We start from the raw sequence: 93,835 nt of genomic DNA, 5'->3' as shown, positions 1-93,835 counted from the left end.
TTTGTCTCGTCGTCCTATATTATCAGTGGTGATATTACATAATTTGTGTTGTTTGTAGTATAAGGCAACCACAGGCACATACACACTGCATATCGTCGTCAGCGTCAGATTTGTATAAGAGACTGCTGTGGTTGTGTGCTTAGCTGCGCTTCTGGCTTGTCTCCCTCCCTTGCGCAACGCGTAGGGGAGGGTTGGGGAGGGGTGCTTTGGCTTTGGCTCTGGCCTTGGCTTTTGCACTTGCTCTCCACTCAGATTTTCGCCATGACTCGCCGCTGATCCTTCTGTTTGGATGATTCAGGCAAGGGCAAAAGACAACAGCAAACGCACCCCTCCCCAACCCTCCCCTTGCCTTCGGCAAAGGGAGGAAGCAGTGCATGCAGCACTCCAGATTCCAGCAACAGAAAAGGCCGCTTGCGCGGCCTTTTGTGCAGAGACTCACTGGCGCTCAATGCGCCAGCAGCGCCTTCGCATCCTGGCCGGCATTCACGTGCACATACAGCACGTCGATGCCATGCGCTTCCAGCACGGCGGCCATCTGCCGCTGGCGCATCATGTACTGCTCGTAGACGCGCTGCAGGCGGTCGCAGTCGTTTTTGTCCTGGGCGTAGTGCGCGCACCAGCCGGCCGGATCAAACAAGGCCATGCGCACTTCGCCGCCGACATAACGCAGCAGCGGCTCGGGGGAGATGTCCAGCCACTGTTCTTCGTTGGGCGCGAACATCGCCGTTTCCAGCAGCGGCCACAGATCGGCCAGGCCCTGGTTGTCGTATTGCATGGCCATCATCGCGGCCAGATCGTTGACGGTGAAATAGCGCGCATGTTCGATCTGTGCGGCAAAGCTGTTCTGGGCCAGCAGCGCGGTGTCAGGCTGCGCCATGCCGTTGGCCAGCAGCACCTCTTCCAGCGCGTCGCGGACGGCGCTGCGCACGCCGGGCTCACCGCCGGCCAGCACGAACGGCAGCAGCCGCAGTGCGCCGCCACTCAGGGCCGGATCGGCCTGCAGCGGCAACGGGATCTCGCCATTGGCATCGGCGCCGAACGCCAGCAGGCGTGCGCCGTGGTTGCGCCCGGGCGCACGCATCTGCAGTTCTTCCAGGCGGCGATGAATGGGCAGGCCGGGACGCAGGACTTCGGCCGGGTCGAAATGCGCGGCAGCGAAAACCAGGTCCAGTTCGCTGACCTGCGGCACCAGCTTGGTCAGATCGCGGCCGATCAGCGCCACCAGTTCACCGGCGGCCTCCGAGCCCAGGGCTGCCTTGCCGGGCTGCTCGCCGCCAGCCAGTTCCAATGCCACTACGCCCAGGGCGTTCACGTCAGGGTTTGAATTGCTCATGATTCGCGGTTGGCCCATCACGGCCTCGAAGCTACACTCAACACCATTATGCCTGCTATCGCAGACAGGCCACGTCGCATACTCATTCCCATGTCAGGTACCCGCATGCCCAGCGCTCGTCCAGTCGCCATCCTCGGTGGCGTCCGCATCCCGTTCTGCCGCCAGAACACTGCTTATTCGGATGTCGGCAATCTTGGCATGTCAGTCCGTACGCTTGGCGCGCTTGTTGAACGGTTCGGCCTGCACGGCCAGCAGTTGGGCGAAGTGGCGATGGGCGCGGTGATCAAGCACCCCAGCGACTGGAACCTGGGCCGCGAGGCCGCGCTGTCGTCCGGGCTGTCGCCGCTGACCCCGGGCATCACCCTGCAACGTGCCTGTGGTACCTCGCTGGACAGCATCATCACCGTGGCCAACAAGATCGCCCTGGGCCAGATCGAGTCCGGTATCGGCGGCGGCTCGGATACCACCTCGGACGTGCCGATCGTCTATGGCAAGAAGCTGCGCGCGCGCCTGCTGGCCGCCAACCGCGCCAAGAGCACCGGCGACAAGATCCGCACCCTGCTCAAGGGCTTCAAGTTCTCTGAGCTCAAGCCCGAGTTCCCCGGCGTGGCCGAGCCGCGCACCGGCAAGAGCATGGGCGACCACTGCGAGGACATGGCCAAGGAGTGGAACATCTCGCGCGACTCGCAGGACGAGTGGGCGGTGTCCTCGCACAAGAAGCTGGCTGCTGCTTACGAGCGCGGCTTCTTCAGCGATCTGATCGCGCCGTTCCGTGGCGTCGAGCGTGACAACATCCTGCGCCCGGACACCTCGCTGGAAAAGCTGGCCACCTTGAAGCCGGCCTTCGACAAGAGTTCCGGCCGTGGCACCTTGACCGCCGCCAACTCCACCCCGCTGACCGACGGTGCCGCCGCGGTGCTGCTGGCCAGCGAGGAATGGGCGCGCGCCCACGGCCACGAGCCGCTGGCCTATCTGCGCGATTCGCAGGTGGCGGCGGTGGACTTCGTGCATGGCGAAGGCCTGCTGATGGCACCGACCATCGCCGTGCCGGAGATGCTCAAGCGCAACGGCCTGACCCTGCAGGATTTCGACATCTACGAAATCCACGAAGCCTTTGCCGCGCAGGTGCTGTGCACGCTGCGCGCCTGGGAGAGCGAGGAGTACTGCCGCAACCGTCTGGGCCTGGATGCCGCGCTGGGCCGCATCGATCCGGACAAGATCAACCCGCTGGGTTCGTCGCTGGCCACCGGCCACCCGTTCGCAGCGACCGGCGCCCGCATCATCGGCACCGTCGCCAAGGAACTGGCCGCCCGCGGCGGTGGCCGCGCGCTGGTGTCGATCTGCACCGCCGGCGGCATGGGCGTGGTTGCCATCGTCGAGCGCTGATGTAGTCCTGTAGTGCCGAGCCATGCTCGGCAGAGGCCTTACCGGTAATGCCCCTTGCCGACCATGGGTCGGCACTACGGTGCTCTTGCCGAGGATGGCTGGGCCCTCCTATTGTCTGTTCACCAAAGGATGGGGACAGGGCATGAAGCGCATCGCGATTGGTTTGGCTGTGCTGTTGTCAGGATGGGCGGCGCCCGCCGCTGCGATGACCTTCATGAAGGTGGAGCACGTCTGCCCGATTGGCGGTGAGCGCTTCAGCGCGCAGGAAATGGGGTCGGGCACGGCGTTCGGGCATTTCCTCGACGGCCGCCTGCATGGCGCCATCCAATCGCCGTGGCCGCTGGTGTCCTGCCCGGGCAATGGCTTTGTGATCTACAAGGACGACTTCAGCGCCGAGGAGCTCAAGCGCCTGGGCGCAGTGGTGGCAAGCGATCACTACCAACACATGCGCGGCACCGAGACCAGCTACTGGCTGCTGGCGCACTTGTTTGAAGCCATTGACGCGCCGGCCCGCGACCGCGCCGGTGTGCTGCAGAGCGCAACCTGGCAGGCCTCGCCTGCGCAATACCCGCGCTACGTGCAGGCTGCGGCGGCGGCTGTTGCTCAGCAGTGCCCGGATGCGCGCGCTGCGGCCGAGCGCGATGCGCCCTGGTTGTATTGCCAGATGCTGCTGGGCGAATGGGAGCGCAGGCTGTCGCAGTTCGACGCCGCCCGCGCTCGCTTTGAGCGCCTGCAGCCGCTGCCGGAGCAGTTGGTGGTCGGGCCGGACAGTGAATCTACCCGCCGGCAGTACGCCGCCGAAATTGCACAGCAGCTGCAGCTTATCGCCGCCAACAATGCGATGAGCGCCATGGCGGTGGATGCCAATGCGCCGCTGCAAAACAAGGCTGCGGAGGGGTCGCCTGCGCGGGTTGATGAGCTGCCGGTGTCCGCCGCGCATGCAGCCGCGCAAGCCGCCGCAGACGCTGCTGTGGATGCAGCCGACGCTGCCGCAGCGGCAGCAGATGCGGTCAATGCGGCGGAAATGGCCGTCGACGCGGAGGCCAGTGACACAGCCCGTGAGGTCGCGCCGGAACAGCGCCGACGCTGAGCGCTGCCGGTGCAGGGCGGCGCGACGGAATACACCCTGCGGGTATTCCGCCGGAAGAGCTGGCTGTCGCATACTTCGCTGCCACGCCGTCGGCGTAGGCGCGGGTCGCTCGGGAGGCGGCCCGCCGCGCACTCACAGGGGATGCAATCGATGGACGAGTTCAACCCATATGCAGCGCCGGAGGCGGTGCCGCCGCCGCTGACCAACAGCGGGTCTGCCGAGGCCACCTGCTGGCGTGATGGTGATCAGCTGCTGGCATTGCCGCATAGCGATCTGCCACGTTACTGCGTCAAGTGTGGGCGGCCAGCGCTGGAATACCGCAAGCGCAGTTTCTACTGGCACTCGCCCTGGTTGTACCTGCTCATCCTGCTGCACTTCCTGGTCTATCTGATTGCGGCATTGGCGGTGCGCAAGCAGGCCGTGCATCACGTCGGGCTGTGTTCCGAACACCGCAAGCGGCGGCTGAATTTCATCATGATGGCCTGGTCATCGCTGGTGCCCTTGTTCGGCTGCTTCCTGTTCGACAGCGGCGCGGTGATCGGCCTGGGCATTCTGGCGTTTCTGGTGATGCTGCTATGGGGCTTGATAGGAATGCAGATACTCAAGCCGAAGAAGATCGATGTGGAGCTGGCGGTGTATCGCGGGGTATCCACGGCGTTTCTGGCGCGTCTGCCGCGCTATCCGTACCGCCGCGACTAACTGACGGCAGCGATCACGCCGGCCCGCAATGCGTGTCGGCGTGGATCGGTCAGTCTTCGCTGGGCGGCTGTGAATGGTCCAGCAGGAACTGGCTGATGGCCTGGCGCAGCGGCAAATCGTCGGTGCCACGCGCAATTGCATCCGCCTGCAGGGCATGGTCGTGGGCTGCCTGCGCTGCATCGAGATTGGCGTAGCGTTCGGCCAGTGCAAGATGGATGGAAGCGCTGTATTCGTCGGCACCGGCCGCCACCGCCAGTGGCAGGGCGCGTTGGTATAGCGCGATGGCGGCCTGGTCATCGGCGGTGAAGTCAGCCAGGGTTTCCCAGAGGAAAGGATGGTCGCGTCCTTCGCTGGCGACTGCTTCACAGTAGTTGCGGAGCTCATCGTACAAAGCCCAGCTGGAACGGTTGTCGCCGGCCTGCCCTGCATTGACGATTTCCGCAGCCAGGTCAGCTACGCGTTCGTGGATATCCGGGGGTATTTTCATCGTGTCGGTTGGCAATGCGGGGGGCTGGATTCTTGAGACTCAACCGGGCAAACGCGGATAGCCATGGGCGTCGCGTTCCTCGGCCACGGCCTGGTCCTGGATCTGCTGGTGCAGGTTGCGGCGTTGGATCGGCTGCACCGGCTGGCCGCGGCGTTCGCGCAGCGCATTGAGCAGGCACTCGCTGGCCAATGCAGGCTCCTGCTGCGCGGCAAAGCCTTCGCCCAAAGCTTCCCAGGCCTCGGCACCAGCACCTTGGGCGATGGCGCGATGCAGGAACTCCTCGGCCTGCGCCCATTGGCCCTGGCCGCTGGCCAGACGGGCGAGCGCCAGCAGCAGGGCGGGGCTGGAGGGATGCGCCTGCAGCCAGCGCTGTGCACTGGCGCGGCGTGAATCCAGCTTGTCCACCGGCAGCTGCGCGTACAGCGTGACCAGGGTTTCGTCCCAATGACTGTCCAGGGTCTGCTCGATGCTGCGCAGGGCCACGTCGGCCCAGTTCAGGGCGACCGCGCGCTGTGCATAACGTGCAACCGCGACGGGGCTGACCCGCAGCGATTTGGGCAGCACTTCCCAGCGTGCCGCCAGCGCGTTGACGTCGCCGGCTTCGTCGAGCATCTGCAGGGCCAGCTGGGTTTCCAGCTCGGCCACGGCGCTGGCCGGCAGCACCTGTTGCTGGCGCAGCGCGCCCAGCTGGCCGTAGGCCTCTTCGGCGCGACCGGCACGTTGCAGCGCCTCGGTGCGCAGCAGCAGGCCGCGCGGCGGCAGCGGTTGCAGGGCGGGCAGGTCCAGCGCGTTGATCGCTTCCAATGGTTTGTCCAGCTGCAGCCAGCGCTCGGCGCTGTGCAGGGCATGCAGGTGCGGGTCGGCGTCTGCCAGTTGCTGCAGGTGCTGACCGGCGCTGCTGTTGTCTTCGCGTGCTTCGGCCGCACGCATGGCCGCGACCAGCGCGATCGGGCGTACGGTCTTGTCGCTGGCCGCGCTCTGCAGCAGTTTTTCGGCGCGCTGCCATTGGCCGTTGTCCAGCGCCTGCAGACCATCGATCAGGCGTGCCCGGCCCTGCTTGCGGCGGTGCCTGGCCCAGGCCCGGAACGGGGTGCTGAGCAGGGTCCACAGCAACCACAGCAGCAGGGCGGCAATCAGCACCGCCAAGGCCGCCTGCGGCAGGGTGGCGATGTAGTCGTGGTCACCGGCGCGGACAATCACCTCGCCCAGCGCACGGACCGATTCCTGGCCCAGCCACTGCGCGCCAAAAATGCCGATGGCCGCAACCAGCAGTACCAGCAACAGGGATTGGAAAGCCTTCATGGTGCGTCCTCGGCGGCGCGCATGCTGCGCAGCTGCTGCAGGGTGCTGCCCAGCTCGGGCAGGTTGGGGCGCAGTTCGACGCTGCGCAGCTGCTGCAGTTCGGCGCGCCGTTGCTGGCGCTGCGGCGAGTCCGGCCACAGCCGTTGCAACCAGCCATCGCAGCGGTCCAATGCCTGCTGCCAGGCCTTGTCATCGCCGCGTTCCAGCGCCGCACGGGCCAGGCTCAGTTCGATCTGCAATGAATCATTGGCGGCGATGCGCTCGGAGCGGGCGATCAGCACTTTGCCGTCGGCCGGGCGGATCTGCACCAGCGGCGACAGCAGCTGCTGCCACCACGGCTGGGCGGCATCGGCCGGCGCCTGCAGGTGCTCGGGCAGATGCTCGAGCTGGCCGGCCCATTGTTCAAGCTCGGCCGCAGTGCGGGCACGGACGCCGGGGCCCAGGGCGTCCAGGGCGTTGCGTTCCTGGATCAGGGCCTGGCGCAGGTTGAGGTAGTCGGGGCTGTCGATGCTGTCCAGGGCGCTGGCGGCCAAGCCGTACAGGCGGCGTGCGCCGTCCAGGTCACCGGCGAAAACCAGCCGCTGCTGGGCCTGGTTGAGCAGCAGTTCGGCTTCTTCGCGGTGCACGGCCTGCGCGCCCTGGCGTGAACTGTCGGCCAGCTGTGCCAGGTTCTGTTCCAGCAGCGCACTGCGCTGGCCCAGGCCCAGAACTTCATCACGCAGCACCCGGTTGGTGGCGGCGGCGTCCTGGATGCTGCGCGCGTTGGCGCGTTGATCGCGGCGCAGTGCTTCCAGCCCTTGCTGCATCGCCGCCAGCTGCTGGATGGCGCTGTCGCGGGCCAGGTTGGCCTGCTGCTGGCGGGTCTGCCAGCTATGCCAGCCAAACCAGCCCGCCGCACCCAGCGCGGCAATCGCGATCAGTGGCAGCAGCCAGCGCAGTGGGCGGCGTGGTGGAGCGGGGGCGACATCATTCATCGGGGGGCAACATCCTTGGCGGGCATGGCCACGACACAAGGGTGACCACGCAATTGGTGCTGGCAAAGCATCGCCCGCGCGCTGCAGCCCTGCAAGTCGCCTTTAGTTGCGCACTCAGCCGGCGGCCGGGAACAGCGCGGCGTGGGCGGCGCTGGCCAGCTGCCCGGGCAAGGGCCCCGCGGCAAGGTGCAGCTGGCTGAAACCGAGTTCGGCGGCCAGCTCGGCCAGCCGTTCACTGGCAGCGACCACCGGTGCCTGCTGCCACTGTTCCAGCAATGCCGGCGGCAGATACGGCAGTACGGTCTGCAGTGCTTCGCCGCTGCTCAGTGCCAGCACATAGGGCGGCGGCAGGGCCAGCAGGCGGGCAATGGTGGCCTTGCTGACCGGCAGTGGCAGCCGCTCGTAGACATCGATGCGCTGCAGGGTGGCGCCACGTGCGCTGATCTGTGCGGCAATCACGCCGCGGCCACCGGGGGCGGTGACCAGCGCTACCCGCAGGCCGCGCAGCTGCTGCATGGCCGGCAGCGCCAGCAGACCTTCACTGTCCATCCGGCTGGGGGCATGCACCTTGGCGACGCCATGCCGGCGCAATACGCGCGCGGTGCCCTCACCGACGGCCACCACGCTGCCTGCACGCAGCTCGCCCAAGGGCAGCAAGCGCGCTGCTGCCTCCGCCGCAGCCGGGCTGGTGAACACCACGCGATCACAGTCGCGGGCGCTGGCCATCTGTGCGCGGCTTGCCTCATCGGTACGCATCTGCAGCCGCCACGGTGACAACGCCACCGTACGTGCACCCAAACGCGCTGCCGCGCTGCGCAGGGTGTCGTGTTGCCCTTGCGGACGCATCGAGATGAGATGCCAGACCGTGTCGGCTGGCACATAGGCGGGGCGGTTCATTCCATGCATTATGCGGGCGCTTTCCGTTTTTCGTTGTCTTCCATGTCCGAACATATTGATGAATCCGTGTTGCTGGCAGAACTCCAGCGCACGCTTGCGGCAATGCCGCCGGTTGCGGCGATGGGTATCCGCATCGCCAGCTATGACAATGGTGTGCTGCGCATGCAGGCGCCGTTGGATGCCAACGTCAACGACAAGGGCAATGCCTTTGGCGGCAGCCTGGCGTCGGTGATGACCTTGTCCGGCTGGGCACTGGTCAGCATGCGCCTGGCCTTGGCCGGCAAGCAGGCCGAGGTGTACGTGGCCGACAGCAATATCCGCTACCGCGCGCCGGTCTATGGCGATCTGCTGGCAACCGCCCGGCTGGCGCCGGAGCAGGACTGGGACGACTTCCTGACCCTGTTCGGCAAGCGCGGCCGGGCGCGGATAACCGTGCGGGCGGCGATCGAAGGCGGCGCGGCCGAGTTCGAAGGGCGCTTCGTGGCGCTGAGCAAGGGCTAAGATCAGCCATCACCGAGGGGGCCGCATGTACCGACAACTGTTGAAGTCCATTGCTGTTGCGCTGTTGCTGGTGGCCAACGTGGCCCATGCCGATGGGCCGAGCCGGGCCCAGCGCAGCAAGCTGGTGCCTACCCAGGATGCCTATGTGGCGGCCGTGCGCTGGGGCGATTTCGACAAGGCTGAAGGCTTCATCGACCCCCAATACCTGCAGCAGCACCCGCTGAGCGACCTGCAGCGTGAGCGTTACCGGCAGATCCAGGTGTCCAGCTACCGCGAGCGTTCGGCCGGCGTGGGCGCCGATGGCAGCATCGAGCGGCGGGTGGAAATGGGCGTCATCAACCGTAATACTCAGGCCGAGCGGCTGGTCATGGTGAACGAGCGCTGGCGCTGGGATGCGGAGACCAAACGCTGGTGGCAGGCGGCCGGTTTGCCGGATCTGTGGCAGGGCCAATGAGCCATTGGCTGGGCTTTCACCGGCTGTGCGACAATCCCTGCCCGCTTATCGACCCGTGACCTGAGTGAATTACGAAGAGTTGCTGGCCTTCGCCGGCCGAAATCCGATGCTGTCGCTGGCCCTGGTCGGCCTGACGGTGGCCATCATTGCCACCGAGATCGCGCGCTTGTTCCGTGGCTATAAATCGCTCAAGCCGTCCGAATTGACCCATATGATCAATGCCGGTGGTGCGACCGTGATCGATCTGTCGGCCGCTGCCGACTTCGAGAAGGGCCATATTGCCGGTAGCCGCAATGTGCAGCCGGCGCAGTTGACCCCCGCGCACAAGCTGCTGGCCAATGCCAAGCAGAGCCCGGTGGTGCTGCTTTGCCGTACCGGCAATGCCTCGGCAACGGCGGCCAAAGCCCTGAAAAAAGCCGGTTACGAGCAGGTTTATGTGCTCGATGGTGGCCTGCCGGCATGGCAGGCGGCGGACCTGCTGCTGGTCAAGGGCCGCAACTGAGTCAGCAAATTTTCAGCTAGGGCTTGTGTCGGCGGGCAATCGCCCCCATCGCTGGTCTTGTACTAATCCCATTCAATGAACAATCTGTTCTGGAGTCTTGAGCAATGTCCGAAGAGAACACCAACGGCGTAGTCCCGGCCGACGAATCCGCCACCGGCCCGGCTTTCACCATCGAGAAGATCTACGTCAAGGACGTTTCTTTCGAGTCACCGAACTCCCCGACGATCTTCAACGAGAACGTGCAGCCGGACCTGCAGCTGAACCTGAACCAGAAGGTGCAGCGCCTGTCCGACACCGCTTTTGAAGTGGTGCTGGGCGTGACCCTGACCTGCAAGGCCGGCGACAAGACCGCCTATGTGGCCGAAGTGGAGCAGGCTGGCGTGTTCGGCCTGATCGGCCTGGAGCCGCAGGCAATCGACGTGCTGCTCGGCACCCAGTGCCCGAACATCCTGTTCCCGTACGTGCGTTCGATGGTGTCGGACCTGATCCAGGCTGGCGGCTTCCCGCCGTTCTACCTGCAGCCGATCAACTTTGAAGGCCTGTACGCCGAAACCCTGCGTCAGCGTCAGCAGCAGGGCGAGCCGTCGCTGGCCGACTCCGAGCCGGCTGGCAACGCCTGATCGGCGTCTGCGTTCAAGCATGAGTACGAACGACGCGAAAAAGATCGCCGTTCTCGGCGCGGGCTCCTGGGGCACCGCGCTGGCCACGCTATTGGCCCGGCACGGTCATACGACCGTGCTGTGGGGGCGTGATGCAGCGGTAATCGAAGCGATTGATCAGCGTCATGAGAATCCCCGGTATCTGCCGGGGATTCCCTTGCCCGAATCCCTGCGTGCCAGCACCGACCTGGCTGCCACCGTTGCCGGTGCAGACTGGATCCTGGTGGTGGTGCCGTCACATGCCTTTGCCGAGACCGTGCGCGCGCTGGCGCCGTTGCGGCCGGCTGCTGCGGGCGTGGCCTGGGCGACCAAGGGCTTCGAGCCCGGCTCGGGGCGTTTCCTGCATGAGGTAGCGCGCGAAGTGCTGGGCCCGGACGTGCCGTTGGCCGTCGTCACCGGTCCGTCCTTCGCCAAGGAAGTCACCCTGGGCCTGCCCACCGCCATCACCGTGCACGGCGATGACGAGGCGTTCTCCCAGCAGGTGGCCGACGCCATGCACGGCCCGGCATTCCGCGCCTATACCGGTGACGACATGGTCGGTGCCGAGTTGGGCGGGGCAATGAAGAACGTGCTGGCGGTGGCGACTGGCGTGGCCGATGGCATGCAGCTGGGCTTGAACGCCCGTGCCGGCCTGATCACCCGCGGCCTCAACGAGATGTTGCGGTTGGCCGCTGCCATTGGTGGCAAGCCTGAGACCCTGATGGGCCTGGCGGGCCTTGGCGATCTGGTGCTGACCAGCACCGGCGATCTGTCGCGCAACCGTCGCCTGGGTCTGGCGCTTGGCCGCGGCCAGAGCCTGTCCGATGCGGTGAAGGAAATCGGCCAGGTGGTGGAATCGGTGCAGACCGCCGATGAAGTCATGCGCCAGGCGGATCGTCACGGCATCGACCTGCCGATCTCCAAGGCGGTGCAGTCGGTACTGCACGGCGAGTTGAGCCCCTCCGAAGGCCTGCAGCAGTTGCTGGCCCGCGAGCAGAAGCCGGAATACCCGGACACGCTGTTCAAGTAAGGATGCGCAAAGAATGAAGAAAAGCCCGGCAATGCCGGGCTTTTTTTTGCGCTCTTCTTTTCGTGCAGCGCGGATGCGCGGGCTCTCTGGCCTTTTGGCTCTTTGTGGGAGCGGCGTAAACCGCGAAGCTAACTTTGCTGAAACCCTTGGCAACCTATGCGATCTGATGAGGCATCGGCTTCGCGGCTTACGCCGCTCCTACAAAGAATTTCGCCGCTGTGGGGTTGTTGGTGACGCTCCTGCCGAGCATGGCTCGGCACTACATGAGCCAGGGACGTAGCCCGGGTAAGCGCATCGCACCCGGGAGGTGTTGGCTCTCTGGCTCTTTGTAGGAGCGGCGTAAGCCGCGAAGCCGGTGCACCATCAGCTGTGGTGGCTGCCGATCGCATCAGCAACGTCAGCTTCGCGGCTTACGCCGCTCCTACACAGAAATCTTGCGGCTGTGGGGGTTGTTGGTGAAGCCTCTGCCGAGCATGGCTCGGCACTACAGCAGGCGGTGCCGAGCGCACAAAAAAAGAAGCCCGGTCGGGGGAGGACCGGGCTTCCAGCGGCGCGTGGGAGAGAGGTCACGCGCCTTACAACACCACTACTTGTTGCTTGCAGCTTTGTCGCTTACCAGGTGAAGCGCGGGCCGACGAACCATTCCTTGTCGCCAGCCTTGGCCAGCTTCACTTCGCCGGTCAGGCCCCAGTTCGGGGTGAACTTGGCGGTGGCGCCAACGCGGCCGTAGAACTCGCCGTCCGGGTCGTAGCCGCGCTTCTTGCTGTAGTTCTCGTAACCAGCCAGGGCATAGCCTTCGAAGTTCTGGGTGAAGGCGGTGCGCACGCCGACTTCAGCGCTGTAGCCACTGAACTTCGGGCCGTACTCGAGATCCAGCTTCTGGTAGGCCGCACGAGCCAGCAGGTCGGTGTTCGGGGCCACGGTGTAGTTGTAGCCAACACCCAGGCGCCACTGGTCCACGTCAACCTTGCTCTTGTCGGTTTCCTGAGCGTTGTACTCACCGAACACATGGAAGTTCGGGTGTACCGCGACCGAGCCCTTCACTGCCCAACCATCGGCGTCTCCGCCCTTGGCATCGGTATTCACGTAGCCGCCTTCAACATAGTTGTAGGACAGGCCATCGGCAGCCGAAGCGGCGAACGGGAGGGCGGCCAGCAGGCCCAAAGCGATCAAAGAAGTCTTCATTTCGGCATTACCTCGTTATTGGTCTTGATCGATGCGGCCTGAATCTGTGGCCGTTCGATAGTTGTGAATTATCCGTTAGCCGACGGAATCCACCCTGAATACCAAACTGAGCAGTACATAAATTAAGGTGAAGAACAGGGAACTTTGTCCGGCTGTTCTGGTAGCGGTGGGAGAACGTGGCTGCTTCTTCTGGAACCGCTGAATGCGGTCACTGGCGCGGAAGACAGCGCCGGTCCCTTTCGATGGGTGCGCGGGGCAGGACAGCCCACCAGCTGCCCGGGCGCTGCGTCGGCCGCCTGAGCGAAGTCTGCAGTGCTGGCCTTCTTCTGCCACTGATCGATCAATTGCTGGATCACACCAGCTGGCGGGGGAGAAGAAGGGCGATGCTTTCCAGCAACGGCATGTGCTCGCACCGGCGCTGATTTTCCCGCTGCAACTCGCCGATGCCTGCCTGGCCTGTTTGTTCGACGTTGTACTTGGCCAGCTTTTGCTTCCGGCAGACCTGAGCAACGTTCAGGCCTTGCTCTCGGATCGTCTGTGCCACTTGCAGATTGAAGTCGCCATCACCTGCAAGAGGGAAAGCATGCATCAACTTGCGCGTTTGATGCGAGCGGACGGCTTATGCGCGCTGCACGCTTCTAGTATGCGGCACATCCCGGTTGCCAGGCCTCAGGTCTTGATGGCAAACACGCGCCAGCGTCGGTTCTCCGTATCGCGGTGGAACGAAGCATGGGTGACAGAAATCATTTACATACGCGTCTGGGAGCGCGCGCTGTATCTGGCCGTGGTCCTGGGTTCTTTCCCACGCAAGTTGTTGGCTGTTCTTTCAGGCCGACGACCCATCGGAAATTCTTCCGGAGAATTCCGTACGCAATCGAAGTTCACGCAACGCCTAGATCCATTCCGACGAAGCTCGCAACACTCGCGATGTGGAAGCGATGCATGGCGGCGTTGCTGCAAGGGAAACGACTTTGCGCCAAGCATCAACAGGTACGGAAACTGCTGGAATAACGCGGTCGTTGAGCCCTTCTTAGGCTGTTTGAACAAGGAGCGGATCGACAGACATATCTACACCGGTCGAACAGTGGCGAGCTCGCACCTATACGGCTACATCAATCGATTTCAGAAATCACATGCGGCCACAGACTTGGCGGTGTCAGTCCGTACAAGTTCCAGGCAAGGCATTGGCAGCGCCGGTCAGGCTTCCACTAAAAGCGAAGAACTCCACACACCATCAAAGCGATTGCAATTGCATCGGCCAGTGCTTGCCGATTTTGCATATTGTTTTGCCGGATTCGTAGATCCGTCCGAACGCACGATGAATAAAAAGGCCGCGACCCTCACGATCAAAACACATCGGCTTTGCGACTTTCATCACGCCGGCGTTCTTGTCCAAGCGGGGGAGGCAGAAGGACGCGGAATTTCATGATGGGGACTTCGGGCACGGCCCGTTAGCAGCGGTTTCGTATCCCCATGTTGGGTTGCAACGCCTTTTCGAATTTCAACGATGTATCCGCTCCCTCCGGGAGCGATGACAGGGGCTAACAACATGTGGCAGAAGACGACGTCGCGCGTCAGCGCGGGCGGTGAATGCGTGCAGCTGAAAAAGAACGCACGCGGCACACGCATCAGCCGATGGCTGGTAGCCTGCCTGTCGTTTCTGCTGTCGGCTGCGCTGCCATCGGTGGCTTGGGCCGCGGCCTACGCCACCGGCGGCAGCAGCCCATACCGCAACACGGTGCTGTGGCTGACCTGGGGTGGCGGCTCGCAACTGGGCACGCACGGGGTGACGCTGAACAACGGCGATTCCTCGTCGATATCCATGCCGGTCGCATCCGGGATCAGCCTCAACGTCAGCTGCACCCTGGCCAACATTGCTGGCGGTGGTCTGCTGCAAAGCTACCGTCCAGGCGATTTCAGTGGCGACAGCCTGGATGACCTGTACAACGTTGGTGGCACCGGTGGCAGCAATCAGCTGATTGCGGGCATCTCCCGCAACCTTGGCAACTCCACTTTTGAAATCAATTGCGTCTCCACGCTGGGCGGTGCCCCCTACCGCCTGCGCGGCGTGGTGATGGCCGATGCCGAGTCGATCAACAACAGCGGCGAGTTCGTTGAAGCCAGTGCACGCGGCACCTGGAACGTGGTGGAGATGCGCAAGAATGTCGGCGCCGGTCCCTACGACGTGACCAAGTCCAGCAGCGGCAGCAACAGCGTGATCCGCTTCGGGCCGGGCAACGACAACAACACCGCAGCGGTCACTTTCCTCAATTTCGACAATGCCGCGCACGCGCCGGGCAACCTTGCGGTAAACATGGCTTTCTCGATGCGTGGCGGCGGCACTACCGCCATCGCCATTGGCCTGCTGGTGCCGTACGCCGACTTCGGCGATGCGCCGCTGAGCTATGGCGACGCCATGCACGTGGTGGACGACCTGCAGTTCCGTCCTGATGGGGTGGCGGTCAACAACACCGCCACCAACATCAACACTGCGATCTACACGCCGGGCGGGTTGGCGCCGCCGCAGACCGATTTCCTCGGCAGCATGGGCCCGGATACCGAGCAGAAGAGCAGCTATAGTGCCGATGCCAAGGGCGATGACAATTTCCCCGCGGGCAACCCCAACGAAGAAAACGCGTGGCTGGCCGGTTACCGGCTGACCGTGATGCAGGCCGGTACCCAGATCATTCAGCCGGTTGTGTGCGTGGGCAGCGGCAGCGTGGCCGGCTGGATCGACTTCAACCGCAGCGGCGCATTCGATCCGGGCGAGCGCAGCAGCGTCGCCGCCTGCAGTGGTGGCGTGGCCACCCTGAGCTGGACCGTGCCCGCGCAGGTAAGCGCGGGCACCAGTTACGTGCGTCTGCGCTACGCAACCGATGCAGCGCAGATCCAGCAGCCGGCCGGTGTGGCCGACGACGGTGAAGTGGAAGACCATCTGATCACCATCACCGCACCCGCGCTGAAGGTGGTGAAGAGCAACAATGCTGCCGCTGGCATCTGGAATTACGGTCAGACCGGCACCCAGTACACCTTGACGGTGAGCAACACCAGCGACGTGCCGACCGGCAATCCGCCGAACATACCTGCCGGTGTGATCACCGTGCGCGACCAGTTGCCCACCGGCATCGTGGCGAACTGGACGGGGACACACAGCAGCGGAAGCTGGAGCTGTACGGCCGGCGGTCAAAACGTGACCTGCACCAGCAGCCAGGTGCTGACGGCGAGCGGGACTGCCGGCGACAGTTCCAGCTTCAGCCTGCCAGTGACGGTAACGGCCGCCGCGACCGGCCTGCTGCGCAACCACGCCAGCGTTGGTGGTGGCTACGATCCATTCAACGGCGGCAATACGCCCGCCCCGGGCGAAGGCTGCAACGACGCCAACCACTGCACCCGCAGTGACGTGACCGTACCGGCGACACGGGTGAGTTATGCAAAGCGTGCCAACACCGCCGGCCCGGTCGCGGTGGGCGCCACGGTGAGCTACACGCTGGATGCGATCGTGGCCGATGGCAACAGCCGCGGCGTGCTGACCCTGACCGACACTCTCGGCACCGGCCTGGACTTCGCCAACGTGACCAGTGCCGGCGTGTTCACCTGCAATGCGGCCAATCCGCTGCTGTGCACACTGCCGGCCGGCACCGCGCCCGGCACCTACAGCGTCACTTACTCCGCCAGCGTCAATGCGCAGGCAAGCGGCCAGCTGGTCAATACGGTTGTTGGCACCGGCCCTGACAATCCCACCTGCAGTGCCAACTGCAGCACCACCACGCCGGTGGCGCTGCCACGCATCTCGGTGTCCAAGGCCAGTGCTACGGCCGGTCCGGTCGCGGTGGGCGACAGCGTGGCCTACACGGTGAGCGTGGTCGTGGCCGATGCCCGCACCACTGCTGTGACCACGCTGACCGATACCCTTGGCAGCGGCCTGGATTTCGGCAGTGTGAGCAACGCCGGCGGCTTCAGCTGTGTGCCGGGCAATCCGCTGGTGTGCACCTTGCCGGCCGGCAGCGCGCCCAATACCTATCTGTTCTCCTACACCGGTATCGTCAACGCACAGGCCAGCGGCCAGGTGCGCAACACCGTGGTGCCCAGCGGCCCGGACAATCCGTCCTGCGCGGGTAGCTGCGATACCACCACACCGCTGGCCAGCCCACTGGTGAGCTATGCAAAGCAGGCCTCCAGCGGCGGACCAGTGCGTGTCGGCGACAGCCTCGGCTATACGCTAAGCGTGACCATCGCGCGTTCGCGCAGCACCGGTGTGGTCACCCTGACCGATACGCTTGGCAGCGGCCTGGACTTCAGCAGCGTCACCAGCGCGGGCATCTTCACCTGCAATGCCGCCAACCCGCTGGTATGCACCTTGCCCGCAGGCACGGCGCCGGGCACCTACAGCCTGAGCTACACCGCCATGGTCAATGCGCAGGCCAGTGGCAGCGTGCGCAACGCTGTGCTCGGTACCGGCCCCGATACACCTTCGTGCACCATCAACTGCGATACCACCACGCCGGTGGCAACGCCGGGCGTGAGCTATGCCAAGTCGGTGAACAGCAGCGGGCCGGTGTCGGTTGGCGACAGCCTGACCTATACCTTGACCACGGTGGTGAGCAACTCGCGTACCAACGACGTGGTGACCCTGACCGACACGCTGGGCAACGGCCTGGATTTCGGTGCGGTGACGAGCACAGGTGCCTTTACCTGCGCTGCCGGCACCCCGCTGGTATGCACCTTGCCGGCGGGCACCACGCCGGGCAGCTACAGTCTGTCGTACACCGCTGTGGTCAACGCGCAGGCGACGGGCCAGGTGACCAACGCGGTGCTGGGTACGGGCGGCGACAACCCGAGTTGCACCATCAACTGCGACACCACCACGCCGGTTGCTGGCAGCCAGATCGACTATCGCAAGGACGCGGCGGCCACCGCTGCGGTCAAGGTCGGCGACAGCATCGCCTACAGCCTGACCGCCGTGGTCAGTCGCTCGCGCACCACTGCGGTGTTCACCCTGACCGATACGATGGGGCCGGGCCTGGATTTCGCTTCTGTCACCGCCACCACCGGCTTCAGCTGCAATGCCGCCAATCCCCTGGTGTGTACGCTGCCGGCCGCCACCGCGCCTGGAACCTACACGGTCAATTACATCGCCACGGTCAATGCGCAGGCCAGGGACAGCGTCAGCAACGCCGTGCTTGGCAGCGGCCCCGGTACCAGAGTCTGCACGACCAACTGCACCACCACGACGCCGGTGCTGGCGGCGACGGTCACTTACCGCAAGAGCTCCAGCACCGCCTCGCCGGTCAACATGGGCGAAGCGGTGGACTACAGCGTCGAGGTGGTGGTCGCCAACTCACAGACCACCGATGTGCTTACCCTGACCGATACCCTGGGTGCGGGCCTGGACCTGCAGTCGGTGACCCAGCCGGGCGCCTTCAGCTGCAACGCCAGCAACCCGCTGGTATGCACGCTGCCGGCGGGGACCGCACCAGGTACCTATGCACTGAGCTACCGCGCACAGGTCAACGCGCAGGCCGTTGGCAGCGTGCGCAACGCGGTACTGGGCAGTGGTGGCGACACCCCAAGCTGCAGCGGAACCTGCAGCACCGAGCACACCCTGGCCGAGCCGCGGGTAGTGCTGGAGAAGCTGTCCGGCCCGGCCAGTGGCACCGAGGTCCGTCCAGGTGACCGCCTGCGCTACACCTTGCGGGCCACGGTAGAGCGCGCCTCGCTGCGGCGGCCGCTGCAGCTGGTGGATACGCCCGACGCCGGCCTCAGCGTGGATGCGCTGCCGACAGATTGCGTGCAGCAGGGGACCGACATCGTATGCACCCTGCCGACCGGCACCCCGGTGGGCCAGCATGAGTTCGTCTATCAGGCCATCGTCAACCAGGAGGCGCGCACGCAGGTGTTCAACCGCCTGCGCGGGCGGTATCCGGATGGTTCGCCGCCACCGGAATGCGGCACCTGTGAAACGCAGCACAAGGTGATTTCCGATTTCGCACTGCGCATCACCAAGACCGCCAGTCCGCGCCTGGTCAAGGTGGGCGATCTGGTGCGCTACCAGCTGGCGGTCGAGAACGTGGGCAGCAGCAACTGGCGCGACGGTGTGGTGGTCGATACACCGCCGGCGGGTTTCAGCTACGTCGACGGTTCGATGCGGGTGGCCGACGATGATGGCGCGTTCGCGCTGGCCAGCAGCCAGACGCCGCTGCGCATCGGGGCGGTGGATATCGCGGTGGGGCGTACGGCCACCATCAGCTACCTGTTGCGGGTCGGCGCTGGCGTGCGCGCCGGTACTTTCATCAACCAGGCTGTGGCCACCGCCGATGACGGCAGCCCACTGTCGAACGTGGCCACCGCTGAAGTACGGATGGATGCCGATCCGCTGCTGGACGACAGCCTGGTGTTCGGCACCGTGTTTGATGACCACGATGGCGACGGCTGGCAGGACAGCGCCGAGCTGACCGGCGTGCGTGTGCAGGGTGGCTTCGCGCCTTCTGCCTACGTGCCCGGTTCGACCACGCTGGATCGTGGCGATGGTCCGCAGCCGCTGGCGGATGCCAGTGCGCCGTTGCTGCATGGCGTCCAGGTGGGCGTGGTGCACGGCCTGGGCTCCACATCGGACAACGTGGAGAACCATCAGGTGGTGATCCGCCAGCGCCTGCGCGAGTTGGCTTTCACCGATGATTTCGTGCTGGAAAGCGCGCAGGGGCATCGCCTGCAGCTGGATGCGCAGGGTGCTTCCAGCATGCAGCTGGGGGGCGAGGCGGCCAAGGGTTTGAGCGCCGCCGAGCCGTCGGTGCATCGCGAGATCGCACGTATTGCCGAGGGCTACGAAGTGGCCTACGTGATCGGCAACCAGGGCATCCAGGAGCAGGGCATTCCAGGCGTACGGCTGGCGACCGTGGAAGGTTTGCTGATCGAAACCGATCCGTTCGGCCGCTACCACCTGGCCGACGTGCACGGTGGTGATGCGCGACTGGGCCGAAATTTCATCGTCAAGCTGGATCCGGCCACGGTGCCGGCTGGCTCCGAGCTGACCACCGAAAACCCCTTGCTGCGTCGTGTCACCCAGGGCGTGCCTACCCGCTTCAGTTTTGGTGTGCGCTTGCCGCCGTCGCCGCAGGCCGCCGCCGAACGCGCGGAACTTACCCTGGGCGAAGTGTTGTTCGCCCCGGGCAGCAGCGTGCTGCGCGCGAACTACCGCCCGGTGCTGGCGGAAATGGCCAAGGTGGTGGATCGCTACCAGGGCGGTGACGTGGTGATTGCTGCCAATGGTGAAAGCCAGGCGTTGGCCTTTGCCCGTGCGGTCGCCGTGCGTGATGCCTTGCAGGCTGAAGTGGCCGAGGCTGCGCGCGCCCGGCTGACCGTGCAGTTGCGGACCAACGTGCTCGATCCGCACTCGCTGGTTGCCGGTGTCGATGCCGGTGGCGCGCTGCTCGGCAACGTGCTGTTCGAGACCGACAAGGCGGTGATCGACGAAGCATTCAAGCCATTGCTTGCCGCCATTGCCGCACGTCTGGAACAGATGGGCGGTGGCCAGGTCAGCCTGGTTGGGCACACCGATGTGCGCGGCAGCCATGCCTACAACCAGGCGTTGGGCCTGCGCCGAGCCAATGCGGTGTTTGAAGCCCTGCGTGTGCAGCTGAGTCCTGCCGTGCAGCAACGGCTGCGCGTGCGCAGCGAGGAGACTGCCGCCACCCGCGCGGCGGCCCGCCTACAGGAGGCACGTCGATGAGCGCCCGTCATTCTGCCGCCCGTCGCTCGACCCGCCTGCAGCGCGCAGCCCTGTACCACGCCTTGCTGCTGAGCCTGGCGGTCACCGCGCAGGCTGCGCCGCCGCAGGCCGACACTACGCCGATCGACTGCGATGGCAGCCAGTGCAGTGCCGAAGGCGAACTGCTGTTCACCCTGCGCTCGCGCAGCTTCGATGAACCGGTGAGCGAGGGCACCTCGGCGCGCTCCTCATCGCAGGCGCTGCGCCCCGATCGTCGTGTCAGCATTGCATTGGATGAGCCTGGCAAGGCCACCGTCAGCGGCGAGTTCATGATCCGCTTGCCGGAGGGCGGCGCGATCTGGGCCACCGAAGACCCGGCGATGGGCCAGCCCGAGCTGTCGATCTCCGCGCCCGGGCTGGTGGCCTTCGATCAGGGCCGCATCGTGCGTCCTGTCGAGTTCTTCGTGCGCGGCAACTACACCGCGTTCATCCAGCGCCTGGAAGTGAGCATCTATCGCGGCAGTGACAGTGATCGGGTGGCCCCGTTGGCAACCTTCGCGCTGCCGGTGGCGGCGGTCGGGCGGGGCAGTTGGGACGGCACGCTGCCGGCATCCACGCCGTTGCGCCGCGGCGACCGTCTGGTCTATGTGCTGCGCGCCTACGATGTCGAAGGCAACGTGGATGAGACCTCGGCGCAGTCGATGCAATTGGTGACGCCGGCGGAAGTAGAGCGCGGCAACCAGCAGTTGCGTGACGCGCTGGAAGACCGCCGTGGCAGCGCCGTGGATGCCAACCAGGCAGCGTCGCTGTCGCTGCTGGAGCAGGTGTTCGACAGCAATGGCCTGCGCCAACAGAACATCCCGGTGTACGGCTCGCGGGTGCGCCTGCGTGGTCGCGACCTGCCACTGGGTGCGGCGCTGAAGATCAACGGTGAAAGCTACCCGCTGGACCAGGACCGCAAGTTTGCCGCCGAGTACCTGATGCCGATCGGCCACCATCTGTTCGATGTGCGGGTGGAGCGTCCCGATGCGCCGCCGATCGAACGCAGGTTGGCGGTGGATGTCAGTGGCCGCTATCTGTTTGGCGTCGGCCTGGCCGACATCACCGTGTACCAGAACAAGGCCAGCGGCGCCGGTAGCGATATCGCCCGCGGCGAACGCGATGACGCGGTGCTCAGCGATGGCCGCCTGGCGTTCTACCTGAAAGCCAAGAGCCGTGGCCGCTACCTGCTGACCGCTCAGGCCGATACCCAGAACCAGCCGTTGGACGCGTTGTTCAGCGGCTTCACCACCGCCGACCCGCGGGATCTGTTCCGCAGCCTCGACCCTGACCTGTATTACCCGACCTATGGCGACGATTCACTGACCCAGCGCGACGTCGACAGCATGGGGCGTTTCTACCTGCGCATGGACTGGGACAAGAACCAGGCGTTGTGGGGCAACTACAACACCGGCCTGAGTGGTACCGAGTACGCGCAGTACGTGCGTTCGCTGTACGGTGCGGCGCTGTCATGGCGTTCGCGCGGGGCCAACGCCTGGGGCGATGCCCGGACCGAGCTGCGCCTGTTCGGCTCGCAGGCGGAGACTGCACCGGGCCACAGCGAGTTCATCGGCACCGGCGGCAGCCTGTATTACCTGCGCCATGCCAGCATCCTGCGCGGCTCCGACCAGGTGGTGCTGGAGATCCGCGACCGTACCACCGGCCGCGTCGAGCAACGCGTGCCGCTGGTGCGCGGCGCCGACTACGAGATCGATGCACTGCAGGGCCGTATCCTGCTGACCCGGCCGCTGGCCCAGGTCAGCCGCGAGAACCTGCGCCGGATCAGCCGTGACGTGCCGCTGGACGGCTACGAGCAGCGCCTGATCGTCGATTACGAATGGGTGCCGACCGGCTTCGACAGCGACGACATCACTGCTGGCGCGCGCGGCAAACACTGGTTTGGCGACCATGTGGCCGTGGGTGCCACCTACGTGGATGAGCAGCGCGCTGGCCAGGACTATTCGCTGCGCGGTGCCGACCTGACCCTGCAGGCCGGGCGCGGCACCTACCTGAAGGTCGAGCACAGCCGCAGCGAAGCGACCAGTGCGCCGGTGTTCTTCTCCGACAATGGCGGGCTCAGCTTCAGCCGGCTCAATCCGGATGGTCCGCGCGAAGGCGATGCCACGGCGGTGGAAGCGCGGATCAACCTGCGCGAGCTGGGTTGGACCCAGCGCGACTGGAGTGCCGGTGCGTGGTGGCGGCAGGTCCAGGGCGGCTATTCGGTGGGTCGCTTCGATACCGGCCAGCGCGTGCGCGAGCAGGGTGCGGAACTGCTGGGCTACGTCACCGACGACTTCAGCCTGTATGCGCGCTACAGCGAGGCACGCCGTGGCAAAGAGTCCCTGACCCAGGCGCAGGCCACGGCGGAATGGCGGATCGGCGACAACGACCGGCTATCGGCTGAACTGCGCCGTGTGCAGGAAGACCGGGGCATCGGCAGTGCTGCCGGTGTGCTGGCGGCGGCGCGCTACACCCATCGCATCGGCACGGCGCTGGATGTCTATGGCGGTGGCCAGTTGACCGTCGACGACGACCACGGCCGCTATGCCGACAACGATGCCGTGGTAGCCGGCGGTACCTACACCTTCGCCAATCTGTCCACGCTCGGCGGCGAAGTCAGCGATGGCGATCGTGGCAGCGCCGCACAGATCAATGCCGAGTACAAACTGACGCCGCAGCACAGCTTCTACGGCGCGTTCACCCAGTCCACCGACCGCAGCGAGTACGACCCGCTGTTCAGCCCCAACGCGCAGGATGGCTGGACCCTGGGTCAGCGCTGGCGGCTGTCCGACCAGGTCAACGTGTTCAATGAAAGCCAGTTCCTGAAATCCGGCCAGGAGTCCGGCCTGGCAAATACCTTCGGCATGGATTTCTATCCGGCGCTGGGCTGGAACGCGGGCTTCACCCTCAGCGATGGCAAGCTGGATGCGAGCAGCGGCCGGGTCGATCGCAAGGCGATCAGCCTGTCCGGTGGCCGCACCTCACCGGGCACCGAATGGCAGAGCAAGCTGGAGTGGCGACGCGATACCGGCGCCGAGCGGCGCACGCAGTGGGTGAGCACCAATCGCCTCAGCCATCGCCTCAATGATAGCTGGCGCATCGCCGCGCGCTTCAACTACGCCGATACCGACGATGCAATCAATCCGGTTGCCGGTGCGCGTTTCATCGAAGGCAACCTCGGTTTCGCTTACCGGCCGTGGCACAACGATCGTTGGGCGCTGTTCGGTCGCTACAGCTATCTGTACGACTTGTCGACGCTGGGGCAGGTCAACGGCGTGGACTACGACCAGCGCACCCAGGTGCTGTCATTGGACGGCGTCTACCGTATCGATCAGCGCTGGGAAGTGGCCGCCAAGCTGGCGCGTCGCGAAGGCGAGGTGCGTTACGGGCGCGGTACCGGCCCGTGGTTCGACTCGGCGACCAACTTCGCCGCCGCGCAGCTGCGCTATGACCTGTTCTACCAGTGGCACGGGCTGCTGGAGTACCGCCTGCTGGACGTGCGCGACGGCGGCCGCCGGCAGGGTTGGTTGACCGGCATCGACCGCGATATCGGCCGCAATTTCCGGGTCGGCATTGGCTACAAATTCACCGACTTCAGTGATGACCTCACCAAGTTCGATTACGAGCACCGCGGCTGGTACCTGAACCTTGTGGGGAGGTACTGATGCTGAGGGCGATGGCAACGGGTCGGGGTGAACCCGTTGCGCCGAAACCCTTGTTTTTCACCTCTCGCGTCTGCAGTGGCACAGGCGTGCCCGCTCTCGCCGTGCAGTCAATCGCGCGTCACTGGCCGCGATTGGCGGCGCGGTTCGGGCGGATCTAGCGCGTCAGCGCCGCTGTGAATGTCCACAAGTACTCAGCAACTTTTTCAACCTCAATGCAGCCAAAGCCAAACACCAACCCGGGCGCTGCAGCGGGCGCCTGCGCGAGTTCTGCAATGCTGGCGATACCGGGCAGATGACGCCTGGCGGCAGCCAGCACCTGCTGGCTGTCGACACCTTCGTGCACCTGCGCGGCGAGGTGCAGGCCGGCTTCCGAATGCAATGGAAACAACCAGGCAGACAACGGTCCTTGCAAGGCCGCGAGTATCAGCGACCTGCGCCGTGCATATTCCCGCTGCATGCGGCGGACATGGCGGGCAAGATCACCTTCGTTGATGAAGGCTGCCAAGGCAGTCTGCACAACATCACTGCCGTGTGGATCGGTCGCATGTTTTGCCGTCACCAGTGCCTCGCGTGCCCAGCCCGGGGCGATGATGTAACCCAGGCGCAGTGACGGAAACATGCTTTTGGAGAACGTGCCGACGTAGAACACGCGGCCCTGCACATCCAGCGTCTTCAACGCATCCAGAGGACGCGCGCCATAGCGGAATTCACCGTCATAGTCGTCCTCGATGATCAGTGCGTTGCTGCGCTGTGCATGGTCCAGAAGTGCGCCGCGCCGTGACGGTGAGAGCGCCACGCCACATGGCGATTGATGGGATGGCGTCACACAGACAATGCCGGCATCCGCTGGAATCTGCTCGACGCACAGGCCTTGCGCATCCACCGGCACGTGCAGCAACGCCGCGCCTGCGGCGGCAAAGGCGTTCGCGGTAGCGGGATAGCCCGGCCACTCAACGGCAACCTTGCTTGCTCCCCCCTCGACCAGCACCTGCGCCAGCAGCGCGAAGGCCTGCGTCGCGCCCGAGGTCACAATCACGTCATCGGGGCTGCATGAAATCGCGCGTGCAAATGACACATGCCGGGCGATGGCCTGGCGTAACTCGGGCATGCCCTGGCTGGCCGGATAGCAGAAGGGTCTGCGTGCCCATTGGCGAATGCTTCGCTGCATCAGCTGGCGCCAGCGCGGATGCGGGAAATAGCGCGCATCGGGCATGCCGGTCCGGAAGCTGTCCTGTGCTGCCGCGATGGCACCGTGATCCGCGAGCTGGCCACGCCAGCGCGTTGGCAGTCGCGAGGCGGCCAACGCGGTGTCGACGAGGCCCGGCTCCTGCGCGGGTGGAGCGCGGCGCAACGCAGCCACTTCAGGGCAGGCTCCCACCCGTCCGACAAGATAGCCTTCGGCTATCAGCCGTTCGTAGACCGAAATGATCGTATTGCGGCCTATCCCCAGGCCAAGCGCCGCCTTGCGCGTGGAGGGCAGGCGCATTCCGGCATGCAGGCGACCACTGACGATGGCATCGCGCAGCTGCGACTGCAGTGCCTGGCCAATGCCCGTGGATGCGCCAGGCAGGTGAATAGGAACGGGGAAAACTGGTTCCCTCATATTGCCAGTTTCTGATTCCATCAAGGGTCCAGTATCTCGCCACACTGGCTGCTACCGGTCAATAGACCCCGGCTCTGGAGATGCGCGATGCCTTGCTTCATCTGCAAGACCTGCGGCACGCAATATGCCGATTCAGCGCAGGCGCCCGCTGCCTGTCCCATCTGCGAGGACGACCGCCAGTACGTCGGTTGGAGTGGACAGCAGTGGACAACACCGCAGGCCCTCGCTGCGGAACACGCCATCCGCATCGGCGACGACGATGGCGTGCGCAGCTACGACATCACGCCCGGCTTCGGCATCCCGCAACGGATGGCGCTGGTGCCAACGCGGGCAGGCAACCTGCTGTGGGAGAGCCTGAGCCTGGTCACCGATGCCGCACTCGCGGATATCCACGCCCACGGCGGGGCGACCGCCATCGCTATCTCCCACCCGCACTTCTATGCGGCGATGGTGGACTGGAGCGATGCGCTAGGTGGCATTCCGATCTGGCTGCATGCAGCGGACCGGCAATGGGTACAACGCCCGGCACGCCAGCTGAGGTTCTGGGAGGGGCCGACGCAGGCCTTGGCCGACGACGCGCGGCTGATCCATTGCGGCGGTCACTTCCCGGGCAGCTGCGTGCTGCATGTGGATGCGGGTGGCGCGGGTCATCTGTTCAGCGGCGACACCCTGCAGGTTGCGATGGATCGGCGCAGGGTGTCGTTCATGCACAGCTACCCGAACGCTGTCCCGCTGCCGTCCGCTGATGTGGAAGGTATCCGCAACGCACTGCGCGCATACGATTTCAACCGGGTTTACGGCTATAGCCGGGGCCGCAACATCACCGGCAATGCGCGACGTGCGGTGGATGCCTCCTTCCGCGCGTTTTCGCAATTTGAGCACCCACAGGACCGGCCATGAGCACCTCCATGCACAGTCACTTACTCACCCCCACTGCGCTTGCTGCGTTCGCACCGGCCCATCACATCCACGCCGACGCGCTGCCGTGGATCCCTGCGGATACAGCGGGCAAATCGTCCAAACCCTTGAGCTTCATGCCGGGCAACAGCGGCTTTGTCGAACTGTTGCGGATGGAGCCCGGCGTGGTGATGCCACTGCACCGCCACAGCGGCCCGATCCACGCATGGAACCTGACCGGCAGCCGCCGCCTGTGCACCGGCGAACTGGTCGGCCCCGGCGATTATGTATACGAACCACCGGGCAATACCGACTGGTGGAAGATCGAGGGCGATGTGCCCATGGTTGCCTTGGTGATCGTCCATGGCGAAGTGGAGTTCATCAACGCGCTCGGTGAAGTCCGTGGGCGTGCAACGGCCGCCACACAATTGCAGCACTACATCGCCTACTGCAAACAGCACGGAATTGAGCCTGTGCATAGCTTCGTGGGCCAATGAACCTGTGGTCGGTCGTTCGCGCATATGCAACCGAAATGGCATAGCAAATGCCTTTGTAGATCGCTGCGGCTTCGCAGTCGCGGTACGACCGCTTCGGCACTGATGCTGTCCCGGGCCCCGCAGCGAATCCAAGCTCTTCAGGCGCTGTGGTGAGCAGATCTTGGGCGTATGCAGACCTGCGCCCACAATCAGGCAGCGACGTGATATCGCTTGGCCCGCGATAGCTCACCACCGCTGACGCGATACCGATGACCGGCGTAGTTGCCGGCGTCAAGCACGCCTTCCCTTGCCGCACAGCAGCCGGTCCCTGTTGCCGGGCCGTTGCGCAAAGTTATTTCACTAGCTAAACGACCGAGGGCGAAACCGGCTTCCTGCCGGTTAACTTCCACTAGTGGAACCGATTGGTTTCTTTGCGAAAACTGGCGCCTGATTTGGGTTGTTTCTCATGTATCCATTCCGCTTGCGTAAGGATAATTCGCCGCCGTTGCAGGCTTGTCTGCTGCGACCGCGTGCAGGCCTCGGGCTGCAGGGCGGTCGGCAGGACGCTTCGATCCCGAGGTTTCAGGGCTGTGTAGCGATGCCATCCAAACCGTGCAGGAAAGGCTGGCGCATACGAACGATCTTCTGCCCACGACGTGCAGCAAGGCCAGCGGCCCGCTGCTGCCGCTGAGTGAGCGCGGTGGTGGCCACTGGCGCAGGTGTGCTTGTCGTGACCGCCATTCATTGCCCGCCGGTGTGCCCGCGAGGGCATGAATGACGATGACGTCATGGTTGCGGATCGTGCTTCGAACAACAGATGTGCAGCCGCTGCAAGGCGATTGCACGTTCCATTTGAATCATCAGGAGTTGAACAGTGAACACAGCGGCAAACGGCCAGATCATCCAGGCGGTCAACGACAACGACAGGTTGGTGATGCTGGCTGACAGCATCCCGGTCATCGATGCGATCATCGATGACCATGGCAACCTGACCGGCGTAGTTGCAAATGGCGGCTATACCGATGACGGGCGCCCCGACATCAAGGGCAAGGGCCACCCAGGTGACCTGGTGCATATCTATGATGGCGCCGAACTGCTGGGCCGGGTCCGCGTTGCCGCTGATGGAAGCTGGACGTTCACGCCGGCGCTGCCGCTGGCCGATGGTCGCCACGCAATCACCGTCGTCCATGAGTCGCTGGATGGCGACGTCAGCGACTTCTCGGCGCCGTATGTGTTCATCGTGGACAAGGTCGCACCGGAAAAGCCGGCCATTGGTGATGTGACCGATGATGTCGGTCCGCAGACCGGCTCGGTCGGCAACGGCGGCAGCACCGATGACAACACGCCGACCCTGTCGGGCAAGGGCGAGCCCGGCGGTACCGTCGCCATCATCGACAACGGCCAGGTGATTGGCGAAGCGGTCATTGCCGACGACGGCAGCTGGACGTTCACCCCCGATACCGAGCTGGCCGATGGCCAACACGAATTCGAGGTGGTGATCACCGACCAGGCCGGCAATGCCTCCGACGTTTCCGAAAAACACATCGTGGCGGTGCAGGCGCGGGTGCCGACGCAGATCGCCACCGTCACCGCGATGAGCAAGGACTGGGGCGTAAGCAGCAGCGATTGGCTCACCAACGACGGCGGCGCAGGCCGCTTGATGCAGGGCTCGCTCAGTGCGCAGCTGGCCGCCGATGAGCGCCTGCTGGTCTCCACCGATGGTGGCCTGAGCTGGAACGTGGCCTCGGTGGATGGCTTGAGCTGGGCTGCGCAGGACAACAACAGCCACGCCGGCAACTGGTCGATCCAGACAAAGGTCGTGAACGATGCCGGCCGTAGCGGCGACGTTGAATCGCGCGATGTGTTCCTCGATACGCTGGCGCCGGACGCGCCGACCAAGCTCAGCGTTGACGGTGCCTACCTGACGGTGGCCTTCAAGACCGCATCTGTTTCGGCCGGCGACATCGTCAGCGTGGTGCTCAACGGCCAGCGCTTTGATTACTCGCTGACGGTCAAGGACGTGAGCGCGGGCAGCGTACGGATTGCACCGGGTTTCGCGGTGGGCACTGGCGACGTGATGGCAGCGATCATCGACAAGGCCGGCAACAGCTCCAAGTACCGCGACATGGGCGACAACAGGTTCATCGATTTCAACAGCGCCTCGTATGTGAACCTGAGCACGGGGCAGAGCACGAGCTACAACGGCCTGCGGATCACCTCCGAGATCGACCACGATGTCTGGCAGGTGCCCGAGGCGATAACCGGGCTCACCAGCAATGACCCGGCGGTCTATACCGGCATGAAGATCGGCGTGACCGGGCGTACCCGCATTGATTTCACCGAAGGCCCGGTGTCCGAGCTGAAGTTCCTGGTGACCAACCTGCAGGCCGGGTATTTCGATCCGTCGGTGGTGAGGTTCTATACCGCCAGCGGCGCTCTGGTCGGCCAGTTGTCGCTGTCCGCCTATTGGCCCAACTCCTTGAACGCCTCGTTCAAGGCGCCAGCGGGGCAGGATTTCTCATACATGGTGGTGAGCACCGGCTACAAGGTGCCTGGCTACAAGGGTATCGGCTCGTGGGACTGGATTGGCCTGGATGATTTCGAGATACGCGGCGGCGCCAGTGAGCTCAACGTGCTCAAGCAGCAGACCATCGATGGCAAGGCCGGCACCTACTACGGTGGCAACGAGGACAATGTCTTCGCATTGGCCAATGTCGCCCACCTCAATGCTGCCAGCAGCGGTGGTGTGTCCGGCGGCGGTGGTGCCGACACGCTCAAGCTCACCGGCGCCAACCAGGTGCTGGACCTGGCACTGCTGAAGGACAAGATCGATTCCATCGAAATCTTCGATATCACCGGCAGCGGCAAGAACACGCTGAAGATGTCGATTGCCGATGTGCTGGGCACCGGTGCGCGTGATCAGTTCCTTGCCGACGGCAATGTGCAGGTGCTGGTCAAGGGCAACGCCGGTGACAACGTCGTGCTCGGCGCGATGATGAACGGTGCGGTGCAGGGCCAGTGGCAGCAGCAGAGCGAAGTGCTAGTGGCCGGTGTCACTTACACGGTCTACAAGCACTCGGTGTTCGCCGCCGAAGTGCTGGTGCAGAAGGGCGTCGAGGTTCAGTTCGACATGTCCATCGTGGTGATGGGCAAGGACAGCGATACCGCAGGTGACTACACCACGGCCGATGGCAGCGCCGGGCGCCTGGTCCAGGGCGAGATAATGTCGGTACTGCCTGCCGGTGCCAAGGTGCAGGTGTCCACCGATGGCGGCAAGCAGTGGAGCAATGCGCTCGTCAAGGACGGCAAGTGGTTCTTCAATGACATGCAGGCGCACGCGCAGGGCTGGACCATCCAGGCCCGGGTTGTCAGTGCAGCCGGCACGGTCGGGCAGATGATCGAGCGCGCGGTCGAGCTGGTCGGCAAGCCGGGTACGCCAGCGATTGTGCGGATTGCCGAAGCCGAAGGTGTGTTGGCCGCGGCGGAGGCCAGCAACGGCGTGGACGTGATCGTCTCGTTGAATGGCGCCACGGCCAAGGCCGGCGATATCGTCCATGTGCAATGGGGTATCGCGAGCTACGACCACGTGTTGACTGCCGCGCAGGCAAGCGCGGGGGAGCTGACGGTGAAGGTGCCGGCGGCGGTGACCAGCAATGCCGTGGCTACCGCGCAGGGCGTGGCCTACGACTTTGATGTCACCGTCAGCATCGTCGCCAATGGCGTGCAGGGGACAGCATCGGCGGCCTATCAGGTGGTTGGCGGTGGCTTCGCCAGCAAGGCGCTCAACGACAACCTCAATGTTGCCGCAGTCACGGTGGTCGACAATGCCTATGCAGGCAAGGGCCTGACCGTGACGGCCGAGAATGCCGCGCTGAGCAAGGGCGCGGCCACCACCAGCACGCTGGCGGGCCTGAGCCTTGCCGGTGGTGAGGACGCTGTCGCCCACTTCGCGTTGGAGAAATCGGCGAGCAAGTTCCAGCTGACCTTGTCCGGGCTGGACAATGCGGCCGGTGGTGCGGTGATCGTCGTCTATGACGTGACCGGCAACGAGATCCAGCGCGAGACGGTGCTGGGTACCTTGACCTCCAAGCGCTACGTGAAGGTCTACGCATTCACCGCCGCCGAGGGCGTGGATATCGGCAGCTTCGATGTCATTCCGGCTTCGGGCAAGGTGACCGTTGGTGCCTTCAGCCAGACCCAGGTAACCCACGTGCTGGATAGCCGAGACGTGAACACGATCGACGAGCTCACCGATACCTATTACGGCAGCGCTGGCGATGATGTGATCAGCTTGAAGTATGCGGCGGCCAGCCACCTTGCATCCGTCAGCAACAAGGGCATCCACGGTGGTGATGGCGTCGATACGTTGAAGATCACCGGTGCGGGCCAGGCCTTGAATCTGAATCTGGCGACGTCGGCCGGCAAGCTTTCCGGCATCGAGATCATCGACCTCACCGGCACCGGCAACAACACCTTGACCTTGTCCTTGAAGGACGTGCTGGCCAATGGCCAGGTTGACCTGTTCCATCAGGGCGGCAAGTCAACCGTGCAGATGATGGTGAAGGGCAACGCCGGCGATGTGGTCAATCTCGATGATCTGCTGGGCGCCGGTGGCCCGGACCTCGGCGATTGGGCGATGGCGGGCAAGCACTCCGTCGACGGCGTTTCCTACGCCGTCTACCAGCACTCCGGTCTGGATGCGGAGCTGTTGGTGCAGGACGTGCTGAAGGTTGGCCTGATCTAAGGCAGGAGATGGGCAGCCGGCTGCAGACCGGCTGCCCATCGTTCCAACGACGACGATCCGTCGCCGCGGCGAATGCGCTTGAGCTTTCTTCACGCCGGTTTTCGCTTGGGGCGGTGAGCGTTGCCTCATTCCCAGGCAAGGTCGACACCATGGCACGTCCCATCTGGAGTGGAACCCTTTCCTTCGGCCTGTTGAACGTGCCGGTGTCGTTGATGAGTGGCGAGCGCAAGGTGGACATCGGTTTCCGCATGCTCGACTCCCGCGACAAGAAGCCGATGTGCTTCGAGCGGATCAATGCCGATACCGGTGAAGAGGTGCCGTGGAAGGACATCATCAAGGCCTTCGAGTACCACAAGGTCAGCTACGTGGTGGTTGAGAAGGAGGACATCGCCTCGGCTTCGCCGCAGACTCATGAGTCCATCGACGTCGAGACCTTCGTTGATCGCGATGTGATCGGCCTGCACTTCTATGAGAAGCCCTACGTGCTGGTGCCGGGCAAGAAAGCCGAAAAAGGCTATGTGCTGCTGCGCGAAACGCAGAAGAAGATCGCTAAGGTGGGTGTGGCGCGGGTTGTCATCCGTACTCGCGAATACCTGTGCGCCGTCGCCGCCGAAGATGATGCGCTGGTGCTATTGATGCTGCGTTACCCGCAGAAATTGGTGGAGCCGTCCGAATACAAGCTGCCGGACGGCAAGCCGTCGGAATACCGCATCCCCGCGCGGGAGAGCGAGATGGCCGCCAACCTGCTTGAATCGATGGCCACAAGCTGGCAACCGGAAAGCTACGAGGACGAGTTCCGCAAGCGTTTGAAGGCCAAGGGTGCCACCACCCGGATCATCGATGAGCAGGCGCCCGAGCATGAAGACGCCGCCACCAACGTGGTCGACTTCATGTCGCTGCTGCAGAAGATCCTGGATGAGAACAAGCGGACCCCGGCTAGGCGCGCGCCGGCAAAGAAGGCCAAGGTGGCGAAGAAAGCCGCCAAGGCGCCTGCACGCAAGGCTACCAAGACCCCACGCAAGGCGGCGGCACGTTAGCGATGGCCGGCGCGCGGCGGATCGTACCGGTGGGTAATGGCGGCAGGCGAATGCGCGGGCGCACGTTTCTCTATGTCCTGCCATGTGTTGGCGAAGACTACGCAAAGCTCGGCATTGGCACCGATCCGATGGACCGGCTGCAGGCATTCTCGCCGCGTTACTACGAGTTGTTCGATCTGCAGCAGGGCTGGTTGGTGGAGGCCGAAACCGAGCAGGAGGCGCGTGGCTGGGAAACCCAGTGGAAGCGTCAGTTGCGCGTGCATGCTGCGCCTGCGCCGTTGACGGTTCCAGCGCGGGCCGGCGGCCACACCGAATGGTTGCGAGGCGCATTGGCGGAGCTGGGCAGCCTGCGCGATGCGCTTGAGCTGCAGGGCTACACGGTGCACTCTTCGTTGCATTCCTGGGTGCGCGAGCGAATTTCACAGCAACGTGAGTTGCTGGCCAGCGCGGAACAGGCTGCTACAAGTGGCTTTGGTACGCCGTCGCAGTGGCCAGCGGCAATTGCCCATCCCGGCCTGCTGCGCATGCGTGACGGACTGGATGCCTACGTGGCGCTGCAGCTGCCGATCCAGCAGCTGCTTTCAGCTGAATTGCGGGCGTGGCATGCGCGTAACAGCCTGTTGTTGACGTTTGCGGATGACCGGTGGTGAGCCTGCTGGAACAGCGGCGCAGGACTGCTTCGGCCAGTTACTGAGCCCGCAGCGTAAGCAATTGCGCGTAGCGAACTGCAGCTGCGCATGGTGCTTGACCCGCTGGCAGGATCGCGCGGATCAAAGCCGACGATGCGCTGAACAGATGTGCGGGTTCATCTGTATCCGCTGCTGAAAGAACGAATTGAGGACCCCGCCCTAACGTGGCTGGGGTGAGCCTGTGCCTGCGGCGATTCCGCCGCTGAAGCGAGGCAAGTTCGATGTCCACCCAACACAGAACACCGCACCGCAATGATGACAGCGATCCGCGCGCGCAGGATCAGCGCCATGCACAACAGCCGGACGAGCCTGGCCAGCCGGGGCGGGAGAAGAAAGCCCCACACCGCGACAATGACGAGGAAGAGTGAGCACTGCGATGCACGTGCATGCTGCGGGTTCGCCGGACGGCAATGTTGTCGATCCAACGCATCCCGTGCCGATAGAGGACCCACCTCCGCATCAGCCTGTTCCCGGTGCGCCTGACCGGCCGCCGGAAAAGAGGGCACCTGGCGACGAGCCGGGCAGGAAAAAGAAGGCGGCACCGTGAGGTGCCGCCTTCTTTATTCACCTACCATGCCGGGCGTGGCTGCAGGTCGCGTCAGCGCATCAATGATGCGCGCCTGCCACCATCAGCGCCGAGCTGTCCACGCGCGTTACGCCCTTGATGCCCTTGGCCGCAGCGATGGCGCGGTCGGCTTCCACCTTGGAGGCGACGGTGCCACTCAAGGTCACCACGCCGTTGACGGTTTCGACCTTTATTTCCATGCCCGATACATCCTTGGTGGTCAGCAGCTCGGCCTTGACCTTGGTGGTGATCCAGGTATCGGTGCCGGGCTGTTCGGATTCATGGCCCTGCATCGCCTGGCCGGCGGCCTGCACGGTGAGCGCAGTGCCTGCGCAGCCAACAGCGATCATGCCTGCGAACAGCAGTTGCTTCATCTTGCGGGTTTCCATGGCGCATCTCCGATCGGAGCAACGATGCTCCAGTTGCAGGATGCACGCTGCGCGATTAAGCCAATGCCTGCATGCGGTGATGAGCAGGTGCATGAAATGCAAAGCTCGCGTAACGCGAGGGCAACGCGCTGTGGTTGAGTGGGCGCTGATGCGGTGTAACTGCGCGGATTCAGCGCCGCGCTGGAAGAATCAGGCGATCATCAGATCCCAGGGCAGGTTGGAATCCCTGAACTTGAAGCGATAACCATCAAAGTCGATCTGCTTGGCGATATTGCCCTGCGCATCGACCATGGTATGGAAGCAGACGTCGCTCAGGCCCATGGTCGCAACGCGGCGTCCATCGTTGCTGCCCTTGGGGACGTTCTTGGATTCGGTGGCCAGCAAGGTGACCGCGCGCAGCTGGCGGCCCGGTCCTTCCAGGAAGAATTGAACGTTGTGCATGTGCGTGCTCCGGTATGCGATCCCCCCGAATCAGGCTATTCACCTATAGCGGGGAGGTGGATGAGGGGCAATGGCTGAATGCGCAGAACTGAGTGTTGGCGCTCATTTAATCTTTTACGGCGCGCGGCTTGGATGCCGTGTATCGCGCTCTGCAATACGGATACGGGCTTGATTACCAGGGTGCGACCGACAGTGCGATGACCAAGGCGATGACGGCGATGCCGATCAGGATGATGCTGCGCTGGCTGAACCTTCTGCGTTTCATGCAGGCTCCCGTGCAGTGCAAGGCGATGTTGCCAACCCCAGCTATAGCAGAGGCTTTCGCAACGCCAAGCAAACGCCGCAGGGCGGCGGTGGTGCGCGGTTAAGCAATGCGCCGGTTTGCACTGGCGGCATCACCTACGATGAAACGCCATGCGATTGCATTGGGCGCGGCTGCGGCGGCAGTGCCGCAGCCGCTGCAGCATCATTCAACAACAGGCAGCGTGATGTAGCTGGGGTACTCGCTGCTGTTCCAGATGCGCTGCGTCGCCTTGCGATAGTCGCCGGGTTGGGCGAAGAAGATGTTGTCCACATACTGCTGCGGGTTGCGGTCGTAGAGCGGGAACAGGCTTGACTGCACCTGCACCATCAAGCGGTGGCCGGGTTGCAGCGTCTGGTTCACATTGGGCAGGTCGAAGGTATACGACTGCACCGCATCGGGCGTGATCGGCTTGGGCTGGCTGAAGCTGTCGCGGTAGCGGCCACGGAAAATGGTGATCGCCAGCGGCAACTGATAGCCGGCCAGTTTCGGGTTGTCGGGGTACTGGTCCGGATAGACATCGATCAGCTTGACCACCCAGTCGCTGTCGGTGCCTGAGGTGGACGCGCTGAGCTGCACCTGCGGCATGCCGGCGAGCTTCATCGGTTTGTCCAACACCGGGCCGGTGTAGGTGAGCACGTCGGTGCGGCCGTCGACGAAACGCTGGTCGCGCACCAGCCAGGTGGTCCAGACATCGCGGTCGCCCATGTTTACCGGGCGTGGCACGAACGGCACCGGCTTGGCCGGATCGGAAACATATTCGGCGTACTGCGCGCCGCTGCTGCTGTTGAAGCCCAGCTGCGCGTCGGCGTTCAAGTACAGGCGGCGCGCCGTGGCGCCGCAGTCGCGCGTGCAGCTTTGCGGCCAGTTGCGGTAGCTGTCCCAGCGGTTGTTGCCGGCGTCGTATACCCAGACCGGCGGCGTGTTGGCCGCTGGCGCGCCGTCCTTGAGGTACTGGTCGAAGAACGGCTTGAGTACATCGCGGCGCCACTGCAGCGCGGTATCACCGTTGAAGTCCAGTGCGCCGAGTGAGCTGCCGTTGTAGTTGGCGCCGCTGTGTCGCCACGGCCCGATCACCAGGAAGTTGCGGGTGTTGTCGTGGTCCTTGGGCTCCAGTGCAGCCCAGGCGGTATGCGCACCGTAGATGTCTTCCTGATCCCACAGGCCCTGTTCCCACATGGTGGGCACGGTGATTTCGGGCAGCTTGGCCAATAGCTTGTCCAAGGCCTGTTGCTGCCAGAACGCGTCATAGGCCGGGTGCTCGCTGACCTTGTGCCAGGCCGGTATCTGTTCCAGTCCCTGCGTCTTGGCAAACGCACCGACCGAGCCAGCCTGCAGGAAGCTGCTGTAGTCATCGGCGCCGGGCATGGCCATTTTCGCGCCAGTGCCGCGTGCGGTCATCTGGCCGCTGAAGTAGCCAAGATTCACCTGCCGATAGGCGCCGTGCTGGAACCAGTCATCGCCCATCCAGCCATCGATCATCGGGCTTTCCGGTGCGGCCACTTTCAATGCAGGGTGTGGATCGAGCAGGGCCATCACCACGGTGAAGCCTTCGTACGACGAGCCGAGCATGCCGACCTTGCCGTTGGACTCGGGCAGGTGCTTGACCAGCCAGTCGATGCTGTCCCAGGCGTCGGTGCTGTGATCGATCTTGCCGGGGTTGAGCGGCCCGCGTGGCGGCCGCGTCATCACGTAGTCGCCCTCGGAACCGTACTTGCCACGCACGTCCTGGAACACGCGGATATAGCCGTCTTCGGCAAATACCGTATCGCCCTGGGCGAGTGCATCGACCAGGCGCGTCGCGCCCGGCGTGCGATCAACCCGGCCGGCCGCGTTGTACGGCGTGCGGGTGAACAGGATCGGCGCGTTATGCGCGCCCTTGGGGATCATGATCACGGTGTAGAGCTTGACCCCGTCACGCATCGGGATCATCACCTCGCGCTTGATGAAGTCACGCGCCGGTTCCGGTGCGACAAACTTCTTGCCGGTGATGTCCGGCGTCATCGGCGAGACCTGCGCCGCTGCGCTGGGTGCCATGCCGATGCCGCAGACGACGGCGATGGTTGCTGCCAGGATCTGGATCCGCATTGCTCGACCTCACGCGTTCGGGGCAAAGGCTGACGCTATGCCTGTGTAGCGGTGGTAGCACATGGCAAAGGTCATGGGGTTGATGCGAAAGGCACCCCTCCCCAACCCTCCCCTGCGCTACGCGCAAGGGAGGGGGTAAAGGCGGCACCGCGTTGACCTGACCCGGCGCGGCGCTCAGCCCCCTCCCTTGCGCGTAGCGCAGGGGAGGGTTGGGGAGGGGTGCTCCTAAAGCTCTACGCGGCAACCCAAACTCACCCAGCCAGCAACTCCACATGTTCCCCAGCCGGCCCACGCAGGCTGCGGCGCTCACCTACAGCGCATACCTGCCAGCCGGCCTCACGCAGCAGTACGTCATCGGCCGCCGGCAAACGCAGCGCAAGACTGTACTGCCCCGCATGACGGACCTTGGCCGCAGCAGGCAGTTCCACCTGATCGATCTCGACCATGCACTGCCCGGGCATCGGCACCACGGCGACCGGGAAGCGGCCTTCCAGCGCTTGCCCATAGGCACGATTGAGCACGGTGATCTTGGTATCGAAAGCCCAGCCCTTGGCTCCCAACAGCGTCGACCACGCGCGTTGCGAGGCATCGCGATCCGGCGTGGTCATCACCCCGATGAAGGTATTGGCCACGGTAGCGTCGGTCGTCGGCAGATCGAACGGCGGCACCTGCGCCTTGATCTGTGTGAGATACAACAGCTCGCCGCAGGGGCCCAGCACCTGCGCGGCGCGGATGGCATCGCTCAGTTCCAGGTTGGCGGCCGCGCCCAGCACCTTGAATGGCGGCTGCAGTGCCGCTGCCAGGGTGTCGATGTCGCCGACCAGTACCTCCAGCGACAGCCAGCCGTGGCGGTACATCGGTTCACCGACGACTGCCGCGGGGTCCTCGATCACTCGCAGTACCGGCTCGCCCGCGCTGTTGGCCAGCCAGGCCAGCGGCGCGCCGGCCAGATCGTGCAGGTCCAGCGCGGCGGCATCGTCGGCGCCGAGTGCGCCTTGCTGTTGCACCTGCAGGTCCAGCTGCGCGACATAGGCCTTGCAGACCTGCTGCAGGTCCGGTGCGATCAAGGTGGCGTGGATGATGCCTTGTTTCATGTGCGGCGCTCCGTGGCCAGTTTGCGCTCAAGCCAGGGCATCAGGCCGCCGCCGGCGACGATTTCCATCAGCTCGGTGGGGATCTTCTCGCAGCCGAATTCGCGGCCGGTGCTGTGATTGATGATGCGTCCTTCCACCGGGCGTACTTCCAGTTCATCGCCGCGCGATGCCTGCAGATTCGCACACACCAGCGCCGGTACGCCAAGGTTCAGCGCGTTGCGATAGAAGATGCGCGCGAAGGATTTGGCGATGATGGCGCCCACGCCGAGTTCGGCCAGCGCCTGCACCGCCTGCTCGCGCGAGGAGCCGATACCGAAGGACTCGCCGCCGACCACGATGTCGCCGCGCTGCACTTCACCGGCGAACGCCGGGTCCACCGCTTCCAGGCAATGGCTGGCGAGCACGCTCATCGGCTCGCGCATATAGGGGCCGGGCGCCAGCACATCGGTGTCGATGCGGTCGCCGAAGACGAAGGCCTTGCCACGGACATTCATGCGCCTTCTCCCAGCAGCTCGCGCGGATCACAGATTTCACCCTTCACCGCGGCCGCCGCCACGCTGTACGGCGAGCCCAGGTAGACCTGTGCCTCGGCCGAGCCCATGCGGCCCTTGAAGTTGCGCGCGGTGGTGGACATGCACACTTCGCCGCTGCTGAGCATGCCCGCACCCATGCCGGCGCAGGCACCACAGCCGGACGGCAGCAGGATGGCGCCGGCAGCGGTCAGCGTGGCCAGCGTGCCTTCGGCAGCCGCCTGTGCCGTCATCGCCACCGAGGCCGGAGCGATCAGCAAGCGCGTGCCCTTGGCGACCTTGCGGCCCTTCAGCACCTCGGCGGCCATGCGCAGGTCGGTGAGCTTGGCGCCGGTGCAGGCGCCGATATAGGCCTGGTCGATATGCACCTTGCCGTGCTCACCCACCGGCCGGCTATTGGCCGGGCTGTGCGGCGCGGCCACATGCGGGGCGATCTGCGCGGCGTCGTAGCGGTAGTGATGCAGGTAGTTGGCGTCGGCGTCGCTGCGCCATTGCGCCAGGTCACCGTGGAAGGGCTTGCCGGCCTGTTCCAGTGCCGCAAGCGTGGTCGCATCGGGTTCGACGATGCCGGTTTCCGCGCCCAGTTCGGCGGCCATGTTGCACAGGGTCAGACGCTCATGCATCGGCATCGCCTGCACCGCGCTGCCACCGTACTCGAACACCTGGCCTTCGTTGCCCATGCCGTACTGGCCGCACAGCATCAGCATCACGTCCTTGGCGCTGACGCCGGCGCCGAGCACGCCATCCAGCTGCACGCGGGTGGTCTGCGGCACGCGCAGCCAGACTTCGCCGGTGACCAGCGCGCCGGTGATGTCGGTGGCGCCCATGCCGACCATGAAGGCACCGAAAGCACCGCCGCTGGGCGAGTGCGAATCACCACCCACGCAGAACATGCCCGGCTGCACATGGCCGTGTTCCTGCAACACCACATGGCAGATGCCGAGCATGTCGTAATGGGTGACGCCCTGGGCCTGCGCCCACTTGCGGGTGAGCGCGAGGATGTCGGCGCTTTCCATGTCCACTGCGGGCACGAAGTGGTCGGAGACGACCACGACCTTGTTCGGGTCCCACACCTTGGCACCCAGTTTTTCCAGACGCGAGGCCACCCGGCGGGGGCCGCCGGAGTCGTGCATCATCAACAGGTCGAGCCTGGCGGTGAGGATCTCACCGGCACGCACGGCCTCACGCCCGCAGGCACGGGCGAGGATTTTTTCGGCAAGCGTTGCACTCACGGTCGCACTCAAGCAGACGTCTCCGGGTTGTTGGTTTCGTAGTCCAGGCGCATCTGGTAGCGCAGCTGGTCTGGGCGGTATTGGATTTCCAGCAGGTCCTGCAGGTGCTGGTTGGCATCAAAGGAACGCCGCTCCAGGGTCATCACCGCCTGCCCGGTTGCCATCTGCAGATGCATTGCCGACAGCGCGCCCACGCGCATCGCCGACACGGTCTGCTGCACCTTGGCGACCTCGATGCCGCAGCGGCGGAACAGGTCGATGCGCGAGCCATAGGCCAGGTTTTCGGCGTTGAAGTCCGGATGCCGGGTGCGGGTCCAGCTGCCGTAGTAGCCAAACGGATGGCCATGGCGGCTGCGCACGCGCACGCAGCGCACCAGCGGCTCATCGGCAGCGCTGCCGAACAGTTCGCGGATGGGCTCGGGCGGCACGACGCATTCCCAGCCAAGCAGCCGCACCTGGGTGTTGCCGGCCAGCGTGTCCAGCGTGTGCATCAGCTCACCGAGCGGTGTCTTCAGCGGCATGGGGATGGTCGAGGTGCGGACCTTGCCGCCAACCACGCGGGTACCACGGCCGCGCTGGCGTACCAGCAGGCCGTCGTCGGCCAGCAGCTGCAGCGCCTGGCGCACCGTCACCCGCGAGATGCGCAGGCGCCGGGCCAGCTCTTCCTCGCGTGGCAACTGCTCGCCATCGCCGATCTCGCCACGCTCGATCAGCCCGCGCAGGAAGCACTGCAGCTGGTGATAGAGCGGCGCATGCACGTCGCGGCGGAGGATGCCCTCCAGGGATTGGGTGGTGAACGGGTCCACGGCAGCAGGCCTGGCAGCTCAGAATAATCTTAATGATATATCTATATAACTATATTTGACCGATGCCGCAATCGCCGGCATGGGCTACATCCGGCGGCCGGTCTGTGCCATTCTTTGTCCGGACATTGTTGTAGTGGCATGCGTTCCCCGTTCACCCTTTCGCAACAGGTGTGCCGATGAAACGTTTCTACCCGTGGCTGATCTGCATCGTGGCCATGCTGATGCTGGCGATCTCCAATGGCATGACCATGACCGGGATCACCGCCTTCGACCCGTCACTGCTGGATGAATTCGGCTGGAGCCGTGGCCAGCTCAAGTTCCGCGACATGTTCAATCTGCTGCTGGCGGCGCTGATGTCGCCTTTTGTCGGCGCGCTGATCGACCGCATCGGGGTACGCAGCCTGGCCTTGTTTGGCAGCCTGTTGCTGGCGGCACTGTATGCGGCCTACTCGCAGGTGCATTCCATCGCCCATGTCTATCTGATTCATGTCGGCTTCGCCGCGGTGGTGGTGAGCAGTGGTTTGAGCGTGGCGGTGATCATGGTCTCGCAGTGGTTCCAGACCCGCCGTGGCACCGCGCTGGGCATCGCCCTGGTCGGCAGCAGCCTGGGCGGCATGCTGGTGCCCAAGATCATCATCGCCCTGCTGCCCGAGCATGGCTGGCGCGGCAGTTTCCTGTTGATGGCGGTGATACCGGTGGCGCTGTTCGTGCTGTGCCTGGCACTGGTGCGTTCGCCCGACGGCAAGGGGCTGCGCCGCTGGGGCGAGGGCCAGGCAAGCAACAACGCCGGCCCGGGCTGTTGCAGCAGCCTGCCCGACCTCAGCTATGGGCAGGCATTGCGCACGCGCACGTTCTGGGCGTTGGCGGTGGTGGCGGTGACCACGTTCTGGGGAATCATGTCCTTGTCCTCGCACCTGATCCTCAATATGAAGGATCTGGGCTTCAGCGGTGAGCAGGCGGGCAACGGCATGTTCCTGTTGTTTGGGTTGGGCATGGTCGGCAAGTTCCTGTTCGGCTTCCTGGCCGACGTGACCACGGCCAAGAAGGTGTTCGTCTGCAACGTGGCCTTGATGGCGGTGGGCGCGGTGATCATCGCACTGCAGCACCGCGACCTGCTGTGGACCGGGCTGATCGTGATGGGGCTGGGCTGGGGTGGCCTGTACGCGATCCTGCAGCTGCAGATCGTCGAGGCATTCGGGCTCAGCGCCGCCGGCAAGATCCTCGGCACCATCTCCCTGATGGATGCCACCTCGGCTGGTCTGGGGATCTGGCTGACTGCGGTGATGTTCGATCACTTCGGCAACTACCACGTTGCCTTCACCGTGATCGCGGTGCTGGTGGCGATTGGCCTGCTGGCCTCGTTCTTTGTACGCGATGAGCGGCGCCTGGCGTTTGCTGCTTCGGTAGGTGAGGGCGAAGGCGCGAGTGCGTCAGAGCCGGATTCCCCGGTTGTGCGCGGATTGGTTTGAGTGTTTGGTCGCGGCAGCGCTGCCCCTGTTGTGGGAGCGGCGTAAGCCGCGAAGCTGGCATTGCTGAAGTTGCGGATCGTTATGTCACCTGATGATGTGGTTGCTTCGCGGCTTACGCCGCTCCCACAAAAAAAAGCAGCTGTCAGCGCAGCGGGGACCGCGAGCTGTCTGTAGGAGCGGCGTCAGCCGCGAAGCTGAAATTGCTGAATTTGCCGGTAGTTGTGCAATCTGATGATGTGCGGGCTTCGCGGCCGACGCCGCTCCTACAGCGGCCATGGCATCGTGCGGGGCTACACAACACCAAAGGCCCGCTTGCGCGAGCCTTTGGTGTTCACAGCATGCAGCGCAACTCAGAACGGTTTGAGCTTGCCCAGCACCATGATCGCCAGGATGATCATCCAGATGCACAGCACCGGGATCTTCACCCGCGCCACCAGTTGCTTGAGTGATTGCTGGTCGGCATCGCTGGCGGTACCGGTGACCACCTTGCCGAACAGCGGGCCGAATGGTCGCAGCTGGATGCGTACCAGCAGGCCCATGCTGATGATGCCGGCGAACAGGATCAGCTTGGCGCCCAGCCAGCGGTTCTGCGCGATGTAGCCGCCATCGCTCAGGGCATCGATACCGGCCGCGACACAGCCCACCAGCACCAGCAGGCGCAGGTAGAAATCGACGCGGGCGATGCGCAGTCCTGCCGCGGAGTGTTCCTTGATGAAGGCCGCCCAGGCCAGGCCCAACCAGGCCAGGGTGCCCAGCCATACCAGCCACAACCAGCCATCCAGCGGCAGCAGGCCGGCTTTGCTGGCGATGGTCAGGCCGGTGCCCAGGGCCATGATCAGGCAAGTACGCGGAATCATGTCCAGCAGCATCATCGCCTTGGCCGAAAACAGGCGCACCGGCAGCGGCTGCGCCGGGTCGGCGATCTTGCCGGCGATGTAGAACACGCCCAGGTCACCGCCCAGCCAGTAGCCGCCGATCAACAGGTGCAACAACAACAGCAATTGGTAATCCATCGTGTTCTCCAAAAGACATCGCTCCCGGTTGGGAGCATCGTTATCCGTAAAAAAACATCGCTCCCGGTTGGGAGCGATGGGTGCAGCAAACAGCTCGGGCTTACCAGAAGCGGTACTTGAACTCGACGCCGTAGGTGCGCGGCACGTTCGGATAGATCACGCCGATGCCAAGACCGGCGATATCGAAGCCACCGGTGGAGGAGAACTCATTGCTCAGGTTCTTGCCCCAGGCCGCCACCGACCAGTTGGCGTCACGCGGCTCGTAGGAGATGCGCGCGTTGTACTCGGTATTGGCGCGGGTCATGATCAACCGCGAGGTGTCCTGGTTCTGGTAGTACTCGTCGGTGTGGCGGGCCTGCGCGCTGAACACCAGGTCGGCATCGCCGACCGGCTGCACGTAGGTGCCGGCCAGGGTCCACTGCATGTCCGGCGAGCTCTTCATCGAGCGGCCGTTGAAGTAGGCGGCGTTGACCGCCGCATAGTCCTTGTACTCGCCGTCGATGGTGCCGATGCTGGCGTCCACGCGCAGCTTGCTGGTCAGCTGTGCCTGCGCTTCAACTTCGAAACCCTGGATCAGCGCACCGGTGGCGTTGGTCATCACGAACACGCCGTCCGAGTTCACCGCGGTGAGCTGGATGCCGTCGTAGTCCAGACGGTAGTAATCGGCATTCAAGCGCAGGCGGTTGTCCCACAGCGTCGACTTCACGCCGACTTCGTACGCCCGCAGCGTTTCCGCATCCACCGGAGTGACGGTGGCATAAGTGGTGCCACGGCCGTTGAAGCCGCCGCTCTTGAAGCCGGTGGTGACGCTGGCATAACCCATCACGTTGTCGCTGAAGTCATAGGACAGCAGCACTTTCCAGTCTGGGCGGTTCCAGCTCTTTTCCAGCGCCTTGTTGTAGTTCGGGTCGCCGTTGGCCTTCACCGAGCGTACCGAGAAGTCCTTGTTTTCGTAGCTGTAGCGGCCGCCCAGGGTCAGGGTCAACTTGTCGGTGAACTTGTAATTGCCCTGCGCGTAGACCGCATAGGCCGACGTATCCTGCTCGACGAAGTTGGTGCCGCCGCGGGTGAAGATGTCATTGCGGGTTGGCTGGTTGTTGTGCTCCCAGAACGCGAACACACCGGCCACCCAGCTGAAGGGGCCGTCCAGCTGTGAGGTGAACTGCGCTTCGTAGCCCTTCTGGTTCTGCTTCTGGTCCTGCTCCAGGTGGTAACGCATCTGGTCGGTGCCATCCACGTCCATGTAGAAGTGATGGTCCAGCGTGCGGTAGTGCAGGATGCTGCGCCAGGAGAACGCGCCGAAGTCGGTTTCGTTGGTCAAGGCCACGCCGAACTGATCCAGATCGTTGATGCCGCGCGTATCGGTTTCGGTCTTGTAATAGCTGCCCAGCTTGGGCGATACGGTGTCGGTTGCCACGTCCAGCGCTACCGGCGTGCCCCAGGCCGGGGTGGAGCGTTCGCGCAGGCGGTCGATGCTCAGCGTGGCATAGGACGACTCGCCCCAGGTGCTGGCAAGCGACAGCCGCCCGGCCAGCACGTTCTGGTCGTTGACCCAGCGGTCGTTGGTGATGTCATGCATGATGCCGTCGCGGTTGCGGCTCAATACCGCCGCCGACACGTCCAGGGTTTCACCGATGCGGGTGGCGAACATCGCACGGCCATCCACGCGGCCGAAGTTGCCGATGCTGCCATCGAAGCTGAGCTTGTCCTCACCGGTCGGCTTCTTGGAGATGTAGCGGATGGCGCCGCCGGTGGCATTGCGGCCATACAGCGTGCCCTGCGGGCCACGCAGCACTTCGATGCGGTCCACGTCGTAGAGGTCGAGCATGGCGCCGTTCTGGCGGGCGATATAGACATCGTCGATGTACAGCGCCACGGCCGGGTCGTTGGTGAACATCGATTCGTCGGCACCAACGCCGCGCATGATGATCTTGGCGCCCGAGCTGGTGCCGGTGTTCTGCTCGATGATGATGTTGGGGGTGGTGAACTTGATGTCATCCACGCGCTTGATCTGCATGCGGTCCAATGCCGGGCCGCTGATCACGCTCATGCTGAGCGGTGTTTTCTGGATCTGTTCTTCGCGACGCTGGGCGGTCACGCTGACCTGGTCCAGCTGCACGGCTTCTTTCTCGGACGACTGGGCGTAGGCATCGCCGCTGCCGATGGCCGTCATGATCGCAACAGTTAAAGCACTCCGGTACAGAACATCTTTCATGACTCGCCTCGTAGCGTGATGAAGGAAAAGCTCGTTCGGGTGGGGCAAGCATCGCTATATAGATATATCAATGCTTCCTAATGAGTATTCCGCCATTTGTCCGGACAATCAACCGTACTATTGCAGGTTTTTTACGCCGCGTGCTTGAGCCCAGAATCATGTGCATCTGCCTGAAATACCTGGGTTTGCAGAAAGTGAATGGGGTGTTTTGTTTGTCTTATAGGTTTGGTTGATAAGTCATTTGCGGGTATTTGCTGCAGTTGCAGCACATTTAGTCGGAGGCATTAATTCGGGGGCACATCCGATGCCGACACAATTGATTTATTGATATAACAATAATCATCAAGGTCGCCGTGGGCATGCCGATGTCGAACGCAACAACCAGCCGCCGCCAGTTCATCCGCATCGGTGAGCGCAGCGTCCATTACCGCCATGCAGGGCAGGGCCCGGTGCTGATGCTGCTGCATCAATCACCACAGAATTCGCGCATGTGGCTGCAGATGATCGAGCGCTTTGCCGATCGCTATACGGTGATAGCGCCGGATACACCGGGCTTTGGTTATTCCGATGCGCTGGCCGATGCAGCGCCGGGCATCGATCGTTTTGCCGAGGCAACGCTGGAGCTTGCCGATGCACTCGGCATCGAGCGCTTTGCCTTGTTCGGCATGCACACCGGCGGTCTGATCGGCATGCATCTGGCCTGGATTGCACCGCAGCGTCTGCACTGCCTGATCATCGATGGCTATGCCTTGTTCAACGATGCCGAACGCGCGCGTTACACCGGCCGCTACCTGCCGCCGTTCGCGCCGAGCTGGGATGGTGGACACCTGCGTTGGTTGTGGTCACGCATGCGTGAGCAGCTGTACTTCTTCCCATGGTGTGATCCATCCGCAGACTGCGCGATCGCGCTGCAGCCCTATGACGCACTGGGCACGCATGATGCAGCGATGGACATCCTCGATGTCGGCGACAACTACCGCAGTGGTTACGGTGCAGCTTTCCGCTATACCGAGCGGCAGCGCGTGGGTGAGCTGCGTTGCCCGAGCTGGCTGATCTATCGCCACGACGATGTACTGCTGAGCCATCGGCAGCGCCTGCCAGCCTTGCCGGACAACGTGATCAGTGTGGAGGAGCCCGATGGTGTGGAAGGGCTGCATCGGCGCATGGATGCCATCCTGCAGCAGGCCACGTCGCTGCCAGCAACACCGGTGGCGCTGGCCGCACGCGAGTTGCCCGGTTGGTCACGGCGCATCGTCGATACGCCGGTAGGTGAAGTGGCAGCGTGGTTGCAACGTGGCAGCGACGAAGTCGTGCTGCATATCCATGCGCCGGGCCAGGCACCGTCGCCGGCAGGCAGCTTGTCGGTGGAGCCACGCACCCAGATCGCCATCGAACTTCCCGGCCATGCCGGTTCGGCGGAGATCAGCGCGCCGCTCAACGCAGACACCATGCAGGCAGCTTTGCGTGCGGTGATTGATCAGCTGGCAGCAGGCCAGGCCATCGCCGTGCATGCACATGAAGCGGCGGTGGCTTATGTTCCGGCGCTCGCAGACTGGTTGGGCACCCGTCTGACCGAAGTGGTGCTGCACAAGCCATGGCTGCTGCAGCCCGACGAATGCGAAACGCTGCTGGCGCGCTTGCCTGATCCGCGCATCCACGCCGCCGGTGGGCATATGGCCGAAGCCTGGCAATGGGAGCGCGAGCGTCATCTGCTATGGCCGTGGCTGCAGCCCAGCGCAGCTGCGCGGCGCATGGTGGCCGCGCCGGATACCGCGCAGGTACACGCCAATGTGGTCGAGCTGTTGCGCATCGGCGCGCAGCTGCCGGAGCTGTTCAAGGGCGTCGCGGTGGCTGGCAGCGATCAGCAACTACTGGCACTGCAGGTACCGGTGACGCTGCATGCCCAGCCAGAGGACGATTACCAGGGGCGTACCGCGGCATTGGCGGCGCAGCTGGCAACACGCTGAGCGGGTCCAAGGCAGCCGCGTTGCAGCGGCTGCCTTGTGTTGGCATCACGCCGGTTGCAAAAGCTCCAGCTGTTCGCCATCGGGGCCGAGCAGTGTGGCGATGCGGCAGTGGCCGAAGCCGGGCACGTCGAGTTCGGCACGTGCAATCAACTGCGCGCCCAGCTGCTGCAACTGGGCGACATCGGCGTCCAATGCATCGCTGAGCATGGTGGCCGAGAGAATGCCGATATTCGGCGGTACCGCGAGATCGCGCAGCGGTGCATCCGGCAGATGCTCCATGTCCAGGTAGGCAAACATTTCCACGCGACCGGGCACGATGTGCCCATCCTTGATCAGGTTGACGTTGTGGATGCGCACCGGCCGGTCGGTGCCCAGCAGGGTCTGCAGCTCGGGGAAGTCGAGTACACGGTCGAACAAAACCTCGAAGCCCAGCGCCTTGTAGAAGGCCACCGAGCGCGCCACGTCACGTGTGGCCAGGGCAATCGTCTGCACCACGCTGACATCGGTATTGAGCGGGCCGCGCAGGTCGCCGCCGCGTTCATAGGAGAACACGTCCAGGCGGATGCCATCGGGATCGTCGTTGATCGAGTCGCGTACCGCGACTTCCTCGCTGACTTCCCAATAGCTGGGCTCGTGCGCACTGCTGCCGCCGGCTGTCTTGATCGCCTGCATGGTCGCCAAGGCATCGCGGCAACGGAAGTTGAGTGCGTAGTAGCCGCTGCCGTTGTACAGATTGTCGGCATTCCACAGCCGTTGGCCGGGCGCATCGAAGGCCACCAGGCGGATCCGACCGAGGCCGGAATCATCCGGGGCGATGACCGCGTATTCGCCTTGCAGCGCAGGATCGAAACGCCATAGCGGCGCGAGCTCGGCAGACAGTGCGCCGCGTGCTTGCACGCGGTAGCCAAGTGCATTTTCATAGAAGGCGCAGGCTCGCTGCAGATCGCTTACGCCAAGGGTGACAGCCTTCACTTCGGACAACATGCCGGACTCCTGTTACAGGAACGTGGAAAGGTCATACCTGTTCCGATCCTGCAATATGTCCGGACAAATTGTCCAGTGCACCTCAACTGTAGTGCCGAGCCATGCTCGGCAGAGGTTTTACCAGGGAAGGCCTCATGCCGAGCATGGCTCGGCACTACATGACCTGCCTGCCTTCAGTCGTGGCCGCCGGCGTCCACATCCAGCGTCATCTGATAGGTGAACTGATCCGGGCGGTACTGCACGCTCAGCAGGTCGACCATGTTGCCGTCGCCGTCATAGGAGCGGCGCTCCAGCGCCAGCAGGGCAGTGCCGGGCTCCACCTTCAGGTGCAGGGCGGCAATCGCGTCGGCGTTGACCGCCGACAGCACCTGCTCCACCTGCTTGATCTGGATACCGGCGGCCTGGAACAGCTGCAGCCGTGAGCTGTTGGCCAGCTTGGCTTCGTTGAAGTCCGGGTGATCGGTATTGGTCCAGCTGTTGTAGTAGCCGAACGGGGTATCGCCGCGCAGGCGCAGGCGGATGGCGTGCACCAGCACATCGCGCGGGCCGGTATCGAACAAGGCCCGGATCGGCTCCGGTGGCACCGCACGGCGGTACTGCAGCAGCTGCACCTTGGTGTGCTCGGCCAGTACCTCCAGGCTCTCCAGCAGCCCGGTCAGCGGGCTGTGCATGGGCTTGGGGCGGGAGCGGTGGATGACGTGGGTGCCCTTGCCGCGACGGCGCTCCACTAGGCCCTCGGCAGCCAGCTCGTCCAGCGCCCGCTTGGCGGTGATGCGCGACACGCCAAAGCCGTCGGCCAGGTCGAACTCGGTGGGAATGCGGGCGCCGCGCGGGATCTCGCCATTGAGGATGCGGTCGCGCAGCAGGCTGAACATCTGGTGGTAAAGCGGCGTCGGCAAGTCGTTACGCAGCAGCTTGTGCGCGTTGGCACTCAATAGTGTGGCCAGTGTGTCTTGGGACATCTCGCTTCACCCTCCTTTGGCTTAATGCTATAACGATAGAACAAATAGGATAGGCCATGATCACTGAAGAAACCGTGATTTGCTGGAGCCGTGACGGCGCGCTCGCCCGCATCGACATCCAACGACCCGACAAGCGCAACGCCCTGGCTACCCGCCACTGGGCAGCGATCGAAACCGCACTGGATGCCATTGCCGCCAGTGATGCCCAGATCGTGGTGGTGTCGGGCGTGCCGGGGGCGTTCAGTGCCGGCGCCGATATCGACGAACTCGGTCAGCTGCTCACCGCTCCGGAGGCCTTTGCCGCCAACAGCGCCCAGGTGCAACGCACCCAGCTCAAACTGCAACGCTTGCCGCAGACCACGCTGGCCGTCATCGACGGTGCCTGCGTGGGCGGCGGCCTTGGCCTGGCCCTGGCCTGCGACCTGCGGCTGGCCAGCAGCCGCAGCCGCTTCGCTATCACCCCAGCCAAGCTCGGTTTAGTTTACAGCGCCGATGACAGTCGCCGGTTGCTCAACACGGTCGGCATGGCCCGTGCCCGCGAAATGCTGCTCACCGGCCGTCTGCTCGATGCCGCCACCGCGCTGGACTGGGGGCTGGTCAACCAGCTGGCCGGCGAGGAGGGCATCGAGGAGCTGCAACAGGCACAGGTACAGCAGTTGCTGGCCACCTCCGGCCAGGCCCGCCGCGCCATCAAGACCGTACTCGGTCATCTGGGCGGCGATGCCAGCATTTCGCTGGCGCAGGCCGATGCCGCCTTCAACGCTGCCTTCAGCAGCAGCGACTTTGTCGAAGGCGCCGCCGCCTTCCTGCAAAAGCGCGCGCCGCGCTTCAGTTGAGAGCCTCATGTCCGCTTATCTGATCATCGAAGCGCATATCACCGACCCGCAGGGTTTTGCCGCCTATGCCTGCGCCACCCCGGAAGTCGCTGCCCGCTATGGCGGCCAGTACCTGGTGATGGGCGGCGCGCAACAGAGCCTGGAAGGCGAGCATGCGCCGGCCCGCACCGTGATCTCGCACTGGCCGGACCGTGCCGCTGCGCTGGCGTTCTGGCACAGCGCCGAATACGCCGCGATCAAGCCGCTGCGGGCCGGTACCGGCACTTTCCGCGTGCTGCTGGCCGACGGTGCGCAGATCCAGATCCTCCCCGACACCGCAACCGAAGGTAAGGTTCCATGATCGATGCTTATCGTGCGTTGGCGCTGCAGACCACCTGTCGCGCCATCAACAGCTGCACCACGCCGGAAGACGCGGCTGCCGCCGTGGCCGACAATATCGAACGTGTCGGCCGGCAGATCCGCGCCTCCAAGGCCTTCATCGGCGCCGACCTGAAGCTGGTGGTGCTGCCGGAATATTTCGCCACCAGCTATCCGCTGGGCGATACCATCCCGGGCTGGGCGGCCAAGGGTTGCTTTGCGATGGACGGCGCCGAGTACGAACAGCTCGGTCGCATCGCCCAGGACAATGGCGTTTACCTGTGCTCCAACGCCTACGAGCGTGACCCGAACTTCCCCGGGCTGTACTTCCAGTCCTCGGTGATCCTGGATGACAGCGGCAACCAGATCCTGCGCTACCGCCGGCTGATTTCCTTGTATGCGCCAAGCCCGCACGATGTCTGGGATCGTTACCTCGATGTCTATGGCGTGGACGGCGTGTTCCCCGTTGCACGCACGCCGATCGGGCGCTTGTCGTGCATCGCCTCCGAAGAAATCCTCTATCCGGAAATCGCGCGCGCGATGGGCCTGCGTGGTGCCGAGGTATTCCTGCACTCCACCAGCGAAGTCGGCAGCCCGGAACTGACCCCGAAGGACATCGCCAAGCGCGCCCGCGCGCTGGAGAACATGGCCTATATGGTCTCGGCCAATACGGCCGGCATCAGTGGTGTCGATATTCCCCTGGGCAGTGCTGATGGCATGAGCAAGATCGTCGATGACCAGGGCCGCGTGCTGTCGGCAGCCGGCACCGGTGAATCGATGGCGGCCTATGCCGATCTGGACATCGCCGGGCTGCGCCGTCGCCGCCTGCGCCCGGGCATGGGCAATTTCCTGTCGCGCTTGCCGCAGGCCGCGATCAATGCCGGGCTGGCCAGCACCGCCTTGAAAGCCAATGCGCTGCTGGACGGCGACACGCTGAAGATTCCGCAGCGGGCGGATTTCGCCGCCCGCCAGAAAGCCACCCTTGATGCACTGCTGAGCGCCGGAGTTATAGGCAATGACTGAAGCCACCACGCTGCCGCTGCGCAATCCGCGCACCGGCCAATCCGACGGCGAGCTGCCGATCACCGCAGCCGCTGACGTCGCTGCGCTGGGCGCCGGCCTGCGCGTGGCACAGCTGGGCTGGGCCGAACGCAGCATCGAGGAGCGCTGTGCGCGCTTGAATGCCCTGGCCGATGCCCTGGTTGCACGCCGCGACGGCTTTCTTGATGCCCTGCTGGCCGATACCGGCCGCTGGCACGAGTCGCAGATCGAAGTGGATGGCACGGTGGGCGCGATCCGCCGCTGGGCGCAGCAGGCTGCCGCCTGTCTGCTGGAAAAGCCCGCGCAGCAGGAAGCCATCCCCTTCATCCAGAGCCAGCAGACCTGGGTGCCTTATGCCGTGGTCGGGGTGATCAGCCCGTGGAATTTCCCGCTGATGCTGACCTTGATCGATGCGGTGCCGGCACTGGCTGCCGGTTGCAGCATCCTGGCCAAACCCAGCGAAGTCACCTCGCGTTTCGTGCCCTTGCTGCGTGATGCGCTGGAAGAAGCGGGGCTGGGGGAGGTGTTCAAGCTGGTCACCGGCGCCGGTGCCACCGGCCAGGCAGTGATCGAGGCCAGTGACCAGATCTGCTTCACCGGCTCGGTCGCCACCGGCCGCAAGGTCGGCGAAGCCTGCGCGCGACGTTTCATTCCGGCCTCGCTGGAACTGGGCGGCAAGGACCCGGCGCTGGTGTTGTCCGATGCCAATATCGAGAATGCTGCACGCGCCTTGGCATGGGGCAGCTTCGTCAACGGCGGCCAGAGCTGCATGTCGATCGAGCGCGTCTATGTGGAAGCGTCCGTGGCCGATGCCTTCATCACCGCATTGGTGAAAGAAGCCGCCGCACTGGAACTGGCGTGGCCGGACCCGAAGCGGGGCCAGATCGGTCCGGTGATCGCCGCATCGCAGGTGGAGTTGGTACGCGGGCAGTTGGCCGACGCCAAGGCCAAGGGCGCGCGTGCACTGACCGGTGGCGAGCTGATCGATCATGGCGGCATCTGGTGCCCGCCGACGGTGCTGGTGGATGTCACCGATGAGATGGCGGTGGTCGCCGATGAAAGCTTTGCCAGCGTCTTGCCGGTGATGGTGGTGGCCGATGAGGCCGAGGCCATTGCCCGCGCCAACAATACCGAGTTCGGCCTGTCGGCCGCGGTGTTCACGCAGAGCCCGGAGCGCGCGCAGCGTGTTGCGCGTCAGCTGCAGGCCGGTGGCATCTCGATCAACGATGCGTGTTTGACCGGCATGGTGCAGACCGCTGAAAAGCAGAGCTTCAAGTTGTCAGGCATGGGCGGCTCACGCATGGGCACCGCCTCGATCCGGCGCTTTGTTCGCGCCCGTGCCTTGCTGATCAATACCGGTAGTGCATCGCCATGGTGGTTCCCAGCAGCGTGACGCGCTGCTTCAGCACACCAGTACGAACTGGCTGAGGAAAATACCGAAGCCCAGCATCCACAGTGCCAGCATCGCCGGGATGCTGGCGATGCGCAGCAGCCAGCGTGGGCGCCGCTGCGCATGGCGGGTGGTGCGGAAGATCAACAGCATCAACACCACGCCGCCAATCACGAACAGCGCGAAGATCGCCCAGCCCAGCAGCCAGAACGCGGTGGATTTGCTGGATTCATGCGGGCATTGGGTCATGGCCATGGCCAGCGGCGAGGCTGCGTAGAGGGCAATGGCGAGCAGGGACCGGGGCAATCCCGGTGCAGCAAATGGCATGTGGACGATTCCCCCGATGGATGCGTCAGGCCTTGATCCTGCCACAACTTGCGTTCAGAGCCCCAATACGCCCGGATTCATGCGCCGCTGCGGATCCAGCACCTGCTTGATGTCGCGCAGCAGCTGCGCGGGCGGATCTTCCAGTTCGGACAGGAAGGGATAGGTGCGGCCAATCTGGTTGGATGCACCGCCCATCTGCGCGAACAAGGCGCAGGTCCGCTGCCGCAGCTGCGCGACCAGGGCGCGCGCATCCGGGTTGTCGTCCCCCGGTGCGAGCATCTGCAAGCGTGCCGGTGGCAGTGCGGCAGCATGCAGGGGCTGCCAGCTGTCCTGCCAATGAAACACCGCTTCGAAACTGAAGCTGTAGTTGCACAGCGCCGAGCAGAGATAGGTGACCCGCACACCGCATCGTTCGATGGCGGTGCTGTGTGCTGCGATCAATTGCTGATGTGCGCGGATCAGCGCGGATGCGCGTGAATGCGCCACCTTCACATTCAACGCTGCCCAGCGGCTGCCATTGGCACCGAGCACTGCATCGAGGCCGGGGAAGGGATCGGCGCGGGCAATGCGCGGCACGGTCGCAGCGATATCGATACCGCCGTGCTGATGTGCCAGCGCCTGCGCGCAGGCCAGATCATGTGCAACCGCAGCGGCGCAGTTGCCAGCCGCCACCAGGTGCAGGCTGAAGGCGTTGTCGGGAACAAGCTGGCGGCCAGCCTTGGCCATGCCGATCAGCGCCCTGTACTTGCCGCGCAGGCCGGATGCGCTGTTGAACACCTGCCGCAGCGCTCGCAACGCAGCGCGCAGGCTGCGGTCACGTTCGGCATTGGCGGCCACCGCACCGGCATCGAGCACATAGGCTTCCTCGGCTAGACCGGCGCGGGCAACCGCTGACAGCGCCCGCGCAGCTGCCTCGAAATCAGCGAAAGCGAACGAGGCGTAGCCGCTATGCGCGGGCAGTGGAATCAAACGGAATGCAGCGCGGGTCTTGATGCCGAAGGCGCCACCGTCGTGCATGAACAAGCCGGTGGTGTCGGGCCCGAAATTGCGGAATACCGGCTCCGCATCCGCCTTCAACGCCCATTGCCCGGTGCGCAGCAGGGTGCCATCGGCGCTGACGACTTCAACGCCGAGCACGTTGTCGGCGGCGGATCCGTAACGCGCGCTGCCGAAGAACAGCGCGCCATGGCTGAGGCCTCCGCCGATGCTGGCACCCGCGCCGGAGAAGGTGCCGAAGTAGGGCAGGCGCAGGCCCAGCGGCGTAAGTGCGTCGTACAGCTGCTTCCAGCTCACGCCTGCCTGTGCCACCACGTACATGTCTTCGGCGCTGATGTGCTCGATGCGATCCAACGCCGACAGATCGACCAGCACGCTGCCGCTGTCTTCGCATAGATAGCCGCCGGTATAGCTCAGGCCGCCGCCACGCGGGACCACCGACAGACCGACGGCGGTGATCCGTGCGACCGCCTGCGCCAGCGCCGCGCTGTCGCCGGGGCGGATCACCGCCAATGGCAGCGGCCCGCTGCTGTACAGATCACCTGCCATCAGCTGCAGAGTGGCTGCATCGCACAGCACGGCGTCCTCACCCAGCATGGCGCGCAGCTCGGCCAGCAGCGTGCTGTGATCGCTGAGGCTCATGTCGGCTTGAATACGCTGACAGCGACGATCGCGGCGATGAACAGCCACAGCACGCCCAGCACCGAAGTTGCCTTCACGTAAGTGCGGCGGATGATGGCGTTCGTAACTTCGGTCGGTCCTTCCTGCGCCATCACTTTCCAGGTGCGGAAGTGGCTGATCAGCGCCAGGCGGATGCCGACGCCCGATGCCATCACGCCGGCATACAGCGCCAGCTTCAGGCGCAGCCACAGTGGCATCTCCCAGCTGCCGCCGAGCAAGCCGGTAGCCAGCGCGACCAGCAGGGCCATGAAGACATAGCGCGAGCCGCGGTCAATCGCGCCCAGGGTGGCGCCGATGCGGCTGTGGCGCAGCCGATGCACCGCTTCGACAAACCCCAGCCACAGCACGCACAGCAGGCCGGCGATGCTGGCGGTGGTTTCAGCGCCGGGGATCAGGCCGTACAGCGCGGCCAGCGAGAAGCCCAAGCCAGCCTGCAGCACCAGCGCGTAGCGCACATGCTGGTCCACGTGCATCACGTGCTCCATCAGCCGGTTGCGCTCGGCGAAGGGGATATGGCTGCCGTAGGAGACATAGCGGTAGGTGCTGTTGATCACCAGCTCCGAGCCCAGCCAATAGCCGAGCACGGTGATATGTGCCACCAGCAGGATCTGCAGCAACATCTCAGTGCTCCACCACGGTGTAACTGCTCAGTTCGTAGGCGGTCTGCATGTAGCCGGTGACGGTGGCGCGCAGCACGATGTAGTGCTCGTCGGCGGTCACCCACAGATCGTAGTCGGGGTGTTCCTCCGGCATGCCGACATCGAGGATGCGGAAGTGGCGGGCCTTGAAGCGGCCGGCGATCACCTCGATTTCTTCCTCGCCCACGTACTCGATGGCCAGCTGCACCGGGAAGATCATCGGCCCGGTGGCGCCGCGGTGATCCGGCGAGGACAGCAGCATGAAGAAGCTCTGCTTGCCCGGCCCCTGCGACAGGTCATACAAGGACATCGCATAGGCATCGTTGATGATGGCGTGGTTGCCGAAGGCCAGCAGCGGTGACTGCAATGGAAAGCGCTGCGAGACCCGGCCTTCGACCGTGGTGCTGGATTCGCACTGTGCTTCGGTCGGGCTGAAGCTGAACCAGCCCGAGCCACGGAACTGGCCGCCCACGGCAATGCGTACGAAGCACTCGCGCGGCAGGTTGTCCGCATCCACGCGCAGGTTGACGTCGCGCACTACTGGCGGCGCATCGTCGATCTCGCAGTGTGCGGCCAGTACCCGCGAACCATCGCGGTGCACGTCGAGCTGGAAGTTCTCGCGGCCGCGTTCGGCGCCCTGGCGGTGACTCTGGTTGCTGGTGTACTGGATGGTGCCGCTGATGGAACGGGCGATGCCGGTCATGCCGTGGTCTCCTCGGGAAGCGGGTCGATCTGCAGGATGCTCACCGGCACGTGGTCCGGGTCGTAGACGATCATTTCGCGGTACAGGCCCGCCGGCGAACGCGTGCTGGCCACACGCTTGGGATAGGCCAGCGGTGGTGTCAGGAAGCGATGGCCGGCCGCGCTGAGCGCGGCGTGCAGTGCATCAAATCGATCGGTGGACAGCACCAATGCGCTCTGCCCATGAGCCGGTTTGCCCAATGGCGGGCTGAGCGCTTCAAGCGGTGTCTGGCTGATTTCGAACAGGCCGACGATGACCGCTGCATCCGCGTCGGCCGCCAGCAGCGCGATGCGCATGCGGCAGGCCGGCAGTTGCAGCAGGCCGCCGGCCATTGCGCCTTCCAGGGTCTTTTCCTCGACAACCACCAGCCCCAGTGCATCGCGATAGAAGCCGAGCGATGCATCCAGGTCACGACAGAACACGGTGAAGCGTTCGAACTGAAGTTTCATGCCACTCCTCGTTGCTGCGCAGGGCAGCAACGGCAGCGGTATCCGCAGCCGCACTGCCACGGAGAGAAAATCAGGGGGCTGACAGGTACTCGATCAGCGCCTGCCGACGTGCCGGGTCCGGCACCGCGATGACCATGCGCGTGCCCGGCACAAGCTTCGATGGCGCGGTGAGATAGGCATCCAGTTGCTTGGCATCCCAGCTGATGTCGCTGGCCTTCAGCGCCGGCGAATAGTCGAAGCCCGGATTGCTGCCGGCCTTGCGTCCAACCAGATTGTGCAGATTGGGGCCCATGCGCTGTGGCGCAGCGGCATCGCGGCTGTGGCAGGCCGTGCACATGGCGAAGGCCTGCTCGCCGCTGATCGCGGGTGCAGCGGGGGCAGCTTCTGGTGCAGCAGCTGCAGCCGGTGCAGTTGCCTGGCTTGCAGCAGGCGTCGCGACGGCGGCTGGAACGGGTTCGGCCTGCTTGCTGCAGCCCACGACAAGCAGGGCGGCGGCGAGTATCAACAAAGAGCGCATGACAAGTCCTGGTAGGGATCAGAAAGGCTTGACCACGCCAAGGAAGGCGGTGGCCAGCAACATTAGGTAGACCAGCCACACCCAGATCCGGGTGCGGTTCATGGTGCGCAGCAGCGGCAGTTCGGTGGCATCGCTGCTGCCTTGTTTGAGCAGGGCAGCCAGTTGCGCGCCGACCGGTTTGAAACTGACATCGATCATGATGGCGGCGGCGAATATCACGCCGAACATCAGCGCTTTGCTGGCCAACCAGGCCGGCGCCAGCGGCGCGCCCTGCAGCAGTGAGGCCAGGCCCAGCCACAGGTAGAACAGCGCCAGCAGCCAACGCAATACGGATTCGATGCGGCGATCGCGCGCGGCACGTGGGCTCTGGTCATGACGATGCGCATCCCACACCAGCCACAGCCAGAAACCACCGATAAGCCAGGCCAACAGCAATGCCCAGCCCGGCAGCGTCCAGTAGCCGCCCACATGCACCACGCTCAGGCTGACCGGCACCATCAGCGCCCACGCGCTGCGCGGCACCATGTCCACTTCCACCAGCAGTTTCAGCAGCGCGATGCGTTGCTCAAGCGAATAGGCATGGCGGCGACGGAAATGCTGGCCGAGCAGGAACACGCCGACATCGGCGCCCAACCACAGCACGAACAGCAGCAGGTGCATGAACACCAGGATTGGATACTGCAGTGCAGCCACGTCCCGTCCTTCGCCCGGCCAGCGGGTACTGATATTTGTCCGGACAAATAAGTATCAGAATGGACGCGGGAAGAAAAGCTGCAAGGTTGCATGACGTGTGCCGGGTCCGGTTGTGGGCAAGCCGGGACATCAGGTTCTGGATCTTCTGGTCGGGCCGAAAATGACATAGGCTCCAATTCAGATTTCGGACCGTTGGGGAACGCGTCATGGGAACTGCAGGGAAATGGATGCTCGGGGCCATGCTGGTGTTGGCAGGCCTGGCCGGGCCTGCGGCAGCGCAGCAGGTTGCGGTGGAGGCCTTCGCCAAGGCCAGCCCGTTCACGATGCCAACGCTGTCGCCCGGCGGCGAATACCTGGCGGTGGCCACCGATTTTGGTGAGGGCAACCATGCGGTGCAGATACTGCGGCTGAGCGACATGCAGCGCACCGCCGTGCTGCGGCTGCCGCGCTACCAGAGTCCGTTCCAGCTTGGCTGGGTGAGCGACAAACGCCTGGTGGTGGCCAAGGGCCGCAAACTGGGTTCGCTGGAAAAACCCGTACCGTTGGGCGAGATCCTCGCCAGCGATTTCGACGGGCAGAACCAGCGCTACATCTATGGCTACGAGCAGCAGAACACGGCTGCCGGGCTGGAACGTGGCTTTGGTTTCATCGAGGGCATCGCCGAAAGCAACGACGGCCGCTTCTACATGCGGCAACTGCAGCGCAATCCGACCTCGTCGATGCTGTACCTGGTGGATACGCAACGCCCCACCTTCAAGCTGATCGCCAGCATCAACGTGCCCAATCTGGAGTTCGTCATCGACCGCGCCGGCGTGGCGCGCTATGCCTGGGGCGCGGACAAGCAGGACAACTACCTGCTGTACGCCTCGGAGGATGGCCGCCAATGGCAGCCGATGAAGTTGCCGTACAAATGGACGCCGCTGGCATTCTCGGCAGATAACCAGCGCGTATATGGAAACCTGCAACGCAATGACGGGCCAAGCCAACTGGTTTCCACCACGCCGGACGCCGGTGATCCGGACGTGCTGGCGGCCGATGCATTCAGCAGCATCGGCCGCTTGCAATGGACGCATTCGCCGGCGATTCCCTTCGCTGCCGCGCCCTTGGATGGGCGGCCGGTGCTGAACTACTTCGACCCTGGCCGGCCCGATGCGCAGCTGCATCAGACGCTGTCCGAATTGCTGCCACAGCAGCAGGTGAGCTTCATCGACAGCAGCCGCGACGGGCAGACGTTGCTGGTGCACCTGGGCAGTGACCGCGACCCGGGCAGCTGGTCGATCTTCCGCCGCGCCAGCAACAAGCTGGAGAAAGTGCTGGTTGCCAGCGAAGGCATTGATCCGGCGCTGATGGCCGAGCGCCGCCCGCTGCGTTTCAAGGCCAGCGACGGCATTGAGCTGGAAGCGATACTGACGGTTCCGCGCAACAGCGAAGGCCGCGCGCTGCCGACCGTGGTATTGCCGCACGGCGGTCCACATGGCGTACGTGATGGTTGGTTCTATGACAACGACGCACAGTTTCTGGCAAATCGCGGCTATCTGGTGGTGCAGGTCAACTACCGTGGCAGCGGCGGCCGCGGTGACGGCTTCGAGCGATCCGGCTATCTGCAATGGGGCACGCGGATCCAGCAGGACATCATCGACGGGCTGGATCACGCGGTTGCATTGGGCCTGGCCGATGGCAACCGTGTCTGCAGTTTCGGCGCCAGCTTTGGTGCCTACTCGGCGATGATGCTTGCCGCCCGGCAGCCGGCACGGTTCCGTTGCGCGGTGGGCCTGGCTGGCGTCTACGACTTGAAGATGATGTACAACAAGGGCGATATCGCCGACTACGCCTACGGCCGCAATTACCTGCGGCAGGCGATCGGCAACAATGAGGCGGAGCTGGCCGCCAACTCGCCGGTGAGCCTGGCTGGCAGCATCCAGGCACCGGTGTTCCTGGCCCACGGCGAGCGCGATGAACGCACGCCAATCGCACAGGCCAATGCGATGCGCGCCGCCCTGGTCGCCGCCGGCCGGCCGCCGCAATGGATGGCTGTAGCCGGCGAGGGCCATGGCTTCTACAACGATGCCAACAGCGCGGCGTTCTATCGCGCGCTGGAAGGCTTCCTGCAGAAGAACCTCGGCCAGTAAGCGCATTGCAATGCGGCTGCACCGGGCGCAGCCGCAGCGGAAAACACAGGGCGCTAACCTTGCCTTGGCGGCTTGTGTGTATCGTATCCGGGCGAATTAACCGCCCGAATCGGAGCACACAACTATGATTCCGCAAGCGCATTTCGACCTTACTGGCAAAGTGGCCATCGTTACCGGTGGTGGCAATGGCATTGGCCGCGCCAGTTCCCTGATGTTGGCCGCCTATGGTGCGGCCGTGGCCATCGCCGACCTGAAGCTGGCTGCCGCTGAAAAAGTGGCGGCGGAGATTATTGCTGCCGGTGGCAAGGCCTTGGCGCTGGAATGCAATGTGCTCAAGGACGAGGATCTGGTGCGCGTGGTGGAGCGCACCGCCGCCGAACTGGGTGGCATCCACATCCTGGTGAACAACGCCGGTGGCGGTGGTGCCGGCCGCGAGAGCCCGTACAAGATCAGCCTGGAGCAGTTCGAGCGGCCCTTCCAGATCAATGTGTTCAGCGCCTGGCGCTTGTCGCAGCTATGCGCACCGCACATGGAAAAGGGCGGCTACGGTTCGATCATCAACATGTCGTCGATGAGTTCGATCAACAAGAGCCCGGCAATCAGCGCTTATGCCGCGTCCAAGGCAGCGATCAACCACATGACCGCGAACCTGGCGCATGACTATGGCCCGGCTGGCATCCGCGTCAATGCGGTGGGCCCGGGTGCGGTGCGTACCGATGCGTTGGCGACCGTGCTCACGCCGGAGATCGAGCAGCGCATGCTGTCGCATACGCCGATCAAGCGCCTGGGTGAAGCGGACGATATCGCCGGTGCGGTACTGTATTTCGCCGCGCCGATATCGAACTGGGTCAGCGGCCAGACCTTGTTCGTCAATGGCGGTGGCGTGCAGACGCTGGATTGATTGCCGGTTTAGTCCGGCAGCGAGGACAAGTACTCGATCACGGCCTGGCGGCGCGCCGGGTCGGAGGTGGCATTGACCATCTTGCTGCCGGGCACCAGCTTGGCAGGTGATTTGATGAAGGCGTCCAGGGTCTGTGCATCCCAGACGATGCCGCTGGCCTTCATCGCATCGGAATAGTTGTAGCCCGGTGCGGTGCCGGCCTTGCGACCGACCACGCCATGCAGGTTGGGGCCTACGCGATGGCCGAGCGCGGCGCGGGTGTCGTGGCAGCCGGCGCAGATGGCGAAGGCGCGTTGTAGTTCGCGCTGGTGCGTGTCGGCGCTGGCGTTGTGGTTGAAGGCGTCGCGCTGGCCGCAGGCGGTGAGTGCCAGGCAGACAAGGGCGATCAAGGGCAGACGGGACATTGCTGGCTCATTGCGTTGGCGGCCGTGGTTGTACGGCGCTGGCAATGATGGCCGGTGCTGGGCGGGGAAAGCAAAGGGGGGCTTGGGTGCGGGTTGAGCTTTTGAAGAGGCTTGGAGCGAAGGCAAGAGCAGGAGCGGAAGCCGGAGCAAAGGCCCCTCATCCGCCCTTCGGGCACCTTCTCCCGCATGCGGGAGAAGGGATGCTTCACATATTTCCTCGGCGTTGGGCCCGAGGCTCCGGCTGGATTTCGCCGAGCCCGACGAAGCCAGCAATGCCGGTTCTCACATCATATTGCCGGAGCAGTCCCTCTCCCGTTTATGGGGTGAGAGGGGCAGCTCACGAACCACTGGTTCGTTGCCCGTTGAACGCACTTGCGTCAACGCAAGTGCCGGGGCGCGGAGTGGGGGTAGGGGTGAGGGCAGCTTTTAGGCCTTTGTCCTTCAGGATTTTCAGCTTTCTAGCTTTCTAGCCTTCAGCTTCAACGCACCGACCCCAACAACCTCACTTCTTCGCAGCAAGCGTCTTGTCCAGACTCTGCTCAAACGTGTGATAGCCGATCCGCTCATACAGCTCCTCACGGGTCTGCATGGTCTCCACCACATTGCGCTGGTGGCCGTCGCGGCGGATCGCGGTATACACATTTTCCGCCGCCTTGTTCATCGCGCGGAACGCAGACAGCGGGTAGATGCACATCGCCACGCCCACCGAACCCAGCTCCTCGGTGGAGAACAGCGGCGTCTGCCCGAACTCGGTCAAGTTGGCCAGCACCGGCACCTTCACCGCGTCGACAAAGCGCTTGTAGGTTTCAAGGTCATACGAAGCCTCGGCAAAGATGCCGTCAGCACCGGCTTCCACGCAGGCCAGCGAGCGCTCGATGGCTGCATCCACGCCTTCCATCTGGATGGCATCGGTACGCGCGATCAGGAAGAAATCCGGGTCGGTCTTGGCATCGGCCGCGGCCTTTACCCGGTCCACCATCTCGCCCAGCGACACGATTTCCTTGTTCGGGCGGTGGCCGCAACGCTTGGCACCAACCTGGTCTTCGATATGGCAGGCGGCCGCACCGGCCTTGATCAGTGACTTCACCGTGCGCGCGATGTTGAACGCGCTCGGGCCGAAGCCGGTGTCGATGTCCGACAGCAGCGGCAGGTCGCAGACGTCGGTGATGCGGCGGATGTCGGTGAGCACGTCGTCCATGGTGTTGATGCCCAGGTCCGGCAGGCCCAGCGAGCCGGCGGCGACGCCGCCACCGGACAGGTAGACCGCACGGAAGCCGGCCCGCTTGGCCAGCAACGCGTGGTTGGCGTTGATGGCGCCCGGGATCTGCAGCGGGCTCTCTTCCTTCAGCGCCGCGCGGAAGCGGGCACCTGGACTGACAATGCTCATCGAAACTCCTGTGGTTGGTTGGCGATGCTTACATCGCCGGGTAGTTCGGACCGCCGCCGCCCTGTGGGGTTACCCACACGATGTTCTGGGTCGGGTCCTTGATGTCGCAGGTCTTGCAGTGCACGCAGTTCTGCGCGTTGATCTGCAAGCGGGTATCGCTGCCTTCACCGACGAATTCGTATACGCCGGCCGGGCAGTAACGCGCTTCCGGGCCGGCATAGGTGGCCAGGTTGACCTTGACCGGAATGCTGGCGTCCTTCAGCGTCAGATGGCTGGGCTGGTCTTCCTCGTGGTTGGTCGAGGACAGGAACACCGAGCTCAAACGATCGAACGTCAGCACGTTGTCCGGCTTGGGATAGACGATCTTCGGCTGGCTGGCGGCCGGTTCCAGGCACTCGTGGTCGGCCTTGGTGCGGTGGATGGTCCACGGCGCATTGCGGATGCCCAGCTTGGGCAGCAGCCACTGCTCGATGCCGGTCATCAGCGTGGCCAGGGTGCGGCCCTTCTTGAACCACTGTTTGAAGTTCTTGGACTGCAGCAGCTCGGTCTTCAGCCAGCTGTTCTCGAACGCTTCCGGATAGGCGCTCAGCTCATCGCGCGAGCGGCCGGCGGCCAGTGCATCGAACGCGGCCTCGGCGGCCAGCATGCCGGTCTTGATCGCGGCATGGCTGCCCTTGATGCGGCTGACGTTGAGGTAGCCGGCTTCGCAGCCGACCAGCGCGCCGCCCGGGAACACGGTCTTGGGCAGCGACAGGATGCCGCCGGCGGTGATCGCACGTGCACCGTAAGCAATGCGCTTGCCGCCTTCCAGGTGCTTGCGGATGGCCGGGTGGGTCTTGAAGCGCTGGAACTCCTCGAACGGGCTCAGCCATGGGTTCTTGTAATCCAGGCCGACCACATAGCCGATCGAAACCTTGCCGCCATCGGCGTGGTACAGGAAGGCGCCGCCGTAGGTGTCGTTGTCCAGCGGCCAGCCAGCGGCGTGCACCACCAGGCCCGGCTCGTGCTTGGCCGGGTCGATCTGCCACAGCTCCTTGATGCCGATGCCGTAGGACTGCGGGTCCTTGCCGGCGTCGAGCTTGAACTTGCTGATCAGCTGGCGGCCCAGATGGCCGCGCGAGCCTTCGGCGAAGATCGTGTACTTGGCATGCAGTTCCATGCCGCGCTCGTAGTTCGGGCCCGGCGTGCCGTCCTTGTGGATGCCCATGTCGCCGGTGGCAACGCCCATCACCGCGCCGGCCTCGTCGTACAGCACTTCGGCAGCGGCAAAGCCCGGGAAGATCGACACTTCCATCGCCTCGGCCTGCTGCGCCAGCCAACGGCTCACTTCGCCCAGGCTGACGATGTAGTTGCCATCATTGTGGAAGCACTCCGGCAGCAATGCGTGCGGGGTGGCCTTGGCGGTGGTTTCGTCCAGGAACAGGAACTCGTCGCGGGTGACGGCCTGCTTCAGCGGCGCACCGCGTTCCTTCCAGTCCGGGAACAGTTCATTGAGCGCGCGCGGGTCCATGATCGCGCCGGACAGGATGTGCGCGCCCGGCTCGGAGCCTTTTTCCAATACGCACACCGACAGCTCCTGGCCCTTCTCCACGGCCAGCTGGCGCAGGCGGATGGCGGTGGCCAGGCCGGCAGGGCCGGCGCCGACGATGACGACGTCAAATTCCATCGCTTCGCGCGGCGGCAGGGCGGTGTTGGCTTCAGTGTTCATGCAAGGGCTCTTGGGTAAAGGCCGGCGCGTTTGTGGCGACGACGGTTGCCTGGAACCGCCGCCTCAACGTGAGGCGGCGATGATCTGCGAAGGCGCAGCGTTCCAGATCAGCCCTGCGCGGTCGGCCAGATGGGCGAACACGCGTTCCAGGTGCTTGATGCGGTGCGGCTGGCCCATCACCCACGGATGGATGTTGAGCGCGAGCAGGCGACCCTGTCCGCTGCGCTGCGCTTCCTCAAGCAGGAAATCGCAGGCATCGACCATCTGGTCCGCATACTCGGCCTCGGCATGCAGATTTTCGCCGACGATGAAGCGATCTTCCAATTCCAGTGACAACGGCAGGGCGGTCAGCGGGCCATTGGCGGTCTGGAACGGGTACGGCAGCTCGTCGTTGATCCAGTCGCCAAACCATTGCAGACCGGCCTGTTGCAGCAGTTCCGGGGTGTTCTGCGACTGCGAGCGGGCCGGTGACAGCCAGCCCTGGATGGGGCCGTCCGAATAAGGGGCCAGCGCGGCCAAACTGCGCTGGATGTATTCAGTTTCGCGCGCCGGGTCCAGCCCGCCGTAGTGCACGCTGTCCATGTTCCAGCCATGTCCCACCAGCTCGGCGCTGCGCGCCTTGAGCCGGCGCAGCAGGGCCGGGTAGCGCTCGGCCAGCTCGCCGTTGACGGCGGTGCTGGCGCGCAGACCGTACTTTTCCAGCGCATCCAGTACGCGGAACACGCCGACCCGGTTGCCATAGTCGCGCAGGGTGTAATGGCGCAGGTCCGGGTAGGGCATGACCATCGAACCGTGCGGCTTGAAGCCCTCACCCTTGGGGTTGAGCGGGAAGTGCTCCAGGCTCAGGTTGATCCATACCGCCAGCGGCTTGTCGTCCGGCCAGCGCACGGGCGGGCGTTCGGCCAGCATCGACCAGCTGTAGCGGTCGTGGTCCATGCCGTAGCGCAGGTGCGGGTATTCCAGGAAGCTGCGATCCAGGCTCATGCCGCGTCCTCCGCGTTGATCGCCGCCATCGAGGCCAGCGCGTCGTCGTAGTGGTTGTCCAGGTAATGCTGGGCGATCTCGCGGCCGGTGGCCTTCCACACCTTGTCGTGGCTGCAGATGTAATCCATCGCGTCGTGGAACGCCGCCAGCCGGTGCGGGTGGCTGACCTGGTAGGCATGCAGCGGCACGCACATCACCGTGCCGGAGTTCTCGCCTTCGGCGTACAGGCGGTCGAAGGCGTCCTTGATCATCTGCCCGTAGCGGCGCGGTTCGATCTTGTTGGTGACGTAGACGATGGTGTCGTTGAGCTCCAGCGAGTACGGCACCGACACGAAGCGCTTGCCCGAACGGGTCTTCACCGGCGTCGGCTGGTCGTCATGGAACAGATCGCAGGTATACAGGCCACCGGCTTCGGCGAACAGGTCGATGGTGGCATCGGAATGCGACAGCGCCGGCGCCAGGTAGCCATCGCAGTGCTGGCCGGTGTGCTCGGCAATCAGCGCCATCGAATGCTCGATCATCTCCCGCTCCTGCGCCTCGTCCAGACCGTAGGTGTAGCGGGTGTTGTAGATGCCGTGGCTGAAGAATTCCCAGTTGCGCTCGGCCGCCATCTGGATCACTTCTGGGTGGTGCTTGAGCATGGCGGTGGACAGCGACACCGAGCCACGCAGGCCGTACTGGTCCATCACCCGCATCATCCGCTGGTGGCCGACGCGGTTGCCGTAGTCGCGGGTGCCATAGCCCTGGATGTCGGGCAGCGGACGCGGCCACGGTTTGCGCTGCGGGTTGGCCGGCGGCGCGTACTCATAGAACTCGATGTTGGGCGCGATCCACAAGGCCACACGGGCACCGCCCGGCCACTGGATCTTCGGCCGGCTGTCGTAGGGCCAGTAATCAAACAGGCCCGGGTCGGACTTCGGGGCGCCGTTCATGCGCGCAGCGCCTGCAGCTGCGCGGCGACGTGATCCACCGATTCCACGTCGCCGTACTTGAGCATGATGTCGCTGAGGTTGGCGAAGTGCGGGATCTCGTGCTTGTCGGCCACGCATTCTTCCGGAACGATGCTGCGATAGCCGCGCGACAGGCTGTCGATCACGCAGGCGCGGATGCAGCCGGAGGTGGAGCCGCCGGTGATGATCAGCGTGTCGATCTTGTGGAAGGTCAGCAGCGACCACAGGTTGGTTTCGAAGAACGGGCTGGCCATGCGCTTGTGCATGACGATGTCGCCCGGCTGCACGTCGGCACGCGGGTCGAACTGGGCACGCTCGGAGCCGTGCTTGATGTTCTGCAACGAGTCCGGCGTGTTGGTGCGGGTGCCCCAGGTACCGGCGTCCTCGCCCGATTCCAGGTAGGCCACATAGGTCCACACCACCGGCAGGCCGAGCGCGCGCACCTGCGCCGACAGCGCATTGATGTGCTCGATCTGGCGCGGGTCGGTTTCATAGGCGGTCTTGAACGCGCCCAGGTCGGTGTACGCGCGCTGCACATCGATGTTGACGATGGCCGGGCGTGCGCCGAAGCCGAACTTGGCGCGGTTCGGGTTGGCCTTGACCTGCTCCCAGTACTGGCGGGCAGTGAGGTTGGACGTTTCCATCACGGGCATGGGGTCTCTCCGTTGCAGCAGTGGTTGGGGTCAGGCCTGGGGCGCGCGCGAACGTTCGTCGCGCACCAGGGTGGCGGCCAGCAGGGCCAGCACGATCAGCCCGCAGATCAGGCTGAAGGCGATGTGGTAGCTCTTGGTGAGGTCGAAGATCTTGGCCGTCACCCAGATGCCCAGGCCGGCGGTGGTCGCATCCAGCAGGGTGATGGTGCCGAGGATCTTGCCGGCCGAGCTCAGCCCGAAGGCATTGACCGCCAGCAGCTGGATCATCGTGTACAGGCCGCCCCAGCCCAGCCCGAACAGGGCCAGCGAATACCAGATCAGGTCGGCGCGCAGGGTCGCCAGGATCACCGCACCAGCGGCCATGATCGCCAGGTTGACCAGGAATACGCGCTTGGGGGGCAGCACGTCGGCGAGGAAGCCGAACACGAACTTGCCCACCATTGCCAGGCCGAACATCAGGCCCAGGCCGTTGCCGGCGGTGGCCGGTTCAAAGCCGAGGTCGCGCATGTGCAGGAACAGGTTGGAGGCCACCGCCATGATCGAGAAGAAGGTGGTCATCGCCACGAACGCCAGCACCCAGAAAGTGCGCGTGCGCATGGCCTGCTGGTAGCTCAGGTCCGGCAGCGAGGACGCGGCCGGCTTGCCTGCCGCCGCCTTGGCGGCCAGCGTGTCGGCACCCCAGGGCTGGATGCCGTCCGCGCGCGGGCTGCGCACGAACAGGAAGGCGACGATCAGGAAAGCCAGCGGAATGGCGGTTTCCCACAGCAGCGCGGCGCGCCAGTCCATGGTCTGCATCAGCTTTACGCCGAGCTTTGGGAACACCATGCCGCCCAGGCTGGTGCCGACCAGGGCAATACCAATGGCGGTGCCGCGGTGGGTGGCAAACCACTGCGAGACGAAGATCACCGCCACATTCAGGCCGGCGGCGACCAGCACCGCGGCAAAGCCGACGTGTATCCAGTACAGGTGGGCCAGCGAATGGATATGCGCATAGGCCGCATACAGCGCCGCCAGCAGGGCGATGCCGCCCAGGATCAGCTTGCGCGGGCCGACCTTGTCGATCAGCGCGCCCAGGAACGGCGCCATCCAGCCGGCCAGCACCAGGGTGATCAGGTCGCGCAGCTTGAGCTCGCTGCGGGTCCAGCCGAAATCCTTGAGCAGGGATTCGTCAAAGGCGGTCAGGCCGGTCACAGTCAGGCCGTTGGAGACCAGCAGCACCAACATCCCCATCACCGCCATCAACCACGGGTAATAACGCTTCATCTTCATCAAGCACCTCAAGAGTGGGTTACGGCAGGTAGATACGCCTGTGGGGGATTTCCGCCGCCGGCGTTGACCGGGGGCGAAGGGCATGCCTACACTTTGTCCGGACAAAGTGTGCCACAGTCTTTTACCTGGGAGGAAGCCATGCAAACCGTCATCGTCCTGTTCAACCTCAAGCCCGGCGTCAGCGCCGAGGAATACGAGGCCTGGGCCCGTGCCAGCGACCTGCCGGTGGTCAATGCGCTGCCGTCGGTGGAAAAGTTCGAGGTACTCAAGGCCAGCGGTCTGTTGATTGGTGAGGGCAGCTCGCCGTACGCGTACATCGAGCTGATACGTATCCCGGACATGGCCGCCTTCGGCGCCGACATGGCCGATGCGGCGGTGCAAGCCGGTGCGGCGCAGTTCCAGCAATACGCTGACAATCCGTTGTTCATCCTCACCAGCGCGCTGTAAGCGCACAAGGAACATTGGTCATGGCTCGTTTCCCCGAATTGCAGGGCAAGGTCGCACTCATCACCGGCGCCGGTCGCCGCGCCGGGCTGGGCGAGGGCATTGCCCGCCGCCTGCTGCAGGAAGGCTGCAAGGTGGTGCTGACCGACATCGGCCAGGTGCGTGGCGCCGAGATGCCGGTCACTGCCGTTGGCACCGACGGGGAAATGGCCCTGGTTGCCGCCGAGCTGGCCGCCAGCACCGGTGGTCAATGCGTGGCCATGGCATTGGACGTGCTGGAAGAGGCGCAGGTGGAAGCGGTGGTCAAGGCCACGGTGGAACGCTTTGGCAGCCTCGACATCCTGGTCAACAACGCCGGCATTGGTTACCTGATGAAGTCGCTGGTCGACATCGATGCCAAGGAATGGGACGCGGTGCTGGGCGTGAACCTGCGCGGCGCCTTCCTGACCATCAAGCACGCCGGCCGGCAGATGATTGCCCAGGGCGGCGGCCGCATCGTCAACATCGCCTCGCAGGCCGCCAAGTCGGCGTTCCCGCATGCGGCGGCCTATTGCTCGTCCAAGCACGGCCTGGTTGGCCTGACCCGTGTTGCCGCGCTGGAACTGGCGGCCCACGGCATCAACGTCAATGCGGTCTGCCCGAACCACGTCACCACCGGCCTGGGCGCCTGGCAGAACGAATACTTCGCCGAGAAGCAGGGCAAGAGCGTCGAGCAGTACCTGGCCGACATGCGCGCGCGCATTCCCGCCGGTCGCCCGGGCCTGCCCTCGGATACGGCAGCAGCGACGGCCTTCCTGTGCTCGGACGACGCGGTCTACATCACCGGTGAGGCGATCAATGTCTCCGGTGGTGAGGAAAACCACTGAAGCATTGCCGCGTCACTTCCAGCGCGCCGTTCCCGCCCACGCGACGCACGGCATGAGCACAAAGCAGCACAGCAGTCCCCACCACGCACCCCCATAAACGTAACGAGATTGCCATGTCCAAACCCGTCTACCAGTGGCCCAACAACGCACGCCTGGCCTTGTCGGTGGTCGTCAATGTCGAAGAGCTGTCCGAGTACAACGTCGGCCAGGGTGACAAGATCACCGAGCCGGTGGACGAGCTGCATGTGACCCTGTCCAAGCCGGTGCGCAACTACGGCAACGAGTCCAATTACCGTTACGGCGTCAACGAAGGCCATGCGCGCGTCGCCGCGCTGCTGGACAAGTACAACGTGACCAGCACGTATACCGCCGCGGCGGTATCGCTGGAGCGCGCGCCGGAAATCGCCGACTACCTGCGTGGCAGCCGCCATGAGGTCTGCTCGCATGGCCACCGCTGGATCCACCAGTTCCGCTTCAACGAAGACCAGGAACGCCAGTTCATCCGCGATGCTGCCGACAGCATCGAGAAGACCAGCGGCGTGCGCCCGGTGGGTTGGCTGTCGCGTTACCTGCACACCGCCGCCACCCGTCGCCTGCTGCAGGAAGAAGGCTTCCTGTACCACATGGACGACTACTCGGCCGATGCGCCGTTCTGGGGCGATGTCGATGGCAGCGACAAGCCCATGATCGTGGTGCCGTACCAGCTGGACACCAATGACATGAAGATGTGGGTGGCGCCGTCCTACCTGCCCAAGGACTGGCTGGACTACGCCATCGACAGCTTCGACACGCTGTACGCCGAAGGCGAGCACAGCCCCAAGGTGATGTCGCTGGGCCTGCACCTGCGCATCATCGGACGCCCGGGTCGCATCGCTGCGTTCGAGAAATTCCTGCAATACGTCGCGCAGAAGCCGGGCACCTGGTACGCAACGCGCCGCCAGATCGCCGAACACTTCGCCTCCCAGGTCGGTGCGCCGTGAGCACTGCGATCAACAACCCACGCCGCTGCCTGCTGTTCGTGCCGGGCTCGCGCCCGGAGCGTTACGCCAAGGCCGTGGCCACCGGTGCCGACCAGGTCTGCATTGATCTGGAAGACGCGGTTGCGCCGGGTGACAAGGAAAGCGCGCGTGCCTCGTTGTTCGCCTTCCTCGCCGAACTTCCGCAGACCCGCAGTGAGATCGGCCTGCGTATCAATCCGCTGTCCACCGAACTGGGCCAGGCAGATCTGAAGGCGCTCGCCGCTTCGGGCCTGAAGCCGGCCTTCGTCATGCTGCCCAAGGTAGAAACCGTGGCCGAGCTGCAGCAGGCCGATGCCGCGTTGGCAGCAATCGACACCGCCTTCATCGCGCAGATTGAAACGCCGAAAGGTTTGCTGGATGCACGCGCGCTGGCCACCGCCATTCCGCGCCTGCAGGCGCTGATGTTTGGGGGCTTCGACTACATCGTTGCATTGCGTGGCCGCGCCAGCTGGGAGAGCTTCTTCCATCCGCGCGTGCAGCTGGCAACGATTGCCGCCGAAGCCGGCGTCGCCTGCATGGACGTGCCCTATCTGGACATCAAGGATGAAGCCGGCCTGGTCAGCGAAACCGACCGCGTCATCGACCTGGGTTTCACTTCCAAGGCCGCCATCCATCCCGCGCAGGTCGACCCCATCCAGGCCCGTTACCTGCCCACCGCTGCCGAGTTTGACCGTGCCCAACGCGTGGTTGCGGCACTGGCTGCCAGCGGCGGCGAAGCCATCCAGCTGGACGGCAAGCTGGTGGACCGCCCCATCGAAATTGCCGCCGAACGCGCCATCGCACTGGGTGCGCTTGGCGTGCGCGCCGGCTGACCTCACCGCTCCATTGAACGCCTGATTTACGCCCCTCTTTGACCAAGCTGCGCCCAGCGCCAGCCCAACCCGCTCCAAAAGGACATTGTCATGGTTCAGAACGTCAAGCAGATCTCCGAAAGCCGCTTCCGCGAAACCTTTGGCCGTTACTACGAAGAGTTCAATGTCGGCGACATCTATGAGCACCGCCCCGGCCGCTCCATCACCGAAACCGACAACACCTGGTTCACCCTGCTGACGATGAACACCCATCCGATGCACTTCGACAAGGAGTACGCCAAGGCCTCGGAATTCGGCAAGGTCATCGTCTGCTCGCCGTTCACCGTGGCACTGATGGTCGGCATGAGCGTCACCGATGTCAGCCAGAAGGCCGTGGCCAACCTGGGCTGGAGCGACATCAAGATGACCCACCCGCTGTTTGTCGGCGACACCCTGGTGGCCGAGTCCAAGGTACTGGACAAACGCGAGTCCAAGTCGCGCCCGGGCGCCGGCATCGTCACCGTGCAGACCGAGGGTTTCAACCAGGACGGCAAGCTGATCTGCAGCTTCAGCCGCACCATGCTGATCGCCAAGCAGGGTCACTCGGTGGAAGACAAGGTCAACTACTGAGGACGCGATGATGAGCACGGAACAGGAACAGCTGTGGGGCCCTGACGAAGAGCAGGCGTTGCTGGATTCGATCGACCATTGGGTCGAGAAATCCGTTGCACCGATCGCCCAGGAATACGACCTCGAGGACAAGTACCCGCATCACCTCGTCGAGGAGATGAAGGATCTGGGACTGTTCGGTGCCACCATTTCGTCCGAGTACGGTGGCCTTGGCCTGCCGGCACGCATCTACGCCAAGATCGTGATCAAGGTGTCGGCGGTATGGATGGCGCCGACCGGCATCTTCAACTCGCACCTGATCATGGCCGCGGCCATCGAGCGTTGCGGCACTGAAGAACAGAAGCGCAAGTACCTGCCGCGCATGGCCACCGGCGAGCTGCGTGGCTCGCTGGGCCTGACCGAGCCCAATGCTGGTACCGACCTGCAGGCGATCCGCAGTGTTGCCAAGCGCGAGGGTGACCATTACGTCATCAATGGCGCCAAGACCTGGATCACCAATTCCATGTACGGCGACATGGTGCTGTTGCTGGTCAAGACCGACCCGGAGGCGCAGCCGCGTCACAAGGGCATGACCATGTTCATCGCCGAGAAGGGCGAGGGCTTCATCGTCGCCAAGAAGATGAAGAAGTCCGGCTACCGCGCCATCGACACCTGCGAGCTGGTATTCCAGGACTACAAGGTACCGGCCGACTGCCTGCTCGGCGGTGTGGAAGGGCAGGGTTTCCTGCACGCCGTAGGTGGCCTGGAGCTGGGCCGTATCAATGTGGCCGCACGCGGCTGCGGCATTGCCGAGGGCGCGCTGCGTTTGTCGGTGCGTTATGCGCAGGAGCGCATGACCTTCGGCAAGCCGATTGCCGAGCACCAGGCCATCCAGCTGAAGCTGGGCGAGATGGCTTCTAAGGTGGAGGCATCCAAGCTGCTGATCGAGAGCGCCGCCAACGCCTACGACAAGGGCCTGCGCTGCGACATGGAAGCGGGCATGGCCAAGTACTTCGCCACCGAGACCGGCGCGTACTGCGCGCAGGAAGGCATGCGCATCTTTGGTGGATACAGCTACTCGGTGGAATACGACATCGAGCGCTTCTACCGTGACGCCATGCTGATGTGCATTGGCGAAGGCACCAACGAAATGCAGCGCATCATCATCGCCAAGCAGTTGGTGGCCAGGAACAAGATCTAGAAGCCCAAGCAGACCAGAGCCCCTCTCCCGCGAGCGGGAGAGGGGTTGGGGTGAGGGCAGCTTTACAAGCAATGCCAGAAACCTGGTAGCCCCTCTCCCGCTTGCGGGAGAGGGGTTGGGGTGAGGGGAAGCTTCTAGCAAGCAGAGCCAAAGCTTTAAAAAGCTCCCCTCATCCGCCCTTTGGGCACCTTCTCCCGCAAGCGGGAGAAGGGACGAAGCAAAGCAACAGCTAGAAGCCAAAGCCAAAGCCAAAGTCAAAAGCAACAGCAACAGCTAGAAGCAACAGCCAAAGCCAACAGCCAAAAAGCCAAAAGCCAAAAGCCAAAAGCCAAAGCACCGGCGGTAACAGCAGATCCAACCCTCATCCGCCCCTTCGGGGCACCTTCTCCCGAGGGGAGAAGGGAAGCAGCATCTCTTTCGCCGCGGTCCTCAACCAGCCGCGGTGCTTTTTAAAAACCCAGAGGCCACACATGAAAGACCTTCCCCTGCAGGGACTACGCATCCTTGCCGTCGAACAGTACGGTGCCGGCCCCTATGGTTCGATGCACCTGGCCGACCTCGGCGCCGAAGTCATCAAGATCGAATCACCGCCGGGCGGCGATGTATCGCGCGCCACCGGCCCGTATTTCCTGGGCGAAGGCGACAGCCTGTTCTTCCAGACCTTCAATCTCAACAAGCGCTCGCTGCGCCTGGACCTGAAGGCCGCCGAAGGCCGCGAAGTGTTCGAGAAGCTCGTTGCCAGCGCCGACGCCGTACTCAACAACCTGCGTGGCGATCAGCCTGGCAAGCTCGGCCTGGATTACGCCACGCTGTCCAAGCTCAACCCGAAGATCGTCTGTGCCCACCTGTCCGCCTATGGTCGCGACAACGAGCGCGCGGCGTGGCCGGGCTATGACTATCTGATGCAGGCCGAAGCCGGCTTCATGGCGTTGACCGGTGAACCCGATGCGCCGCCGGCACGCTTCGGTCTGTCGATGGTCGATTTCATGACCGGCACCACCATGTCGATGGGCCTGCTGGCTGCCATCATCGGTGCCATGCGCACCGGCCAGGGCCGTGATGTCGATGTCAGCCTGTTCGATGTGGCCCTGCACCAGCTCAGCTACCCGGCCACCTGGTACCTCAACGAGGGCCACCGCACCGAGCGCCTGTCACGTAGCGCGCATCCGTCCACCGTGCCGTGCCAGGTCTACCGCACCGCCGATGGCTGGGTGATGGTGATGTGCATGCTGGAGAAGTTCTGGCAGACCTTTGTCGAAGGCATCGGCAATCCGGCCTGGGCCGCCGAGCCGCGCTTCGCCAATTTCGCCGAGCGCCGCAAGGTGCGCGACGAACTGACCGTGCTGGTCGACACCATCCTCGGCACCCAGCCGACCGCGCACTGGACGCAGCTGTTCGCCGGCCGCATTCCGATTGCGCCGGTACTGGATATCGCCCAGGCGTTGGACAATCCCTATGTACGCGACGTGGATATGCTGCAGGACGTGGCGCATGCAAGCGGCAGCCAGCGCCTGCTGCGTAATCCGATCAAGCTCGATGGCCAGCGCCTGAGTGGCAATGCCTGCCCGCCGCTCAATGCCGATGCCGACGCCCTGCTGCGCGAGCTCGGTTACAACGATGCAGACCGCGCGCGCCTGCTTGGCGCGTGAGGCAACGGAGTTGATGATGAAGCTTGAAGGTGTACGCGTACTGGATCTTTCGCTGTTCCTGCCCGGCCCGCACCTGACCATGGTGATGGCCGACCACGGCGCGGAGGTGATCAAGATTGAACCGCCCAGCGGCGAACCGGTGCGCGAGGTCGGTCTGAAGCAGGCCGGGGTCAGTACCTGGTTCCGCAACACCCATCGCGGCAAGCGCTGCATCGTGCTCGATCTGAAGAGCGAGGCCGGCAAGGCCGCGTTCGCCAGGCTGGTGGAATGGGCCGATGTGGTGGTGGAAGCCTTCCGCCCCGGTGTGGCCAAGCGCCTGGGCATCGACTACGCCAGCTGCAAGGCGATCAACCCCAGGCTGGTGTACTGCGCGATCAGTGCCTTCGGCCAGACCGGCCCCAAGGTCAACCGCCCTGCGCACGATCTGGCCATGCAGGCCGATACCGGCGTGGTCAGCCTCAACCGTGCGCCGGATGGCACGCCGGCCATGCCGCATATGCCGGTGGCCGATATGGCCGGCTCGCTGATGGCGCTCAACGGCATCCTGATGGCTTTGTTCCGCCGCGAGCGGACCGGCGAGGGTGACTACATCGACCTGTCGATGCAGGACGCGCTGATGGCCTGGCTGCCGAACGTGCTGGGCCCGCCGTTCGCGCTGGGCCGCGACCCGGTGATCAAGGAAGAACGCAGCTGGGGCGGCAATGCGCTGTACAAGCTGTACCGCTGCTCGGATGACCGCTGGATCGCACTGGGCGGCGCCGAGCACAAGTTCGCCGAGAACCTGCTCAACGCCTTGGGCCGTGCCGATCTGATCCATCTATGCCATCTGCCGCCTGGTCCCGCTCAGGATCCGGTAAAGGAATTCCTGGCGGAAACCTTCTCACGCCGCACGCTGGTGGAGTGGACCTTGTTCCTGCACGACATCGACGTGTGCTGGGCACCGGTCAAGACACTTACCGAGGCCTTCAACGATCCGCATACGCGTGCGCGTGAGATGGTCTGGACCGATGCGCAGGGTGGTACCCACCTGGGCATTCCGATCAAGTTTGCCAACGAACCGGGGCGTATCAATCCGCAGCTCGATGGCATCGGCCAGTCCACCGCAGCGGTCCTGGCCGAGCTGGGCCTCTAACACACCGCGGGACCTGCTCCCTCCCTTTGCCAGCGGCAAGGGGAGGGCTGGGGAGGGGGTGCTTGTGCTTCAAGCACCCACCTCAAAAAAACAGACTCAGGCGTCGCTGCCGATATCGCTGGTTTCGTCAGTCACGCTGGCCGCATGGCGACGGCGCTGCGCGATCTGCCGCGACTTGGCTTCAATGGCTTCGTTGTCGCGCTTGTTGCGGCGGTACAGCGCATAGCCGAGCAGACCCAGGCCTACGGCGGCAACGGCGACGGTAGCGGTGGGGTTGCGCTTGGCTGCGCGGGTGACGGCACGGCCACCGCTTTTCATCGCACCAATCGCGGCGCCGGTCTTCAGCCATTCGGCAGCGCTGGAGCCGCCGTGCTTGATGCCGCCGCCGGCGTTGTTGACCAGTTCCAGGGCGCGTTCCAGTGCCGGTCCGGTGATATCGCTGAACTTGCTCATGTGGGGGACTCCTTGTGGTGACAGGTCAGACCCTGAGTTTTACCAGAGGGACGTGTAGGGGATGTTAGCCGGGAAGTGCCGAGCGCTGTTGTGGAAGGCTGAAGCTGAAGCAACGGCAATGCGGAGCTGCACGGCTGGCAAGGCTCGCAGTCAGCATCAGGATCACTGCCAAAGGTTAGATCGGAGTCAACGGCAGGATCAAAACCAACGGCAACCCCTCCCCAACCCTCCCCTGCGCGTAGCGCAAGGGAGGGGGCCAGTGCGGCTGCGCTGCACACTGACAGATTGCCAAGAACCACCCCCTCCCTTTGCCATGGGCAAGGGGAGGGTTGGGGAGGGGTGCTTTTGCTCTGGTTTTTGCTCTCGCTTTTGCCTTCGCCGTCGCCGCAGCCTCGCCAAACCCCAATCAAGTCCCCCGAGGCTTCGCCCGATGCGTCGCCGTAGCGCTCCACGGATCATCCGGCCACGGATGCCTGGGGTAGCGCCCCTTCATTTCCTTCCTGACTTCGGCATAGGTGTTCTGCCAGAAGTTGCGCAGGTCGCCGGTCACCTGCAGCGGCTTTCCGCCCGGTGACAGCAGGTGCAGCAGCAAGGGCACGCGGCCATCGGCGATGCGCGGCGTATCGGCCAGGCCGAACAGCTCCTGCAGCTTCACCGCCAGCACCGGCGGGCGCGGGCTGATGCCGTCATCATCGAGCGCGTATTCGATGCGCCGTTCCATGCCCGAGGGCACGCTGACGCGCAGCGGTGCGTGTTTGTCCACCAGCTGCCGCCTGCCCCAATCAAGACCGGATTTCAGTGCTTCGCCCAGCTCTTCCTCGGCCAGGGCATCCAGCCGCGTCTTGCCATTGAAGGCCGGCAGCAACCAATCATCCAATATGGCCAGCAACGCCGCGTCGGAGAGGTCGGGTAGTTCCAGCTCCGGCATCCAGTGGCGCAGCCCCATCACCCGCCAGCGCCATTGCTGCAGGTTTTCGGTCCACGGCAAGGCGTCCAGGCCCAGCTCACGCACCGCGTCGGTCAATGCACGTGCGGCGCGTGCAGGGTCCACCTGGCCGGCGGAACGGCTGTCCAGCACGATGCGCTCAAAGCTGCTCTCACGGCGCGCTTCCAGCGCCCGTTTGCTGCTGTTCCAGCGCACCACGTCCTGGGTCTTGAAACGGTCGGGGAAGTCGTGGCGCAGGCGCTGCTCGTCCACCGGTGCCGCACGCAGGATCAGTGCATCACGCGGATCGTGGCGCAGTTCGCTGATCACCAGCCACGGCTCGCCACGCAGGTCGCTGTTGTCGAACTGGCGCGCGCTGCGGCCGTTGGCCAATTGATAACGCTGTGGATCGGTCGGGTGCTGGGTGGCGATACGGTCGGGGAAGGCATGCGCCAGCAGATCACCCAGCGCGTGTGCTTCGCTATCGGCCGGGGGCAGCGCCTCGCAGCGCAGGCGCCGCCGCCATTGTTTGGCAGCAGCGTCGATCGCGGCCAGGCCGCCACGGTTGGCGTCGTGCGGCGCGCGGCCACTGCGGAACGCGGCCAAGGCGCGCCAGCGGGCGGCCAGCGCATCGCCGCCCTGGCGCAGCGGATCGCGTGCTTCCAGCAGCGCGGCCAGGTCGGCGGCCAGGGCTTGTTCGCGCGGGTTCTGCGCGGACAGCAGCATCGCCGCCATCCGTGGGTGGGTGCCCATCGCCAGCATGCGCTTGCCCAGCGCGGTGATGCTGTTGTCTTCGTTCAAGGCGCCGAGTCCGCGCAACAGTTCGCGCGCGGCGGACAGCGCGCCTGCCGGTGGCGGATCGACGAAGCGCAGCTGGTCGCTGCCCCAGGCGGCCAGCTCAAGTGCCAGCCCGGCCAGTTCCACCTGCGCCATTTCAGGGCGGCGCTGCGGTTCCAGTCGCTGCGATTGCGGCCACAGCCGCCACGCCCAGCCGGATGCCACGCGGCCGGCACGGCCGGCGCGCTGGTCGGCCGAGGCCTGCGAGATGTTCACCGCATCCAGCCGCGAGAAACCGCTGTTGGGGTCGTAGCGCGGCTCGCGCGCCAACCCGGCATCGATCACTACCCGCACGCCGGGCAGGGTGACCGAGGATTCGGCGACATTGGTGGCCAGCACCACGCGGCGACGGCCTTCGGGATCGGGCTGCAGCACACGGGTCTGCTGTTCGATCGGCAGCTCACCGTGCAGGGGGAGCACCTCGTACCCTTCTCCCTGCGGGAGAAGGTGGCGCGCAGCGCCGGATGAGGGTGCGGGCGAAGCCCCGTGCAATTGGTTGGTGCGGGTGGCTGCGCCCCCGGCCCTCTCCCCAACCCCTCCCCCGGAGGGGGAGGGGCTTAAAGCCGCCTGCACCCGCGCAATCTCGCGCTGTCCCGGCAGGAATACCAATACATCGCCGGGATGCTCGGCCATCGCCTGTTCCACCGCGCGGCGTGTCTGTGCTTCCAGGGTTTCGTCGCGTCGCGCCGGGAAATGGCTCACGTCCACCGGGTAGCTGCGGCCTTCGCTGGACAGGCGCGGTGCGTCCAGGAACTGCGCCAGCCGTTCGCCATCCAGGGTGGCCGACATCACCACGATGCGCAGGTCCTCGCGCAGCTGGGCCTGCACATCCAGCGCCAGCGCCAGGCCCAGGTCGGCCGACAGATGACGTTCGTGGAATTCATCGAACAGCAGCGCGCCCACGCCTTCCAGCAGCGGGTCGTCCTGCAGCATCCGGGTCAGGATGCCTTCGGTCACCACTTCAATGCGGGTGCGCGCGGAAACCTTGTTCTCGAAGCGGATGCGGTAACCAACGGTTTCGCCCACCGGTTCGCCCAGCTGCCGGGCCATGAAGGTGGCGGCGCTGCGCGCGGCCACGCGGCGTGGTTCCAGCATGAGGATCTTGCCGCCCTGCAGCCACGGCGCGTCCAGCAGTGCCAGCGGCACCTGAGTGGTCTTGCCGGCGCCGGGCGGTGCTTCCAGTACCAGCCGCGAATGCGCGGCCAGCTGTTGCAGGATGTCGGGGAGCAGCGGGGTGATGGGGAATGCAATTGCCATCGGCGCATTGTAGAAGCCGCGCGCGCCAAGCGCCCGGTAGCCGCGTAGCCCGGGTAAGCCTGTAGCCCGGGTAAGCGAAGCGCACCCGGGGCTTTTCGCGCGCTCCCTGCGATTCAGCGAACTGCCCCGGGTGCGCTGCGCTTACCCGGGCTACCGGGCTTCGTTCATGGTTGGGGGGCTGGGTTGGGACCAAACCTCTACAATCACGCTTTCTGTCTGCCTACTTCCAGCTCAATGCAACTGATCGACATCGGCGCCAACCTCACCCACGAATCCTTCGATCGTGACCTCGACGCGGTGCTGGAGCGCGCCAAGGCCGCCGGCGTGGTGCAGATGGTGATCACCGGCGCCAGCCGCGAGCATTCGCCGATGGCGCTGGCACTGGCGCAGCGCCACCCCGGTTTTCTGTATGCCACCGCCGGCGTGCATCCGCATCACGCCAGTGAATACACCGACGAATGCGATGCCGAAATGCGCGCGCTGCAGGCGCACCCAGAAGTAGTGGCGGTGGGCGAATGCGGGCTGGACTACAACCGCGATTTCTCGCCGCGTCCGGCCCAGCGCAAGGCCTTCGAGCGGCAGTTGCAGATAGCCGTCGACCTGGCGGTTGATGGGGTGGGCAAGCCCTTGTTCCTGCACCAGCGCGATGCCCACGATGACTTCCTGGCGATGATGAAGAACTTCGACGGCAAGCTCGGCCCGGCGGTGGTGCATTGCTTCACCGCAGAGCGGCGCGAGCTGTTCGATTACCTGGACCGCGATTGGTATATCGGCATCACCGGCTGGCTGTGCGACGAACGCCGTGGTGCGCACCTGCGCGAGCTGGTCAAGCACATCCCGGCCGAGCGGCTGATGATCGAAACCGACGCGCCGTATCTGCTGCCGCGCACGATGCGACCGCTGCCCAAGGACCGCCGCAACGAGCCGGCGTTCCTGTCGCATATTGTCGAAGAGCTTGCACGCGATCGTGGCGAGGACGTGGCCGTTACCGCGGCCAATGCGACCGCGGCGACCCGTGCCTTCTTCCGCCTGCCGCCGGTCTGAGCGCAGGCGCCGGCTTCAAACCGTGCGCTGGGCCTCGTAGGCCTGCAGGTGGCAATACGCCGCCTGCAGCAGCGGTGCGGATTGCCCGGCGGCAAGCGCCCGGCTAAGCATGTCGCCGACGATATGCGCGGCTTCCACGCGCTGACCGGCTTCCAGGTCACGCAGCATCGACGCCTTGATCGGTGAGCCGGATTTGGTGATGGCGCCCAACGCGATCTCCTGTGCCTTCGCAGGAATCGGCTGGCCGGCCTGCGCGGCGACCGCCAGGCATTGGGCATACAAGGCCTGCATGAAAGCGCTGCCGTGGTCGCTGGCGACGATGGTGCCAACATCGGCGCGCATCAGGCAGGTGCCGGCGGCCAGTGCGGTCAGGAATGTGTATTTGATCCATTGCTCCTGGGCGATGTCGGCCGAGGCGACGTGATCGATGCCGGCCTGTTCGCAGGCCTTGGCCAAGGCGGTCACACGCGCGCTGTTAGTGGCGCCATCGCGTTCGCCAAAGGTCAGCTTGGCCGGCTTGTCCAGGTGCAGCACCGCGCCGTCTTCGGCCTTGGTCGCGCTGATGAAGCACAGCCCGCCGAGCACGCGTTCGGCTCCGAAGCGCGCATCCAGGGCGGCGTAGTGACGCAGGCCATTGAGGATGGGCAGCACGGTGGTGTTGGCAGCTACCGCAGGTGCGATCGCGTCGATCGAACTGTCCAGGTCATAGGCCTTGCAGCTGAGGATGACCAGATCGAAGGGCTTTTCCTTTGCCAACTGCGGCAAGGCCTCGGCTGTGACGTGGGCGACTGGAAATGCGGCATCGCCGAGCGGGCTGCGGATCACCAGACCATCGCGATCCAGCTGTGCAGCGCGGTTGGGCCGCACCAGGAAAGTGACATCAATACCGGCCTGGGCCAGCCGACCACCAAAGTAACCACCAGTACCACCGGCACCGAGAATCAGGATGCGCATCGCTTGGTTATCCATCAACTGAAGGGGAGTGGAGCCATCATAGGTGTTGGTGCCGAAGATTTTGTGGGAGCGGCGTGAGCCGCGAGATGCAGCTCCCGCCCTTTGCCGTAGGCAAGGGGAGGGTTGGGGAGGGGTAATGCTTTTGCGTCTGGGTTCTGGTGCTTCGCGGCTTACGCCGCTCCCACAAACGCCAAAATAAAACCAAAAAAAGGCGCCTTTCGGCGCCTTTTCTCAGCTACGCAGGCCTACGCCCCGTCGCAGCAGCCACAAAGCCAGACTGGTGAGTGCGGCAACAAAGCCCAGCATCAAGGCATACGACACCCACAACGGCACGTCGCTGCTGCCGAGCAGGCCGTAGCGGAAGGCATTGACCATGTAGAAGATCGGGTTGGCATGGGTCATCGCCTGCGCCCAGCCCGGCAACAGGGTCACCGAGTAGAACACGCCGCCCAGGTAGGTCAGCGGGGTCAGGATGAAGGTCGGCACGATCGCCACGTCATCGAACTTCTTCGCATAGACGGCATTGATGAAGCCGGCCAGCGAGAAGATCGTCGCGCCCAGCAGCACCGTGCTCAGCGTCACCAGCGGGTGCGGGATGCGCACCGGGGTGAAGAACATGGCGATGATCAGCACGATCACGCCCACCATCAGGCCACGCAGTACCGCGCCGGCCACATAGCCGCCCAGGATCACCCAGTTCGGCATCGGGCTGACCAGCAGCTCTTCGATATGCCGGCCGAACTTGGCGCCGAAGAACGAGGAGCTGATGTTGCCGTAGCTGTTCTGGATCACGCTCATCATCACCAGGCCAGGCACGATGAACTGCATGTAGCTGTAGCCGCCCATCTGCCCGATCTTGGAGCCGATCAGGCCACCGAAGATCAGAAAGTACAGGGTCATGGTGATGGCCGGCGGCACCAGGGTCTGGCCCCAGATGCGCAGGATGCGGTTGACCTCGCGACGAACGATGGTGCCCAGCGCCACCCAGTTGCGGCTGCTGTCGGTCACGGGAACGGGGGTACTCATGCGGCGCTGTTCTCCAGGTTGCCGGTGAGGCGCACGAACAGCTCCTCCAGGCGGTTGCTCTTGGTGCGCATCGAACGCACGCGGATGCCGGCGGCATTCAAGGCGTCGAAAACACGGTTCAGGTCCATCGCGCGCGGCATGTCCATGTCCAGGGTGTGCGCATCGGTGGCGACCAGGGTGGCGCCTTCGATATGCGGCAGTTGCGCCGGCAGTTCACCGTCGATGTCGAACAGGAAGCCTTCCACGTCGAGCTTGGCCAGCAGGCTGCGCATCGGCCCCTGCTCGACGATGCGGCCGTGGTTGATGATGGCCAGGTTGCGGCACAGCTGCTCGGCCTCTTCCAGGTAATGGGTGGTGAGGATGATGGTGGTGCCGGCGGCGTTGATCTCCTGCAGCGTCTTCCACATGTCGCGGCGGATCTCGATGTCCACGCCTGCGGTGGGCTCGTCGAGGATCAACAGGCGCGGCCGGGTCATCATCGCGCGGGCGATCATCAGCCGGCGCTTCATGCCGCCGGACAGGGTGCGGCTCATCATCTGCGCCTTGTTCCACAGGTGCGCGCGCTTGAGTTCTTCCTCGGCGCGAACCTCGGCCTCGGCGCGCGGAATCCCGTAGAAGCCGGCGTAGTTGACCAGGATGTCGAAGGGCTTCTCGAACAGGTTGAAGTTGATCTCCTGCGGCACCAGCCCGATCAGCCGCATGGTCGCGCTGCGTTCGGCTACCAGGTCGCTGCCGAACACCTGCACCTGGCCTGCGCTGAGGTTCACCAGTGAAGAGACAATGCCGATCAGGGTCGACTTGCCGGCGCCGTTGGGGCCGAGCAGGGCGAAAAAGTCGCCCGGAGCAACTTCCAGCGACACGCCCTTCAAGGCCTCGACGCCATTGTCATAGGTCTTGCGCAGGTCGGTGATGCGCAGCGCGGCTGTGCCGGGAGGGGCGGGGGTACGGGAGTCCAATCTTTGGCCTTCGCGCCGAGTACAGGCGTCGGATAAGTACAGGCCGGTATTATAGGAGCCCCCGTGGTCCATGCCCGGTTACACACTGTTCCCCTCCTGTGCCAATCCAATTCCCCCTCAAGCTGGTCGGCCGCCACATGCTGGCGCCGAGCATCGGCCACTACCAGTTCGTCCGTGATGACGGCCAGCCGCTGGATTTCCTGCCCGGTCAGTTCATTCAGATTCACTTCGATTACGCCGACGGCACCCCGACCAAGCGCAGCTACTCGCTGGCCACCATCCATGACCGCACCCTGGGCCCGGGCGAGGCAGTGGAAATCGCGGTCAGCTTCGTCCCCGGCGGCGCTGCCACGGCCTTGTTCGAGGGCATGGACCTGGGCGACCACGTCAGCGGCAGCGGTCCATTCGGCCGCTTCTGCCTGCAGCCGGGCGACCACAACGCCCGCTACCTGCTGATCGCCACCGGCACCGGCGTCACTCCGTACCGCTCGATGCTGCCGCAGCTGCATGCGGCAATGGTGGAGCGTGGCGTGGAAGTGGTACTGCTGCAGGGCGCGCGGACGCCGGAAGAGCTGCTCTACAGCGACGATTTCTACGCGTTTGCCGCTGCCAACCCCGGTTTCCGCTACATGCCCTGCCTGTCGCGGGAACTGCCGGAAAACCCGCACCCGGATGTCCGCAAGGGTTATGTGCAGCAGCAGCTGGCGGAGATCGCGCCGGACCCGGCCCGCGATATCGCCTACCTGTGCGGCAACCCGGACATGGTCGATACCTGCGTGGAAGCGCTGAAGCAAGCTGGGCTGACGATGCCGCAGATCCGCCGCGAGAAATACGTCAGCAGCAAATGAGGCCTTGGCGGCTGTGCTGCAGTCGCCCTTGCTGCCGAGCCGTCCTGTCCGGCTCGCATCTGGTTTTGATCCGCATAAAGGCGCGACGCTTTCGTTCGCGCCTTTCTTCGTTGTGGATGCGGTCTTGCCGGCTTGGCCCGGGCAATGGGGAGCGTAATCGCCGTTTCCATCTGTAAAGGCTGCTTGACAGGCTGGCCGGGCTGACCGCAGGATGTGTCAAGCGTGCTTTACAGGAGTTGGGCCATGCGTCATTGCAGCTGTCTTGTCTGTTCCACGACGACGGGTTCCATCGCCCGCCAGTTCGTCGCGATCGACGTCGCTGTCGCCTGCGGCCAGCAGCTGCTGGCGCAAGGGGCAGGGCGATGAGCCGCAGCTATTGGACCGTCGGCATGCTGCTGGCGGCTGCCGCGTCCGCAGTGCTCGCTTGCGCCCTGCTGCTATGGCAGCCGATGGGCGCGCAGCCGAAGTTTGCCGGCATTCTGTTTGGTATTGCCCTTGGCCTGGCCTTGGCAGCGCTGTTGCGCCGCTTCATGCCCGATGGCTGCGACGCTGCCCCGGCCAAGCTGCGCAAGCGCTATACCCGCGAGGTGATGCTGGCCATGGCCGGCTATATGGTGCTGCTGGTCGCATCGAGCCTGTTGCTCAAGCGGGTGGATGAACCGCTGCTGCGCGCATTGGTCGCCTTGTTGCCGGTGCCGCCGGTCGTGCTGATGCTGCGGGCGATGGTCCGCTACATCCGCGATGTGGATGAACTGCAGCAACGCATCGAGCTGGAGGCGGTCAGCTTCGCCACCGGTTTCGTCTCGCTGGTCTACCTGACCGGCGGCTTCCTGCAGGTCGCCAAGGTGATCGACATTCCTGCCGGTGCGGCAATGATCTGGGTTTTCCCGCTGGTCTGCCTGGCCTACGGGCTGGCCAAGGCCGTGGTCGTGCGGCGCTACAACTGAGCGCCGGCCATGGATAACCGACTGCGCGAACTGCGCGAGGCCAAGGGCTGGTCACAGGGTGAGTTGGCCGAGCAGCTCGAAGTCTCCCGGCAGACGGTCAATGCGCTGGAGACCGGCAAATACGATCCCAGCCTGCCGTTGGCATTCCGCATTGCCCGCCTGTATGAAAGCCGCATCGAAGAAATTTTCTTTCCTGATGTCACATAGCTGCCGCGCCCACGTCTGGATGCAGGTAGACCCGTTAATTTCCTTCAACCGTGAGGGGCTGTTCCGATGATGTCCCGCAAGACCCAAACCATCCTCGCCTTGGCCGTGATCGCCGGTATCGTCGGCTACCGCCTGGTGCGGTCCACCGATAGCCCCGCGCCTGCCGCGCCGCAGGCCGCCGCTGCCGCGGTTGCTACGGGCAAGCCGCAGACGCTGGGCAGCCTGAACTTCCAACCCTGCAGTCTGAGCTCGGACGGCAGCCGCGACAGCCTGGAAGCGCAGTGCACCACCCTGGAAGTGCCCGAAGACCGGGCAAACCCGCAGGGCCGCAAGATCGCACTGAACATCGCCTGGCTTGCCCCGGAGAAGGAAAGCGACCTGCAGCCGGACCCGGTGTTCTTCCTGGCCGGTGGCCCGGGCCAGGCAGCTGTTGCCACCTATCCGCAGGTGGACCCGGCATTTGCCGAGGTGCGCAAGCATCGCAACGTGATCCTGGTGGACCAGCGCGGCACCGGCAAATCCAATCTGCTGGCCTGCGACACGCCGGATGATGCCGACTTCAGTACCGCAGCGATGCAGGCCGCGGCACAGAACTGCGCCACCCAGTTGTCACGCAAGGCCGATCTGCGTTTCTACACCACCACCGACGCGGTGGCCGATCTGGAAGCAGTACGCCAGGCCATCGGTGCGCCGCAGATCAACCTGGTCGGGGTCAGCTACGGCACCCGCGTGGCCCAGCAATACGCCATGCGCCACCCGCAGGCCACGCGCAGCATCGTGCTCGACTCGGTGGTGCCGAACAGCCTGCAGCTGGGCAACATCTTTGCGCGCAATCTGGATGATGCCTTGGAGTTGCAGTTCGCCCAATGCACCAAGACCGCCTCGTGCAAGGACAAGCTGGGCGATCCACGCGCTGAGCTGGACGCGCTGCTGGCCAAGCTGCGTGCGCAGCCAGTGACGGTGCAGTACCGCGATGCCGGCACCGGCGAACAGCGAGAAGGCGAGCTGCGCGCCGAAACCGTGGCCGGGCTGGTGCGCATGTATGCCTATATGCCGGCCGCCGGCGCGTTGCTGCCCAAGCTGATCCATGAAGCCAGTGCTGGCCGCTACGACAACCTGATGGCGTTGACGCAGATGCTGCAGGGCGAGATGAAGGACGCCATGGCGATGGGCATGCAGTTGTCGGTGGTATGCAGCGAAGACAACGAAAGCATGGTGGCCAACAGCGCCGATGAGAACACCGTGCTTGGCAACCAGATGGCGCAGTCGATGGCCGCGATGTGCGCCAGCTGGCCCAAGGGCACCGCTCCGGCCGACTTCCACACACCGCTGGCCGGCAAGGTGCCGGCGCTGGTGCTGGAAGGCGAGTTCGATCCGGTGACCCCGCCGCGCTATGGCGAGGAGGTGGTCAAGCATCTGGATAACGCGCGCCTGTTCGTGCTGCGTGGCCAGGGCCACAACGTGATCGGTGCCGGCTGCATGCCCAAGCTGTTTGCGCAGTTCATTGAAAAGACCGACCCGAAGGCGCTCGACGGTGCCTGCCTGGAAAAACTCAACTACGTGCCGCCGTTCACCAGCTTCAATGGCTGGGAACCGTGACATCACCGCATCACTGAGGAATCCGCTTCCATGATCGTTGCAGAACGACTCCGCAAGACCTTCCCCGGCAAGGGCAAGGACAAGACGCCGGTGATTGCCGTTGATGACGTGGGCTTCACCGCCCATGACGGCCAGATCACCGGTCTGCTCGGCCCCAACGGCGCCGGCAAGACCACCACGCTGCGCATGCTGTACACACTGATGACGCCGGAGAGCGGCCGCGTGCTGGTCGATGGCGTCGACGCCGCCGTCGATCCCAACGCGGTGCGACGCAGCCTCGGCGTGTTGCCGGATGCGCGCGGCGTGTACAAGCGCCTGACCGCGCGCGAGAACATCGACTATTTCGGCGAGCTGCACGGCATGAGTTCGGCCGCCATCGTCGAGCGCACCGCACGCCTGGCCAAGGCACTGCAGATGGAGGATTTCCTCGATCGTGCCACCGAAGGTTTCAGCCAGGGCCAGCGCACCAAGACCGCGATTGCCCGCGCGCTGATCCACGACCCGCGCAACGTTATCCTCGACGAGCCGACCAATGGCCTGGACGTGATGACCACCCGCGGCCTGCGTGGCTTCCTCAAGGAGCTGCGTGAGGAAGGCCGCTGCGTGATCTTCTCCAGCCACATCATGCAGGAGGTGGCCGCCTTGTGTGACCGCATCGTGATCGTTGCCCAGGGCCGGGTGGTGGCGCAGGGCACGCCGGAGGAACTGCGCGAGCAGGCCCACGAGAACAACCTGGAAGATGCGTTCGTGAAACTGATCGGCAGCGAAGAGGGCCTGCACGCATGAGCCAGACTGGATACTTCCGCGCCATCTTCACGGTGATGCGCAAGGAGCTGCGTGATTTCGCCCGCGACCGCCGCACCTTCCTGCTGACCCTGCTGACCGCACCGCTGCTTTACCCATTGCTGTTCCTGGGCATGAACAAGCTGACCAACCTGCGTGCTGAAACGCAGCTGGAGAAGGACTTGAGCATCCCGGTGGTAGGCATTGCACGCGCGCCGAACCTGGTCGCCTTCCTGGCCAGCCGCGGCATCAATGCCACCGAAGCAACTGCTGACTACGAAGCCCTGATCCGCAGCCAGCGCGAAGACCTCGCGCTGGTGATCGATGAGAACTTCGCCGCCGACTGGCAGGCCGGCAAGCCGGCCAAGGTGGAGATCGTCGCCGACACCACCCGCCGTACCGGCGACGTGCAGATCGCCCGCGTACGCAGTGTGCTGGGTACTTACGGTCAATCGGTGGGTGCCTTGCGTTTGTTGGCACGTGGCGTCAATCCGGCGGTGGCCGCACCGCTCAATGTCGGCACACGTGATCTTGCAACGGCCGAGGCCAAACGCGGCATCTTCCTGTCGGTGGTCTTGCCGCTGGTGCTGATGCTGTTCGCCTTCATCGGTGGTTCGCACCTGGCGATGGACACCACCGCCGGCGAGCGTGAGCGGCAATCGCTGGAGCCTTTGCTGGCCACACCGGCCGCACGCGGCGCGCTGGTCAGCGGCAAGATGCTGGCGGCGGTGGTACTGGGCCTGGCCTCGATGTTGCTGATCCTGATCTCGTTCAAGATCAGTGCCAGCATCGGCGGCGGCGCTGCGCGCTCGCTGGATGTCAGCTTCGCGGCGATGGGCAAGCTGCTGGTGATCCTGCTGCCGCTGGTGCTGATGGGCACCGCGCTGCTGACCTGCCTGTCGGCCAGCTCCAAGAGCATGAAGGAGGCACAGAGCCATATGGTCTGGCTGATGCTGCTGCCGATGCTGCCGGGCTATGCCTTGATGGCCTACCCGTTGAAGGACACCCAGCTGTGGCAGTACGCGGTGCCGTTCCTGTCGCAGAACCAGATGCTGGTGAAAGTGACCCGCGGCGAGATGCCATCGGCGACGCAATGGGCGGTGTACCTGACTGCCTCGGCATTGCTGGCGGTGCTGCTGTGGGCAGTAGCGGTATGGCGTTACCGCCAGGAGCGCCTGGCGATCTCAGGCTGATAGCGTTTCGCCGGGCCATGCTTGGCCTGGCGGGGTGTAGTGCCGAGCCATGCTCGGCAAGCCGAACCGGTAAGGCCTCTGCCGAGCGTGGCTCGGCACTACCAAAAGCCGCGAAGGCCCGGAGCGATCCGGGCCTTTGTTTTTGCTTCACCTGTAGTGCCGAGCCATGCTCGGCAAGGGGCTTTCCCGGTAAGGCCTCTGCCGAGCATGGCTCGGCACTACAAAAAACGAAAAAGCCCGGATCGCTCCGGGCTTTTTCGCAAACAAAAAACCAATTACTTGTTCGGCGCAAACGCCAAGGTACGACGCGTGGTGGTCGGGCTGTTGATCGGCTCGAACTTCCAGCGCTTCACCGCATTCAAGGCTTCGCGGTCGAATACGCGTGCCGGGGTGGCGCGCAGCACGCGGGCGTCGGTGACCGAGCCGTCGGTGCCGATGCTCAGTTCCACCAGCACTTCGCCGGAGGTGCCCGAGCGCAGTGCGTCGGCCGGGTAACGCGGGGCCGGGGTGCTGACCGCACGCAGGGTGGGTGCAGCGGCGGCTGCCGGCTTGGGCGCGGCGGCCTGCTGGGCGGCGGCCTGTGCCGCGCTGCGCTGCTCGGCTTCACGGCGGCTGGCGGCCTGGCGCTCGGCTTCCTGGCGTTCGCTGTCCTTGCGCGCGGCTTCCTGCTTGGCGGCCAGCTGCTGGGCGGCGCTGGCTTCGGCAGCCTGCTGCTGGGCCATGCGCTGCTGCTCGACCTGCTGCTTGGCGCGGGTTTCGGCGTCCTTCTTGGCCTTGTCGGCCTCTTCAACGGTGCGGCGCTCGGCAACCTGCATGCTGCCGGTGACGCCTTGCTTCAGGCGTGGCAGTGCCGGAGCGGTGGGGTCCACTTTTTCCACCAGTGCGATCAGGCGCTGGGTTTCGGTGAAGTCCTCGCGGCTCAGGGCCTGCTCGGCGGCAATCAGGGTGTAGGGCTGCAGGTCGGTCAGCGCGCTCTTGATCGAGGCGTCGTCGGGCAGCTTGTCGCGCAGCGCCAGGTAGTACTCCATGGCGTTGTCGCCGGCCGGCGCATACATGCGGTTCTCGCGCAGGGCGGCACTGGCCAGGTCGCGCAGCTGCTGGGTGTCCATGGCCTGGACTTTTTCGGCTACCGCCGGTGCGGCGGGTGCGGTTGCAGCCGGCGTGGCGGGCGCAGCAGCCGGTGCGGCGGTCTCATCCTTGCCGGAACAGGCCACCAGCGTGGTCAGCAGAAGAGCGGGCGCCAGCAGGCGCAGCTTGCCTTTATTCATGACGTACGACATCAAACATCCCCTTGAATCGACGAACGTGGACTGCGTATGCCCCGACGGCGCGGGCTGCCGGCATTTCCCGATGCCGTGCCCATTTCAGCAGTGATGCGCGAATCTAGCATCGCCGGCATGGGATGCGGCGGCCGAAGATGACGTCGGGATGAAAGGGTGACGGGCGTCACATGCTATGACGCCCGTACCGGAGATGGCTCAGTGTGCGTTGGCGGCCGGCTTGGCGTGGCCGTTGGACATCAGCTTGTCGGTCCAGGCAATGCCGATCGCCGACAGGATGAATACGCAGTGGATGATGGTCTGCCACATCACGCCGTCGCTGGTGAACTTGGTGCACAGGTCGCCGGAGGCGATCAGCGCCTTGGTACACAGCGGCAGGCCGACCTGGCTGGCCTCGATGAAGGTCTTGAGCAGGTGGATGGAGGAGATGCCGATGATCGCCATCGCCAGTTTCACCTTCAGCACCGAGGCATTGACGTGGCTCAGCCACTCCGGCTGGTCAGGATGGCCCTGCAGGCGCAGGCGCGAGACGAAGGTCTCGTAGCCGCCCACGATCACCATCACCAGCAGGTTGGAGATCATCACCACGTCGATCAGGCCCAGCACGATCAGCATGATCTGCTGCTCGTTCCAGCTGGTGGCATGGGAAATCAGGTGCCACAACTCCTTGCCGAACAGGAATACGTAAACGCACTGGGCAACGATCAGGCCCAGGTACAGCGGCAGCTGCAGCCAGCGTGAGGCGAAGATCAGGGACGAAAGCGGGCTCAGCGGTTTGTATTCAGACATTGGGAAGGATGGTGCGTTGCGGAAAGAGGGGAGGTTACCGGTCGCCCGGAAGGCTGCCAAGCAGCTACCGTAGTGGACCCTGAGGATGGTTCTGCGGAGGCGTATTCATGATCGACCTTTATTACTGGCCCACCCCCAATGGCCACAAGATCACCTTGTTCCTGGAAGAGGCCGGCCTGGAATACCGGGTACACCCGGTCAACATCGGCAAGGGCGACCAGTTCCTGCCGGAGTTCCTGGCCATTTCGCCGAACAACAAGATGCCGGCCATCGTCGACCACGCCCCGGCCGATGGCGGCGCGCCGCTGAGCGTGTTCGAGTCCGGCGCGATCCTGCTGTACCTGGCCGAGAAGACCGGCCGCTTCATCCCGGCGGATGTGCGTGGCCGTGCCGCCACCCTGGAGTGGCTGTTCTGGCAGATGGGCGGGCTGGGCCCGATGAGCGGGCAGATGGGCCACTTCAACGTCTATGCGCCCGAGCGCATCCCTTATGCCATCGAGCGCTATGACAGCGAGGTGCGGCGCCTGCATCGGGTGATGGACAAGCGCCTGTCCGAGGCCGCTTATCTGGGCGGCGCCGACTACGGTATCGCCGATATGGCCAGCTACCCGTGGATCGGCGCCTACGCCAAGCTGCCGGTGGATTTCGATGCCTTCCCGCACCTGCGCCGCTGGCACCAGGCCATTGCCGCGCGCCCGGCCACGCAGCGCGCCTATGCGGTAGGCCCGACCGTCAATCCGCAGGCCGGGCAGCCGCTCAGCGATGAGGAGAAGCGCCTGCTGTTCGGCAAGCGTGACTGACTGACGGCAGGGGCAGTCCGGGCGGGGCTCGGCTAGGATGGGCCGATCCGTGCTGTCGCCGACAGGTAAACCATGCGTCCCTTGTTTCTTGCCCTTGCCATGATCCTAGCCACCCCCGCCGTGCACGCTGAAAAGCTCACTCTCGAAGCCATCACCGGCAATGCGCCGCTGTCCGGCCCCACCTTGATGAAGCCCAAGGTGGCCCCGGATGGTTCGCGGGTCACCTTCCTGCGTGGCAAGGACAGCGACGTCAAGCAGCTGGACCTGTGGGAGTACGACATCGCCAGCGGCCAGACCCGGCTGCTGGTCGATTCCAAGGTGGTGCTGCCCGGCACCGAAACCCTGAGCGATGCCGAAAAGGCCCGCCGCGAACGCCAGCGCATCGCCGCCTTCAGCGGCATCGTCGACTACCAGTGGTCGCCAGATGGCAAGACGTTGCTGTTCCCGCTCGGCGGCGAGCTGTACCTGTACGACCTGGGCAAGCAGGGCCGCGATGCGGTGCGCAAGCTCACCAACGGCGAAGGTTTCAGCACCGACGCCAAGCTCTCGCCCAAGGGCGGCTTTGTCAGCTTCGTGCGCGAGCGCAACCTGTGGGTGATCGACCTGGCCAGCGGCAAGCAGCTGCAGCTGACCGGCGACGGCAGCGCCACCATCGGCAACGGTGTGGCCGAATTTGTCGCCGATGAGGAAATGGACCGCCACACCGGTTACTGGTGGGCGCCGGATGACTCGGCCATTGCCTTCGCCCGCATCGATGAAACCCCGGTGCCGGTGCAGAAGCGCTACGAGATGTATGCCGACCGCGTGGAGATGATCGAGCAGCGTTATCCGGCCGCCGGTGATCACAACGTGCTGGTCACCCTGGGCGTGGTCGCCCCGCGTGCCGCTGCCAAGGTCAACTGGGTGGACCTGGGCAAGCAGACCGACATCTATCTGACCCGCGTCAACTGGCGCGATCCACAGCACCTCAGCTTCCAGCGCCAGAGCCGCGACCAGCACACGCTGGAGCTGATCGAAGCCAACCTGGCAGACGGCAAGCAGCAGGTTCTGGTCACCGAGACCGGCAAGACCTGGGTGCCGCTGCATAACAGCCTGAAGTTCCTCAAGGATGGCCGCTTCCTGTGGTCGTCCGAGCGCAGCGGTTTCCAGCACCTGTACGTGGCCAACGCCGACGGCAGCAACATGACCGCGCTGACCTCCGGCAACTGGCCGGTGGACGAGCTGCTGGCCGTCGATGAAGAGACCGGCACCGTCTACTTCCGTGCCGGCATGGAATCAGCGCTGGGCAGCGAAATCTATTCCGTGCCGCTGGCCGGCGGTGCACCGACCAAGCTGTCCAAGACCGCGGGCATGCACAGCGCCGCGTTCGCCAAGAACGCCAGCGTCTACGTGGACAGCTGGTCCAACCACAGCACGCCGCCGCAGATCGAGTTGTTCCGTGCCAATGGTGAAAAGATCGCCACCTTGCTGGACAACAACCTGGCCGACGCCAAGCACCCGTTCGCCAAATACCGCGATGCGCAGCGTCCGGTCGAATACGGCACGCTGACCGCCGCCGATGGCAAGACCCCGCTGAACTACAGCGTGATCAAGCCCGAAGGTTTCGACCCGGCGAAGAAGTATCCGGTTGCCGTCTATGTGTACGGCGGCCCCGCTTCGCAGACCGTGACCGACAGCTGGCCGGGCCGTGGCGACCACCTGTTCAACCAGTACCTGGCCCAACGCGGCTATGTGGTGTTCTCGCTGGACAACCGTGGCACGCCGCGTCGCGGCCGCGACTTCGGC

Annotated in this window: 82 protein-coding genes; 41 read left to right on the top strand and 41 right to left on the bottom strand. The window is 64.6% G+C overall.

The features are described from left to right. Positions 1–445 precede the first annotated feature (445 nt). On the bottom strand, positions 446–1,333 hold the full coding sequence (locus tag ABB27_RS12930) for a hypothetical protein (RefSeq protein WP_057629208.1): 888 nt from the start codon (positions 1,331–1,333) through the stop codon (positions 446–448). A 90-nt stretch (positions 1,334–1,423) separates the two neighbouring features. On the opposite strand from ABB27_RS12930, the gene ABB27_RS12925 reads away from it, so the two are divergent. From ABB27_RS12925 to ABB27_RS12915, 3 genes are all read left to right on the top strand, one after another. Next, entirely contained in the window at positions 1,424–2,719 is a 1,296-nt protein-coding gene (locus tag ABB27_RS12925; protein WP_152984566.1) for an acetyl-CoA C-acetyltransferase, read from the top strand. Positions 2,720–2,861: 142 nt separating this feature from the next. After that, positions 2,862–3,809, top strand: a complete 948-nt coding sequence (locus ABB27_RS12920) for a hypothetical protein (protein ID WP_057629196.1) — start codon at positions 2,862–2,864, stop codon at positions 3,807–3,809. Between the two features lie 150 nt (positions 3,810–3,959). Beyond that, positions 3,960–4,508 (top strand): hypothetical protein, encoded by a 549-nt coding sequence (locus ABB27_RS12915; protein WP_057629195.1) that lies wholly within the window; start codon positions 3,960–3,962, stop codon positions 4,506–4,508. A gap of 49 nt (positions 4,509–4,557) precedes the next feature. On the opposite strand, the gene ABB27_RS12910 is transcribed toward ABB27_RS12915, so the two are convergent. The 4 genes from ABB27_RS12910 to ABB27_RS12895 form a co-directional block, all read right to left on the bottom strand. Further along, positions 4,558–4,995 carry a hypothetical protein gene (locus ABB27_RS12910; RefSeq protein WP_057629194.1) on the bottom strand — a complete coding sequence of 146 codons (438 nt, stop codon included), beginning with the start codon at positions 4,993–4,995 and terminating at the stop codon, positions 4,558–4,560. Between the two features lie 39 nt (positions 4,996–5,034). Beyond that, a complete protein-coding gene (locus tag ABB27_RS12905) occupies positions 5,035–6,297 on the bottom strand; it encodes a heme biosynthesis protein HemY (RefSeq protein ID WP_057629193.1) in 1,263 nt (420 codons plus the stop codon). Further along, positions 6,294–7,271: a uroporphyrinogen-III C-methyltransferase gene (locus ABB27_RS12900; RefSeq protein WP_057629192.1), complete on the bottom strand. Its 978-nt coding sequence runs from the start codon at positions 7,269–7,271 to the stop codon at positions 6,294–6,296. Before ABB27_RS12900 ends, ABB27_RS12905 begins: the two co-directional genes overlap by 4 nt. A 114-nt stretch (positions 7,272–7,385) precedes the next feature. Further along, the gene (locus ABB27_RS12895) at positions 7,386–8,168 is read right to left on the bottom strand and encodes a uroporphyrinogen-III synthase (RefSeq protein ID WP_083491300.1); all 783 of its coding nucleotides are present in this window, start codon (positions 8,166–8,168) and stop codon (positions 7,386–7,388) included. A gap of 42 nt (positions 8,169–8,210) precedes the next feature. Between ABB27_RS12895 and ABB27_RS12890 the strand changes: the two genes are divergently transcribed. From ABB27_RS12890 to ABB27_RS12870, 5 genes are all read left to right on the top strand, one after another. Further along, positions 8,211–8,669 (top strand): YiiD C-terminal domain-containing protein, encoded by a 459-nt coding sequence (locus tag ABB27_RS12890; RefSeq protein ID WP_057629190.1) that lies wholly within the window; start codon positions 8,211–8,213, stop codon positions 8,667–8,669. Positions 8,670–8,694: 25 nt separating this feature from the next. Then, a complete protein-coding gene (locus tag ABB27_RS12885) occupies positions 8,695–9,123 on the top strand; it encodes a hypothetical protein (RefSeq protein WP_057629189.1) in 429 nt (142 codons plus the stop codon). 64 nt (positions 9,124–9,187) lie between these two features. Then, positions 9,188–9,625 (top strand): rhodanese-like domain-containing protein, encoded by a 438-nt coding sequence (locus ABB27_RS12880; RefSeq protein WP_057629188.1) that lies wholly within the window; start codon positions 9,188–9,190, stop codon positions 9,623–9,625. 104 nt (positions 9,626–9,729) lie between these two features. Further along, positions 9,730–10,245 carry a protein-export chaperone SecB gene (gene secB / locus ABB27_RS12875; RefSeq protein ID WP_057629187.1) on the top strand — a complete coding sequence of 172 codons (516 nt, stop codon included), beginning with the start codon at positions 9,730–9,732 and terminating at the stop codon, positions 10,243–10,245. A gap of 19 nt (positions 10,246–10,264) precedes the next feature. Next, a complete protein-coding gene (locus ABB27_RS12870) occupies positions 10,265–11,293 on the top strand; it encodes an NAD(P)H-dependent glycerol-3-phosphate dehydrogenase (RefSeq protein ID WP_057629186.1) in 1,029 nt (342 codons plus the stop codon). 612 nt (positions 11,294–11,905) lie between these two features. On the opposite strand, the gene ABB27_RS12865 is transcribed toward ABB27_RS12870, so the two are convergent. From ABB27_RS12865 to ABB27_RS19975, 3 genes are all read right to left on the bottom strand, one after another. Continuing rightward, positions 11,906–12,478 (bottom strand): OmpO family porin, encoded by a 573-nt coding sequence (locus ABB27_RS12865; protein WP_057629185.1) that lies wholly within the window; start codon positions 12,476–12,478, stop codon positions 11,906–11,908. 352 nt (positions 12,479–12,830) lie between these two features. After that, positions 12,831–13,067, bottom strand: coding sequence for a hypothetical protein (locus ABB27_RS12860; protein WP_057629184.1), 237 nt, complete (start codon positions 13,065–13,067; stop codon positions 12,831–12,833). Positions 13,068–13,712: 645 nt separating this feature from the next. Further along, positions 13,713–13,874, bottom strand: a complete 162-nt coding sequence (locus ABB27_RS19975; RefSeq protein ID WP_161809651.1) for a hypothetical protein — start codon at positions 13,872–13,874, stop codon at positions 13,713–13,715. Positions 13,875–14,027: 153 nt separating this feature from the next. Here ABB27_RS19975 and ABB27_RS12855 point away from each other — a divergent pair, with 153 nt between their 5' ends. Both ABB27_RS12855 and ABB27_RS12850 read left to right on the top strand, forming a co-directional pair. Beyond that, positions 14,028–20,204 (top strand): CshA/CshB family fibrillar adhesin-related protein, encoded by a 6,177-nt coding sequence (locus tag ABB27_RS12855; RefSeq protein ID WP_244479231.1) that lies wholly within the window; start codon positions 14,028–14,030, stop codon positions 20,202–20,204. After that, positions 20,201–23,887, top strand: a complete 3,687-nt coding sequence (locus ABB27_RS12850) for a TonB-dependent receptor (protein ID WP_057629183.1) — start codon at positions 20,201–20,203, stop codon at positions 23,885–23,887. The genes ABB27_RS12855 and ABB27_RS12850 overlap by 4 nt, the downstream gene beginning before the upstream one ends. A 154-nt stretch (positions 23,888–24,041) precedes the next feature. Here ABB27_RS12850 and pdxR read toward each other — a convergent pair whose 3' ends face one another. After that, entirely contained in the window at positions 24,042–25,490 is a 1,449-nt protein-coding gene (gene pdxR / locus ABB27_RS12845) for a MocR-like pyridoxine biosynthesis transcription factor PdxR (RefSeq protein WP_057629182.1), read from the bottom strand. Between the two features lie 87 nt (positions 25,491–25,577). Between pdxR and ABB27_RS12840 the strand changes: the two genes are divergently transcribed. The 6 genes from ABB27_RS12840 to ABB27_RS19970 all read left to right on the top strand — a co-directional run bounded on the left by ABB27_RS12840 (position 25,578) and on the right by ABB27_RS19970 (position 33,701). Further along, positions 25,578–26,390, top strand: coding sequence for an MBL fold metallo-hydrolase (locus tag ABB27_RS12840; RefSeq protein ID WP_057629181.1), 813 nt, complete (start codon positions 25,578–25,580; stop codon positions 26,388–26,390). Further along, entirely contained in the window at positions 26,387–26,884 is a 498-nt protein-coding gene (locus tag ABB27_RS12835) for a cupin domain-containing protein (protein WP_244479230.1), read from the top strand. The genes ABB27_RS12840 and ABB27_RS12835 overlap by 4 nt, the downstream gene beginning before the upstream one ends. An 853-nt stretch (positions 26,885–27,737) precedes the next feature. Further along, positions 27,738–31,607, top strand: coding sequence for an Ig-like domain-containing protein (locus ABB27_RS12830; RefSeq protein WP_057629180.1), 3,870 nt, complete (start codon positions 27,738–27,740; stop codon positions 31,605–31,607). 149 nt (positions 31,608–31,756) lie between these two features. Beyond that, positions 31,757–32,644 (top strand): non-homologous end joining protein Ku, encoded by an 888-nt coding sequence (gene ku / locus ABB27_RS12825; RefSeq protein ID WP_057629205.1) that lies wholly within the window; start codon positions 31,757–31,759, stop codon positions 32,642–32,644. A 50-nt stretch (positions 32,645–32,694) separates the two neighbouring features. Next, the gene (locus ABB27_RS12820; RefSeq protein WP_057629179.1) at positions 32,695–33,294 is read left to right on the top strand and encodes a hypothetical protein; all 600 of its coding nucleotides are present in this window, start codon (positions 32,695–32,697) and stop codon (positions 33,292–33,294) included. Positions 33,295–33,554: 260 nt separating this feature from the next. Further along, on the top strand, positions 33,555–33,701 hold the full coding sequence (locus tag ABB27_RS19970) for a hypothetical protein (protein WP_161809650.1): 147 nt from the start codon (positions 33,555–33,557) through the stop codon (positions 33,699–33,701). Positions 33,702–33,939: 238 nt separating this feature from the next. On the opposite strand, the gene ABB27_RS12815 is transcribed toward ABB27_RS19970, so the two are convergent. The 7 genes from ABB27_RS12815 to ABB27_RS12785 form a co-directional block, all read right to left on the bottom strand. Further along, positions 33,940–34,287, bottom strand: coding sequence for a BON domain-containing protein (locus ABB27_RS12815; protein WP_057629178.1), 348 nt, complete (start codon positions 34,285–34,287; stop codon positions 33,940–33,942). A 189-nt stretch (positions 34,288–34,476) separates the two neighbouring features. Next, positions 34,477–34,728, bottom strand: a complete 252-nt coding sequence (locus ABB27_RS12810; protein WP_057629177.1) for a hypothetical protein — start codon at positions 34,726–34,728, stop codon at positions 34,477–34,479. Positions 34,729–35,194: 466 nt separating this feature from the next. After that, positions 35,195–37,117, bottom strand: coding sequence for a CocE/NonD family hydrolase (locus ABB27_RS12805; RefSeq protein WP_057629176.1), 1,923 nt, complete (start codon positions 37,115–37,117; stop codon positions 35,195–35,197). A gap of 251 nt (positions 37,118–37,368) precedes the next feature. Continuing rightward, complete coding sequence (locus ABB27_RS12800) at positions 37,369–38,211, bottom strand: hypothetical protein (RefSeq protein WP_057629175.1); 843 nt, start codon at positions 38,209–38,211, stop codon at positions 37,369–37,371. After that, complete coding sequence (locus ABB27_RS12795) at positions 38,208–38,705, bottom strand: LeuD/DmdB family oxidoreductase small subunit (protein ID WP_057629174.1); 498 nt, start codon at positions 38,703–38,705, stop codon at positions 38,208–38,210. The genes ABB27_RS12800 and ABB27_RS12795 overlap by 4 nt, the downstream gene beginning before the upstream one ends. Continuing rightward, positions 38,702–39,973, bottom strand: a complete 1,272-nt coding sequence (locus ABB27_RS12790) for a 3-isopropylmalate dehydratase large subunit (RefSeq protein WP_211263711.1) — start codon at positions 39,971–39,973, stop codon at positions 38,702–38,704. Before ABB27_RS12790 ends, ABB27_RS12795 begins: the two co-directional genes overlap by 4 nt. Before the next feature lie 8 nt (positions 39,974–39,981). After that, complete coding sequence (locus ABB27_RS12785) at positions 39,982–40,779, bottom strand: GntR family transcriptional regulator (protein ID WP_057629172.1); 798 nt, start codon at positions 40,777–40,779, stop codon at positions 39,982–39,984. Positions 40,780–40,955: 176 nt separating this feature from the next. Between ABB27_RS12785 and ABB27_RS12780 the strand changes: the two genes are divergently transcribed. Continuing rightward, positions 40,956–42,248, top strand: coding sequence for an MFS transporter (locus ABB27_RS12780; RefSeq protein WP_057629171.1), 1,293 nt, complete (start codon positions 40,956–40,958; stop codon positions 42,246–42,248). A gap of 350 nt (positions 42,249–42,598) precedes the next feature. On the opposite strand, the gene ABB27_RS12775 is transcribed toward ABB27_RS12780, so the two are convergent. Next, entirely contained in the window at positions 42,599–43,261 is a 663-nt protein-coding gene (locus ABB27_RS12775) for a hypothetical protein (protein WP_057629170.1), read from the bottom strand. A gap of 100 nt (positions 43,262–43,361) precedes the next feature. Next, a complete protein-coding gene (locus ABB27_RS12770) occupies positions 43,362–45,476 on the bottom strand; it encodes a TonB-dependent receptor (RefSeq protein WP_083491299.1) in 2,115 nt (704 codons plus the stop codon). Between the two features lie 365 nt (positions 45,477–45,841). On the opposite strand from ABB27_RS12770, the gene ABB27_RS12765 reads away from it, so the two are divergent. Next, complete coding sequence (locus ABB27_RS12765; RefSeq protein WP_161809649.1) at positions 45,842–47,443, top strand: alpha/beta fold hydrolase; 1,602 nt, start codon at positions 45,842–45,844, stop codon at positions 47,441–47,443. Positions 47,444–47,488: 45 nt separating this feature from the next. Here ABB27_RS12765 and ABB27_RS12760 read toward each other — a convergent pair whose 3' ends face one another. Both ABB27_RS12760 and ABB27_RS12755 read right to left on the bottom strand, forming a co-directional pair. After that, positions 47,489–48,427: a VOC family protein gene (locus ABB27_RS12760; RefSeq protein ID WP_057629167.1), complete on the bottom strand. Its 939-nt coding sequence runs from the start codon at positions 48,425–48,427 to the stop codon at positions 47,489–47,491. Positions 48,428–48,600: 173 nt separating this feature from the next. Then, positions 48,601–49,389, bottom strand: coding sequence for a GntR family transcriptional regulator (locus ABB27_RS12755; RefSeq protein ID WP_057629166.1), 789 nt, complete (start codon positions 49,387–49,389; stop codon positions 48,601–48,603). A gap of 56 nt (positions 49,390–49,445) precedes the next feature. Here ABB27_RS12755 and ABB27_RS12750 point away from each other — a divergent pair, with 56 nt between their 5' ends. Genes ABB27_RS12750 through ABB27_RS12735 form a run of 4 tightly spaced genes read left to right on the top strand, consistent with a single transcriptional unit; the run spans position 49,446 to position 53,016 of the window. Then, positions 49,446–50,225: an enoyl-CoA hydratase/isomerase family protein gene (locus ABB27_RS12750; protein ID WP_057629165.1), complete on the top strand. Its 780-nt coding sequence runs from the start codon at positions 49,446–49,448 to the stop codon at positions 50,223–50,225. A 7-nt stretch (positions 50,226–50,232) separates the two neighbouring features. Then, positions 50,233–50,565 (top strand): DUF1330 domain-containing protein, encoded by a 333-nt coding sequence (locus ABB27_RS12745; RefSeq protein ID WP_057629164.1) that lies wholly within the window; start codon positions 50,233–50,235, stop codon positions 50,563–50,565. Beyond that, the gene (locus ABB27_RS12740; protein WP_057629163.1) at positions 50,562–51,605 is read left to right on the top strand and encodes a nitrilase-related carbon-nitrogen hydrolase; all 1,044 of its coding nucleotides are present in this window, start codon (positions 50,562–50,564) and stop codon (positions 51,603–51,605) included. Before ABB27_RS12745 ends, ABB27_RS12740 begins: the two co-directional genes overlap by 4 nt. Continuing rightward, entirely contained in the window at positions 51,598–53,016 is a 1,419-nt protein-coding gene (locus tag ABB27_RS12735; protein ID WP_057629162.1) for an aldehyde dehydrogenase family protein, read from the top strand. The genes ABB27_RS12740 and ABB27_RS12735 overlap by 8 nt, the downstream gene beginning before the upstream one ends. A gap of 9 nt (positions 53,017–53,025) precedes the next feature. On the opposite strand, the gene ABB27_RS12730 is transcribed toward ABB27_RS12735, so the two are convergent. The 7 genes from ABB27_RS12730 to ABB27_RS12700 form a co-directional block, all read right to left on the bottom strand. Next, positions 53,026–53,319, bottom strand: a complete 294-nt coding sequence (locus tag ABB27_RS12730; protein WP_152984564.1) for a resistance to Congo red protein — start codon at positions 53,317–53,319, stop codon at positions 53,026–53,028. Positions 53,320–53,394: 75 nt separating this feature from the next. Beyond that, positions 53,395–54,978: an FAD-binding oxidoreductase gene (locus ABB27_RS12725; RefSeq protein ID WP_057629160.1), complete on the bottom strand. Its 1,584-nt coding sequence runs from the start codon at positions 54,976–54,978 to the stop codon at positions 53,395–53,397. Continuing rightward, positions 54,975–55,637, bottom strand: coding sequence for a hypothetical protein (locus ABB27_RS12720; RefSeq protein ID WP_057629159.1), 663 nt, complete (start codon positions 55,635–55,637; stop codon positions 54,975–54,977). Before ABB27_RS12720 ends, ABB27_RS12725 begins: the two co-directional genes overlap by 4 nt. A gap of 1 nt (position 55,638) precedes the next feature. Then, entirely contained in the window at positions 55,639–56,358 is a 720-nt protein-coding gene (locus tag ABB27_RS12715) for a DUF3108 domain-containing protein (protein WP_057629158.1), read from the bottom strand. Beyond that, positions 56,355–56,846 (bottom strand): VOC family protein, encoded by a 492-nt coding sequence (locus ABB27_RS12710; RefSeq protein ID WP_057629157.1) that lies wholly within the window; start codon positions 56,844–56,846, stop codon positions 56,355–56,357. The genes ABB27_RS12715 and ABB27_RS12710 overlap by 4 nt, the downstream gene beginning before the upstream one ends. Positions 56,847–56,916: 70 nt before the next feature. After that, positions 56,917–57,363 carry a c-type cytochrome gene (locus ABB27_RS12705; RefSeq protein WP_083491298.1) on the bottom strand — a complete coding sequence of 149 codons (447 nt, stop codon included), beginning with the start codon at positions 57,361–57,363 and terminating at the stop codon, positions 56,917–56,919. An 18-nt stretch (positions 57,364–57,381) separates the two neighbouring features. After that, the gene (locus ABB27_RS12700) at positions 57,382–58,056 is read right to left on the bottom strand and encodes a hypothetical protein (protein WP_211263710.1); all 675 of its coding nucleotides are present in this window, start codon (positions 58,054–58,056) and stop codon (positions 57,382–57,384) included. A 239-nt stretch (positions 58,057–58,295) separates the two neighbouring features. Between ABB27_RS12700 and ABB27_RS12695 the strand changes: the two genes are divergently transcribed. Further along, on the top strand, positions 58,296–60,185 hold the full coding sequence (locus ABB27_RS12695; RefSeq protein ID WP_083491297.1) for an alpha/beta hydrolase family protein: 1,890 nt from the start codon (positions 58,296–58,298) through the stop codon (positions 60,183–60,185). Positions 60,186–60,309: 124 nt separating this feature from the next. Next, positions 60,310–61,086 carry a glucose 1-dehydrogenase gene (locus ABB27_RS12690; protein WP_057629155.1) on the top strand — a complete coding sequence of 259 codons (777 nt, stop codon included), beginning with the start codon at positions 60,310–60,312 and terminating at the stop codon, positions 61,084–61,086. Positions 61,087–61,094: 8 nt separating this feature from the next. Here ABB27_RS12690 and ABB27_RS12685 read toward each other — a convergent pair whose 3' ends face one another. The 7 genes from ABB27_RS12685 to ABB27_RS12655 all read right to left on the bottom strand — a co-directional run bounded on the left by ABB27_RS12685 (position 61,095) and on the right by ABB27_RS12655 (position 68,441). Further along, the gene (locus tag ABB27_RS12685; RefSeq protein ID WP_057629154.1) at positions 61,095–61,490 is read right to left on the bottom strand and encodes a c-type cytochrome; all 396 of its coding nucleotides are present in this window, start codon (positions 61,488–61,490) and stop codon (positions 61,095–61,097) included. A gap of 502 nt (positions 61,491–61,992) precedes the next feature. After that, entirely contained in the window at positions 61,993–62,877 is an 885-nt protein-coding gene (prpB, locus tag ABB27_RS12680) for a methylisocitrate lyase (RefSeq protein ID WP_057629153.1), read from the bottom strand. Between the two features lie 28 nt (positions 62,878–62,905). Next, complete coding sequence (locus ABB27_RS12675) at positions 62,906–64,585, bottom strand: electron transfer flavoprotein-ubiquinone oxidoreductase (RefSeq protein WP_057629152.1); 1,680 nt, start codon at positions 64,583–64,585, stop codon at positions 62,906–62,908. 63 nt (positions 64,586–64,648) lie between these two features. Next, a complete protein-coding gene (locus tag ABB27_RS12670; protein ID WP_057629151.1) occupies positions 64,649–65,569 on the bottom strand; it encodes a polysaccharide deacetylase family protein in 921 nt (306 codons plus the stop codon). Continuing rightward, positions 65,566–66,501 (bottom strand): polysaccharide deacetylase family protein, encoded by a 936-nt coding sequence (locus ABB27_RS12665; RefSeq protein WP_057629150.1) that lies wholly within the window; start codon positions 66,499–66,501, stop codon positions 65,566–65,568. Before ABB27_RS12665 ends, ABB27_RS12670 begins: the two co-directional genes overlap by 4 nt. Continuing rightward, entirely contained in the window at positions 66,498–67,172 is a 675-nt protein-coding gene (locus tag ABB27_RS12660) for an isochorismatase family protein (RefSeq protein WP_211263709.1), read from the bottom strand. Before ABB27_RS12660 ends, ABB27_RS12665 begins: the two co-directional genes overlap by 4 nt. 30 nt (positions 67,173–67,202) lie before the next feature. After that, positions 67,203–68,441 carry an MFS transporter gene (locus ABB27_RS12655; RefSeq protein ID WP_057629149.1) on the bottom strand — a complete coding sequence of 413 codons (1,239 nt, stop codon included), beginning with the start codon at positions 68,439–68,441 and terminating at the stop codon, positions 67,203–67,205. A 138-nt stretch (positions 68,442–68,579) separates the two neighbouring features. On the opposite strand from ABB27_RS12655, the gene ABB27_RS12650 reads away from it, so the two are divergent. The 8 genes from ABB27_RS12650 (at position 68,580) to ABB27_RS12615 (ending at position 76,152) form a co-directional block, all read left to right on the top strand. Further along, positions 68,580–68,888 carry an REDY-like protein HapK gene (locus ABB27_RS12650; protein ID WP_057629148.1) on the top strand — a complete coding sequence of 103 codons (309 nt, stop codon included), beginning with the start codon at positions 68,580–68,582 and terminating at the stop codon, positions 68,886–68,888. Between the two features lie 20 nt (positions 68,889–68,908). Beyond that, on the top strand, positions 68,909–69,751 hold the full coding sequence (locus ABB27_RS12645; protein ID WP_057629147.1) for an SDR family NAD(P)-dependent oxidoreductase: 843 nt from the start codon (positions 68,909–68,911) through the stop codon (positions 69,749–69,751). Between the two features lie 113 nt (positions 69,752–69,864). After that, positions 69,865–70,731, top strand: coding sequence for a polysaccharide deacetylase family protein (locus ABB27_RS12640; RefSeq protein WP_057629146.1), 867 nt, complete (start codon positions 69,865–69,867; stop codon positions 70,729–70,731). Continuing rightward, on the top strand, positions 70,728–71,582 hold the full coding sequence (locus tag ABB27_RS12635; RefSeq protein ID WP_057629145.1) for an HpcH/HpaI aldolase/citrate lyase family protein: 855 nt from the start codon (positions 70,728–70,730) through the stop codon (positions 71,580–71,582). The genes ABB27_RS12640 and ABB27_RS12635 overlap by 4 nt, the downstream gene beginning before the upstream one ends. A 90-nt stretch (positions 71,583–71,672) precedes the next feature. Beyond that, positions 71,673–72,191 (top strand): MaoC family dehydratase, encoded by a 519-nt coding sequence (locus tag ABB27_RS12630; RefSeq protein WP_057629144.1) that lies wholly within the window; start codon positions 71,673–71,675, stop codon positions 72,189–72,191. A gap of 10 nt (positions 72,192–72,201) precedes the next feature. Continuing rightward, on the top strand, positions 72,202–73,371 hold the full coding sequence (locus tag ABB27_RS12625) for an acyl-CoA dehydrogenase family protein (protein ID WP_152984563.1): 1,170 nt from the start codon (positions 72,202–72,204) through the stop codon (positions 73,369–73,371). Between the two features lie 470 nt (positions 73,372–73,841). Beyond that, on the top strand, positions 73,842–75,020 hold the full coding sequence (locus ABB27_RS12620) for a CaiB/BaiF CoA transferase family protein (protein ID WP_057629142.1): 1,179 nt from the start codon (positions 73,842–73,844) through the stop codon (positions 75,018–75,020). A gap of 16 nt (positions 75,021–75,036) precedes the next feature. Continuing rightward, positions 75,037–76,152: a CaiB/BaiF CoA transferase family protein gene (locus tag ABB27_RS12615; RefSeq protein WP_057629201.1), complete on the top strand. Its 1,116-nt coding sequence runs from the start codon at positions 75,037–75,039 to the stop codon at positions 76,150–76,152. A 96-nt stretch (positions 76,153–76,248) separates the two neighbouring features. Here the strand turns inward: ABB27_RS12615 and ABB27_RS12610 are convergent, their stop codons facing one another. After that, positions 76,249–76,605 (bottom strand): hypothetical protein, encoded by a 357-nt coding sequence (locus tag ABB27_RS12610; RefSeq protein WP_057629141.1) that lies wholly within the window; start codon positions 76,603–76,605, stop codon positions 76,249–76,251. A 406-nt stretch (positions 76,606–77,011) separates the two neighbouring features. Next, entirely contained in the window at positions 77,012–79,624 is a 2,613-nt protein-coding gene (hrpB, locus tag ABB27_RS12605; protein WP_057629140.1) for an ATP-dependent helicase HrpB, read from the bottom strand. A gap of 234 nt (positions 79,625–79,858) precedes the next feature. Here hrpB and ABB27_RS12600 point away from each other — a divergent pair, with 234 nt between their 5' ends. Beyond that, positions 79,859–80,668 (top strand): TatD family hydrolase, encoded by an 810-nt coding sequence (locus ABB27_RS12600; protein WP_057629139.1) that lies wholly within the window; start codon positions 79,859–79,861, stop codon positions 80,666–80,668. Between the two features lie 15 nt (positions 80,669–80,683). Here the strand turns inward: ABB27_RS12600 and panE are convergent, their stop codons facing one another. The 3 genes from panE to ABB27_RS12585 all read right to left on the bottom strand — a co-directional run bounded on the left by panE (position 80,684) and on the right by ABB27_RS12585 (position 83,604). Beyond that, the gene (gene panE / locus ABB27_RS12595; protein WP_057629138.1) at positions 80,684–81,622 is read right to left on the bottom strand and encodes a 2-dehydropantoate 2-reductase; all 939 of its coding nucleotides are present in this window, start codon (positions 81,620–81,622) and stop codon (positions 80,684–80,686) included. Between the two features lie 231 nt (positions 81,623–81,853). Then, positions 81,854–82,648 (bottom strand): ABC transporter permease, encoded by a 795-nt coding sequence (locus ABB27_RS12590; RefSeq protein WP_057629137.1) that lies wholly within the window; start codon positions 82,646–82,648, stop codon positions 81,854–81,856. Next, positions 82,645–83,604: an ABC transporter ATP-binding protein gene (locus ABB27_RS12585; protein ID WP_057629136.1), complete on the bottom strand. Its 960-nt coding sequence runs from the start codon at positions 83,602–83,604 to the stop codon at positions 82,645–82,647. Before ABB27_RS12585 ends, ABB27_RS12590 begins: the two co-directional genes overlap by 4 nt. 98 nt (positions 83,605–83,702) lie before the next feature. Here ABB27_RS12585 and ABB27_RS12580 point away from each other — a divergent pair, with 98 nt between their 5' ends. The 6 genes from ABB27_RS12580 to ABB27_RS12555 all read left to right on the top strand — a co-directional run bounded on the left by ABB27_RS12580 (position 83,703) and on the right by ABB27_RS12555 (position 89,181). Further along, positions 83,703–84,452 (top strand): ferredoxin--NADP reductase, encoded by a 750-nt coding sequence (locus tag ABB27_RS12580; RefSeq protein ID WP_083491294.1) that lies wholly within the window; start codon positions 83,703–83,705, stop codon positions 84,450–84,452. Positions 84,453–84,814: 362 nt separating this feature from the next. After that, positions 84,815–85,399, top strand: coding sequence for a hypothetical protein (locus ABB27_RS12575; protein WP_244479229.1), 585 nt, complete (start codon positions 84,815–84,817; stop codon positions 85,397–85,399). A gap of 9 nt (positions 85,400–85,408) precedes the next feature. Then, positions 85,409–85,606, top strand: coding sequence for a helix-turn-helix transcriptional regulator (locus tag ABB27_RS12570; RefSeq protein WP_057629134.1), 198 nt, complete (start codon positions 85,409–85,411; stop codon positions 85,604–85,606). A gap of 69 nt (positions 85,607–85,675) precedes the next feature. Then, complete coding sequence (locus tag ABB27_RS12565; protein ID WP_152984562.1) at positions 85,676–87,205, top strand: alpha/beta hydrolase; 1,530 nt, start codon at positions 85,676–85,678, stop codon at positions 87,203–87,205. Positions 87,206–87,235: 30 nt separating this feature from the next. Continuing rightward, positions 87,236–87,991, top strand: coding sequence for an ABC transporter ATP-binding protein (locus tag ABB27_RS12560; protein ID WP_057629133.1), 756 nt, complete (start codon positions 87,236–87,238; stop codon positions 87,989–87,991). Continuing rightward, on the top strand, positions 87,988–89,181 hold the full coding sequence (locus ABB27_RS12555; RefSeq protein ID WP_057629132.1) for an ABC transporter permease: 1,194 nt from the start codon (positions 87,988–87,990) through the stop codon (positions 89,179–89,181). The genes ABB27_RS12560 and ABB27_RS12555 overlap by 4 nt, the downstream gene beginning before the upstream one ends. Before the next feature lie 275 nt (positions 89,182–89,456). Here ABB27_RS12555 and ABB27_RS12550 read toward each other — a convergent pair whose 3' ends face one another. Both ABB27_RS12550 and ABB27_RS12545 read right to left on the bottom strand, forming a co-directional pair. Further along, positions 89,457–90,449: an energy transducer TonB gene (locus ABB27_RS12550; RefSeq protein ID WP_244479228.1), complete on the bottom strand. Its 993-nt coding sequence runs from the start codon at positions 90,447–90,449 to the stop codon at positions 89,457–89,459. A 210-nt stretch (positions 90,450–90,659) separates the two neighbouring features. Continuing rightward, positions 90,660–91,250 (bottom strand): TIGR00645 family protein, encoded by a 591-nt coding sequence (locus tag ABB27_RS12545; RefSeq protein ID WP_057629130.1) that lies wholly within the window; start codon positions 91,248–91,250, stop codon positions 90,660–90,662. Positions 91,251–91,357: 107 nt separating this feature from the next. On the opposite strand from ABB27_RS12545, the gene ABB27_RS12540 reads away from it, so the two are divergent. Both ABB27_RS12540 and ABB27_RS12535 read left to right on the top strand, forming a co-directional pair. After that, positions 91,358–92,050 carry a glutathione binding-like protein gene (locus ABB27_RS12540; protein WP_057629129.1) on the top strand — a complete coding sequence of 231 codons (693 nt, stop codon included), beginning with the start codon at positions 91,358–91,360 and terminating at the stop codon, positions 92,048–92,050. Positions 92,051–92,122: 72 nt separating this feature from the next. Then, the coding region (locus ABB27_RS12535) for a S9 family peptidase (RefSeq protein ID WP_057629198.1) at positions 92,123–93,835 on the top strand (1,713 nt) is incomplete at its 3' end.

The organism is Stenotrophomonas terrae (assembly GCF_001431465.1).
GTDB lineage: Bacteria > Pseudomonadota > Gammaproteobacteria > Xanthomonadales > Xanthomonadaceae > Stenotrophomonas > Stenotrophomonas terrae.
The sequence above is the reverse complement of the archived record's forward strand: the minus strand, read 5'-3'. Positions and strand labels throughout refer to the sequence as shown.

Bases quoted from the DNA above. Each gene is read 5' to 3' on its own strand.
- ABB27_RS12560 (WP_057629133.1), top strand. From the start codon at position 87,236: ATGATCGTTGCAGAACGACTCCGCAAGACCTTCCCCGGCAAGGGCAAG.
- ABB27_RS12675 (WP_057629152.1), bottom strand. From the start codon at position 64,585: ATGAACACTGAAGCCAACACCGCCCTGCCGCCGCGCGAAGCGATGGAA.
- ABB27_RS12920 (WP_057629196.1), top strand. From the start codon at position 2,862: ATGAAGCGCATCGCGATTGGTTTGGCTGTGCTGTTGTCAGGATGGGCG.
- ABB27_RS12705 (WP_083491298.1), bottom strand. From the start codon at position 57,363: ATGCGCTCTTTGTTGATACTCGCCGCCGCCCTGCTTGTCGTGGGCTGC.
- ABB27_RS12735 (WP_057629162.1), top strand. From the start codon at position 51,598: ATGACTGAAGCCACCACGCTGCCGCTGCGCAATCCGCGCACCGGCCAA.
- ABB27_RS12860 (WP_057629184.1), bottom strand. From the start codon at position 13,067: ATGCATGCTTTCCCTCTTGCAGGTGATGGCGACTTCAATCTGCAAGTG.
- ABB27_RS12550 (WP_244479228.1), bottom strand. From the start codon at position 90,449: ATGAATAAAGGCAAGCTGCGCCTGCTGGCGCCCGCTCTTCTGCTGACC.
- ABB27_RS12660 (WP_211263709.1), bottom strand. From the start codon at position 67,172: ATGCCCGTGATGGAAACGTCCAACCTCACTGCCCGCCAGTACTGGGAG.
- ABB27_RS12890 (WP_057629190.1), top strand. From the start codon at position 8,211: ATGTCCGAACATATTGATGAATCCGTGTTGCTGGCAGAACTCCAGCGC.
- ABB27_RS12855 (WP_244479231.1), top strand. From the start codon at position 14,028: ATGTGGCAGAAGACGACGTCGCGCGTCAGCGCGGGCGGTGAATGCGTG.
- ABB27_RS12620 (WP_057629142.1), top strand. From the start codon at position 73,842: ATGAAAGACCTTCCCCTGCAGGGACTACGCATCCTTGCCGTCGAACAG.
- ABB27_RS12690 (WP_057629155.1), top strand. From the start codon at position 60,310: ATGATTCCGCAAGCGCATTTCGACCTTACTGGCAAAGTGGCCATCGTT.
- ABB27_RS12545 (WP_057629130.1), bottom strand. From the start codon at position 91,250: ATGTCTGAATACAAACCGCTGAGCCCGCTTTCGTCCCTGATCTTCGCC.
- prpB (WP_057629153.1), bottom strand. From the start codon at position 62,877: ATGAGCATTGTCAGTCCAGGTGCCCGCTTCCGCGCGGCGCTGAAGGAA.
- ABB27_RS19970 (WP_161809650.1), top strand. From the start codon at position 33,555: ATGTCCACCCAACACAGAACACCGCACCGCAATGATGACAGCGATCCG.
- ABB27_RS12865 (WP_057629185.1), bottom strand. From the start codon at position 12,478: ATGAAGACTTCTTTGATCGCTTTGGGCCTGCTGGCCGCCCTCCCGTTC.
- ABB27_RS12570 (WP_057629134.1), top strand. From the start codon at position 85,409: ATGGATAACCGACTGCGCGAACTGCGCGAGGCCAAGGGCTGGTCACAG.
- ABB27_RS12600 (WP_057629139.1), top strand. From the start codon at position 79,859: ATGCAACTGATCGACATCGGCGCCAACCTCACCCACGAATCCTTCGAT.
- ABB27_RS12685 (WP_057629154.1), bottom strand. From the start codon at position 61,490: ATGTCCCGTCTGCCCTTGATCGCCCTTGTCTGCCTGGCACTCACCGCC.
- ABB27_RS12650 (WP_057629148.1), top strand. From the start codon at position 68,580: ATGCAAACCGTCATCGTCCTGTTCAACCTCAAGCCCGGCGTCAGCGCC.
- ABB27_RS12695 (WP_083491297.1), top strand. From the start codon at position 58,296: ATGCTGGTGTTGGCAGGCCTGGCCGGGCCTGCGGCAGCGCAGCAGGTT.
- ABB27_RS12915 (WP_057629195.1), top strand. From the start codon at position 3,960: ATGGACGAGTTCAACCCATATGCAGCGCCGGAGGCGGTGCCGCCGCCG.
- ABB27_RS12820 (WP_057629179.1), top strand. From the start codon at position 32,695: ATGCGCGGGCGCACGTTTCTCTATGTCCTGCCATGTGTTGGCGAAGAC.
- ABB27_RS12670 (WP_057629151.1), bottom strand. From the start codon at position 65,569: ATGAGCCTGGATCGCAGCTTCCTGGAATACCCGCACCTGCGCTACGGC.
- ABB27_RS12765 (WP_161809649.1), top strand. From the start codon at position 45,842: ATGTCGAACGCAACAACCAGCCGCCGCCAGTTCATCCGCATCGGTGAG.
- ABB27_RS12800 (WP_057629175.1), bottom strand. From the start codon at position 38,211: ATGAAACAAGGCATCATCCACGCCACCTTGATCGCACCGGACCTGCAG.
- ABB27_RS12645 (WP_057629147.1), top strand. From the start codon at position 68,909: ATGGCTCGTTTCCCCGAATTGCAGGGCAAGGTCGCACTCATCACCGGC.
- ABB27_RS12750 (WP_057629165.1), top strand. From the start codon at position 49,446: ATGATCACTGAAGAAACCGTGATTTGCTGGAGCCGTGACGGCGCGCTC.
- ABB27_RS12720 (WP_057629159.1), bottom strand. From the start codon at position 55,637: ATGTTGCTGCAGATCCTGCTGGTGGCACATATCACCGTGCTCGGCTAT.
- ABB27_RS12565 (WP_152984562.1), top strand. From the start codon at position 85,676: ATGTCCCGCAAGACCCAAACCATCCTCGCCTTGGCCGTGATCGCCGGT.
- ABB27_RS12770 (WP_083491299.1), bottom strand. From the start codon at position 45,476: ATGAAAGATGTTCTGTACCGGAGTGCTTTAACTGTTGCGATCATGACG.
- ABB27_RS12540 (WP_057629129.1), top strand. From the start codon at position 91,358: ATGATCGACCTTTATTACTGGCCCACCCCCAATGGCCACAAGATCACC.
- ku (WP_057629205.1), top strand. From the start codon at position 31,757: ATGGCACGTCCCATCTGGAGTGGAACCCTTTCCTTCGGCCTGTTGAAC.
- ABB27_RS12555 (WP_057629132.1), top strand. From the start codon at position 87,988: ATGAGCCAGACTGGATACTTCCGCGCCATCTTCACGGTGATGCGCAAG.
- ABB27_RS12930 (WP_057629208.1), bottom strand. From the start codon at position 1,333: ATGAGCAATTCAAACCCTGACGTGAACGCCCTGGGCGTAGTGGCATTG.
- ABB27_RS12775 (WP_057629170.1), bottom strand. From the start codon at position 43,261: ATGGATTACCAATTGCTGTTGTTGTTGCACCTGTTGATCGGCGGCTAC.
- ABB27_RS12850 (WP_057629183.1), top strand. From the start codon at position 20,201: ATGAGCGCCCGTCATTCTGCCGCCCGTCGCTCGACCCGCCTGCAGCGC.
- ABB27_RS12745 (WP_057629164.1), top strand. From the start codon at position 50,233: ATGTCCGCTTATCTGATCATCGAAGCGCATATCACCGACCCGCAGGGT.
- ABB27_RS12665 (WP_057629150.1), bottom strand. From the start codon at position 66,501: ATGAACGGCGCCCCGAAGTCCGACCCGGGCCTGTTTGATTACTGGCCC.
- ABB27_RS12810 (WP_057629177.1), bottom strand. From the start codon at position 34,728: ATGCACAACGTTCAATTCTTCCTGGAAGGACCGGGCCGCCAGCTGCGC.
- ABB27_RS12900 (WP_057629192.1), bottom strand. From the start codon at position 7,271: ATGAATGATGTCGCCCCCGCTCCACCACGCCGCCCACTGCGCTGGCTG.
- ABB27_RS12615 (WP_057629201.1), top strand. From the start codon at position 75,037: ATGAAGCTTGAAGGTGTACGCGTACTGGATCTTTCGCTGTTCCTGCCC.
- ABB27_RS12760 (WP_057629167.1), bottom strand. From the start codon at position 48,427: ATGTTGTCCGAAGTGAAGGCTGTCACCCTTGGCGTAAGCGATCTGCAG.
- panE (WP_057629138.1), bottom strand. From the start codon at position 81,622: ATGCGCATCCTGATTCTCGGTGCCGGTGGTACTGGTGGTTACTTTGGT.
- ABB27_RS12640 (WP_057629146.1), top strand. From the start codon at position 69,865: ATGTCCAAACCCGTCTACCAGTGGCCCAACAACGCACGCCTGGCCTTG.
- ABB27_RS12910 (WP_057629194.1), bottom strand. From the start codon at position 4,995: ATGAAAATACCCCCGGATATCCACGAACGCGTAGCTGACCTGGCTGCG.
- ABB27_RS12610 (WP_057629141.1), bottom strand. From the start codon at position 76,605: ATGAGCAAGTTCAGCGATATCACCGGACCGGCACTGGAACGCGCCCTG.
- ABB27_RS12815 (WP_057629178.1), bottom strand. From the start codon at position 34,287: ATGGAAACCCGCAAGATGAAGCAACTGCTGTTCGCAGGCATGATCGCT.
- ABB27_RS12835 (WP_244479230.1), top strand. From the start codon at position 26,387: ATGAGCACCTCCATGCACAGTCACTTACTCACCCCCACTGCGCTTGCT.
- ABB27_RS12715 (WP_057629158.1), bottom strand. From the start codon at position 56,358: ATGACCGGCATCGCCCGTTCCATCAGCGGCACCATCCAGTACACCAGC.
- pdxR (WP_057629182.1), bottom strand. From the start codon at position 25,490: ATGAGGGAACCAGTTTTCCCCGTTCCTATTCACCTGCCTGGCGCATCC.
- ABB27_RS12740 (WP_057629163.1), top strand. From the start codon at position 50,562: ATGATCGATGCTTATCGTGCGTTGGCGCTGCAGACCACCTGTCGCGCC.
- hrpB (WP_057629140.1), bottom strand. From the start codon at position 79,624: ATGGCAATTGCATTCCCCATCACCCCGCTGCTCCCCGACATCCTGCAA.
- ABB27_RS12905 (WP_057629193.1), bottom strand. From the start codon at position 6,297: ATGAAGGCTTTCCAATCCCTGTTGCTGGTACTGCTGGTTGCGGCCATC.
- ABB27_RS12925 (WP_152984566.1), top strand. From the start codon at position 1,424: ATGTCAGGTACCCGCATGCCCAGCGCTCGTCCAGTCGCCATCCTCGGT.
- ABB27_RS12590 (WP_057629137.1), bottom strand. From the start codon at position 82,648: ATGAGTACCCCCGTTCCCGTGACCGACAGCAGCCGCAACTGGGTGGCG.
- ABB27_RS12885 (WP_057629189.1), top strand. From the start codon at position 8,695: ATGTACCGACAACTGTTGAAGTCCATTGCTGTTGCGCTGTTGCTGGTG.
- ABB27_RS12575 (WP_244479229.1), top strand. From the start codon at position 84,815: ATGAGCCGCAGCTATTGGACCGTCGGCATGCTGCTGGCGGCTGCCGCG.
- ABB27_RS12805 (WP_057629176.1), bottom strand. From the start codon at position 37,117: ATGCGGATCCAGATCCTGGCAGCAACCATCGCCGTCGTCTGCGGCATC.
- ABB27_RS12625 (WP_152984563.1), top strand. From the start codon at position 72,202: ATGAGCACGGAACAGGAACAGCTGTGGGGCCCTGACGAAGAGCAGGCG.
- ABB27_RS12840 (WP_057629181.1), top strand. From the start codon at position 25,578: ATGCCTTGCTTCATCTGCAAGACCTGCGGCACGCAATATGCCGATTCA.
- secB (WP_057629187.1), top strand. From the start codon at position 9,730: ATGTCCGAAGAGAACACCAACGGCGTAGTCCCGGCCGACGAATCCGCC.
- ABB27_RS12895 (WP_083491300.1), bottom strand. From the start codon at position 8,168: ATGAACCGCCCCGCCTATGTGCCAGCCGACACGGTCTGGCATCTCATC.
- ABB27_RS12630 (WP_057629144.1), top strand. From the start codon at position 71,673: ATGGTTCAGAACGTCAAGCAGATCTCCGAAAGCCGCTTCCGCGAAACC.
- ABB27_RS12725 (WP_057629160.1), bottom strand. From the start codon at position 54,978: ATGAGCCTCAGCGATCACAGCACGCTGCTGGCCGAGCTGCGCGCCATG.
- ABB27_RS12870 (WP_057629186.1), top strand. From the start codon at position 10,265: ATGAGTACGAACGACGCGAAAAAGATCGCCGTTCTCGGCGCGGGCTCC.
- ABB27_RS12655 (WP_057629149.1), bottom strand. From the start codon at position 68,441: ATGAAGATGAAGCGTTATTACCCGTGGTTGATGGCGGTGATGGGGATG.
- ABB27_RS12710 (WP_057629157.1), bottom strand. From the start codon at position 56,846: ATGAAACTTCAGTTCGAACGCTTCACCGTGTTCTGTCGTGACCTGGAT.
- ABB27_RS12795 (WP_057629174.1), bottom strand. From the start codon at position 38,705: ATGAATGTCCGTGGCAAGGCCTTCGTCTTCGGCGACCGCATCGACACC.
- ABB27_RS12780 (WP_057629171.1), top strand. From the start codon at position 40,956: ATGAAACGTTTCTACCCGTGGCTGATCTGCATCGTGGCCATGCTGATG.
- ABB27_RS12755 (WP_057629166.1), bottom strand. From the start codon at position 49,389: ATGTCCCAAGACACACTGGCCACACTATTGAGTGCCAACGCGCACAAG.